This window comes from Primorskyibacter flagellatus (assembly GCF_014638275.1).
Classification (GTDB): domain Bacteria; phylum Pseudomonadota; class Alphaproteobacteria; order Rhodobacterales; family Rhodobacteraceae; genus Pseudooceanicola; species Pseudooceanicola flagellatus_A.
Genome location: NZ_BMFJ01000002.1, coordinates 780,516 through 891,383 on the forward strand (window position 1 = coordinate 780,516; position 110,868 = coordinate 891,383).

At 65.3% G+C, this 110,868-nt stretch carries 115 protein-coding genes (2 of these 115 running past the window's edge); 49 read left to right on the forward strand and 66 right to left on the reverse strand.

Annotated features, from left to right (window positions below; genetic code table 11):
* From IEV87_RS18125 to IEV87_RS18135, 3 genes are all read right to left on the reverse strand, one after another.
* Positions 1-168, reverse strand: the start of a protein-coding gene (locus IEV87_RS18125) for a mandelate racemase/muconate lactonizing enzyme family protein (protein WP_188479218.1). The gene continues 969 nt to the left of window position 1, outside the view; only the first 168 of its 1,137 coding nucleotides appear in the window; its start codon is at positions 166-168; its stop codon lies beyond the left edge, outside the window.
* Complete coding sequence (kdgD, locus tag IEV87_RS18130) at positions 165-1,070, reverse strand: 5-dehydro-4-deoxyglucarate dehydratase (protein ID WP_188479219.1); 906 nt, start codon at positions 1,068-1,070, stop codon at positions 165-167. The genes IEV87_RS18125 and kdgD overlap by 4 nt, the downstream gene beginning before the upstream one ends.
* 72 nt (positions 1,071-1,142) lie before the next feature.
* Positions 1,143-1,880, reverse strand: coding sequence for a FadR/GntR family transcriptional regulator (locus IEV87_RS18135; RefSeq protein WP_188479220.1), 738 nt, complete (start codon positions 1,878-1,880; stop codon positions 1,143-1,145).
* 156 nt (positions 1,881-2,036) lie between these two features.
* Here IEV87_RS18135 and IEV87_RS18140 point away from each other — a divergent pair, with 156 nt between their 5' ends.
* The 5 genes from IEV87_RS18140 (at position 2,037) to IEV87_RS18160 (ending at position 7,258) form a co-directional block, all read left to right on the forward strand.
* Positions 2,037-3,011, forward strand: coding sequence for a TRAP transporter substrate-binding protein (locus IEV87_RS18140; protein WP_188479221.1), 975 nt, complete (start codon positions 2,037-2,039; stop codon positions 3,009-3,011).
* Between the two features lie 64 nt (positions 3,012-3,075).
* Positions 3,076-3,633, forward strand: coding sequence for a TRAP transporter small permease (locus IEV87_RS18145; protein WP_188479222.1), 558 nt, complete (start codon positions 3,076-3,078; stop codon positions 3,631-3,633).
* Entirely contained in the window at positions 3,633-4,910 is a 1,278-nt protein-coding gene (locus IEV87_RS18150; RefSeq protein ID WP_188479223.1) for a TRAP transporter large permease, read from the forward strand. Before IEV87_RS18145 ends, IEV87_RS18150 begins: the two co-directional genes overlap by 1 nt.
* A gap of 11 nt (positions 4,911-4,921) precedes the next feature.
* Positions 4,922-5,716, forward strand: a complete 795-nt coding sequence (locus IEV87_RS18155; protein ID WP_188479224.1) for an NAD-dependent epimerase/dehydratase family protein — start codon at positions 4,922-4,924, stop codon at positions 5,714-5,716.
* Positions 5,717-5,734: 18 nt separating this feature from the next.
* Positions 5,735-7,258: an aldehyde dehydrogenase (NADP(+)) gene (locus tag IEV87_RS18160; RefSeq protein WP_188479225.1), complete on the forward strand. Its 1,524-nt coding sequence runs from the start codon at positions 5,735-5,737 to the stop codon at positions 7,256-7,258.
* Here IEV87_RS18160 and IEV87_RS18165 read toward each other — a convergent pair.
* Positions 7,255-7,677: a PaaI family thioesterase gene (locus tag IEV87_RS18165; protein WP_188479226.1), complete on the reverse strand. Its 423-nt coding sequence runs from the start codon at positions 7,675-7,677 to the stop codon at positions 7,255-7,257. The genes IEV87_RS18160 and IEV87_RS18165 overlap by 4 nt on opposite strands.
* A 194-nt stretch (positions 7,678-7,871) precedes the next feature.
* On the opposite strand from IEV87_RS18165, the gene rimP reads away from it, so the two are divergent.
* From rimP to infB, 4 genes are read left to right on the forward strand one after another with little or no spacing between them, the layout of a single operon-like run.
* Positions 7,872-8,456, forward strand: a complete 585-nt coding sequence (gene rimP, locus IEV87_RS18170; protein WP_188479227.1) for a ribosome maturation factor RimP — start codon at positions 7,872-7,874, stop codon at positions 8,454-8,456.
* A 3-nt stretch (positions 8,457-8,459) separates the two neighbouring features.
* A complete protein-coding gene (nusA, locus tag IEV87_RS18175; protein ID WP_188479228.1) occupies positions 8,460-10,070 on the forward strand; it encodes a transcription termination factor NusA in 1,611 nt (536 codons plus the stop codon).
* Positions 10,071-10,087: 17 nt separating this feature from the next.
* On the forward strand, positions 10,088-10,678 hold the full coding sequence (locus IEV87_RS18180; protein ID WP_188479229.1) for an RNA-binding protein: 591 nt from the start codon (positions 10,088-10,090) through the stop codon (positions 10,676-10,678).
* A gap of 41 nt (positions 10,679-10,719) precedes the next feature.
* On the forward strand, positions 10,720-13,224 hold the full coding sequence (gene infB, locus IEV87_RS18185) for a translation initiation factor IF-2 (protein ID WP_188479230.1): 2,505 nt from the start codon (positions 10,720-10,722) through the stop codon (positions 13,222-13,224).
* Between the two features lie 504 nt (positions 13,225-13,728).
* Here the strand turns inward: infB and IEV87_RS18190 are convergent.
* From IEV87_RS18190 to IEV87_RS18200, 3 genes are read right to left on the reverse strand one after another with little or no spacing between them, the layout of a single operon-like run.
* Positions 13,729-14,130: a (deoxy)nucleoside triphosphate pyrophosphohydrolase gene (locus tag IEV87_RS18190; RefSeq protein ID WP_188479231.1), complete on the reverse strand. Its 402-nt coding sequence runs from the start codon at positions 14,128-14,130 to the stop codon at positions 13,729-13,731.
* Positions 14,127-15,356: a bifunctional glutamate N-acetyltransferase/amino-acid acetyltransferase ArgJ gene (argJ, locus tag IEV87_RS18195; protein ID WP_188479232.1), complete on the reverse strand. Its 1,230-nt coding sequence runs from the start codon at positions 15,354-15,356 to the stop codon at positions 14,127-14,129. The genes IEV87_RS18190 and argJ overlap by 4 nt, the downstream gene beginning before the upstream one ends.
* 1 nt (position 15,357) lies before the next feature.
* Positions 15,358-16,278, reverse strand: a complete 921-nt coding sequence (locus IEV87_RS18200) for a peptidylprolyl isomerase (protein ID WP_188479233.1) — start codon at positions 16,276-16,278, stop codon at positions 15,358-15,360.
* A gap of 175 nt (positions 16,279-16,453) precedes the next feature.
* On the opposite strand from IEV87_RS18200, the gene secA reads away from it, so the two are divergent.
* The 3 genes from secA to IEV87_RS18215 all read left to right on the forward strand — a co-directional run bounded on the left by secA (position 16,454) and on the right by IEV87_RS18215 (position 21,944).
* The gene (secA, locus tag IEV87_RS18205) at positions 16,454-19,192 is read left to right on the forward strand and encodes a preprotein translocase subunit SecA (RefSeq protein ID WP_188479234.1); all 2,739 of its coding nucleotides are present in this window, start codon (positions 16,454-16,456) and stop codon (positions 19,190-19,192) included.
* A 115-nt stretch (positions 19,193-19,307) separates the two neighbouring features.
* Positions 19,308-20,366 carry a hypothetical protein gene (locus IEV87_RS18210; RefSeq protein WP_188479235.1) on the forward strand — a complete coding sequence of 353 codons (1,059 nt, stop codon included), beginning with the start codon at positions 19,308-19,310 and terminating at the stop codon, positions 20,364-20,366.
* Between the two features lie 21 nt (positions 20,367-20,387).
* Entirely contained in the window at positions 20,388-21,944 is a 1,557-nt protein-coding gene (locus IEV87_RS18215; RefSeq protein ID WP_188479236.1) for a phosphate ABC transporter substrate-binding/OmpA family protein, read from the forward strand.
* Here IEV87_RS18215 and IEV87_RS18220 read toward each other — a convergent pair.
* Positions 21,941-22,696, reverse strand: a complete 756-nt coding sequence (locus IEV87_RS18220) for an IclR family transcriptional regulator (protein WP_188479237.1) — start codon at positions 22,694-22,696, stop codon at positions 21,941-21,943. The genes IEV87_RS18215 and IEV87_RS18220 overlap by 4 nt on opposite strands.
* A 102-nt stretch (positions 22,697-22,798) precedes the next feature.
* Between IEV87_RS18220 and IEV87_RS18225 the strand changes: the two genes are divergently transcribed.
* Genes IEV87_RS18225 through IEV87_RS18240 form a run of 4 tightly spaced genes read left to right on the forward strand, consistent with a single transcriptional unit; the run spans position 22,799 to position 26,422 of the window.
* On the forward strand, positions 22,799-24,952 hold the full coding sequence (locus IEV87_RS18225) for a malate synthase G (RefSeq protein ID WP_188479238.1): 2,154 nt from the start codon (positions 22,799-22,801) through the stop codon (positions 24,950-24,952).
* Positions 24,949-25,371, forward strand: coding sequence for a GlcG/HbpS family heme-binding protein (locus IEV87_RS18230; RefSeq protein ID WP_188479239.1), 423 nt, complete (start codon positions 24,949-24,951; stop codon positions 25,369-25,371). The genes IEV87_RS18225 and IEV87_RS18230 overlap by 4 nt, the downstream gene beginning before the upstream one ends.
* Complete coding sequence (locus IEV87_RS18235; RefSeq protein WP_188479240.1) at positions 25,372-25,986, forward strand: VOC family protein; 615 nt, start codon at positions 25,372-25,374, stop codon at positions 25,984-25,986.
* A 49-nt stretch (positions 25,987-26,035) separates the two neighbouring features.
* On the forward strand, positions 26,036-26,422 hold the full coding sequence (locus IEV87_RS18240; protein WP_229737697.1) for a PaaI family thioesterase: 387 nt from the start codon (positions 26,036-26,038) through the stop codon (positions 26,420-26,422).
* A 90-nt stretch (positions 26,423-26,512) separates the two neighbouring features.
* Here the strand turns inward: IEV87_RS18240 and IEV87_RS18245 are convergent, their stop codons facing one another.
* The 6 genes from IEV87_RS18245 to IEV87_RS18270 all read right to left on the reverse strand — a co-directional run bounded on the left by IEV87_RS18245 (position 26,513) and on the right by IEV87_RS18270 (position 32,296).
* Positions 26,513-26,983, reverse strand: a complete 471-nt coding sequence (locus IEV87_RS18245; RefSeq protein WP_188479242.1) for an Hsp20 family protein — start codon at positions 26,981-26,983, stop codon at positions 26,513-26,515.
* A gap of 132 nt (positions 26,984-27,115) precedes the next feature.
* Entirely contained in the window at positions 27,116-27,955 is an 840-nt protein-coding gene (locus IEV87_RS18250; protein ID WP_188479243.1) for a trypsin-like serine peptidase, read from the reverse strand.
* 68 nt (positions 27,956-28,023) lie between these two features.
* Positions 28,024-29,313, reverse strand: coding sequence for a glycolate oxidase subunit GlcF (glcF, locus tag IEV87_RS18255; RefSeq protein ID WP_188479244.1), 1,290 nt, complete (start codon positions 29,311-29,313; stop codon positions 28,024-28,026).
* On the reverse strand, positions 29,313-29,669 hold the full coding sequence (locus IEV87_RS18260) for a hypothetical protein (RefSeq protein WP_188479245.1): 357 nt from the start codon (positions 29,667-29,669) through the stop codon (positions 29,313-29,315). Before IEV87_RS18260 ends, glcF begins: the two co-directional genes overlap by 1 nt.
* The gene (locus IEV87_RS18265) at positions 29,666-30,862 is read right to left on the reverse strand and encodes an FAD-binding protein (RefSeq protein WP_188479246.1); all 1,197 of its coding nucleotides are present in this window, start codon (positions 30,860-30,862) and stop codon (positions 29,666-29,668) included. The genes IEV87_RS18260 and IEV87_RS18265 overlap by 4 nt, the downstream gene beginning before the upstream one ends.
* A gap of 3 nt (positions 30,863-30,865) precedes the next feature.
* Positions 30,866-32,296, reverse strand: coding sequence for an FAD-linked oxidase C-terminal domain-containing protein (locus tag IEV87_RS18270; RefSeq protein WP_188479247.1), 1,431 nt, complete (start codon positions 32,294-32,296; stop codon positions 30,866-30,868).
* A gap of 89 nt (positions 32,297-32,385) precedes the next feature.
* Here IEV87_RS18270 and IEV87_RS18275 point away from each other — a divergent pair, with 89 nt between their 5' ends.
* Together IEV87_RS18275 and IEV87_RS18280 are read left to right on the forward strand one after the other, a co-directional pair.
* On the forward strand, positions 32,386-33,096 hold the full coding sequence (locus IEV87_RS18275; protein ID WP_188479248.1) for a DUF599 domain-containing protein: 711 nt from the start codon (positions 32,386-32,388) through the stop codon (positions 33,094-33,096).
* Between the two features lie 46 nt (positions 33,097-33,142).
* On the forward strand, positions 33,143-33,493 hold the full coding sequence (locus IEV87_RS18280; protein ID WP_188479249.1) for a hypothetical protein: 351 nt from the start codon (positions 33,143-33,145) through the stop codon (positions 33,491-33,493).
* A 51-nt stretch (positions 33,494-33,544) separates the two neighbouring features.
* On the opposite strand, the gene IEV87_RS18285 is transcribed toward IEV87_RS18280, so the two are convergent.
* Positions 33,545-34,087 carry a CAP domain-containing protein gene (locus IEV87_RS18285; protein WP_188479250.1) on the reverse strand — a complete coding sequence of 181 codons (543 nt, stop codon included), beginning with the start codon at positions 34,085-34,087 and terminating at the stop codon, positions 33,545-33,547.
* Positions 34,088-34,274: 187 nt separating this feature from the next.
* On the opposite strand from IEV87_RS18285, the gene IEV87_RS18290 reads away from it, so the two are divergent.
* Both IEV87_RS18290 and IEV87_RS18295 read left to right on the forward strand, forming a co-directional pair.
* Positions 34,275-34,883, forward strand: coding sequence for a L,D-transpeptidase (locus IEV87_RS18290; protein WP_188479251.1), 609 nt, complete (start codon positions 34,275-34,277; stop codon positions 34,881-34,883).
* Between the two features lie 140 nt (positions 34,884-35,023).
* Positions 35,024-35,203, forward strand: coding sequence for a hypothetical protein (locus IEV87_RS18295; protein ID WP_188479252.1), 180 nt, complete (start codon positions 35,024-35,026; stop codon positions 35,201-35,203).
* A 121-nt stretch (positions 35,204-35,324) separates the two neighbouring features.
* Here the strand turns inward: IEV87_RS18295 and hemH are convergent, their stop codons facing one another.
* Together hemH and IEV87_RS18305 are read right to left on the reverse strand one after the other, a co-directional pair.
* Entirely contained in the window at positions 35,325-36,365 is a 1,041-nt protein-coding gene (hemH, locus tag IEV87_RS18300) for a ferrochelatase (RefSeq protein WP_188479253.1), read from the reverse strand.
* Between the two features lie 52 nt (positions 36,366-36,417).
* Positions 36,418-37,239 (reverse strand): methyltransferase domain-containing protein, encoded by an 822-nt coding sequence (locus IEV87_RS18305; RefSeq protein WP_188479254.1) that lies wholly within the window; start codon positions 37,237-37,239, stop codon positions 36,418-36,420.
* 12 nt (positions 37,240-37,251) lie between these two features.
* On the opposite strand from IEV87_RS18305, the gene IEV87_RS18310 reads away from it, so the two are divergent.
* Genes IEV87_RS18310 through IEV87_RS18325 form a run of 4 tightly spaced genes read left to right on the forward strand, consistent with a single transcriptional unit; the run spans position 37,252 to position 39,548 of the window.
* Positions 37,252-37,986, forward strand: a complete 735-nt coding sequence (locus tag IEV87_RS18310) for a ComF family protein (protein WP_188479255.1) — start codon at positions 37,252-37,254, stop codon at positions 37,984-37,986.
* 30 nt (positions 37,987-38,016) lie between these two features.
* Positions 38,017-38,271 carry a glutaredoxin 3 gene (grxC, locus tag IEV87_RS18315; RefSeq protein WP_188479256.1) on the forward strand — a complete coding sequence of 85 codons (255 nt, stop codon included), beginning with the start codon at positions 38,017-38,019 and terminating at the stop codon, positions 38,269-38,271.
* Between the two features lie 12 nt (positions 38,272-38,283).
* Complete coding sequence (locus IEV87_RS18320) at positions 38,284-39,117, forward strand: carbon-nitrogen hydrolase family protein (protein WP_188479257.1); 834 nt, start codon at positions 38,284-38,286, stop codon at positions 39,115-39,117.
* Entirely contained in the window at positions 39,114-39,548 is a 435-nt protein-coding gene (locus IEV87_RS18325; protein ID WP_188479258.1) for a MarR family winged helix-turn-helix transcriptional regulator, read from the forward strand. Before IEV87_RS18320 ends, IEV87_RS18325 begins: the two co-directional genes overlap by 4 nt.
* 11 nt (positions 39,549-39,559) lie before the next feature.
* Here the strand turns inward: IEV87_RS18325 and ubiG are convergent, their stop codons facing one another.
* Complete coding sequence (ubiG, locus tag IEV87_RS18330; protein WP_188479259.1) at positions 39,560-40,312, reverse strand: bifunctional 2-polyprenyl-6-hydroxyphenol methylase/3-demethylubiquinol 3-O-methyltransferase UbiG; 753 nt, start codon at positions 40,310-40,312, stop codon at positions 39,560-39,562.
* Between the two features lie 49 nt (positions 40,313-40,361).
* On the opposite strand from ubiG, the gene pip reads away from it, so the two are divergent.
* Complete coding sequence (gene pip / locus IEV87_RS18335) at positions 40,362-41,345, forward strand: prolyl aminopeptidase (RefSeq protein ID WP_188479260.1); 984 nt, start codon at positions 40,362-40,364, stop codon at positions 41,343-41,345.
* Positions 41,345-42,241 carry a glycine reductase gene (locus tag IEV87_RS18340; RefSeq protein WP_188479261.1) on the forward strand — a complete coding sequence of 299 codons (897 nt, stop codon included), beginning with the start codon at positions 41,345-41,347 and terminating at the stop codon, positions 42,239-42,241. The genes pip and IEV87_RS18340 overlap by 1 nt, the downstream gene beginning before the upstream one ends.
* Here the strand turns inward: IEV87_RS18340 and IEV87_RS18345 are convergent.
* The 16 genes from IEV87_RS18345 to gcvA form a co-directional block, all read right to left on the reverse strand.
* Entirely contained in the window at positions 42,231-42,944 is a 714-nt protein-coding gene (locus IEV87_RS18345) for a sulfotransferase-like domain-containing protein (RefSeq protein WP_188479262.1), read from the reverse strand. The genes IEV87_RS18340 and IEV87_RS18345 overlap by 11 nt on opposite strands.
* Positions 42,941-43,837 (reverse strand): D-amino acid aminotransferase, encoded by an 897-nt coding sequence (locus tag IEV87_RS18350; RefSeq protein WP_188479263.1) that lies wholly within the window; start codon positions 43,835-43,837, stop codon positions 42,941-42,943. Before IEV87_RS18350 ends, IEV87_RS18345 begins: the two co-directional genes overlap by 4 nt.
* Positions 43,838-44,005: 168 nt before the next feature.
* The gene (locus tag IEV87_RS18355) at positions 44,006-44,419 is read right to left on the reverse strand and encodes a DUF7282 domain-containing protein (protein WP_188479264.1); all 414 of its coding nucleotides are present in this window, start codon (positions 44,417-44,419) and stop codon (positions 44,006-44,008) included.
* A 75-nt stretch (positions 44,420-44,494) separates the two neighbouring features.
* Positions 44,495-45,373 carry a ribokinase gene (locus tag IEV87_RS18360; RefSeq protein ID WP_188479265.1) on the reverse strand — a complete coding sequence of 293 codons (879 nt, stop codon included), beginning with the start codon at positions 45,371-45,373 and terminating at the stop codon, positions 44,495-44,497.
* An 80-nt stretch (positions 45,374-45,453) separates the two neighbouring features.
* Positions 45,454-46,662, reverse strand: a complete 1,209-nt coding sequence (locus IEV87_RS18365; RefSeq protein WP_188479266.1) for a CaiB/BaiF CoA transferase family protein — start codon at positions 46,660-46,662, stop codon at positions 45,454-45,456.
* The gene (locus tag IEV87_RS18370) at positions 46,659-47,879 is read right to left on the reverse strand and encodes a CaiB/BaiF CoA transferase family protein (RefSeq protein ID WP_188479267.1); all 1,221 of its coding nucleotides are present in this window, start codon (positions 47,877-47,879) and stop codon (positions 46,659-46,661) included. The genes IEV87_RS18365 and IEV87_RS18370 overlap by 4 nt, the downstream gene beginning before the upstream one ends.
* A complete protein-coding gene (locus IEV87_RS18375; protein WP_188479268.1) occupies positions 47,876-48,997 on the reverse strand; it encodes a PrpF domain-containing protein in 1,122 nt (373 codons plus the stop codon). The genes IEV87_RS18370 and IEV87_RS18375 overlap by 4 nt, the downstream gene beginning before the upstream one ends.
* 3 nt (positions 48,998-49,000) lie before the next feature.
* A complete protein-coding gene (locus IEV87_RS18380; RefSeq protein ID WP_188479269.1) occupies positions 49,001-50,188 on the reverse strand; it encodes an acyl-CoA dehydrogenase family protein in 1,188 nt (395 codons plus the stop codon).
* A 3-nt stretch (positions 50,189-50,191) separates the two neighbouring features.
* On the reverse strand, positions 50,192-50,602 hold the full coding sequence (locus IEV87_RS18385) for a Zn-ribbon domain-containing OB-fold protein (protein ID WP_188479270.1): 411 nt from the start codon (positions 50,600-50,602) through the stop codon (positions 50,192-50,194).
* Positions 50,603-50,614: 12 nt separating this feature from the next.
* Positions 50,615-51,760, reverse strand: a complete 1,146-nt coding sequence (locus tag IEV87_RS18390; RefSeq protein WP_188479271.1) for a thiolase family protein — start codon at positions 51,758-51,760, stop codon at positions 50,615-50,617.
* A gap of 26 nt (positions 51,761-51,786) precedes the next feature.
* Entirely contained in the window at positions 51,787-52,563 is a 777-nt protein-coding gene (locus IEV87_RS18395; protein ID WP_188479272.1) for an enoyl-CoA hydratase/isomerase family protein, read from the reverse strand.
* A gap of 16 nt (positions 52,564-52,579) precedes the next feature.
* Positions 52,580-54,097 (reverse strand): tripartite tricarboxylate transporter permease, encoded by a 1,518-nt coding sequence (locus IEV87_RS18400; RefSeq protein WP_188479273.1) that lies wholly within the window; start codon positions 54,095-54,097, stop codon positions 52,580-52,582.
* A 7-nt stretch (positions 54,098-54,104) separates the two neighbouring features.
* Positions 54,105-54,584, reverse strand: a complete 480-nt coding sequence (locus IEV87_RS18405) for a tripartite tricarboxylate transporter TctB family protein (RefSeq protein WP_188479274.1) — start codon at positions 54,582-54,584, stop codon at positions 54,105-54,107.
* Positions 54,585-54,589: 5 nt separating this feature from the next.
* A complete protein-coding gene (locus IEV87_RS18410; RefSeq protein ID WP_188479275.1) occupies positions 54,590-55,558 on the reverse strand; it encodes a Bug family tripartite tricarboxylate transporter substrate binding protein in 969 nt (322 codons plus the stop codon).
* Between the two features lie 32 nt (positions 55,559-55,590).
* Positions 55,591-56,217 carry a flavin reductase family protein gene (locus IEV87_RS18415; RefSeq protein ID WP_188479276.1) on the reverse strand — a complete coding sequence of 209 codons (627 nt, stop codon included), beginning with the start codon at positions 56,215-56,217 and terminating at the stop codon, positions 55,591-55,593.
* Between the two features lie 124 nt (positions 56,218-56,341).
* Positions 56,342-57,238: a transcriptional regulator GcvA gene (gene gcvA, locus IEV87_RS18420; RefSeq protein WP_188479277.1), complete on the reverse strand. Its 897-nt coding sequence runs from the start codon at positions 57,236-57,238 to the stop codon at positions 56,342-56,344.
* A gap of 110 nt (positions 57,239-57,348) precedes the next feature.
* On the opposite strand from gcvA, the gene IEV87_RS18425 reads away from it, so the two are divergent.
* From IEV87_RS18425 to IEV87_RS18440, 4 genes are read left to right on the forward strand one after another with little or no spacing between them, the layout of a single operon-like run.
* Positions 57,349-58,425, forward strand: a complete 1,077-nt coding sequence (locus IEV87_RS18425; RefSeq protein ID WP_188479278.1) for an Ldh family oxidoreductase — start codon at positions 57,349-57,351, stop codon at positions 58,423-58,425.
* On the forward strand, positions 58,422-59,792 hold the full coding sequence (locus IEV87_RS18430; RefSeq protein ID WP_188479279.1) for an MmgE/PrpD family protein: 1,371 nt from the start codon (positions 58,422-58,424) through the stop codon (positions 59,790-59,792). Before IEV87_RS18425 ends, IEV87_RS18430 begins: the two co-directional genes overlap by 4 nt.
* Positions 59,785-60,837: an AbrB family transcriptional regulator gene (locus IEV87_RS18435; protein ID WP_188479280.1), complete on the forward strand. Its 1,053-nt coding sequence runs from the start codon at positions 59,785-59,787 to the stop codon at positions 60,835-60,837. Before IEV87_RS18430 ends, IEV87_RS18435 begins: the two co-directional genes overlap by 8 nt.
* Positions 60,834-61,706, forward strand: a complete 873-nt coding sequence (locus tag IEV87_RS18440) for an alpha/beta fold hydrolase (RefSeq protein WP_188479281.1) — start codon at positions 60,834-60,836, stop codon at positions 61,704-61,706. The genes IEV87_RS18435 and IEV87_RS18440 overlap by 4 nt, the downstream gene beginning before the upstream one ends.
* 12 nt (positions 61,707-61,718) lie before the next feature.
* Here IEV87_RS18440 and IEV87_RS18445 read toward each other — a convergent pair whose 3' ends face one another.
* The gene (locus tag IEV87_RS18445; protein ID WP_188479282.1) at positions 61,719-63,980 is read right to left on the reverse strand and encodes an NADP-dependent malic enzyme; all 2,262 of its coding nucleotides are present in this window, start codon (positions 63,978-63,980) and stop codon (positions 61,719-61,721) included.
* A gap of 141 nt (positions 63,981-64,121) precedes the next feature.
* On the opposite strand from IEV87_RS18445, the gene mutS reads away from it, so the two are divergent.
* Positions 64,122-66,749, forward strand: a complete 2,628-nt coding sequence (mutS, locus tag IEV87_RS18450) for a DNA mismatch repair protein MutS (RefSeq protein ID WP_188479519.1) — start codon at positions 64,122-64,124, stop codon at positions 66,747-66,749.
* A gap of 62 nt (positions 66,750-66,811) precedes the next feature.
* Here the strand turns inward: mutS and IEV87_RS18455 are convergent, their stop codons facing one another.
* A complete protein-coding gene (locus IEV87_RS18455) occupies positions 66,812-67,372 on the reverse strand; it encodes a nucleotide exchange factor GrpE (protein ID WP_188479283.1) in 561 nt (186 codons plus the stop codon).
* Positions 67,373-67,381: 9 nt separating this feature from the next.
* On the reverse strand, positions 67,382-68,446 hold the full coding sequence (gene hrcA / locus IEV87_RS18460; protein WP_188479284.1) for a heat-inducible transcriptional repressor HrcA: 1,065 nt from the start codon (positions 68,444-68,446) through the stop codon (positions 67,382-67,384).
* Between the two features lie 91 nt (positions 68,447-68,537).
* On the opposite strand from hrcA, the gene rph reads away from it, so the two are divergent.
* From rph to IEV87_RS18480, 4 genes are read left to right on the forward strand one after another with little or no spacing between them, the layout of a single operon-like run.
* On the forward strand, positions 68,538-69,251 hold the full coding sequence (gene rph / locus IEV87_RS18465; protein ID WP_188479285.1) for a ribonuclease PH: 714 nt from the start codon (positions 68,538-68,540) through the stop codon (positions 69,249-69,251).
* 3 nt (positions 69,252-69,254) lie between these two features.
* On the forward strand, positions 69,255-69,863 hold the full coding sequence (rdgB, locus tag IEV87_RS18470) for an RdgB/HAM1 family non-canonical purine NTP pyrophosphatase (protein WP_188479286.1): 609 nt from the start codon (positions 69,255-69,257) through the stop codon (positions 69,861-69,863).
* On the forward strand, positions 69,856-71,010 hold the full coding sequence (hemW, locus tag IEV87_RS18475) for a radical SAM family heme chaperone HemW (protein WP_188479287.1): 1,155 nt from the start codon (positions 69,856-69,858) through the stop codon (positions 71,008-71,010). The genes rdgB and hemW overlap by 8 nt, the downstream gene beginning before the upstream one ends.
* Before the next feature lie 3 nt (positions 71,011-71,013).
* The gene (locus tag IEV87_RS18480) at positions 71,014-71,373 is read left to right on the forward strand and encodes a YbaN family protein (RefSeq protein WP_188479288.1); all 360 of its coding nucleotides are present in this window, start codon (positions 71,014-71,016) and stop codon (positions 71,371-71,373) included.
* Here IEV87_RS18480 and IEV87_RS18485 read toward each other — a convergent pair.
* The 7 genes from IEV87_RS18485 to hemJ form a co-directional block, all read right to left on the reverse strand.
* The gene (locus IEV87_RS18485; protein ID WP_188479289.1) at positions 71,357-72,250 is read right to left on the reverse strand and encodes a ParB/RepB/Spo0J family partition protein; all 894 of its coding nucleotides are present in this window, start codon (positions 72,248-72,250) and stop codon (positions 71,357-71,359) included. The genes IEV87_RS18480 and IEV87_RS18485 overlap by 17 nt on opposite strands.
* Before the next feature lie 9 nt (positions 72,251-72,259).
* Positions 72,260-73,069 carry a ParA family protein gene (locus IEV87_RS18490; RefSeq protein WP_188479290.1) on the reverse strand — a complete coding sequence of 270 codons (810 nt, stop codon included), beginning with the start codon at positions 73,067-73,069 and terminating at the stop codon, positions 72,260-72,262.
* Complete coding sequence (gene rsmG, locus IEV87_RS18495; protein ID WP_188479291.1) at positions 73,062-73,661, reverse strand: 16S rRNA (guanine(527)-N(7))-methyltransferase RsmG; 600 nt, start codon at positions 73,659-73,661, stop codon at positions 73,062-73,064. Before rsmG ends, IEV87_RS18490 begins: the two co-directional genes overlap by 8 nt.
* Positions 73,658-75,526 (reverse strand): tRNA uridine-5-carboxymethylaminomethyl(34) synthesis enzyme MnmG, encoded by a 1,869-nt coding sequence (gene mnmG, locus IEV87_RS18500; RefSeq protein WP_188479292.1) that lies wholly within the window; start codon positions 75,524-75,526, stop codon positions 73,658-73,660. Before mnmG ends, rsmG begins: the two co-directional genes overlap by 4 nt.
* A gap of 12 nt (positions 75,527-75,538) precedes the next feature.
* Entirely contained in the window at positions 75,539-76,822 is a 1,284-nt protein-coding gene (mnmE, locus tag IEV87_RS18505) for a tRNA uridine-5-carboxymethylaminomethyl(34) synthesis GTPase MnmE (RefSeq protein WP_188479293.1), read from the reverse strand.
* A 24-nt stretch (positions 76,823-76,846) separates the two neighbouring features.
* On the reverse strand, positions 76,847-78,118 hold the full coding sequence (gene rho, locus IEV87_RS18510; RefSeq protein ID WP_188479294.1) for a transcription termination factor Rho: 1,272 nt from the start codon (positions 78,116-78,118) through the stop codon (positions 76,847-76,849).
* Positions 78,119-78,249: 131 nt separating this feature from the next.
* A complete protein-coding gene (hemJ, locus tag IEV87_RS18515) occupies positions 78,250-78,696 on the reverse strand; it encodes a protoporphyrinogen oxidase HemJ (RefSeq protein WP_188479295.1) in 447 nt (148 codons plus the stop codon).
* A gap of 407 nt (positions 78,697-79,103) precedes the next feature.
* Here hemJ and IEV87_RS18520 point away from each other — a divergent pair, with 407 nt between their 5' ends.
* The 4 genes from IEV87_RS18520 to dnaQ are packed head-to-tail and all read left to right on the forward strand — an operon-like array spanning position 79,104 to position 81,811.
* Positions 79,104-79,700, forward strand: coding sequence for a Maf family protein (locus tag IEV87_RS18520; protein WP_188479296.1), 597 nt, complete (start codon positions 79,104-79,106; stop codon positions 79,698-79,700).
* A complete protein-coding gene (locus tag IEV87_RS18525; protein ID WP_188479297.1) occupies positions 79,697-80,542 on the forward strand; it encodes a shikimate dehydrogenase in 846 nt (281 codons plus the stop codon). Before IEV87_RS18520 ends, IEV87_RS18525 begins: the two co-directional genes overlap by 4 nt.
* A complete protein-coding gene (gene coaE, locus IEV87_RS18530; protein ID WP_188479298.1) occupies positions 80,539-81,132 on the forward strand; it encodes a dephospho-CoA kinase in 594 nt (197 codons plus the stop codon). Before IEV87_RS18525 ends, coaE begins: the two co-directional genes overlap by 4 nt.
* Positions 81,125-81,811 carry a DNA polymerase III subunit epsilon gene (gene dnaQ / locus IEV87_RS18535; protein ID WP_188479299.1) on the forward strand — a complete coding sequence of 229 codons (687 nt, stop codon included), beginning with the start codon at positions 81,125-81,127 and terminating at the stop codon, positions 81,809-81,811. The genes coaE and dnaQ overlap by 8 nt, the downstream gene beginning before the upstream one ends.
* A gap of 3 nt (positions 81,812-81,814) precedes the next feature.
* Here dnaQ and secB read toward each other — a convergent pair whose 3' ends face one another.
* Both secB and IEV87_RS18545 read right to left on the reverse strand, forming a co-directional pair.
* Positions 81,815-82,303, reverse strand: coding sequence for a protein-export chaperone SecB (gene secB / locus IEV87_RS18540; RefSeq protein ID WP_188479300.1), 489 nt, complete (start codon positions 82,301-82,303; stop codon positions 81,815-81,817).
* A gap of 67 nt (positions 82,304-82,370) precedes the next feature.
* Positions 82,371-82,850, reverse strand: a complete 480-nt coding sequence (locus IEV87_RS18545; protein ID WP_188479301.1) for an FxsA family protein — start codon at positions 82,848-82,850, stop codon at positions 82,371-82,373.
* A gap of 112 nt (positions 82,851-82,962) precedes the next feature.
* Here IEV87_RS18545 and IEV87_RS18550 point away from each other — a divergent pair, with 112 nt between their 5' ends.
* Genes IEV87_RS18550 through IEV87_RS18560 form a run of 3 tightly spaced genes read left to right on the forward strand, consistent with a single transcriptional unit; the run spans position 82,963 to position 85,231 of the window.
* Complete coding sequence (locus IEV87_RS18550; protein ID WP_188479302.1) at positions 82,963-83,622, forward strand: Tim44/TimA family putative adaptor protein; 660 nt, start codon at positions 82,963-82,965, stop codon at positions 83,620-83,622.
* Complete coding sequence (mltA, locus tag IEV87_RS18555) at positions 83,619-84,653, forward strand: murein transglycosylase A (protein WP_188479303.1); 1,035 nt, start codon at positions 83,619-83,621, stop codon at positions 84,651-84,653. The genes IEV87_RS18550 and mltA overlap by 4 nt, the downstream gene beginning before the upstream one ends.
* The gene (locus IEV87_RS18560; protein ID WP_188479304.1) at positions 84,650-85,231 is read left to right on the forward strand and encodes a Smr/MutS family protein; all 582 of its coding nucleotides are present in this window, start codon (positions 84,650-84,652) and stop codon (positions 85,229-85,231) included. The genes mltA and IEV87_RS18560 overlap by 4 nt, the downstream gene beginning before the upstream one ends.
* Here the strand turns inward: IEV87_RS18560 and IEV87_RS18565 are convergent.
* Both IEV87_RS18565 and hslU read right to left on the reverse strand, forming a co-directional pair.
* Complete coding sequence (locus IEV87_RS18565) at positions 85,228-86,328, reverse strand: alpha/beta hydrolase (protein ID WP_188479305.1); 1,101 nt, start codon at positions 86,326-86,328, stop codon at positions 85,228-85,230. The genes IEV87_RS18560 and IEV87_RS18565 overlap by 4 nt on opposite strands.
* Before the next feature lie 69 nt (positions 86,329-86,397).
* Positions 86,398-87,705 carry an ATP-dependent protease ATPase subunit HslU gene (gene hslU, locus IEV87_RS18570; protein ID WP_188479306.1) on the reverse strand — a complete coding sequence of 436 codons (1,308 nt, stop codon included), beginning with the start codon at positions 87,703-87,705 and terminating at the stop codon, positions 86,398-86,400.
* A gap of 63 nt (positions 87,706-87,768) precedes the next feature.
* Between hslU and IEV87_RS18575 the strand changes: the two genes are divergently transcribed.
* A complete protein-coding gene (locus tag IEV87_RS18575; protein WP_188479307.1) occupies positions 87,769-87,921 on the forward strand; it encodes a BrnA antitoxin family protein in 153 nt (50 codons plus the stop codon).
* Here IEV87_RS18575 and hslV read toward each other — a convergent pair.
* Positions 87,918-88,484, reverse strand: a complete 567-nt coding sequence (gene hslV, locus IEV87_RS18580; RefSeq protein ID WP_188479308.1) for an ATP-dependent protease subunit HslV — start codon at positions 88,482-88,484, stop codon at positions 87,918-87,920. The two genes, IEV87_RS18575 and hslV, sit on opposite strands and share 4 nt — an antisense overlap.
* 123 nt (positions 88,485-88,607) lie before the next feature.
* Between hslV and IEV87_RS18585 the strand changes: the two genes are divergently transcribed.
* Both IEV87_RS18585 and IEV87_RS18590 read left to right on the forward strand, forming a co-directional pair.
* On the forward strand, positions 88,608-89,498 hold the full coding sequence (locus IEV87_RS18585; RefSeq protein ID WP_188479309.1) for a hypothetical protein: 891 nt from the start codon (positions 88,608-88,610) through the stop codon (positions 89,496-89,498).
* 15 nt (positions 89,499-89,513) lie between these two features.
* Positions 89,514-89,882: a cupin domain-containing protein gene (locus tag IEV87_RS18590; protein ID WP_188479310.1), complete on the forward strand. Its 369-nt coding sequence runs from the start codon at positions 89,514-89,516 to the stop codon at positions 89,880-89,882.
* A 66-nt stretch (positions 89,883-89,948) separates the two neighbouring features.
* On the opposite strand, the gene trxA is transcribed toward IEV87_RS18590, so the two are convergent.
* From trxA to regB, 8 genes are all read right to left on the reverse strand, one after another.
* Entirely contained in the window at positions 89,949-90,269 is a 321-nt protein-coding gene (gene trxA / locus IEV87_RS18595; RefSeq protein ID WP_188479311.1) for a thioredoxin, read from the reverse strand.
* 63 nt (positions 90,270-90,332) lie between these two features.
* The gene (addA, locus tag IEV87_RS18600) at positions 90,333-93,704 is read right to left on the reverse strand and encodes a double-strand break repair helicase AddA (protein WP_188479312.1); all 3,372 of its coding nucleotides are present in this window, start codon (positions 93,702-93,704) and stop codon (positions 90,333-90,335) included.
* Positions 93,701-96,628: a double-strand break repair protein AddB gene (gene addB, locus IEV87_RS18605; RefSeq protein WP_188479313.1), complete on the reverse strand. Its 2,928-nt coding sequence runs from the start codon at positions 96,626-96,628 to the stop codon at positions 93,701-93,703. The genes addA and addB overlap by 4 nt, the downstream gene beginning before the upstream one ends.
* Complete coding sequence (locus IEV87_RS18610) at positions 96,621-97,295, reverse strand: nucleotidyltransferase family protein (protein ID WP_188479314.1); 675 nt, start codon at positions 97,293-97,295, stop codon at positions 96,621-96,623. The genes addB and IEV87_RS18610 overlap by 8 nt, the downstream gene beginning before the upstream one ends.
* A complete protein-coding gene (locus tag IEV87_RS18615; RefSeq protein WP_188479315.1) occupies positions 97,292-98,290 on the reverse strand; it encodes an aminoglycoside phosphotransferase family protein in 999 nt (332 codons plus the stop codon). Before IEV87_RS18615 ends, IEV87_RS18610 begins: the two co-directional genes overlap by 4 nt.
* Positions 98,283-98,765, reverse strand: a complete 483-nt coding sequence (gene tsaE, locus IEV87_RS18620) for a tRNA (adenosine(37)-N6)-threonylcarbamoyltransferase complex ATPase subunit type 1 TsaE (protein WP_188479316.1) — start codon at positions 98,763-98,765, stop codon at positions 98,283-98,285. Before tsaE ends, IEV87_RS18615 begins: the two co-directional genes overlap by 8 nt.
* A gap of 69 nt (positions 98,766-98,834) precedes the next feature.
* The gene (locus IEV87_RS18625; RefSeq protein WP_188479317.1) at positions 98,835-100,352 is read right to left on the reverse strand and encodes a PAS-domain containing protein; all 1,518 of its coding nucleotides are present in this window, start codon (positions 100,350-100,352) and stop codon (positions 98,835-98,837) included.
* 100 nt (positions 100,353-100,452) lie between these two features.
* The gene (gene regB, locus IEV87_RS18630) at positions 100,453-101,847 is read right to left on the reverse strand and encodes a sensor histidine kinase RegB (protein ID WP_188479318.1); all 1,395 of its coding nucleotides are present in this window, start codon (positions 101,845-101,847) and stop codon (positions 100,453-100,455) included.
* A 90-nt stretch (positions 101,848-101,937) separates the two neighbouring features.
* Here regB and IEV87_RS18635 point away from each other — a divergent pair, with 90 nt between their 5' ends.
* Complete coding sequence (locus IEV87_RS18635; RefSeq protein ID WP_188479319.1) at positions 101,938-102,561, forward strand: SCO family protein; 624 nt, start codon at positions 101,938-101,940, stop codon at positions 102,559-102,561.
* Positions 102,562-102,643: 82 nt separating this feature from the next.
* Positions 102,644-103,192 carry an ActR/PrrA/RegA family redox response regulator transcription factor gene (locus IEV87_RS18640; RefSeq protein ID WP_188479320.1) on the forward strand — a complete coding sequence of 183 codons (549 nt, stop codon included), beginning with the start codon at positions 102,644-102,646 and terminating at the stop codon, positions 103,190-103,192.
* Here the strand turns inward: IEV87_RS18640 and IEV87_RS18645 are convergent.
* The 4 genes from IEV87_RS18645 to IEV87_RS18660 all read right to left on the reverse strand — a co-directional run bounded on the left by IEV87_RS18645 (position 103,189) and on the right by IEV87_RS18660 (position 106,217).
* Complete coding sequence (locus tag IEV87_RS18645; protein ID WP_188479321.1) at positions 103,189-104,070, reverse strand: LysR substrate-binding domain-containing protein; 882 nt, start codon at positions 104,068-104,070, stop codon at positions 103,189-103,191. The genes IEV87_RS18640 and IEV87_RS18645 overlap by 4 nt on opposite strands.
* Before the next feature lie 287 nt (positions 104,071-104,357).
* A complete protein-coding gene (locus IEV87_RS18650; RefSeq protein ID WP_188479322.1) occupies positions 104,358-104,837 on the reverse strand; it encodes a GNAT family N-acetyltransferase in 480 nt (159 codons plus the stop codon).
* Positions 104,834-105,430: a hypothetical protein gene (locus IEV87_RS18655; RefSeq protein WP_188479323.1), complete on the reverse strand. Its 597-nt coding sequence runs from the start codon at positions 105,428-105,430 to the stop codon at positions 104,834-104,836. Before IEV87_RS18655 ends, IEV87_RS18650 begins: the two co-directional genes overlap by 4 nt.
* A 58-nt stretch (positions 105,431-105,488) precedes the next feature.
* Positions 105,489-106,217 (reverse strand): FkbM family methyltransferase, encoded by a 729-nt coding sequence (locus tag IEV87_RS18660; protein WP_188479324.1) that lies wholly within the window; start codon positions 106,215-106,217, stop codon positions 105,489-105,491.
* A gap of 153 nt (positions 106,218-106,370) precedes the next feature.
* On the opposite strand from IEV87_RS18660, the gene ahcY reads away from it, so the two are divergent.
* Complete coding sequence (gene ahcY / locus IEV87_RS18665; RefSeq protein ID WP_188479325.1) at positions 106,371-107,759, forward strand: adenosylhomocysteinase; 1,389 nt, start codon at positions 106,371-106,373, stop codon at positions 107,757-107,759.
* A gap of 141 nt (positions 107,760-107,900) precedes the next feature.
* A complete protein-coding gene (locus tag IEV87_RS18670) occupies positions 107,901-108,242 on the forward strand; it encodes a DUF2853 family protein (RefSeq protein ID WP_188479326.1) in 342 nt (113 codons plus the stop codon).
* Positions 108,243-108,391: 149 nt separating this feature from the next.
* Here the strand turns inward: IEV87_RS18670 and IEV87_RS18675 are convergent, their stop codons facing one another.
* The 5 genes from IEV87_RS18675 to tsaD form a co-directional block, all read right to left on the reverse strand.
* Positions 108,392-108,787: a DUF1761 domain-containing protein gene (locus tag IEV87_RS18675; protein WP_188479327.1), complete on the reverse strand. Its 396-nt coding sequence runs from the start codon at positions 108,785-108,787 to the stop codon at positions 108,392-108,394.
* Between the two features lie 64 nt (positions 108,788-108,851).
* Positions 108,852-109,265, reverse strand: a complete 414-nt coding sequence (locus IEV87_RS18680; RefSeq protein ID WP_188479328.1) for an EVE domain-containing protein — start codon at positions 109,263-109,265, stop codon at positions 108,852-108,854.
* Entirely contained in the window at positions 109,262-109,537 is a 276-nt protein-coding gene (locus tag IEV87_RS18685; protein WP_188479329.1) for a YciI family protein, read from the reverse strand. The genes IEV87_RS18680 and IEV87_RS18685 overlap by 4 nt, the downstream gene beginning before the upstream one ends.
* Position 109,538: 1 nt before the next feature.
* The gene (locus tag IEV87_RS18690; RefSeq protein ID WP_188479330.1) at positions 109,539-110,510 is read right to left on the reverse strand and encodes an NAD(P)H-dependent glycerol-3-phosphate dehydrogenase; all 972 of its coding nucleotides are present in this window, start codon (positions 110,508-110,510) and stop codon (positions 109,539-109,541) included.
* On the reverse strand, positions 110,507-110,868 hold the 3' end of the coding sequence (gene tsaD / locus IEV87_RS18695; protein ID WP_188479331.1) for a tRNA (adenosine(37)-N6)-threonylcarbamoyltransferase complex transferase subunit TsaD. The gene runs 727 nt beyond the window's last position; 362 of the gene's 1,089 nt are visible here — the last part of the coding sequence; the start codon falls outside the window, past its right edge; it ends in the stop codon at positions 110,507-110,509. Before tsaD ends, IEV87_RS18690 begins: the two co-directional genes overlap by 4 nt.

The following is a 110,868-nucleotide window of genomic DNA, read 5'->3' on the forward strand; positions in this document are numbered from 1 at the left end:
GCGGTTGGCTCCTGCGGGGCCAAGACATTCGCCCCAGCCCACGGTGCCATCGTCGCAGATCACCTCCACCAGCAGGTGCTGGCGACGGTCGAACCGCATCGACGCGCTTTCGAAGGCGGTGTCGAGCCGGTGTTCAAGAAGATGGGTGCGGACGGCTTCGATCTTCATTTCTTGTAGGGCGCGATGAGCTCAGCCATCATGCCCGTCTCCTCCTCTGTCAGATCGGTCAGTGGGGACCGCACCGGCCCGACATCGAACCCTTGCAGCCGCACTCCGGCCTTGATCGCCGACACCGCGTACCCCTTGGAGCGGTTGCGGATCGCCATGAACGGATAGAAGAAGTCATTCAGGATCGCTTCGCAACGGGCACGATTGCCTCCGCGCAACGCGTCGTAGAATTCGACCGCCAGTCCGGGCACGAAGTTGAACACGGCCGAGGAATAGGTCGTGAAGCCCGCGCCAAGATAGGCCTCCGCGAACAGCTCTGCCGTCGGCATACCGCCGAGGTACATCAGCCGGTCGCCCATCTTCGCCGTCACCTGCCGCACCAGCCCGATATCGCCCGACCCGTCCTTGAAGCCGATCAGGTTCGGGCACACGTCGCAAAGCCGCGCCAGCGTGTCAGGCTGCAGGATCGAATTGTCCCGGTTGTAGACCATCACCCCGATTCCGACAGACTCGCAGACCCGCTTCACATGCGCGTAAAGCCCCTCCTGCGGTGCGTCGATCAGGTAGTGCGGTATCAGCAGGATGCCGTCCGCCCCCGCCTTTTCCGCCGCCTGCGCGATCTCGACCGCGATCTCCGTCCCGTAGCCGCAGCCCGACACGATCGGAACCTCGCCGGACGCCGCCTTGGCCGCGGACACGATTTCGGGAATCTCCGACGGCTTCAGCGAAAAGAACTCGCCGGTGCCGCCCGCGGCAAACAGGGTCGCGGCCGGGTAGCCGGACAGCCAGCCGACATGGTCCTCGTAGACGCCGCGGCTGAAGGCACCGTCCGCATCGAAAGGCGTGACGGGAAAGGACAAAAGGCCCGAGCCGAGGGCGGTCTTGAGATCTTGGGGGTCCATGGCGAGCTCCGGTTCACAAAGTTGGCCCAGAGCTATCCGACCTGACTGACAGGTGTCAATAACTTGTATGATCTATTTGGACGAGTCGCGCAGAAGGCTGCGATAGCGCTGCTGGCTGCCTTTCAGATGTTTGCGCATCGCATCGCGCGCCGCCCCCGCATCCCCGGCGGCTATCGCGTCGGCAATCGCGCGGTGTTCACCAGAAATCAGCGCGATGTAGGATTCGGGGCTGCGCTGGCTGGCCGAGACCTGGAGATTCGACCGCGGAATCACCGTCGGGCCCATCACGTCCAGGAACTCTGCGAACCGCGGATTGTTTGCGGCCAATGCCACGGCGCGATGAAAACGGAAATCGGCTTCGGTGGTCGCCTGACCTTCCCGCGCCAGGGCGCGCACCTCTGCCTCGGCGTCGTAAATCTCTTCCTCCTGCGCTGGCGACCGGCGGGCCGCGGCGAGCGCCGCCGCCTCCATCTCAACCGCCGTACGCAGCTCAAGCATCTCGATTATAGACGAAATCTTGTCCAGATCGACGATCTGAAAGGGCCGCTGCGCCGCCTCGACGGGTTCCAGTACGAACACCCCGGCCCCCTGCCGCGGCTCCACCAGACCGTCGGCGCGCAGGGTCGCGATCGCCTCGCGGATCACCGTGCGCGAAACCGAGAAGCTTTCGGTCAACTGCGCTTCGGACGGCAGACGGTCCCCGACCGCAAAAGCCCCCCCGCCGATCTGGTCGCGCAGTTCCTGCACCACTTCGGCCACTAGGTTCCTGCGGGCGCGGGGGGCGGGCTTCTGCATCCGGGTCTGTTTCATGTCACCTGTCCTCTGGAAGAACAGATAAGCGGACTCGGGGGGGAATTGTCAAATGGCATCGCAAATGCATCAGACGTATTGACAAGTTATATGATGATTTCGCATACCCTGCGCATCAGCGGTTCAAAGCCGCCGGAGTATCAGGGAGGACTCACCATGACTTTCACTCGCTTTGCGCTGTCCTGTGCCCTTGCGGCGCTGGTCACCGCACCCGCAATGGCCGACCAGTGGCGCGGCTGGAACATTCACCCCGAAGACTATCCGAATTCCATCGCGCTGGAAGGATTCGCCAAGGAGGTCGCCGAAAAGACCGCCGGCCGGATCGAACCGCAGGTCTACCACAACGCGGTGCTGGGCGATCAGCCGGACGCGATCGAACAGACCCGCAACGGCGGCCTGGACTTCGCGAACTTCAACATGGGTCCCATGGGCCAGATCGTGCCCGCGACCAACGTCCTTTCGCTGCCGTTCATCTTCAAGAACGTCGACCAGATGCACACCGTCATGGACGGCGAGATCGGTCAGCGCTTCTCCGACGCCCTGGCCGAGGAAGGCCTCGTCGCGCTCAGCTGGTTCGACAGCGGGTCGCGCAGCTTCTACAACACCAAGAAACCGATCGAGACGCCTGCCGACGTGGCCGGCATGAAGTTCCGCGTCATGAACAACGACCTCTATGTCCAGATGGTCGACAAGCTTGGCGGCAACGCCACGCCCATGGCCTATGGTGAAGTCTACCAGTCGCTCAAGACCGGTGTGATCGACGGGGCGGAGAACAACTATCCTTCCTACGACAGTTCGAACCACTTCGAAGTCGCGCCCTATTACTCGATCACCAACCACCTCATCATTCCGGAATGCCTCTGCGTATCGACCGCGTCATGGGAGAAGCTCTCGGACGAGGACAAGGCGATCGTGAAGGAAGCCGCCGTCAATGCGGCCGAGGAACAGCGCTCCCTCTGGGCGGAGCGCGAGATGAAGAGCCGCGAGAAGGTTGAGGCGGCGGGTTCCAAGATCAACGAGGTCAAGGATCCGCAGGCCTTCCAGGACGCCATGGGGCCGGTCTACGAGACCTTCATCAAGGCGAACCCCGATCTCGAAAGCCTGATCAAGGATATTCAGGCCACCATGTGATCGGCTACTCTCCGACTGCCCCGGCCCGACCCGGCCGGGGCATTTCCATGTCCCGGAGGCGCGGATGACCCTTCCCGATACCGACAGGCCCCTGCAAAACGGGCTACACGACGGGCCCTTTGCGGAAAAGCCGCGTGACCCGGTCTACCGGCTGCTCGACCTCATGGCGCGGATCTGCATGACCGTGGCGGGTGTTCAGATGGTCTCTCTCATCGCCATCTTCGGCTGGCTGGTCTTCGGCCGCTACGTGCTGAACGACACGCCGACATGGGTGGAACAGGCCGCGCTGGTTCTGGTGGTCTGGATCACCTTCCTCGGCGGCGCGGCGGGCGTCTGGAACAAGGCGCATCTCTCCATCGATTTCGTCCGCGAGATGATGCCGCCCCGTGTCCGCATCCCCCTGCGATGGATCGCCGTGATCGGCGTGCTGATCTTCGGCGCCTACCTCGCATGGTATGGCTGGGACCTTGCCGAAAAGACCTGGCGGCGACGCATTCCGATGCTGGCCATCGCCGAAGGCTGGCGTGCCGTGCCGATGGCAATCTGTGGTGCGCTGACCGTGCTCTTCTCTCTTTATCACATGGCCGCTCTGATCCGCGGCGAAGACCCGACGGAGCGATAATGGGCCTTTCAATCCTATTCGGCCTCTTCGCGCTTGGCCTGATTTCGGGCATGCCGGTGGCCTTTGCGCTTGGCCTCGCCACGGTTGGCGGGTTCCTCTACGAAGGCCTGCCGATGTTCATCGGCTTCCAGCGGATCCTCTCGGGCATCTCCGTCTTCTCCCTGCTCGCCATCCCCTTCTTCATCTTCGCCGGAGAGCTGATGATGCAGGGCGGTATCGCTGGCCGTCTCGTCCGCCTCGCCGCCTCCGCCGTCGGCAAGTCGCGCGGAGGGCTGGGGGTCGTCAACGTCGCCTCCTCCATGCTTTTCGGCGGCATCTCCGGTTCCGCTGTCGCAGATACCTCCGCGCTTGGCGCGATCCTGATGCCGGTGATGAAGGAAAAGGGTTACGATGCCGACTACGCGGTGAACGTGACCGTCACCTCCTCGGTCGCCGGTGTGGTGATCCCGCCCTCGCACAACATGATTCTCTACGCGGTCGCAGCCGGAGGCGTCTCCGTCTCCCAGCTGTTCATGGCGGGCGTGGTGCCGGGCGTTCTGATGTGCCTTTGCCTCGGCGTGGTGGCGTGGTGGATCGCCGTCCGCCGCGGCTACCCGTCCGAGGAGTTTCCGGGCTGGCGCGCGCTCTTCATCTCTTTCGCCGCCGCGATCCCCGGCCTGCTGACCGCCGTCATCATCGTGGGCGGGGTGCTCTCCGGCGTCATGACCGTCACGGAGTCGGGGGCATTCGGGGCGATCTGGGCGCTGCTCGTCACCGTCTTCGTCTATCGCGAACTGACCTGGCCGGGGTTCAAGCTGGCGGTGGTCGCCGCCGTCCGTACCACCGCGCTGGTAATGATCCTCGTCGCGACCGCATCCTCCTTCGCCTATCTGCTGGCGCTCTACCGCGTGCCGGACAATCTGGCGACCTTCGTGACCTCCATCTCCTCCAACCCGATCGTGATCCTTCTGCTGCTGAACCTGACGCTGCTGGTGCTTGGCATGATCATGGACATGGCCGCGCTCATTCTGATTTGTACCCCGATCTTCCTGCCCGTCGTCGTCGGGCTGGGCATGGACCCGGTGCAGTTCGGCGTCATCATGATGATGAATCTCGGGCTCGGCCTCTGCACCCCGCCGGTCGGCGCCTGCCTCTTCGTCGGCTGCGTCGTCGGCGGAATCCGGATCGACCAGGCGGTGCGCACGATCTGGCCGTTTTACCTCGCGATCCTCGTTGCGCTGATGCTGGTGACCTATGTTCCGGCCATCTCGCTCACCCTGCCCAATCTGCTGAAGTAAGGAGCCGCGCCTTGAAACGACTGCTCATCACCGGTGCTGCCGGCAACCTCGGGAAACTGGCCCGCGCCCGGCTCGGCCACCTCGCCGACACCCTGCGCCTGTCCGACATCGCCGACATGGACCCGGCCGGCCCCGGAGAGGAGGTCGTCACCTGCGACCTTGGCGACGAGGCGGCCGTCTTCGAACTGGTGAAGGACTGCGACGGCATCCTGCATCTTGGCGGGGTGTCCGTCGAACGCCCCTGGGACATGATTCAGCGCGGCAATATCACCGGCCTTTACAACCTGTACGAGGCCGCCCGCGCCCATGGTCAGCCACGCATCTTCTTCGCCTCCTCCAACCACACCATCGGCTACTACCGGCAGGACGAGGTGATCGACACCACCATGCCGATGAAGCCCGACGGGCTCTACGGCGTGTCCAAGTGTTTCGGCGAATCCCTCGCCGCGCTCTACCACGCCAAGTTCGGGCAGGAGACCGCGCTGATCCGCATCGGATCCTGTTTCGAGAAACCGCGCGACCGGCGGATGCTGGCCACCTGGATGTCGCCGGACGACTTCGTGTCTCTGGTGGAATGCGTCTTCCGTGTGCCGATGCTGGGCTGCCCGGTGATCTGGGGCGTCTCCGACAACGACGAAGGCTGGTGGAACACCGAAACCGCCCGCCTGATCGGCTGGCGCCCGAAGGACAACTCCGAAACCTACCGGGCCGAGGTCGAGGCCGCCGCCCCCCGCCCCGCGCCGGACGCACCGGAAAGCCTGTACCAGGGCGGCAAGTTCATCGCCGAACCGATCCACAAGAGCTGACAGAGAGAGGCCGTTCCGATGTACATACCGCATGGCAGACACCTGATCGCAGGAGACTGGGTCGCGGGAAGCGACCACTTCCGTTCCGCCCCGCTGAAGGGTGAGGGGATCGAGGTCGCACGCGGCACCCCCGCAGAGGTGGACCGGGCCGTGACCGCGGCGGAAGACGCGTTCGAAAGCTTCGGCTGGTCCACCCGCGCCGACCGTGCCGCCTTCCTCAACGCCATCGCGGACGAGATCGAACAGCGTGCCGATGCGATTACCGCCTACGGCACCGTGGAAACCGGCCTGCCCGAGGCACGGCTTCAGGGCGAACGCGGTCGCACCACGGGGCAACTGCGCCTGTTCGCGGACCACATCCTGAAGGGCGATTACCTCGACATCCGCCACGACGCCGCCCTGCCCGACCGCCAGCCCCTGCCGCGTCCGGACCTGAAGATGGTGCAACGCCCAATCGGTCCCGTGGCGGTCTTCGGCGCGTCGAACTTCCCGCTCGCCTTCTCCACCGCCGGGGGCGACACGGCCGCCGCCCTCGCCGCCGGCTGCCCGGTTGTGGTTAAGGGCCACCCCGCCCATCCCGCAACCGGAGAGATCGTCGCAGACGCCATCGCAGCAGCCATCGCGAAGACCGGCGTGCATCCCGGCACCTTCAGCCTGATCCAGGGCGATCAGGTCGCCTATGCCCAGGCACTCGTTCAGCATCCCCTGATCCGCGCGGTCGGCTTCACCGGATCGCTTGGCGCAGGTCGCGCTCTGTTCGACCTCTGCGCGCAACGCCCCGAACCGATCCCGTTCTTCGGAGAGCTCGGCTCAGTGAACCCCATGTTCATCCTGCCCGTCGCCGCGCGCGAAAGGTGGGCCGCCCTCGCATCCGGCTGGGCCGCGTCGCTCACCATGGGTGCGGGGCAGTTCTGCACCAACCCCGGCCTCGTCATCATCGACAGGGGCCCGGACGGCGACGCCTTTGTCGCCGCCGCGGCAGAGGCACTGTCCAATGTCGCCCCCCAACCCATGCTCACCGACGGCATCGCCAACGCCTACCGCTCCGGGCGGGACCGGATGCAGGCCCGCAACGCCATCCGCCCCGTTCTCGTGACCGATGCCGACGGTCGCCACGCCACGCCCAACCTGTTCGAAACCGACGCGGACGCCTACCTCGGCGATCACGCCATGGGAGAGGAGGTCTTCGGGCCCCTCGGGCTCATCGTCCGCACCTCAGGGACGGAGGAGATGACGCGCCTGGCCCGCGGGCTTGAGGGCCAGCTGACCGCCACCCTGCACATGGACGACGCCGATACGGAGACCGCCGCACGGCTTTTGCCGGTGCTGGAACGCAAGGCGGGCCGTATCCTGGTCAACGGTTTCCCGACAGGGGTGGAGGTTGCGGACGCCATGGTGCACGGCGGGCCTTACCCGGCCTCCACCAACTTCGGCGCCACCTCGGTCGGCACACTGTCGATCCGCCGTTTCCTGCGCCCGGTCTGCTACCAGAATCTGCCCGACGCGCTGATCCCTGCCGACTTGCCGCCGGCTAGACCTTAGACAGGCTTGCGCTTGAGCTTCTTCCAGACGCCATGCGCCCGGCCGATCATGTCGCCATCGGCGAATATCTCGCCCTGCATGAACACCAGCCCGCCGGTCTCTTTCGTGACCGTCGGGCGCAGGTCGATGAACCGCCCGATCCGCGCCGCGCCGAGGAAGTCGTAGGAAAAGCTCACCGTCGCCACAGGGTTCCCGCCGTGCCGCATCCGCGCCACCCGACCCATTCCACGGTCCGCGAGCGTCATCAGCATCCCGCCCTGCACGACGCCGTTCAGGTTCTTGTGATGATCCGCCGCCCGGAACCCGATCCACGGCGGTCCGTCGCCGGTCTCGCGCACATAGATCGGCCCGACGTGATGGATAAACCCCTGATCCTCGACCGGACTCCAGCTGTCATCGGGGGGTGTTGGGGTCGTCATGTCCATCCTGTCGCCTTCCGCTGTCGTTCCATGGCGCATAGCACGACCCCGCCGGGGGTGCGAGATAGCCCTTGCGATTCGCCGAACCCCGGCCTATATGCCCCTTCAACAGCGGCGTGTTGAGGCCCCGGCCGAAACGCTCCACCGGAGAGTTCAACGGGCCGCGTGCCCGTTTTTTTGTTCCCGGAGTCCGCATGGACCTCATCGCCAAAACCGCCATCGACCGCCGCCTGGCCGAGATCGTGAGCCCCGTCGTCGAAGACATGGGTTTCGAACTTGTCCGGCTTCGGCTCATGGGCGGACAGACCAAGACGCTGCAGATCATGGCCGAACGCCCCGAGGGCGGGATCGAGGTCGACGACTGCGCCGCGATCTCCAACGCCATCAGCGCCATTCTCGACGTGGAAGACCCGGTCAGCGACGCCTACACGCTGGAGGTCTCCTCTCCCGGCATCGACCGGCCGCTGACCCGGCTGAAGGATTTCGACACCTACGAGGGTTACGAGGCGCGGGTCGAGACGGCGGAGCTGATCGAAGGACGCAAGCGCTTCAAGGGCGTGCTTGCGGGGATCGAGGGCGACGAGGTCCTCATCAATATCGAGGAAGGCACCGTCGGACTGAAATTCGACTGGCTGGCGGATGCCAAGCTGATCCTGACTGACGATCTCATCAAGGAAATGCTACGCGCCCGCAAGGCCGCCGGAAACGCGCCGGACGGCGATCTGGACGAAACCCAATTCGACGACATCGAGACCGACACAGGGACGGAAGAGGACTGAGACATGGCAATTACCTCTGCAAACCAGCTGGAACTGCTGCAGACCGCCGAGGCGGTGGCCCGCGAGAAGATGATCGACCCGGCCCTCGTGGTCGAGGCGATGGAAGAGTCGCTCGCCCGTGCCGCCAAGAGCCGCTACGGCGCGGAGATGGACATCCGCGTTAAGATCGACCGCAAGACCGGTCGCGCGACCTTCACCCGCGTCCGCACCGTGGTCGAGGATGATCTGCTTGAAAATTACCAGGCAGAGATGACGGTCGAGCAGGCCAAGCAGTACATGGCCGATCCTGCCGTCGGTGACACCTTTGTCGAGGAAGTGCCGCCGGTAGACATGGGCCGGATCGCCGCCCAGTCCGCCAAGCAGGTCATCCTTCAGAAGGTGCGCGAAGCCGAGCGTGACCGCCAGTTCGAGGAATTCCAGGACCGCGCCGGCACGATCATCAACGGCGTCGTCAAGCGCGAGGAATACGGCAACATCATCGTCGACGTGGGCCGGGGCGAAGCCATCCTGCGCCGGAACGAGAAGATCGGCCGCGAAAGCTATCGCCCGAACGACCGCATCCGCTGCTACGTCAAGGACGTGCGTCGCGAACAGCGTGGGCCGCAGATCTTCCTGTCCCGTACCGATCCGCAGTTCATGGCCGAGCTGTTCAAGATGGAAGTGCCCGAGATCTACGACGGCATCATCGAGATCAAGGCTGTTGCCCGCGACCCCGGCTCGCGCGCGAAAATCGCCGTGATCTCCTACGACAACTCCATCGACCCGGTCGGGGCTTGCGTCGGTATGCGCGGGTCGCGCGTGCAGGCGGTCGTGAACGAGCTTCAGGGCGAAAAGATTGACATCATTCCGTGGAACGAAGATCAGCCGACCTTCCTGGTGAACGCGCTTCAGCCCGCCGAAGTGTCCAAGGTGGTTCTGGACGAGGAAGCCGGCAAGATCGAGGTCGTCGTGCCGGAAGAGCAGCTGTCGCTTGCCATCGGGCGTCGCGGTCAGAACGTTCGCCTTGCGTCGCAGCTGACGGGTCTGGACATCGACATCATGACGGAAGAGCAGGAATCCGCCCGCCGTCAGAAGGAATTCGAAGAGCGCACCAAGCTGTTCATGGACAACCTGGACCTGGACGAATTCTTCGCGCAGCTTCTGGTGTCCGAAGGGTTCACCAACCTCGAGGAAGTCGCCTATGTCGAGGTCGACGAACTGCTGGTGATCGACGGCGTGGACGAAGACACCGCCAACGAACTGCAGGCACGTGCCCGCGACGTTCTGGAAGCGCAGGCCAAGGCCGCACTGGAACGCGCGCGTGAACTGGGTGCGGAGGACAGCCTCATTGAATTCGAAGGCCTCACCCCCCAGATGGTACAGGCACTGGCCGAAGACGGCATCAAGACGCTGGAAGACTTCGCCACCTGCGCCGACTGGGAACTGGCCGGCGGCTGGACCACGGTCGAGGGCGAGCGCGTGAAGGACGACGGCCTGCTGGAGCCCTTCGAGATCTCGCTCGAGGAAGCACAGCACATGGTGATGACCGCGCGTGTCCTGCTTGGCTGGGTCGATCCGGCAGAGCTTGAGGCCGAGGAAGCCTCCGAAGAGGTCGAGACTCAGGCCGACGCCTGAGTCCCGGAGCTGCCGCGATGAGCCGAGGCGGACAGGATACCGATCGCCCGGACGGGCCGGAGCGCAAGTGCATCGCGACCGGAGAGGTTCAGCCCAAACACGGGCTGATCCGCTTCGTCGTCGGTCCGGACGGGACGATCGTGCCGGACATCATGGAAAAGCTGCCCGGCCGGGGTATATGGGTCAGTGCGGACCGCGCCGCTCTTGATCTGGCCATGAAGAAAAAGTTGTTCGCCCGCGCGGCGAAGCAGCCGGTTCAGGTGCCCGAGGACCTTGTGGCGCAGGTCGAAACGCAGCTGGCGTCGCGTGTGGTCAGCCTGCTGGCAATGGCCCGCAAGTCCGGCGATGCGGTCGGCGGGTTCGAGAAGGTGAAGGACTGGCTGGGCAAGGACGAGGCCGAGGTGCTGATCCAGGCCAGCGACGGGTCCGGCCGGGGAAAGAGCAAATTGTCCACGCCCTACGGCGGCTCCTTCATCGGCTGGCTTACCGCTGACGAGCTGGGGTTGGCCTTCGGGCGCGAAACTGTCATACACGCCGCCTTAGGAACTGGCGGTCTGAGCAAAAGAGTTGTAGAGGAGGCCGCAAGACTGAAGGGTCTGCGCCCCTGAAGGCGGCGGGAGGGTCCCGCCCGGAAGGAAATATGAACCATATGAGCGACAACGACGGAAAGAAAACTCTGGGTGTACGTGGCGGCGGTCCCTCTTCCGGGAACGTGAAGCAGAGCTTCAGCCATGGCCGCACCAAGAACGTCGTGGTGGAAACGAAGCGCAAGCGGGTCGTGGTGCCCAAGCCCGGCGCCGGCAAGCCCGGCGGCACCGGCTCTCTTGGCGGTGATCCGTCCAAGCGCCCCGCCGGCATCACCGATGCGGAGATGGAACGCCGTCTCAAGGCCGTGCAGGCCGCGAACGCCCGTGCAGCAGAGGAAGAGGCGCAGCGCGAGGCCGACGAAAAGGCCCGCGAGGAGGAGCGTGAGCGCCGCCGCGAGGAAGCCGAACAGAAGGCCCGCGAGGAGAAAGAGCGCGAAGAGGCCCTTAAAGCCAAGGCCGAAGAAGAGGAACGCGTCCGCCGCGAGGCAGAGACCGCCGCGAAGCGCGCGGCCGCCGCCCCGGTTGCCGATCCCGCCGATGACGGCGGAGCCTCGCGCGCCGCCAAGTCCGGCGCCGCCCGCCCCGCCCCCTCGGATCGTCCCGCGCGCGCGAACACCAAGACGGACCGCGACGACGGTGCCGGGCGTGGCAAGGGCCGCGATGACGGCCGTCGTGCCGGCAAGCTGACCCTGAACCAGGCCCTGACCGGCGGCGAAGGCGGCCGGCAGAAATCCATGGCGGCGATGAAGCGCAAGCAGGAGCGTGCGCGCCAGAAGGCCATGGGCGGCCCCGTCACCCGCGAGAAGGTCGTGCGCGACGTTCAGGTGCCCGAAGCGATCATGGTCGGCGAACTCGCCAACCGGATGGCCGAACGTGTCGGCGACGTCGTGAAGGCGCTGATGCAGAACGGCATGATGGTCACCCAGAACCAGACCATCGACGCCGATACCGCCGAACTCATCATCGAGGAATTCGGCCACAACATCGTGCGTGTCTCTGACTCCGACGTCGAGGACGTGATCAAGGTCGAGGACGACAAGCCCGAAGACCTGAAGCCGCGTGCCCCGGTGGTGACCATCATGGGCCACGTCGACCACGGCAAGACCTCTCTTCTCGACGCGATCCGCAACGCCAAGGTGGTTGCGGGCGAAGCCGGGGGGATCACCCAGCATATCGGTGCCTATCAGGTCGTGACGGACAGCGGTCAGACGCTGACCTTCCTCGATACGCCGGGCCACGCGGCCTTCACCTCCATGCGTGCCCGTGGTGCGCAGGTGACGGACATCGTGGTTCTGGTTGTGGCGGCCGACGACGCCGTGATGCCGCAGACGGTCGAGGCGATCAATCACGCCAAGGCCGCCGGGGTCCCGATGATCGTGGCGATCAACAAGATCGACAAGCCCGAGGCGAACCCCCAGAAGGTCCGCACCGACCTGCTCCAGCACGAAGTCATCGTTGAAAAGATGTCCGGCGACGTGCAGGACGTGGAGGTTTCGGCCCACACCGGCGACGGTCTCGACGACCTGCTCGAAGCCATCGCGCTGCAGGCCGAGGTGCTCGAGCTCAAGGCCAACCCCGACCGCGCCGCCCTCGGCGCCGTGATCGAGGCGCAGCTTGACGTGGGCCGCGGCCCGGTTGCCACCGTTCTGGTGCAGAACGGCACGCTGCGGCAGGGCGACATCTTTGTCGTCGGCGAACAGTACGGCAAGGTCCGCGCGCTGGTGAACGACAAGGGCGAACGTGTCAAAGAGGCCGGTCCGTCGGTTCCGGTGGAAGTTCTCGGCCTGAACGGCACACCCGAAGCGGGCGACGTCCTGAACGTGACCTCGACCGAGGCGCAGGCGCGCGAGATCGCGGAATACCGCGAGAAGGCTGCCAAGGACAAACGCGCCGCCGCAGGTGCTGCCACGACGCTGGAACAGCTGATGCAGCGCGCCAAGGACGACGAGAATGTGACGGAGATGCCGATCCTCGTGAAGGCAGACGTCCAGGGTTCGGCCGAAGCGATTGTCCAGGCGATGGAAAAGATCGGCAACGACGAGGTCCGCGTGCGCGTTCTGCATTCGGGCGTCGGCGCGATCACCGAATCCGACATCGGCCTGGCCGAAGCGTCGGGTGCTCCGGTCTTCGGCTTCAACGTCCGTGCCAACGCGTCCGCCCGGAACGTGGCGAACCAGAAGGGCGTGGAGATCCGGTACTACTCGGTGATCTACGATCTCGTGGACGACGTGAAGGCGGCGGCCTCCGGCCTGCTGTCCAACGAAATCCGCGAGAACTTCATCGGCTACGCACAGATCAAGGAGGTCTTCAAGGTCTCCAACGTTGGCAAGGTCGCGGGCTGCCTCGTCACCGAAGGCGTTGCGCGCCGCTCTGCCGGTGTGCGCCTGCTGCGCGACGATGTGGTCATCCACGAAGGCACGCTCAAGACGCTCAAGCGCTTCAAGGACGAAGTGGCCGAAGTCATCTCGGGCCAGGAATGCGGGATGGCGTTTGAAAACTACGACGACATCCGCGCAGGCGACGTCATCGAAATCTTCGAACGCGAGGAAGTCGAGCGCACGCTCTGACTTTTCCCTGCCGGAAAGAAAAACGCGCCGCCCTGTGACCGGGGCGGCGCGTTTCGTATTCCGTGAGCGATCAATGCGTTCCGGGTGAAGAGCTCAGCCCCGGAGAGTCAAAAAGGGGCGAGCATCCCCTCAAACGCTCGCCCCATCCTGCGGTATCGTTGTTCAGGCAGCTGCTGCGCCCGAAACCGGAAAACCGCGGAAAATCTGGTTGCCGACCCGCACCTCGACGCGACCGTCGCTGGTGGTTCCGACATACGTCCCCTGCACCGAAACACAGGACCCAACTGTGATAGTTCTGAGCATAGTCATCTTCTCCCCACAAAGATTGTTTCCATAGATACCGGAATTCCGGGCGTACGCCTACTACTTCTTGTGCATAGTTTAGCCCATTTATGAAGATTTTCTGAATTTATTTTAGGCAAACACCTTTTTATCGATTTTTTTATTGCAACGCAGCAATAATTGTTGCAGCGCAGCGAAGCTTTTTTGACGCGATTCAGTCCCTTACAGCCAGTCTCGGAGAATCGGTATCAAGGGGATATCCGCCGGAGGCATCGGAAAATCGCGCAATTGCTGCGCCCGCGCCCATGCCAGACGCTGTCCTTCGCGCGGCTGAGGCGTGCCCTGCCACTTGCGGCAAGCAAACAGCGGCATGAGCAGATGGAAATCGTCATAGGCATGGGATGCAAAGGTCAGCGGGGCGAGGCAGGAATTCCAGGTTTCGATCCCCAGCTCCTCGTGCAGTTCGCGGATCAGCGCGTCTTCGGGGCTTTCACCCGCTTCGACCTTGCCGCCCGGAAACTCCCACAGCCCTGCCATGGATTTGCCTTCTGGACGTTGCGCCAGCAGCACCCGTCCGTCCGGATCGATCAGTGCGACGGCGGAAACAAGGACGACCTTCGTCACGACCTGTAATCGGCATTGATCGAGATATAGCCATGCGTCAGGTCGCAGGTCCAGACCGTCGCCGTTCCGCCGCCAAGGCCGAGGTCGACGCGAATGTCGATCTCCTCACCCTTCATATGCGCGGCGCAGGCCTCCTCTGAATAGGACGGCGCACGCCAGCCCTTGTCGGCCACCTGTTCGTCGCCGAACCAGATCGACAGCAGATCCCGATCCGCCGCCGCGCCCGACTTGCCGACCGCCATGACGATCCGGCCCCAGTTGGCGTCTTCCCCCGCGATGGCCGTCTTGACCAGCGGAGAATTGGCGATGGACATGGCATGCACCCGTGCATCGGCATCCGAGGCCGCCCCCGTCACGGCGATCTGCACGAATTTCGTCGCGCCCTCGCCGTCCTTCACCACCTGATGCGCCAGATCCAGCATGACGCCCCGCAGCGCGTCGATGAAGGCGGTGTCCTTTTCGGTCACCCTGACACCCGACGCTCCGGTCGCGGCGCAAAGCAGCGTGTCGGAGGTGGAGGTGTCGGAATCCACGGTGATGCAGTTGAAGGTCAGGTCGGCATTGGCCGACACCATGGACTGCAGCACGGGACGGTCGATGGCGGCATCCGTAAAGATGTAGACCAGCATCGTCGCCATGTCCGGCGCGATCATGCCCGACCCCTTGGCGATCCCGGCGATCTTCACCACTTGCCCGCCGACCGATACCTCAGCCGCCGCGCCCTTAGGATAGGTGTCGGTCGTCATGATCGCCCTGGCGGCGGCCGCGATCCCGCCTGCATCCAGCGCGCCGGACAGTTCCGCCATCTTCGCGGTGATCCGGTCATGCGGCAGCGGTTCCCCGATCACACCGGTGGAAGAGGAGAAGACGCGCGACTCCTCGATCCCGAGCGCCTTTGCCGCTGCCGTTGTCACCGCGCGGGTCGATTCGACCCCGTTGCGGCCCGTGAAGGCGTTGGAGTTGCCCGAATTCACGATGATCGCCGCCGCACCTGTGCCGTCGCCGCCGATCTTGGCCTGACAGTCCAGCACCGGCGCCGACCGGGTCGCCGACCGGGTGAACACCCCCGCTACCGAAGTCCCCGGCGCCAGACGCGCCAGCATGACATCGGTACGCCCCTTGTATTTCACCCCCGCCTGCGCGGTTGCGAATTCCACCCCGCCGATCACCGGCAGGTCGGGAAAGGCCGCGGGGGCCAGGGGCGAAAGCGGGGGCGTACCACCCATGTCACTTCTCCAGCAGGTCGAGATTGCTCAGGTTCGCGGGGTCGATGCCTTCGGCACCGCTCTTGTCGACATTCGCTTTTTCGACCAGCGCGTCAATATGCGCCTTCACGGCCTCCTGTTCGACCTGTGCCTTCAGCTCGCCCCGGACCTCGTCCAGAGCGGGGGCTTCCTTGACCCGCGTTTCCTCCAGCTTGATGACGTGCCAGCCGAACTGGGTCTTCACCGGATCGGACACGGCGCCCGGCTCCATCGCCATGACGGCGGTTTCGAATTCCGGCACCATCATGCCCTTGCCGAACCAGCCAAGCGCACCGCCGTTCGGACCCGACGGCCCGGTCGATTTCGCCTTGGCGACCTCGGCAAAGTCGGCACCGCCCTTGACTTCCTCGGCCACGGCCTTGGCTTCTTCCTCGGTCTCCACGAGGATATGCGCAGCCTTGAACTCCGTCTCACCCTCCGCATTGGCATAGGTCGCGTCATAGGCCTTCTGAATCGCCTCGTCGGTCACCGCGGTCTCAAGCAGCTCCCCGACCTCTTCCGCGGCGAGCAGCGCGCGCTCCTCGTTCTCCATCGCGAGCCGCACCCGGACCGGTATGTCGCCGGAGTAGTTGCCCTGAAGCGCGCTCTGCTGGATCAGCTGGTCGAGGATCCCCTGAAACAGCACGTTGTCGGGAAGCTGGGCGTATTGCTGCGGCAGCGACTGCCGGATCAGGATCATGTGGCCAAGGGTGATATCCTTGCCGTTCACGGTGGCGACCACGGTCTCGGCGGTCACGTCCTTGGCCGGGGTCGAAGAGGCGGTCTCCTCCGTCGTGGCGGCGGGGGCTTCGGTTGCCGGCGCGGTGGTGTCCTGTGCCCATGCCGGGGCAGAGAGGGCGAGGGCAAACGCCATTGCGGCGGAGCGCTGGAATCGTTGCGTCATGTACTGAACCTTCGATGTGCTGCGACAGGGCGCGGCGTTGACAGTGCAGGGGGGTCCCCTTACATCGCACTATGGCTTTGCGGGCCCCCCGTCTCGGGCCTGTCTTATTGGCTGCGGCGCAGGGGTACAAGCGACGCGCCAACACATCGGTGTCAACAAGCGGAACGGATCTGACATGCTGGGAATGGGTACTCTTGCCAAGAAGGTGTTCGGCACCCCGAACGACCGCAAAGTCAAGGCGACCCGGCCGATCGTGCAGAAGATCAACGACCTCGAGCCCGAGTTCGAGAAGCTGACCGACGAACAGCTGAAGGAAAAGACCGAAGAACTGGCGACCCGCGCGATGAAGGGCGAAAGCCTTGACGCGCTGCTGCCCGAAGCCTTTGCCAACTGCCGGGAGGCCGCCAAGCGCGCGCTTGGCCTGCGGGCCTTCGACGTGCAGTTGATGGGCGGCATCTTCCTGCATCAGGGCAATATCTCGGAGATGAAAACCGGTGAGGGCAAGACGCTTGTCGCCACCTTCCCCGCCTACCTGAACGCGCTGACCGGCAAGGGCGTCCATGTCGTCACGGTGAACGACTACCTCGCCAAGCGGGACGCGGAGTGGATGGCGAATGTCTTCGGCGCGCTTGGCCTGACCACAGGCGTCGTCTACCCGCAGCAGCCCGCGGCGGAAAAGAAAGAGGCTTACGCCTGCGACGTCACCTACGCCACGAACAACGAACTGGGCTTCGACTACCTGCGCGACAACATGAAGTCGGAACTGTCCGAGATGTTCCAGCGCAAGCACAACTTCGCGATCGTCGACGAGGTGGACTCCATCCTGATCGACGAGGCGCGCACGCCTCTCATCATCTCCGGCCCGTCGCAGGACCGGTCCGACCTTTACACCGCGATTGACCGGATCATCCCGGACATGACCGACGACATGTTCACCAAGGACGAAAAGCAGCGGCAGGTGACCTTCACCGACGCGGGCAACGAATTCCTTGAATCCCAGCTTCACGCCCGCGGTCTTCTGCCCGAGGACCAGACGCTTTACGAACCCGAAAGCACGACGGTGGTTCACCACGTGAACCAGGCGCTGCGGGCACACAAGCTGTTCCAGAAGGACAAGGACTATATCGTCCGCAACGGTGAGGTCGTGCTGATCGACGAATTCACCGGACGGATGATGGCGGGTCGGCGACTCTCCGAAGGGCTGCACCAGGCGATCGAAGCCAAGGAAGGCGTTCAGATCCAGCCTGAGAACGTGACGCTCGCCCAGGTCACGTTCCAGAATTACTTCCGCCTCTACGACAAGCTGTCCGGCATGACCGGCACCGCTGCGACCGAGGCGGAGGAGTTTCAGGAAATCTATGGCCTCGGCGTGGTCGAGGTCCCGACCAACCGCCCGATAGCCCGTGTTGATGACGACGACGCCGTCTACCGCACCACGGCCGAAAAATACGCCGCCATCGTCGAGACGATCAAGGAAGCCCATGCCAAGGGTCAGCCGATCCTTGTCGGCACCACCTCCATCGAAAAGTCCGAGTCGCTGTCGGATCTCCTTAAGCAGGCCGGTCTGCCGCACAACGTCCTGAACGCCCGCCAGCATGAACAGGAAGCCCAGATCGTCGCCGACGCGGGCAAGCTTGGCGCGATCACCATCGCCACGAACATGGCGGGCCGCGGCACCGACATCAAACTGGGCGGCAACGTCGAGTTCAAGATCATGGAGGCCATCGCCGCCGATCCCGATGCCGACCCGGAAGCGATTCGCGAAAAGATCGAGGCCGCGCATGAGGCGGATGAGAAGAAGGTGAAGGAGGCAGGCGGTCTCTTTGTCCTTGCCACCGAACGCCACGAGTCCCGTCGTATCGACAACCAGCTGCGCGGCCGCTCGGGCCGCCAGGGTGACCCGGGGCGGTCGTCGTTCTTCCTGTCTCTGGAAGACGACCTGATGCGGATCTTCGGGTCCGAGCGGCTCGACAAGGTGCTGTCCTCCCTCGGCATGAAGGAAGGCGAGGCGATCATTCACCCCTGGGTGAACAAGTCGCTGGAGCGCGCCCAGGCCAAGGTCGAAGGCCGCAACTTCGACATGCGCAAGCAAGTTCTGAAGTTCGACGACGTGATGAACGACCAGCGGAAACTGGTGTTCAGCCAGCGGATGGAAATCATGGAGGCGAAGGATCTGTCGGAGATTACCGCCGACATGCGCTCTCAGGTCATCGACGATATCGTGACGCAGTACATCCCGCCCAAGACCTACGCCGACCAGTGGGACGGTGAGGGGCTTTACGCCGCCGTTCTGGAAAACCTGAACATCGACGTTCCGGTGATCGAATGGGTGGCCGAGGAAGGCGTTGACGACGAAGTCATCGCCGAGCGTCTGGAAGAGAAAGCCGACGAATTCATGGCCGCCAAGGCCGAGGCCTTTGGCCCGGAAACCATGCGGTCGATTGAGAAGCAGGTCCTCCTGCAGACTATCGACGCCAAGTGGCGCGAACACCTGCTGACGCTGGAACACCTGCGATCGGTCGTCGGCTTCCGCGGCTATGCGCAGCGCGATCCGCTGAACGAATACAAGACCGAGGCGTTCCAGCTGTTCCAGTCCATGCTCGACAGCCTGCGCGTCGGCGTGACCCAGACGCTGTCGCGGATCCGGCCGCTGACCGAACAGGAACAGAGCGAACAGTTCGCCGAAATCCGCCGCCAGATGGCCGAACAGGCCGGTGCCGCCGCGCCGGCTGACGACGCGGCCCCCGCCCCGGCTGCTGCGCCCGCGCCGGCACCGGTCGCACCGTCGCCCGACGCGCTGCCCGCAGGGGCCAACCCGGACGATCCGTCGACCTGGGGCGACGTGGGCCGCAATAGCCCCTGCCCCTGCGGATCCGGCAAGAAGTTCAAGCACTGCCACGGCGCCCTGGTCTGACCATCGGACCCAGCCGACAAGCATGACGGGAGTGCGACGTTAATCTTTCGCGCCCCTGCCACAACATTGCCCTTTTTTCCGGTCATCTTCGTGGCACGAACGATCGGAGAAGACGATGTTTGACGTCAAAACTGTCGCAATCGCCGGGGGAACCCTGGTGCTTGCCGCCGGTGCCGGGCTCTACATGCAGGCCGCGCCCGCCGCGCCTGTGCACGCGACCGCACCTGCCCCAGTCGATGACATGCCCATGCCTGCCGAGGCCATGGCCGAACACACCCTGGCCGCCCTTCCGGACGAGGCAGAGGCGCCCGCCGATCTGGACGAAACCCCGGTTGAACTGGCCGCGATCACCCTGACCTCCTCCGACGTCACGGACCTGCCGGTCACGATGACCGCCGATGCCTTCCCTGCCACGCCGACGCTCGCCGCGGCGTCTTCGGACGACCTGATGCAGCCGGACCCGGAACCGCAGCCCGAACCGGCCGCGGAACCCGACTGCACCGTCGACCTGACCGGAGAATCCCGCGCCGCCGCCATGGTGGCGCTGACCCTCTCTGCCGCCTGCCAGCCGAACGCGCGCGTTCTGTTCAAGCATGCCGGCATGAACTTCACCGCCGCCACGGATGAGACCGGCTCCGTCACGGTCGAGGTCCCGGCCCTGGCGGAGGACGCCACCTTCATCGCCATGCTCGACGACGGCAACGGCGCGGCCGTGGAAATGACCGTCGACAGCCTGTTCTTCTACGACCGCGCCATCGTGCAATGGCGTGGCGATGCCGGGATCGGCATTCACGCCCTGGAATTCGGCGCCACCTATGACGACGCCGGCCATGTCTGGTCCGGCGCCCCCCGCGACGCGACCGTCGCCGCGCGTGGCGAAGGCGGCTTCGTTGTCCGCCTGGGTGATACCGAGATCGACGGCGCCAGCATGGTCGACGTCTACACCTTCCCGACCGCCACCACCAAGCTGTCCGGCGACGTCGACCTGAGCGTAGAGGTCGAGGTCACCGACCTGAACTGCGGCCGCGACGTGTCGGCCGAGGTACTCAAGGTCTCGCAGGGCATGGCCTCTCCGGTGACGAAGCTTGCCATGACGATGCCGGACTGCGATGCGGTCGGCGACTATCTCCTGTTGAATAATCTCGTCGATGACCTGAAGATCGCCTCCAGGTAACTGGCGGTTTTCGGGGTCTCCATGACAGGACTGCGTGCGGCGCTCTGCGCCGCATTTTTCATGTGTCACGCGGGGATTGCCCCGGCTCAGGATGTCACCCTGTCCTCGCGCGACGGTTCGGTCACGATCCGCGGGATGCTGCTTGGGTTCGACGGGGCCTACTACCGGGTGGAAACCGAATTCGGTGAGCTGACGCTCGACAGTTCCGGCGTGACCTGCGACGGGCCGGGCTGTCCCGGCCTTGGCCCGTTTGTCGCCGAATTCGCCATCTCGGGTGCTGCCGTCGGGGCCGAGGTGCTGATTCCCGCCCTGCTGCGCGCCTTCGCCGATCAGGCGGGCTACGGGTTCGCCACCGCGATGGACGGCGAGGGGCGGACGGTGATCTCTCTCTCCGACCCGGTCACCGCAACGGACCTTGGCCGCTTCACCATCCGCGCCTCCAACAGCGACGAAGGCTTTGCCGACCTTCTGGCGAACGAAGCCGACCTTGTCGTCGCCCTGCGCGAAATCCACCCCGGAGAGCTGCACCGCGCGATAGAGGCGGGCATGGGCAACCTGCGCGCCACCGGCCGCTTCCGCGTCGTCGCGCTGGATGCCCTTGTTCCCGTTGTCGCGCCCGGCAATCCCGTGCAATCCATCACTCTGCCTGACCTGGCCCGCGTCTTTTCCGGAGAAATCGACAACTGGGCCGCGCTTGGCGGTCCCGACGCCCCGATCGTGCCGCATCTGCGCGACGCCCGGTCCGGACTGGGACAATTGGTTGAGGAACGCCTGCTGGCCCCCGTCGGTGCCGTGCTCTCCCCCGCCGCGCTCCGTCACGACAGCGATCAGGACCTGACCGAAACCGTGTTATCGGACCCCTTCGCCATCGGCATGACCGCCGTATCCGCCGCCGACGGGACCGTGCAGCTTGGCCTCTCCGGGGCCTGCGGCTTTACGATTGCCGCGACCCGGCGCAACGCCAAGACCGAGGACTACCCGCTCACCGCGCCCGTATTCCTTTACCTGCCCGCCCGCCGGATGCCGCAGCTTGCCCGCGATTTCCTCGCCTTCACCCGCCAGCCCGCCGCGCAACTCGCCATCCGGGATGCCGGATTCATCGACCAGCTGCCCGAACAGATCACGCCCGAGGATCAGGGCGCCCGTTTCGCCAACGCCATCCTGCAGGCCGGGCCGGAGGTGACGCTGGACGACCTGCAGCGCATGACCCGCACGTTGACGCCCATGAATCGCCTGTCCCTGACCTTCCGCTTCGATGCCGGGTCGGCGCTGCTGGATGCGCAGTCCCGGTCCAACGTGGAACAGCTTGCCGCGGGGATCGAGGCCGGAGCCTATGACGGTCACAGGCTGGTCTTCGTCGGCTTTTCCGACGGGCAGGGCGACGCCGGAGGCAACCGCCGCATCGCGATGGAGCGCGCCGAATCCGTCCGCCGGGCCGTCATGACGCAGGCGCGTTCTGCTGATCTGACCCGCATCGACATGGCGACAGAGGCCTTCGGAGAAGCGATGCCCATGGCCTGCGACGATTCTGCCTGGGGCCGCCACGCCAACCGCCGGGTCGAGGTCTGGCTGCGCTAGAAGTCGCCCCGCCCCGACAGGTCCGCCGCGATGCCCGTGACCAGCCCGACGCAGCGCGCCACCTTCTCCGGCGTCATACGCGCGGCGAGACCGGAGACGGAGACTGCAGCCACCGCGTCCCCCTCCGGTCCGCGAACAACGGCGGCGACACAGCGCAGGCCGATCACGAATTCCTCGTCATCCAGCGCATAGCCCTGCGCCCGGATCTGCGCGATTTCGGCATGAACAGTGTCTAATCTCGTCAGGCTCTTCGCCGTGGCCGGGGTCAGCCCGTAAAGATCCACCAGCCTGTCGATCTGCTCGTCTTCCCAGGTCGCCACGATCGCCTTGCCCATGCCGGAACAGAAGATCGGCGCGTGCCCTCCGGGCGGAGAGATCGCGCGCATGATCTCCCGGCTTTCGGCCTGCGCGACGGTGATGACGTGCCCGTCTTCGATCACGCCAAGGTTCGCCGTTTCGCGCGTGGCATCCCTGAGCCGTCGGAGGTACGGCATCGCCGGGGCCAGCAGGTTCCGCGCCGTGCCCCAGGCTGCACCGACCGAATGCGCGCGGCTGCCGATATGCCATCGCCCCGTCGCCGCGTCCGTCTGCACGAAGCCGCGCTGTTCCAGTGTGGTCAGAAGCCGGTGCGTGGTCGACACGGCCAGCGCGGCGGCGCGGGCAAGGTCCGACAGCCGGTGCCCCTCGGGCTCGGCGGCGATCAGTTCCAGCAGGGTCAGGGCCCGGTCAAGCGACTGCACGGCGGTTGTCATGGCCGCACCCTAGCCGCTTTCCACGATGTGGAAAAGTCGTCCGACCCCCGCGCCATGCCGCGGCACGCGATATATGCTGCACGGGAATCAAGGAGACATGACATGACCGACTATGTCGAACGCGCCGGATTGCAGGTCGCAACCGTCCTCGCCGATCTGGTGGAGCACCGCATCCTGCCCGGCCTGGATCTGACCGCCGATGCCTTCTGGGGCGGCTACGCGACCATGCTGGGCGACCTCGTGCCCGAAAACCTGCGCCTGCTGGAAAAGCGGGACAAGCTGCAGGCGGAGATCGACGACTGGGTTGCCGCCCGCCGCGGCCAGCCTCTCGACAGGAAGGCCTACCGCGCCTTTCTGGAAAAGATCGGCTACCTCGTCCCCGAAGGCCCGGACTTCACCATCGGTACGGAGAATGTCGACCCCGAGATCGCCAGCGTCGCCGGGCCCCAGCTTGTGGTGCCGGTGATGAACGCGCGCTTTGCCCTGAACGCCGCCAACGCGAGATGGGGGTCGCTCTATGACGCGCTCTACGGCACCGATGCCCTGCCCGGCGCACCCGAAGGCAAGGGATATGACCCGAAGCGCGGGGCGCAGGCCGTCGCCTGGGCGGCGGAGTTCCTCGACGGTGCCGTTCCGCTGTCCGGAGCCTCCCATGCCGATGTCACGGCCTATCGCCGCGACGGCGCCGAACTGGTGGCCGAAGCCGGCGGATCGACCGTGCCCTTCGCCGACCCCGCTGCCTTCGTGGGCTATGCGGAAGACGGCGACACCGCTTCCTACATGCTGCGCCACAACGGGCTGCACATCGAACTGGTGATCGACCCGAACCACCCTGTCGGGGCCGCATCCGCCTCCGGCCTGCGCGACGTGGTGCTGGAATCCGCCCTGACCGCGATCCAGGACTGCGAGGATTCCGTCGCCGCCGTGGATGCCGCCGACAAGGCGGAGGTCTACGCCAACTGGCTTGGCCTGATGACCGGCGACCTGACGGAGACCTTCGAGAAGGGCGGCAAGCAGGTGACCCGCGCGCTCAACCCCGACAAGGTCCTGACCGCGCCCGACGGTTCCAACCTGACCCTGCCCGGCCGCGCCCTTCTGCTGGTCCGCAACGTCGGCCACCTGATGACGACCGACGCCGTGCTGTTCGAAGGCGAGGAGACGCCGGAGGGCATGCTCGACGCGCTCATCACCGTCGCCGCCGCCATGCACGACCTGAAGAAGACCTCAGGGCCGCGCAACTCCCGCGCCGGGTCCGTCTACGTGGTGAAACCCAAGATGCACGGGCCGGAGGAGGTCGCCTTTGCCGACACGATGTACGCGCGGGTTGAGGCGATCCTTGGCCTGCCGCTGAACACCGTGAAGCTGGGCGTGATGGACGAGGAGCGCCGGACCTCCGCCAACCTGCGCGAATGCATGCGCGCGGTGAAGAACCGGCTGGTCTTCATCAACACCGGCTTCCTCGACCGCACAGGCGATGAAATCCACACCTCCATGCTGCTCGGGCCCTTTGTCCCGAAAGGAGAGATGGCGGGGTCCGTCTGGCTTGGCGCGTATGAAAACGGCAACGTCGATGCGGGTCTTGCCCTTGGCCTGCGCGGCAAGGGGCAGATCGGCAAGGGCATGTGGGCCAAGCCCGACATGATGGCCGAGATGCTGAAAACAAAGACCAATCACCCGATGGCCGGGGCGAACACGGCCTGGGTACCCTCTCCGACCGCCGCGACCCTGCACGCGACGCATTACCATCAGGTCGACGTCGCGGCGCGCCAGGACGAACTGGCGGACCGCGCCCGCGCTTCGCTGGATGACCTGCTGACCCCCCCGGTGCTCGCCGGCCGCAACCTGACCGAAGAGGAGGTGCAGCGCGATCTCGACAACAACTGCCAGGGGATCCTCGGCTATGTGGTGAGATGGGTTGATCAGGGCGTCGGCTGTTCCAAGGTGCCCGACATCCACGACGTCGGGTTGATGGAGGACCGCGCGACGCTGCGCATTTCCTCCCAGTACCTCGCCAACTGGCTGGAACACGGGCTGGTGACGGAGGCCGAGGTCGAAGCGGCGCTGAAACGCATGGCCGCAAAGGTCGACGCGCAGAACGCCGGAGACCCGCTTTACAAGTCGCTGGTCGACAACCCCGACGCCCCCGCCTTCCAGGCGGCGCGCGATCTCATCTTCACCGGAAAACAGCAGCCTTCGGGTTATACAGAGCCTGTCCTGCACGCAGCCCGCCGACAGGCAAAGGAGTACTGGGCATGATCACCGTTCAACGACTGGACCTCACCGACGCCCGCGTGATGATCGACGCAGCCAAGGCGAAGGCGGCCGAAATCGGCGTTCCCATGTGCATTGCCATAACCGATGACGCGGGTAACCTTGTCGCCTTCGAACGCATGGACGGCGGCAAGGTGACCTCCACCACCATCGCGATCGACAAAAGCTATACCGCCTCGGGCGCGAAGAAGGCGACGCATGAATACGGTGACGCCAGTCAGCCCGGCAAACCCGCCTACGGCATCGCCTCCGCAATCGGCGGGCGGCTGATGGTGGTGGGTGGCGGACTGCCGGTCATGGTCGGCGGGGCCTGCGTCGGCGGCATCGGCGTCTCCTCCGGCACTCCCGCGCAGGACATGGAGGTCGCGCAGGCGGGGCTCGACGCCATTCTGGCGACGCTCTGAATGCTGGAACTCGACCATATCGTCGTCGCTGCGCCCTCTCTGTCCGAGGGCGTGGCGCATGTGCGGGACCGCACCGGGCTGGACATGCCCAAGGGCGGGGAACACCCGCTCATGGGCACGCACAACCACCTGCTCAGGCTCGGAGAGGCGGAGTTTCTCGAGGTCATCTCGGTGAACCCCGACGCCCCCGCGCCCGACCGCCCGCGCTGGTTCGGTCTGGACCGCCCGGTCCGGACCCCGCGCCTGTCGCACTGGGTTGTCCGCTGCGCCGACATGAATGTCGCCCGCCCGCGTCTGCCCGATTTCCTCGGTCCCGCGATCCCCGTGACGCGCGGCGCGCTCAGCTGGCTGCTGACCGTGCCCGACGACGGCAGCCTGCCGCTGGACGGCACCTTTCCCAGCCTGATCGAATGGAAGGCCGATCCGCTGCCCCCGACGAAGATGCAGGGCGCGGGGGCTGACCTGATCGAACTGACCGTAAGCCATCCGGAAGGCGTCAGAACAGGCTCTGTTCTGCGCGATCTGCTGCCCGATCCCCGTATCCGTTACATCAACGGTCCAGTCGGCCTTTCGGCGGTCATCTCCGTGAACGGCACCGCGCGACGGCTGTCCTAGACAGCGACGCCAAAGCGCTTCATCCTCCGCCCCGAGGATGGAGGACAGGATGCAGGACAGCAAGGAATACGGCGGCCACCTGAAATTTTCGACCGAGGTGCTCTCGCCGGAAGAAGCGCGCGGCACCATGCCGGTGCAGCCCGGCGTGCTGAACCCCTTCGGCACGGTCCACGCTGGCGCGCTGGTGTGGTTCGCCGATGTCACCGCGACGCGGCTGGCGCTTCAGGGCGCGGATGTGTCCGGGGGCATGTCGGGCTTTCCGCTGGCGATCAACCTTCAGGCGCAGCTGATGTCGAACGTCACCGAAGGCACGCTGACCGCCCGGTCGCGCTTCGTGAAGAAGGGGCGGACGCTCAAGATCGTGCGGACCGAGGTGAGGAGCGCCGAGGGCGTGCTGCTGATCGAACTGACGAGCAGCCATATTTCCTCGCGTTAGAGACACAAAAGGGGCGCGGCCATCGCCGCGCCCCAGTGTGAAATCGAGGGTAAGTCCCGGAGTTGTTCCGGCGGTACTCCGCCCTTTGCGTCAGACGGTTTCCTGTGCCGAGAGCGCCTTCGCCTCGACCGTCTCACCCTTTTGCGAGGTGATCTCGATCCGGCGGGGTTTCAGCGCCTCGGGTACTTCGCGCACCAGGTCGATGTGCAGCATGCCATCGGCATGGGTCGCACCCGTCACCTTGACATGATCGGCAAGGTGGAAGCGGCGTTCGAAGGCACGGTTGGCGATGCCACGGTGCAGGTAGGTGCGCTTGTCCTCATCCGCCTTCTTGGCGGTGACGATCAGGGCATGTTCCTTGACCTCGATCCCAAGCTCGTCGGCGGCGAAACCCGCGACGGCGATCGTGATCCGGTAGCTGTCCTGATCCAGCTTTTCGATGTTGTAGGGCGGGTAGGTCGGCTGTGCGACCTCGGTGCTCAGCACCCGGTCCATCATGTCGGCGATCTGGTCGAATCCGACGGTGGCGCGGTAAAGCGGGGCAAGATCAAAGTTACGCATGGTCATCCTCATCAAAGCGATAACGGTTGGGCCTTCCCGTCAGGGACAGGCCGTGTTGGCACGGGACCCGTTGTGGCGTCCCGACACCGGGGATCTGGGGTCCCCGCGTCATCGTTTCAAGAGGGTCGGCGATCAGTTGCCGGGTCGCACGAACTTCGCCCCGATGCCGGACCGCGCCGCCGCGCCGCCCACGGTGATCCGGTTGGTCCGCGGCGCCGGGGCAAGGTTGGACCCGCCGCCCGCGTCGAGATCCGCCATAAGATGCGAAATCTGCCCGAGGTCTGTGCCAAGCGACACGTTCTCGCCCTCCACTTCCGCCTTGGCGGACACGACCGACACGATACGCGGTTCGCCGCCCGACAGGGAAAACACCGGCGCGCCCGAGGAACCGAAATCGACGTCGCAGGACATGATCAGGACGCCTTCCTGCCGGGTGATGACGGAACAGATTTCCTGCAGGCTCGGCGCCTCTGCCCGGTCATGGGCATAGGAGACGACGGCGATCTGGTCGTTCCGCCGGGGCTGGACGGACAGGTTGAACGGCACGACAGAGGTATTGCGGATCGGCTGATACAGCTCCAGCAGGGCCACGTCGTCGCGCACCCGGTCGGGCGTCACGTCGGCGTCATAGCGATAGGTCTCGGGCACCACCGCGCGGCGCACCTGCCGATAGGCAGAGGCACGGCCGTTCCGCCACCCGGCAAGGAATTCGATCCGCTCGGGGTCGAACCGCTGGCCGGTGTGCTTGTCGAACAGGCAATGCGCGGCGGTCAGCACCAGATCCTCGCGGATCAGCGCCCCGGTGCAGAACCCCCGCCCGTCGATGTCGAGCCGCCCGACCGCTTCCCATCCCCGGCTGTCGTCCCCGGTGTTGAGGGTCACGAGCGCACTGCCCTCTGCCACGACGGCACGGGCCAGAGAAAGCACAAGCGTAAGGGTCAGGGCCAGGCCCGGTATGAGGCGATACATCATCTTCTACCCGCAGATGGTTTCCCTGACCCTAGGGGAGCCGTGGGGCGAAAATGCGGCGCGGGCGCGCTTCAGCGGGGTTTCAATGCGGCGGGTTTCGGACCGCCCGTCGCCCAGTCCAGCAGTTCGACCGTATGCAGCACCGGCACCCCGGTTCCGGACCCGATCTGCATCATGCAGCCGATGTTTCCGGCGGCTATGACGTCGGGCTTCACCGCCTCCAGCGTGCTGACCTTTCGCGCCTTGAGCTGCGCAGAGATCTCGGGTTGCAGCAGGTTGTACGTCCCCGCCGACCCGCAGCACAGGTGGCTGTCCGCCGGCACCGCCACGGTGAACCCCGCGCCGGTCAGCAGCGCTCTGGGCGTATCCTTGATCTTTTGCCCGTGCTGCAGCGAACAGGCGGCGTGATAGCCGATGCGAAGCGGCTCCGGCGCAGTCGCCGGAAGGTCCAGATCGGCCAGCACCTCCGTGATGTCCTTCGCGATGGCCGACACCCGCGCCGCATCCGTCGCCAGCGCATCGTTGCGGAACATGTGCCCGTAGTCCTTCACCGTCGTGCCGCAACCGCTCGTATTGATGACGATGGCGTCCAGCCCCTCGCCATCCATCTCTGCCACCCAGGCCCGGATATTGCGCGCGGCCGAGGCATGGGACAGGTCCTCCTTCCCCATGTGGTGGGTGAGCGCGCCGCAGCAGCCTTCGCCCTTGGGGATCACGACCTCGACCCCGTGGCGGGTCAGCAGGCGGATGGTGGCGTCGTTGATGTCGGTGTTCAGCGCCTTTTGCGCACAGCCGGTCATCAGCGCCACCCGCCGGACCTTTGCCCCCTGGGCCGAATGCGTCTGCGGATCGTCGTTGCGCGACGGAGAGGGCAGGCGGCGCGGCGCCATCCCGACCATCGCCCTCAGCCGCGCATCCGGTATCAGCCGCCGGAACGGCCGCGCCAGCCCGGCTGCAAACAGTGCCAGCCGGAACCGCGTCGGATGCGGGATCACCCGCGAGAGGATCCAGCGCAGCGCCCGGTCATCCCATCTGCGCTTGTATGTCCTGTCGATATAGGCGCGCGCATGATCGACGAGATGCATGTAGTGTACGCCGCTCGGGCAGGTCGTCATGCAGGCAAGGCAGGACAGGCAGCGGTCGATATGCTTGACCGTTTTCGCATCCGGCACACGCTCGTTCTCAAGCATGTCCTTGATGAGGTAGATGCGCCCGCGTGGGCTGTCGAGTTCGTCGCCAAGCACCTGGTAAGTCGGGCATGTCGCCGTGCAGAAGCCGCAGTGCACGCAGGCCCTCAGGATCTGGTTGGCCCGCGCGGTGCCGGGATCGGACAGCTGTTCCGGTGTGAATTCCGTCCGCATCAGGCCAGCGCCTTCGCCACGAGGAAACCGAATACCGGCGCGAGCGTGGCGAACGTGCCCGCCACGACCGGCCAGGGATAGCTGCCCGACGCCCGGCGCAGGATCCACTGAACCGCAAGCGCCACGATGCCGATCCACCCGACCCAGAGCAGGGTAAGCGCCACGTAGACCCGCGTCCCGTGTTCGGCGGCATCGATCGGCAGCAGCCGGATCATGGCAACGCCCGTACCGCCAAGCAGGATCACCCCGGCGATCAGCATCGGAAAGAACCGCCGGTTCGGACCGCGCCGGATCAGCGCAGTGAACAGGCCAACCCCGAGGATGGCCACAAGGATCAGGAACAGGGTCTGCATCACGCCGCGCCCTCCTTCAGACCGGACCCGGTCGGGCCGGGCCCCATCAGACCGGGCCCCATCAGACCGGGGTTGAAAATGCCTTTCGGATCGAACCGGACACGCAGTCCGGCGGCAATCCTCTCAAGCGGCGCGGGCTGCGGCTGAAACACCGGAACAGCGGCCCGCAGCGCCGTATTTCCCCGGATCAGGGTCGCATGTCCGCCAAGCGCCGCGCATTGCCCCCGGATCAGGTCCGCCCCCGCATCGCCCGTTTCCTCCGTCAGCAGCCAGAGCAGCCCGCCGCTCCAGTCCGCCACGACCGCGTGGGTCAGCCCCTGGGCCCGAAGCGCGTCGCAGAACCCGGCAGCCGCGGTCGGTCGCGTCGACACCCGCCAGACCGCGCCGGCCTTCCCGGCAAAGGGCGTCACATCGCGCACCCGTCGCCAGAGTGTCGCGCTCTCTTCGCCCTCGACGACCGTGTCCGCGCCAAGCAGGTCCCGCAGCCGCCCCGCGCGATAGCTGACGGACCCCGCCATGCCCTCGATCCGGATCAGCCGTTCGCCTGTGCCGCCTGTCGCATCCGGCGACAGCCAGGCCGCGCCCGACACGTCGAAGGGCGTGCCCATGGCGCGGGTCAGGTCGGCGACCGCCTCCGCCATGTCCTGCCCGCGCAGCACCAGCGTCGCCTCGGCCTGCGGCACCGCCTGCACCTTGAGGCTGACCTCGCTCAGCACGCCGAGCGTTCCGTGACTGCCCGCCATCAGCTTGACGAGGTCATAGCCCGTCACGTTCTTCATCACCCGCCCGCCGTTCTTCACCAGATCGCCCGCGCCGGTCACAAAGCGCACGCCCAGCATGTGATCCCGCGCCGCGCCCGCCTGCACCCGCCGCGGACCCGAGACATTGGCCGCCGCCACGCCCCCGATGGTCGGCACGCCGGTCGTCCCCAGAAGCGGCCGGTGATCCATCGGCTCGAACGCAAGTCTCTGCCCCTTTTCCCCAAGGATAGTGTCTATTTCCGACAGCGGAGTCCCCGCCCCGGCAACCAGCGTCAGCGCCCCCGGTTCATACAGCCGGATGCCATGCAGGCCCGTGGTGTCCAGCGCCTGTCCCGCACCGGCCATGCCGCGCGTGTTGCCGCCCTGCACCGACAGCGGCGCATTGGCCGCGCGGATCAGATCGGCCAGTTCGGCCTCGCTCTCGGGTCGCGCCATGGCTCAGCCCCGCCGCGTAACGGAGGTATCGAGCGGGAAGACCTTCGCCGGGTTCAGCAGCCACTTCGGGTCGAATACATCCTTCACCGCCATCTGCGCCTCAAGATCGGCGGGCGCGTACTGGTGCCCCATGAGATCGCGCTTCTCCACGCCGACTCCGTGCTCTCCGGTCAGGCAGCCGCCGACCTCGACACAAAGCCTCAGGATCTCCGCCCCCATCTCCTCGCAGGTTTCAAGGTCACCATCCTTGTTGGCGTCGAACAGGATCAGCGGGTGCAGGTTGCCGTCGCCGGCATGAAACACGTTCGCGACCTTCAGCCCGTACTGATCCGACAGCGCGCTCATGCGTTTCAGCACCACCGGCAGTTCACTGACCGGGATCGTGCCGTCGAGACACATGTAGTCGTTGATCTGCCCCATGGCCCCGAAGGCGGACTTGCGCCCCAGCCAGATCCGCGCGCTTTCGTCCGCCGAACGGCTTTCGCGCAGCTCGACCGGGTTGTGGCGTCGGGCGATGGCGGTGATGACCTCAAGCTGTTCGGCGATCTCGGCGTCGGACCCTTCGACCTCCACGATGAGCAGTGCCTCGCAGTCTGGATACCCGGCTCCGGCAAAGGCTTCCGTCGCCTCGATGCAGGGGCGGTCCATGAACTCAATCGCCACGGGCAGGACACCGGCCTCGATAATGTCGCGGACACAGGCCCCGGCCACCTCGTTGTTATCGAACCCCATGAGGACGGGCCGCGCGCCTTCGGGCTTGGGCAGGATGCGCAGCACGGCCTCCGTCACGACCCCAAGCTGCCCTTCTGACCCGCAGATGACCCCAAGCAGGTCCAGTCCCCCGGCGTCCAGATACGGCCCGCCGATCGAGAGAACCTCGCCCTCCATCGTCACCATGGTCACACCAAGCAGGTTGTTCGTCGTCACCCCGTATTTCAGACAATGCGCCCCGCCCGAATTCATCGCGATGTTTCCGGCAATGGCACAGGCCAGCTGCGACGACGGGTCGGGGGCGTAGAAGAAGCCGTCGGCCTCCACCTCTCCGGTCACCGACAGGTTGGTGCGTCCGGTCTGGACGCGGATGAAGCGGTCCTCGTAGCTCCGCTCCAGCACCGCTGTCATGCGCGCCACGCCGAGGATCACGCAATCCGCCGTTGGCAAAGCCCCCCCGGCGAGTGAGGTGCCAGATCCGCGCGGCACGACCGGCACGCCGAAGCGGTGGCAGACCCTGAGCACCGCCGCGACCTCCTCCGTCGTCGACGGCAATACGGCCAGCATCGGCGGGCAGCGATAGGCCGTCAGTGCGTCGCATTCGTAGGCCCGCGTCTCTGCCGGGTCCGAAATCACGGCATCGCCGGGCAGAACCGCCGCCAGCGCGGAAACCAGCGCGTCCTTCTGCGACAGGATCCGGGGGTCGGGAACGGGCATCTGCATGGCGGGCCTCGCAAATTGCGGGAGTGGTCGGGTTCTAGCCCCTCACGGCACGCATTGGCAAGGCGCACGGGACCGGGCTAACTGGGCACATGACCTGGATGGACCGCCTTTCGCTCTTCACCCCGCTGGACTTCGCCGCGCTGGCCCTGATCCTGCTCGCCTGGCAGATCACCGGTTGGCGGATCGAACATCCCCCGGCCTCGCGCCCCTCCGTCTCGCTGCTCATGGCGGAATACCGGCGCGAATGGATGCGGCAGATGGTGACCCGTTCCCCCCGCATCTTCGACGCGCAGACCCTGTCCACCCTGCGGCAGAGCACCTCCTTCTTCGCCTCGGCCAGCCTCATCGCCCTGGGAGGAGTCCTCGCCGCGGTGGCCAATACCGAACAGCTCATGGGCCTCGCCAACCAGATCACGCTGGAATCCCACCCGGCCATCGTGTGGGAGATCAAGCTGATCGCCTCACTCGTCTTCCTGCTGAACGCCTTCCTGAAATTCGTATGGTCCAACCGGCTTTTCGGCTATTGCGCAGTGCTCATGGGCGCGGTGCCGAACGATCCGGACGATCCGAACGCCCTGCCCCGCGCAGCCAAGGCGGCGGCCATCAATGTCGCGGCGGCGCGCAGTTTCAACCGGGGGCTGCGGTCGGTCTACTTCGCGCTTGGCTCTGCCGCGTGGTTGCTTGGACCCGAGGCGCTGATCCTTGGCACAGCCGTGGTATGCGCCGTCCTGCTGCGGCGCGAATTCTATTCCCAGTCGCGCAACGCCCTTGCCGATGCCACCGACCGCACGCCAGTGTGACCGCTCCGCGCTTTCCAATCCGGCCGGCGCGCGTGTAAGCAGGGGCATGACCCGCCTCCTCCTCCTCCTGGGGCTCGCCCCGACCCTCGCCCTGGCGGACCCGCCGACGATTCTCGATGCCAAGGCGCATCCCTCTGGCATGGGATGGAAGATCAGCGTGACGCTGGTGCACGGCGACGAAGGCTGGGACCATTTCGCCGATGGCTGGGAGGTGCTCGACATGGCCGGCAATTCGCTTGGCTTCCGGGAGCTCATGCATCCCCATGGCCATAACCAGCCTTTCACGCGGTCGCTGTCATCGGTGATGATCCCGGACGGCACCCGGAAGGTGCGGATCCGTGCCCGCTGCTCTGACGGAAGCTGGAGCGAAAAGGACTATATCCTCAAACTCGACTAAGTTTTGTCTCTGGTATGGGCCTTGGGGGGCATCGTCCCCCGACAGATCGCGTCAGGTGCCCGGAGTGAAACCGCCACCGCCGCCCATGATCATGGTCCACCAGATCTTGCCGCTGTTCTCCTGGAACCAGGCAAAGCCCATGTCCTGCGCCCGCCGGTCAAGGATCACGCGGCGCGTGTCGTCCTGATCCATCCAGGCCGCCAGCGTCTCAAGTTCGCTCTCGTAGGTTTCCGAGATATTCTCGCCGAGCATCGCGCCGCCGTAGCCGACCCGGCGCACCCGGTCGATCGGAGAGGACCCGTCCGACCCGAAATGCCAGGGCCGGTTCTGCCGCGCCATGTCCTGCGCATGCGTCGCCGCGGCGGCCGTCAGGCGCGCGTCGATCTGCACCGCCGGCGCGCCGGAGGCCGCGCGCAGGGCGTTGACCGCATCCAGCACCTCATAGGGGATCTTGGATTTCCCGTTGGCCGGGATGCGATAGAGCTTCGGCAGCGGTTTCCCGTCGGAACCAAGCTGCGGAGCCGTGGTCGTGGGCACCGGGGTGCAGGCCGAAAGGGCGACCAGCGCCGCAACGATGAAAAGGGAGAACCGCATCCGTGTCTGTCCTGCTAAAGCCGTGTTGGATCACACTTACCGAAAGCAACCGCCCACTTCAAACCCAGTTCCCTCAACATCGCGCGGAGGGCTGGCAACTCTGCACCACCTACGATCCTTTGATTTGTCTCTGCGCGATTCATTCCATATCATGAGAGGTAACCCGAACCGATCCAGCAGGTCCGTCATGAAACGCCATGAAAACTCCCGCCGCGCCTTCCTGGCAGGCACCGCCGCCGTCCTGGCCACCCCCGCACTGTCCCAGACCAGCAACTATTCGACCCCCTTCGAAAATTCGACCGAGGTCGAACGCGACCCGAACGAGGTGGTGCGTCACAATATCTCGAGCTTCCGCTCGCTCGACTGGCAGCCCTACTTCTCCAACACCCGCAACGGCGCGATTCTCGTCGATGTCGACAGCCGCGCCCTGCACTACTGGTCCGAGGATCAGTCGATCTACAAGCTCTATCCCACCTCCGTCCCGCTGACCGAGGAACTGACGCGCAAGGGCCGCACCACCGTCATCCAGAAGGTTGTCGCCCCGACCTGGCGTCCGACTCCGAACATGCGCGAGCGCAACCCGGAGTGGCCCGCAGTCGTCGAAGGCGGAGCGCCGGACAATCCGCTTGGACCGCTCGCATTGTATCTCGGCTGGACCTACTACCGCATCCACGGCACCCACGACACACGCAAGATCGGACGCCGGTCCTCCAACGGCTGCATCGGCCTTTACAATGAACATATTACAGAGCTTTTCGAGCTCGCGCGCGTAGGGACGCAGGTGTTGCTAATTTGACGACATTGCGGCACCGCAGCATCACGCTGGCCTAACAAGGATTTGCAATCGCCGGAATTTGCTGCTTAGAACGAGTTACGAGGTAAGTCTTGGGTGCCGGATTGGTGTGTGTGCCGTCCGGCGAATATCTGGAGGATACTATGAAGAAACTCGTTCTCGCCGCCGCTCTGGCAGCTGCAGCTTCGACCGCAACCGCAGGCTCCCTGGCCGAGCCGGTTATCGAAGCTCCCGTTGTTGTCGAAGAAACCACTTCCTCTTCGTCCGGCATCCTGATCCCGCTCCTGCTGCTCGCAATCGTCGCAGCTGCCGTTGCGAACTGAGATCAGCTGAAGCAATTCAGGGAAACGGCGGTGCCTCGGCGCCGCCGTTTTCGTTTGTGCATCCGGTCGCCGCTTGGTCGTGTTCCTGCCAGATGCGCCCGCGCAGCGGACCGGGCAGCGCTCAGTCCACCCAGCCCCGCAGTTCCGCCCCGATACGGCCCGCAAGCGCCGCGATATGGGGCGGATCGTCGTTCAGGCAGGGAATGTAGGTAAAGCTCTCGCCCCCCGCATGTTCGAAACTCTCGCGGATTTCCTCGTTGATCTCTTCCAGCGTCTCGATGCAGTCCGCTGAAAACGCCGGCGCGATGACCGCGATCCGCGTCTTGCCGGCTTCCGCCAGACGCGCGACCTCCTCCACCGTGTAGGGCTTCAGCCACTCCTCCGGGCCGAACTTGGACTGGAAGGTCGTGATCACGCGCTCCTTCTCCCATCCCAGACGTTCCCGCAGCAGCCGCGTCGTCTTCTGACACTGGCAGTGATAGGGATCACCTTCCGTCAGGTACCGGAACGGCAAGCCATGGTAGGAACACACCAGCACATCCGGCAACGTATCCCCGACCGCCCGCTCCACCGACTGGGCGAGCGCATCGACATAGGCCGGATCCTCGAAATAGGGCGGGAGGGTGCGCGACGCGGGCTGCCACTTCTCTGCCATCAGCGCGCGGAAGAACTGATCGTTCGCCGTCGCCGTCGTCGCCCCGGCGTATTGCGGATAAAGCGGGCAGAACAGAATCTTCGTACATCCCGCCGCCACCATCGCCCGCACCTTTGACGGGGTCGACGGGTTGCCGTAGCGCATGCAGAAATCGACCATGACCCGGTCGCCATACCTCTCTGCCAGCACCGTCTTCAGCGCAGAAACCTGCTGCTTCGTGATCGTCATCAGGGGCGATTCGTCGGCTTCCGTGTTCCAGATCGACCGGTAGGCCGCGCCGGATTTCGACGGGCGCACCGACAGCACGATGCCCTGCAGGATCGGCTGCCACTTCCACGCCGGATAGTCGATGACCCGCTTGTCGGACAGGAACTCCGACAGGTAGCGCCGCATCGACCAGTAGTCCGTGCCGTCCGGGGTCCCGAGATTGGCGATCAGGACACCGACCTTCTCTTTCGGCAGGACGGGGTGGTCGGCGGGGGCATGGCTGGGGCGCGCGTCGGTCATGGTCATTCCCTGGCAATCGTTTCCGGGGGAGGTAAAGACTTCGCGCCCCCGGTCAATCCTTGAGAGGCGTTTCCCGCACATTCAGCGCATCGGCGAGACGCTGAGTCGCAGATCCCGGGCGCAGCGGTTTCGGCTGGCTGTCGTCCGGAGCCCATCCCGTCAGGGTGATGAGTTCGAACGTCGCCCGTACCCGTTCGCCCGCACCATACGCTTCGGCATAGACCTCTGCCGCCCGCGCCATCACCGCCCGGCGCGTCGGATGTCGAAGCCGGCCTTGCAGCGCATTCCCTTCGCCCATGGTGCGCAGCTCCCGCATCAGCGCGAAGGCAGAGGCATAGCTGACCTCCAGAACCTGCCCGTCCGCCACCGGCAGCGCCAGTCCTGCCCGCTGCAACAGGGCGCCTAGGTCCCGGATCTCTGCCATCGGGGCGACGCGGGGGGACAGGCCACCGGTCACCTCGGACTCCGCCTGCGCCAGTGCAGCGCGCAATTCGGTCAGGGTCTGACCGCCGGGAAAGATCCCGAGGAACAGCCCGTCGGGCCGCAACGCCCGCGCGCATTGGATCAGCTGGCCGACAGGATCGTCGGCCCAGTGCAGCGCCATGGCGTGAACGACAAGGTCATGCGCCCCCGGCTCGAGGTCCAGAACCTCCGTATCCGGAACGATGCGCGCCTCCGGTCCCAGCAGTTTCTGCCACTTTTCCGGAAATCCCGTCACGATCGCGGGCGCCGTAAAGGCCCTGTTAACCATGGTCAGGCGATCCTGAAGATCCTCGATGGCGATGTCGTGCAGGAACAGCGCCTCCTCCCGCACCCTGCGGCGGTTGCGGGTCAGGGCGGCACGGTCGGTCAGGCGGGGCGGCGAAGCGGTCATGGAGCGATAGATATGCGGGCGGCGGCGGTACTGCAAACGGGGTTGCGGCTGATCTACCCGACGACCTGCCTGACATGCGACGCGCTCGTCGACGCCGACCATGGCCTCTGCGGCCCCTGCTGGCGGGATACACCCTTCGTCTCCGCCCCGCTCTGCGAAGGCTGCGGCGCCCCTCTCAAAGGGGATCACACCGCCGCCGGAGAGCTCTGCGACGACTGCCTGCGTACCGAACGGCCCTGGACCGCCGGGCGCACCGCGATGCTCTATGCAGGAAACGCGCGGAAACTGGTGCTCGCACTGAAACATGGCGACCGCGTGGACATCGCCCGACCCGCTGCAACCTGGATGGCCGCCGCGGCGCACGACATCGTACAGCCTCATACCCTAGTCACCGCCGTCCCGCTGCACTGGCAGCGCCGTATCCGCAGGCGCTACAACCAGTCGGTGTTACTGGCGCGCGGGGTCGCGAAGGCGCTCGACCTCGGCCTCTGCCCCGACCTTCTGATCCGCCCTGCCGCCACACCGGTTCTGGACGGGATGAGTCCCGATGACCGCTTCTCAGCCATGTCCCGCGCGCTGACGATCAACGACCGGAAGGCCGAACTGGCGCGCCACCGCCCGGTCCTTGTGGTCGATGACGTGATGACCTCCGGCGCGACCCTTGCCGCCGCAACCGGGGCGCTGCTGAGGGCCGGTGCGGCAGAGGTTTCCGTGCTGACACTGGCGCGCGCGGTCAAAGACGCCTAGATTCCGGGGGAACAACCCCCGGAGACACCCATGAAACCCGTTGTGATCTACACGACCCCGATCTGCGGCTACTGCGCCGCCGCGAAGCGCCTGCTCGACAGCAAGGACGTTGAATATACCGAAATAGACGTCATGACCGACGCCACGAAGAAGCAGGAGATGATGCAGCGCGCCGGTCGTCACACCGTCCCGCAGATCTTCATCGGCGACAACCACGTGGGCGGCTGCGACGATCTCTACGCGCTGGAACGTTCCGGCAAGCTCGACCCGATGCTGGCCGCCTGAACGGGGACGACCATGAAGGCCGCGCTGCTCCAGATCACCTCCTCGGACATGCCCGAGGAAAACCTTGCCACCCTGCGCGCCATGGTGCGCGACGCGGCCGCACAGGGCGCGGGGTTCGTCCTGACGCCCGAGGTGTCGAACTGCGTGTCCACCAGCCGCAGCCACCAGAACGAGGTTCTGGAGCCGGAGGAGGGCAACAGCTTCCTCGCCGGGATGCGGGAGGAGGCGAAGGCGCAGGGCGTCTGGCTCCTCCTCGGCTCCATCGGGGTGAAGACGACGGATGCGGACGGACGTTTCGCCAACCGTTCCTTCCTGATCTCGCCCGAGGGGGAGGTCGTCGCGTGGTACGACAAGATCCACATGTTCGACGTGGACGTATCGGAAACCGAAACCTACCGCGAAAGCGCCGGTTACCGCCCCGGTACCCGTGCCGTGCTGGCCGATGCCGGTTTCGCGAAGATCGGCATGACCGTCTGCTATGACCTGCGTTTTGCCAAGCTCTACCGCACGCTTGCCCATGCCGGGGCGCAGATCCTGACCGTTCCCGCCGCCTTCTCGCCGGTCACCGGCGCCGCGCACTGGGAACCGATCCTCCGGACCCGCGCCATCGAAACCGGTTGCTTCGTGCTGGCCCCGGCGCAATGCGGCACCCATGCCGCGACCGCTGGCAAGCAGCGCAGCACCCATGGTCATTCCCTTGCCATCGCGCCCTGGGGTGAGGTATTGCTGGACGCGGGGACCGATCCCGGCATCTACATGGTCGACCTCGACCTGTCCCGCGTGGACGACGCGCGCCGCCGCGTCCCCTCCCTCACCCACGACCGGGAGTTCACGCTGGACGCATGACGGACCCGACCAATGCCCTCGCCATCGCCCTGTTCAGCGAAATCCTGACCGCCGACCAGCTGGTCCGCAACCGCCTGTCGAAGGTCCTGCCCAAGGGAATGGAGATCTCCCATTTCTCCGTCCTCAACCATCTCGCCCATGTGGAGGAGGAGCGCACCCCCGCGCAGCTGGCCCAGACCTTCCACGTCACGCGCGGGGCGATGACCAACACGCTGAGCAAGCTGGAATGGGCCGGTTATGTCCATATACGCCCGGACTGGGACGACGCCCGGCGCAAGCTTGTCGGCATTTCCCGCGCCGGGCGGCTGGCGCGCGACACCGCGCTCGAAGCCATCGCGCCCATGGTGGAAGAGGTGATCGGCGACCTCGGCACCGAAAAGGTCCGCGCGGTTCTGCCGATCCTTCGCGAATTGCGCAGCAGGCTTGACTGATCTGGACCGACCTAACGGCGGACCGCGGCGGTCACGTAGTTCACCGACATATCGCGGTCCGAAATCCGCCACTGCCAGGACACCGGGTTGAACACGAAACCCTTGCGGTCCACCGGGTCCAGCCCGGCACGGCGCATCAGGTCGAAAAGTTCGTCCGGGGTGATGAATTTCTTCCAGTCGTGCGTACCGCGCGGCAGCCAGCGCATGATGACCTCGGCCCCGACAATCGCCATGGCAAAGCTCTTGGGATTGCGGTTGATCGTGGAACAGATGTGCAGCCCGCCGGGTTTCAGCAGATCGTGACACGCTGTCAGATAGGCCAGCGGATCCGCAACATGCTCCACAACTTCCATGTTGAGAACGACGTCAAACGACTCGCCCGCAGCGGCCAGCGCTTCTGCCGTCGTATGGCGATAATCGATCACCAGATCGGACTGCACCGCATGGACCTGTGCCACGGGGATGTTCCGCTCTGCCGCGTCGGCACCCACAACCGTCGCCCCAAGCCGCGCCATCGGTTCACACAGCAGCCCGCCACCGCAGCCGATGTCGAGAAGCCGCAGCCCCTCGAAGGGACGTTCACCGCCCAGCTCCCGCCCGAACTCGGCGGCGATCTGGCGCGTGATATAGTCCAGCCGGACCGGGTTCATCATGTGCAGCGGCTTGAACTTCCCGTCCGGATTCCACCAGTCCGCCGCCATCGCTTCGAACTTGGCGACCTCGGCCGGGTCGATGGTGGCGGAGGGCTGGGCGGTTGATTGCATTTCCCGATCCTTGGGGTCATTCTGGTTGCCAACCTATATAGGGCAGAACATGGACAAGTCCTCGGGCCAAAAGAGCGCAGCGTCTTATCTCTTCCCGCCGATCGACCCCTTCGATCAGCGCATGCTGGACGTCGGCGATGGTCACACGGTCTACATGGAACAGTCCGGCAACCCCGAAGGTGCGCCCGTGGTTGTCCTGCACGGCGGTCCGGGTGGCGGATGCAGCCCGGCGATGCGCCGCTACTTCGACCCCGCCCACTACCGCGTGATCCTGTTCGACCAGCGGGGGTGCGGACGCTCCCGTCCGCACGCCTCCGTTACCGACAACACCACCTGGCACCTAGTGGCGGATATCGAGAAGATCCGCGAAACGCTTGGCATCGACACCTGGGTCGTCTTCGGCGGGAGCTGGGGCGCGACACTCGCCCTGATCTACGCCCAGGCCCATCCCGATCGCGTCACCCACCTCGTCCTGCGCGGCGTCTTCCTGATGACGCGGGCGGAGCTTGACTGGTTCTACCAGGGCGGCGCGGGCAGCTTCTGGCCCGAAGCCTGGGCGCGCTTCTGCGACCCTATTCCGCCCGAAGAACGCCATGACATGATCGCCGCCTACCACCGTCGCCTGTTCAGCGGCGACCTGAAGGAGGAGACGGCGTTCGGTCGCGTCTGGTCCGCCTGGGAAAACTCCCTCGCCTCCATGCGCACCGCCGGTCACGGAGGCGAGGCACCCGGCGACTACGCCCGCGCCTTCGCCCGGCTGGAGAACCATTATTTCACGAACTTCGGCTGGCTCGAGACGGATGGCCAGATCCTTTCCAACATGGACCGGATTGCCCATATCCCCGGCGTGATCGTGCAGGGCCGCTACGACATGATCTGCCCGCCCGCGACCGCCTACCGGCTGGCGGCGGACTGGCCGCACGGAGAACTTCAGATCGTCGGCGACGCCGGCCATGCCCTGTCCGAACCCGGCATTTCCGCCGAACTGGTGCGCGCAACCAACCGTATCGCCTCCGGCTCTCTCGGCAGCTGATGAGCGCGCCTGTCCCCTACATGCAACGCACCCGCGACTGGTATCTCGCGCTTGGCTTCGACAATCCCTACGTCTGGGCCCACAACACCCAAGTTCCGTTCACGCCCCTGAAAAAGCCGGTGTCAGAGACGAAACTGGCGCTCATCACCACCGCCTCCCCCTTTCAGCCTGACAAGGGCGATCAGGGTCCCGGCGCGCCCTACAACGCCAGCGCAAAGTTTTACGAGGTCTATTCCGGCAACGTTCGTCAGGACCACGACCTGCGGATTTCCCATGTTGCCATCGACCGCGATCACACCAGCATGGAGGATTCCGGCACCTGGTTCCCTCTGCCCGCCCTGCGTGCGGTCGAGGGGCGGTTGTTCCGATCGCTGACCCCCCGGTTCCACGGCCTGCCCACCAACCGGTCGCAGCGTCATACGCTGGACGTCGACGCACCCGAGATCCTGAAACGCTGCCGCGAGGACGGGGCGGAGGCCGCGCTCTTCGTCCCCAACTGCCCCGTCTGCCATCAGTCTGTCACGCTGGTCGCGCGTCACCTGGAGGCCGCCGGGATCCCGACCGTCATCATGGGATGTGCGCGCGATGTCGTGGAACATGCCGGGGCGCCGCGGTTCCTTTTCTCCGATTTCCCGCTCGGCAATTCCGCAGGGAAACCGCACGATCCGCAATCGCAGGCAAAGACGCTGGCACTGGCTCTCGCAACGCTCGACACCGTTACCGGCCCCGGCGAAACAGTCTCTAATCCGCAGATTTGGGCCGAGAACGACGATTGGAAACACGACTATTCCAACCCGGCCACACGGTCGGCCGGGGAGATGGCCGCGCACCGCGCCAAGGCCCATGCGGACCGGGAAATCGCCCGGCAGGTGCGTGAACCCGCGGTCAGGTCCTGAGCTTTACCGCCGCCAGTTTCTCGTAATACGGCATCGCCTTGTCGGCCATCGCAGCCATGTCGCCCGACAGGTCTGGCAGCGCGCCTTCGGCCCCCGCGAACCCGGTCGACCGATGCACCGCGTCGTACCAGACCGGCGCCCATACCCCGTCGCAGGGCTTCGGCCCGGCCTCCCACGACAGCATCGCCGGATCCCAGTCGATCCCGATCCGGGAACACAACGCCCGCAGCACGCCTTCCGGGTCTGCCCGCACGTCCGATCCTTCGACCACCACCGGCGCAATTCCCTGCGCCACCAGATCGTCGTAAATCCCGGCCAGCTGAACCGCCCCGATATCCTCCAGCCCCGCCTCCGCGAACCCCTTGGTGAAAGATGCCACCACCCGTGCCGGGTGCCGGATCAGCAGCACATGGGCCATCCCGCCCCACCAGTCCCGCCGGATACCGGGCAGCATGTGCTGCGCCATGTGCTTGTGATAGACATGGGGGGTCGAATCCGCCTGCAACAGGGTCGAAATCACCGCCTCCGGGTCCTGCGACTGGGAGGTGAGAACCTCCTCCCGCATCGGGTGCATCTTGCCGGTTGCGGCCAGGTAAGCGGCATAAAAGGGTTCGTCGACCGCGCCACAGTCTGCGCGGTTGGCAAAGGCATACATCAGCGCGGTGGAAATGTTGCGCGGTCCGGACCAGCAGGCGATTTTCATTGCGCGACCAGTTCCTTGTAAAGCGTCCGGATGCGCCGCGTCACCGGCCCCGCCTCTCCGGACCCGATCACCCGCCCGTCGATCATGCCGACCGGGGTCTGCGCGCCGAAGGTGCCGGTCAGGAAGGCTTCTTCGGCCGAATAGCATTCGACGAGTGAGAAATTCTTCTCGAACACGGGGATATTCGCGCTCCGGCAGACCTCGATCACCTTCGCACGCGTGATCCCGTTCATGCAGTAGTCGCCGGTCGAGGTCCACACCTCCCCCCGCCGCACGATGAAGAAGTTGCAGGCATTGGTCGTGTTCACGAAGCCATGCACGTCCAGCATCAGCGCCTCGTCCGCGCCGGCCTTTTCGGCGGCGATGCAGGCCAGCACACAGTTCAGCTTGGAATGCGAATTCAGCTTCGGATCCTGGCTCATCGGAAGGCCCCGGATGTGCGGCACGGTGGCCAGACGCAGGGCCCGCCCGATCTTCGGCACCGAATGCTCCATGATGATGGCCACCGTCGGACCCGACCGCGACAGCGAGGGGTGCTGGAAGGGACGCACCTTTCGCCCGCGCGTCACCATCAGCCGGGCATGGGCGTCGGTCTCCATCCCGTTGGCGGTGCGCAGCGACTCCAGCGCGGTGACGACCCCTGCGCGATCCAGCCCGATGTCGAGGTCGATCGCCTTCGCCGCTTCGAACAGCCGGTCGAGGTGATCGTCAAGGAAGGCCCACCTGCCGTCGTACAGCCGCAGCCCCTCCCATACCCCGTCGCCAAGCAGGAAGCCGCTGTCATAGACACTGACCACGGCCTCCTCGGCCCCGACGATCCGGCCGTTGAGATAGAATTTCAGCGTCGCGTTGCGCGGATCCTCCGCTGCGTCGTGGGTCGTCTGGTCCTGCATCCCGGTCTCCTGTCGGTCCGCCCGGCAGGCTAGAGCCGCGCGCGGCAGATGCAAGACAGCGAAAGACCGCGGAACTGGCCGCGGTCTTTCAGGGTGGTCCGGTGAACAACAATCAGAGGACAGGAGCCGCACCACCCGCTTCCGGGCATGAGGGTGCCCGGAATGGCGTCACTCCGCGGTGATGGTGGTCATCACGAGGTTGCCGTCCGGCTTGATCGGACCGTCTTCCTTCGCGCCGAGCGTGTATTCGAACACGCCCGTCTTCATGCCGCCCGCTTCGGAATGCACCATCAGCATGAGCATGTCACCGGACTTCACCTCTTCGGTGAGGATCGCCGCGACGTCCATGTTCTCGCCCATCTTCAGCGGCGCATAACCGACAACCGGGCCCGGCTTCATCTCTGCATCGGTGCGATGCACGACCAGCCAGCCGTTTTCGCCGGCCACGACCTTGGACGCGGTCACGGTGCCGCCGGACACATCCTGGTCCATGCCTTCGACCATGGGCGCCATGCCGTGGCTCGCGGCGAAGGCGGTTCCTGCGGACAGGATCAGGGTGGCGGCTGCAATGCGGAATTTCATAAGGTGTCTCCCTTTCTCTAAACTTCGCCCGTTGCGGGGCTTGGTCAGAGTCACGAAACACCGCGTGTCAGAGTTTCACGGACTGAGGAAAAATTTTTCGACCTCGTCGCGCGTCGGGATCACATCTGCCGTGCCGAGCCGCGTGACCATCACCGCCCCGGCCTTCAGCGCCAGCGCCAGCGCATCCCCCATCCCCGCCCCCTGGTCGAGCGCGCCGACAAGATAGCCGGTAAAGGTGTCCCCCGCGCCGGTGGTATCCGTGACCGTCACGCGAGGCGCGGGAAAATCACGCGAAACCCCTGAAACAGTGTCGAACCAGCGGCATCCGCGCGCGCCAAGGGTCACCACTACATGCGCAACCGGCAACGCCTCGGGCGAAAGTCCGGTGGCGGTCTCAAGCTGCGCTGCCTCCACCTCGTTCAGGACCAGCAGGTCGGCATGGGGCAGCATCGCCTGCGCGGCCTCCACATCGAAGGGCGCGGCGGCATAGGCCACCCGCAGACCGCGCGCTTTCGCCTTGTGCGCGAAATCGGCCTGCAGATTTGTCTCGTTCTGGCAGAGCACCCAGTCGCCCGGTGCGGCTGTCCCAAGCGCAGCCGCCAGATCGCCTGTCTCGATAAGATGATTGGCGGCGGGCCAGATGACGATCCGGTTCTCGCCCTCCGTATCCAGCAGGATGATCGCGTGACCCGAGGTTTCCCCCCGCTCCACCAGGTGCGCCACCCCGACGCCGTAACCGGCCAGCCGGTCGCGCATCCACGTCCCGTCCGCGCCAACCGCGCCGATGTGATGAACGACAGAACCCGCCCGCGCCAGCGCCACGGACATGTTCGCGCCCTTGCCGCCCAGTCCGCGCTGGAACGCATCTGCGGTCATCGTCTCCCCTGGCTCCAGAGGTCGCGGCAGTCGATAGACCTGGTCCGCATTGACCGAGCCAAGGTTCCACACCGCCATCTCTCAACCCCCTGCAAGCGACCTCGCGGTCGGTTGTAGGAGCAGAGTCCCGCGCGCGCAATCGACCCCGCGTCCGGAGTCTAATAGAGCAGACGGCCCTCTGACTGATCCCTTACCACATCCTCGTCCAGTTCCAGCAGATCGGTAGCGATCTCTGCCGTATGCTCCCCCAGCTTCGGCGCGGGGCCGCGCAGGGTCGAGGGGCTGCGGGAAAACCGGTAGGGCGGCGCGTTGTACAGCATCTCACCCACGCCTTCGGTGACCATGCGCTGCCAGTGATTGCGGTGGCGCAGCTGTTCGTCGCGGTCGGTGACGTCTGCGGCGGTCTGCACGACGCCGCAGGCCACGCCACGTCCCTGAAGCGCCGCCATCAGATCGTACCCGTCCCTGTCCCGCGTGTGCGCCGCAATGGCGTCATCCAGCGCATCGCGATGTGTCATCCGCTGATCGGCCGTGCGGAACCTGCCTTCCTCCGGCACGCCCAGCACCTCGCAGAGCGCGGCCCATTCCCGGTCGTCCCGCACCACGATCGCCAGCCAGCGGTCCTCGCCCGCCACCGGATAGACTCCGTGCGGCGCGACATCCCTCTGCCGGTTCCCCTGCGGAGGCCGGTTGCCGCGCAGGTTGGCCGCTGTCACTTCCGGACCGAGCATGGCGATCATCGGTTCGGTCTGGGCGACGTCGATCTTCTGGCCCTGCCCTGTGCGCCGGACATGGCGGAGAGCCGCCAGCGCGGCAAAGGCGGCATGGCAGGGGTTCGGGATATGGTCGGGATAGTTCGTCCCCGTCCCCGCCGGTTCCTTGCCCGGCAGTCCCGACACCCAGTGCAGCCCGGTCAGCGCGCCGATGGTCAGCCCGTAGCCGAGGTAGGACTTCTCCGGCCCCTCCTGCCCCTGCATCGACATGCCCATCCAGATGATTTTCGGATTGACCGCCTTCAGCTCCTCATACCCCAGCCCGAAGCGTTCCATCACGCCGGGGGTGAAGTTGTTGGTGACCAGATCGCTCTTCCGGATGAGCCTCAGGATCGCCTCCCGCGCGTCCGGGTGCTTCATGTTGATCGTCAGGCTCTTCTTGCTGGAGTTCCGGTCGGCGAAATAGCCCGAGCGGTCCACCCCCTTGATCCCATCCTTGAACGGAGGCGCAACCCGCAGGCTGTCCAGCTGTGCGTTGGATTCGATCTTGATGACCTCCGCACCCATGTCCGAGAGGATCTTGGTCGTGTAGGACCCGGCGCCGATCCAGCAGAAATCGGCGACACGGATGCCTTCGAGTGGTCGTCCCGTCATGCCTTGGCCCTTCTTGTCGGTTGGTCTGCGGCCCCGGCCAGCGTGGCCAGCACCTCCTCCGTATGCTCGCCAAGGGCGGGCGCGGGGTCTCCGGCGACCCATGGTGTTGCCTCAAGCCGATAGGGTGCGCCGGGCATCAGCAGGTCGGTTCCGGGCAGCGCATTGGCGACCGACACGAAGAACTCCCGGAACTGAAGCTGTTTGTTGTCCTTGAGGTCCGCCGGCCCGTTCACGGGGGCTAGCGGGACCCGCCGGCGCTGCGCTTCGGCATACAGTTCCGCACGGGTCTGACTGCGGGCGTAGCTCTCGAACGTCCTGCGGAACTGGTCCTTCGCGCCCCGCGTCCGAAGGAATGGAATGCCGAACCATTCGTCGCCGAACAGCACCTCCGCCCCGTCGGCCCCGACATCCGCCATCCACTGACGCGTGTTGATCCAGAACTTGGTGGCCGCGACGCCCCCGGCAAGCAGATAGACCTGCCCGTCGGCACAGTCGAAGGTCCCCGCCCCGGCCTGCCGCTGATCCCCGGCATAGCGCTGACGCACCGTTCCTTCGAGGTCATAGAACTGCACCGCGTTCTCAAGCGCCATCACCACGGATTCCTGGATGGAGGTGTCGATGTCCTGCCCCTCCCCCGTCATCTCTGCCCCGGTGAGCGCGACCATGCAGGCCACGGCCGCAAAGAGGTTCCCGCAAAGAACTGCCTGACCACCGCCCGCCGCGACGGGCGCCTCGCCCGGATAGCCGCCAAGGAACAGCAGACCTCCCATGGCCAGCAGCGTCAGATCCTCGGCCTTGTACTGCGCGAACGGTCCGGTCTGTCCGAAGGCCGACAGCCGCGACAGCACCAGCGCCGGGTTGCGCTGGCGCAGCACGTCGCCGGTCAGTCCAAGCCGCTCCAACTCTCCGGGACCGAAGCTTTCCAGAACCAGGTCGCTGGCCGCGGCGAGGTCAAGGAATGCGTCCCGCCCCTCCGCCGTCTCCAGGTCGAGAACGATACCGCGTTTGCCGAGGTTTTCATAAGCGAAGCGAATGCTCCGGTCAGGACCGGGTCTGTCGTCCAGAAACGGCCCGATGCCGCGTGACGGTGCGCCCTGCGGCGGCTCCACCAGGATCACATCCGCACCGAGCCCTGCAAACATCTTGCCTGCATAGTTCCCGAAAGGACCTGCGAGGTCGAGGACGCGCAGGCCCTCCAGAGCTTTTGGAGCCGTCATGCCAGGGCTTCCTTCCTGCTGGATCTGAGATAGGCGCGGCCCTCCGCCAGCCGCCGCGCGGTGCGCTTGATCTCGGCCCGCTGCACGGTCCCGTCCGCCGCGACGGCGGCATGCACGTCGATCACACCGCCGGGATGCCGGATGCGCAGGGCAGCTCCTTCGGCCACAGGCTGCGGTATGGTCAGCGCGGTGATGGTCCCCGGAATGCGCGCAGCGACGCCGGTACAGGCGGTGACTGTCCCGGCGAAGGCCCGCGAAGTCGCACCGTTCGCATAAAGCCGGGCGGCAAGATCCGCCTCCTCCTCCGGCCTGGCCTGATCCAGCATCACGCAGATCGGACTGGCGGGGGCGGGGCGTTCGTCAAAGTAATCCCCGATGCCAAGCCGATGCGCGACGGCGCGCCGGATCGCCTTGATCCGGGGCTGGGCGACAGGATGCACGTCCAGTTCCTGCGGGGTTTCACGCGCTGTGAGGCCGACATCCCTGGCCCGAACGAACACGACGAGGTTGGCGCAGTCCACCACCGACACCTGCACCACCTCTCCGTCCAGATCCGGCACGAAGAGGTCGGTCAGCGCCTCACCGAACGGCAGAAGCTTGCCCGTGATCGCCCCCGCCGCCCCGGCAAAATCAAGCGGGATCGGCGCGCCGGTGCCCGGCACCCCGGCGATGGCATAATCGCCCTCTTCCACCACCGCGCCATTCGCGCAGGGCACATGCGCCACGATGATCTTACCGGTATTCTCGTTCAGGATCCGCACCGCGACGGTCCCGGTCGTCGCGGGCACCAGCCCGTTGTAGACCGCCCATGTCCCGGCGGACGCGCTGAGGTTCCCACAGTTCAGCAGGTAATCCACCCGCGGATTGTCGATCCCGACCTGGCCGAACAGATAGGTCACGTCATGATCCGGCCCGCGCGGAGGCCCCATGACCGCCGCCTTGCTGGTCAGCTTGTCCGCCCCGCCAAGCCCGTCGATCTGGCGCATGTCGGGGCTGCCGAACAGTTCGGATAGCAGCGCCGACAGGTCCTCCCGGTCCTCCGGCACATCGTCGCGATGCAGAAACACGCCTTTCGACGTGCCGCCGCGCATCAGGGTGAAGGGAATGGTGCGGGTCATGCGCTACGCCTCCGGCCGGCCGTTGCGGAGAAGGTCGCGCGCGATGGTCCAGCGGTGGATCTCGCTCGCCCCCTCCACGATGCGGAAGACGCGGAGGATCCGGCTCATGTATTCCAGCGGCAGTTCCTTCGACAGGCCCATGCCGCCGTGCAGCTGGATCGCCCGGTCGACAACGCGCGTCGCCATTTCCGTCGCCTGGATCTTGACCATGGCGGCCTCCCGCCGGACATCCTTTTCGCCCTGATCGATCCGCCAGGCGAGCCGGTAGGTCGCCAGCCGCGCCATCTCGAGCTCCTGCCAGCTGTCGGAAATCCAGAACTGCGTGTTCTGCCGGTCCGCCAGCGGCGCGCCGAAGGTCTTCCGCCGGTTGGCATGTTCGATCATCATGTCGATCGCCCGGCTGGCAAGGCCAAGGGACCTCGCCGCAATCTCCATCCGCCGGATGCCAAGCCGGTTGGACAGGGGCACGAAGGCCTGCCCGACCTCGCCAAGCACCTGTTCGTCGCCCAGCTCCACGTCCTGAAAATGAACGGCATAGGGATGATATTCACCGATCATCGGAAAGGAGGTCGGAATCGTCACGCCCGGCGTGTCCCGGTCCACGAGGAAGGCCGTCATCCCGCCGCGCTTGCGCTTCTCGGGGTCTGTCACGGCGATGACGATCATGAAGTCCGACCGCCGCGCGTTGGAAATCCAGATCTTCTCTCCGTTCAGTACCCACTTGTCCCCGCGCCGGTCGGCCCGCGTCTTGATCGCGGCAGCATCGGACCCGGCTTCCGGTTCGGACAGGGCGAGGCAGGATTTCTTCTCTCCGTTCACATACGGATCGAGATACCGCATCGCCTGATCCGGCGTGCACTGCTGCTTGAGGTAATAGAGGTTCGGGCTGTCCGGCGGCAGCACCAGCGGCACGATGGAATGCTTCATCTGTTCGATGACCACGCATTTCATCAGTGCGCCGAGATCCTGCCCGCCGAATTCCTCGGGCGCGTCGATGCCCCAGAGGCCAAGCGCCTGCGTCTGGCGCTGAAGATCGTCCTCCACCTCCTTCGGCAGGATCGGATCGTCGGTCATGCCGCGTTCCACCTCCCGCCGGATCACCAGCGGTTCCAGCGGGATCAGCTTGTCGCGGACAAAGCGTTTCACCACGTCCTGCGTCATCAGCACGTCTTCGGGCAGGTTGAAATCCATCGCTCAGCCCTCCGCCGGGGTGAAGCGCGGGATGGAGATCTCGTCCGTCACCCTGTCGAAGGTCACCTGCACCCGGTCTCCGACCTTCACCGCGTCATTGGCCACGCCGGTCACGTTGGAGATCATGCGCGGCCCCTCGTCCAGCTGGATCAGCGCGACGTTGTAGGGCAGGTCGCCTTCGAAGGCGGCGTTATATTTCTGGTGGAAGACGATGTAGGAATAGACCTCGCCCTTGCCCGAAACCTCTGTCCATTCAGAGTCGTAGGACAGGCAGTTCGGACAGACATGCGAGACCGGATAGCGGACATGGTCGCAGTCGCTGCACTTCTGAAGACACAGCCGTCCCTGATGCGCGGCCTCCCAGAACGGGCGGTTGACGTCGTCGAGTTCGGGAAGCGGTTTGTTGTAGCTCATCTCTCTTACCCCTCAGGCCGCACGCAGGATCATGGCGTTGGAACAGTTCAGCGTCATGCCGCGCCCGGTGACGAGGCAGACCTCCGCCCCCTTCACCTGCCGCGCGTCGCATTCGCCGCGCATCTGGCGCACGCCTTCGACGATGTGCAGCCAGCCCTCCATGTAGCTTTCCGACAGGTTACCCCCGGCGGTGTTCACCGGAAGTTCTCCACCAAGCTGGATGCGCCCGCCCTCGACAAAGCTGCCCGCCTCTCCGACGCCGCAGAACCCGGCGTGTTCCAGCCAGAGCAGGACGCTCATGGTGAAGTTGTCGTAAAGCTGGGCCACGTCGATGTCCTTCGGGGCCATGCCCGCCATCTTGAAGGCACGACCAAGCGCTTCCTTCTGATGCGGCACGTACCACCAGTCCTCCCGCTCCATGTTGCGGGTCGTGTAGGCCTGTCCCATGCCGGAAATCGTCACGACCGGCTTGGCCATGTCCTTCGCGCGTTCCTTGGAGGTCACGATGATGCAGACCCCGCCGTCGGAAATCAGGCAGCAGTCGAGCAGGTGGAAGGGTTCCACGATCCAGCGCGAATTCTGGTGATCCTCGATGGTGATCGGGTCGCGCATCACCGCATCGGGATTCATGGAGGCATGGCGTCGGCAGGCCACCGCGACCTCGCCCAATTGCCGGGAGGTTGTGCCGTAAAGCGCCATGTGCCGGCTGGCCGCAATCGCGGAGTTCGCCGCCGCGCCGTACATCCCCCAGATGCCCCAGCTGTCGCCCCAGCCGGAGGCGCGGTTGAACCGCGAACCGCCCGTCTTGGCCGCATCGCCGAAGACGCAGGCGACGGTTGTCGCATGCCCCGCCTCGATCGCCATGACCGCCATCTGCACGAGCGCGCCCGCCGTGCCGCCGCCCATGGTCATGGAGCCGGTGAACTTGGGGTCGATGCCAAGCGCCTCACCCACCCGCAGGTAATTCAGTGATGCTTCCGGAGAGCTCGTGCCCGGCATCGTCAGCAGCCCGTCGATATCGCCCTTCTTCAGACCCGCATCGTCAATGGCCCGCTTGAACGCCTCAACGCTCAGCATCAGCGAACTGACGCCCGGCATCTTGCCCTGCTTGGTCTTTCCGACGCCCACGATGGCGCACTTGTCTCGTAGATCGGACATGTCTTGTCTCTCTTTCCGTTGTAATCTCAGCGTCCGCGGTAAACCGGCGGGCGTTTTTCCTGGAATGCCTTCCGGCCCTCCAGCCGGTCCTCGCTGTCGCGGAGCGCCCCCCAGGCCAGACGTTCGTAATTGACGGCGGCGATCAGCGGCATTTCCGACCCGTCCCGCACCAGCCGCTTGATTGCCTTGACCGAAAGCGGCGCGTTGGCCGCGATCCGTCCCGCGATCCGGTGTGCTTCCTCCAGCAGCTTGTCAGGCGCGACGACGCGGCTCACCAGACCCATGCGCAGGGCCTCCGCGGCATCGACCGGGTCGCCGGTCAGCATCATCAGCATCGCATCCGATTGCCCTATGGCCCGTGGCAGCCGCTGCGACCCGCCTGCACCGGGCAGGGACCCGACCCGCACCTCGGACAGGCCGAAGCGGGCGTTTTCCGACGCGATGCGGATGTCGCAGGCCAGCGCCAGTTCCAGACCGCCGCCCATGGCATAGCCGTTCACAGCCGCAATGATCGGCGTGTCGAACTCCATCCCGGCCAGCAGGTGATCCCGGCTGGCCATGCCGAAGAACAGCTGCGCAAAGCTTTCCTCGGGCGGGGGCGTCTTCTTCAGGTCGGACCCGGTGCAGAACGCCTTCTCTCCGGTCCCGGTCAGGATCGCGACGCGGATCTCGTCATCCGTCGCCAGCCTCTGCCAGATCTCCCGCAACTCGTCCTTGGAGGCGGGGTCGAGCGAATTCATCGCCTCCGGCCGGTTCAGGGTGACGGTCGCGATGCCGTCTGTGATGTCGAATTGTACTGACACGTCGTGATCCTTTCCCTTAATCCGCTTCCAGCGTGCCGCGCCGGGCCGACATCCGTTGCCAGACCTTCGCCAGCGGCACGGTCAGCATCAGCACGAGGACCACGATCCACAGGATCACGGAGATCGCGCTTTCCACGAAGATCGTCAGGTCCCCGTTGCTGAGGTACAGCGCCTCGCGGAAGTGTTTCTCGATGATCGGGCCCAGCATCAGCGCCACCACCAGCGGAGCGAGGTGAAAGCCCATCTTCCGCAGGAAATATCCGACCAGCCCCATCCCGCAGAGCACCCAGACATCGAAGATCGCGTTGTGCACGCTGAACGCCCCGATCGATGCGATCACGATGATGAGCGAGATCAGGATATGCGTCGGAATGGTGAGCATCTTCACCCAGATGCCGACCATCGGGATGTTCAGCACCAGCAGCATGATGTTCCCGATATAGCAGGACACGATCACCCCCCAGAAGATGTCGGGGTGCTGGATCAGCAGCAGCGGACCCGGCTGGATGCCCTGCACCATCATCGCGGCGATCATCAGCGCCCCGACGGTGGAGAACGGCAGGCCAAGCGCCAGCAGCGGAACCAGCGAGGACGTCGCCGCCGCGTTGTTGGCGGCCTCCGGTCCGCAGATGCCCTCGACAGCGCCGGTGCCCAGCTTGTCGCGGTTCTTCGACACGGCCTTCTCAAGCCGGTAGGCGGCAAAGCTCGACATCGTGGCCGACGGTCCCGGCAGCAGCCCGAACAGGAAGCCGATGATCGTGCCACGCCCCCAGGGCAGCCAGGACCGGTTGACCTCTTCGCGGGTCGGAACAAGGTCGCGCCACCCGACCGCAGGCGGCCGGATGCGGTTGGCATAGCGGTCCACCATCATCAGGATTTCGGCCACGCCGAAGGCTCCGACGACAACCGGAACAAGGCTGAACCCATGCAGCAGGTCCTGCGTGCCGAAGGTGAACCGGTCGTAACCCGACACGGCCTCCACCCCCACGGTGGACATGGCCAGCCCCAGCACCATCGGCAGGAAACCCGAGGCAAAGGAGCCCCCGGTAATCCGCGACAGCACCAGCAGCCCGCCGGCGGTCAGCGCAAAGAATTCGGACGGACCGAAGACGATGGCGATCTCCGACAGCACCGGAGAGAACAGAAGCACCCCGATCACGGCGATGGTCCCGCCGACGAAGCTCGCCACCGCCGTCAGCGTCAGCGCGGCCCCGCCCCGGCCCTTCAGCGTCATCTGGTGCCCGTCGATGGCCGTAACGATGGACGGCGCCTCGCCGGGGATGTTGATCAGGATGCCGGTGGTGGACCCGCCGTAGAGCGAACCGTAGTAGATCCCTGCCATCATGATCAGACCCACGGTCGGATCGAAGGTGAAGGTCAGGGGAAGGATAAGCGCGACCCCGGCCACCGGACCAAGCCCCGGCAGAACGCCGATGGCGGTGCCAAGCAGCGCACCCATGAGCGCGGCCAGCAGGTTGGCGGGCACGGTGGCGACACCGAGGCCGTAGATCAGACCTTGAAGAGCTTCGGACATGGTGTGCTCAGACTCCGAGGATTCCGCGCGGCAGCGGCACGCCGAGCAGCTTGACGAAGGCAAGCCACGCAAACAGCGTCAGCCCCGCCGACCAGAGAAACTGCTTCCACCACGGCATGCCCGACAGGCTGGCGAGCACGATGAAGATGGTCACGAAAGGGGAAATGATCCGGCCCAGGAAGGGCAGGGTGACGGCGAGGAACAGCAGTGCGCCGAACACGGCGATGCACTGGCGCAGCGGCTTGCCCGCCGGCAGATAGAACGTCTCGTCCTGGCTCAGCATGGCATATCCGTCCGCCAGGGTGATGACCGCGGCAATGAAGATCAGCGCCGCGATAAAGAGCGGGAACAGCGCCGGACCCGGCGCGCCCATCTCTCCCACTGGCAGGTCAAGCGCCTGCCAGAGGTAGATACCGCCCACGACAAAGGCGATCACACCGGTCACGATGCGGGCCTTCGCCGTGGAGAAATCGCGCGAGTCCGACATCTGGATCAGCCGCCGATGAACGCGAGGATCTGGGCGAAGATCTCGCTGTACTCACGCAGCTCCTGCTCAGCTTCTTCCGGCGTCTTCGGGTCGAGCTGGTAGGAGTTGGTTTCCGCGAACTTCACGAAATCCCCGGCCTGTACGGCCTGCGCGGATGCCTCGATCAGCTTCCGCTTCACGTCGTCCGGCATCCCGTTCGGCGCGATCACGTAGTAGGAGGCGGGCAGGTATTGCTTGTAGCCCAGCTCGCTGACCGGCGTCGCTTCGGGGAAGGCCTCGTAGACCTTGTCGTTGAACACGCCAAGCGCCCGGATCTTGCCCGCATCCACATAGCTGCGGATCGACGGCCCGTACCCGACGGAGGCTTCGACCCGGCCCGACAGCACCGCCGTCAGCGCCTCACCGCCGCCGCCCGAGAAGGGCACGGTCCGGATGTCGATGTCCTCGTTGTTGGCGTTGATGTATTGCACCACCAGATCCGGCGCCGTCCGCAGGCCCGACACGGAAACCCGCACTTCGCCCGGTTTCGCCTTCACCTCGTTCATGAACTCTTCCAGCGTCTGCCACGGCGCATCGGCCGACACGTAGAGAACCGCGGGAAGATCGACGAGCTTCACCAGGATCTCGTAGTCATCCGGAGAGGCATAGGCGAGGTTGTCCTTGTCCAGCGGCTGATACGCCAGAGAGGAGTTGGAACCGAGCCCGATCATGTAGCCATCCGGGTCCGACTTCACGACGTCGCCGGTGCCGATTGTGGCCGACCCGCCGGGGCGGTTTTCCACGACGACGTTGCGGTCGAGGATCTTCGACAGCTCTGCCGAGAACGCCCGTCCGATCGGATCGGTGGACCCGCCCGGGTTGTAGGGTACAACGAATGTCAGGTCGCGGTCCGGGTAGGACTGCGCGACAGCGCCCGTCGCGAGTGTGGTAAGAGAGACCGCGCCCGCGGCCAGTATCGTATTCAAGATTTTCATAGTTTCCTCCCTATTATCTTGATGTTTGTCAGTTAAATTCGCACCCGCTCGGGCGGCAGCTGCTCTACCACCTCGCCCAGCCCGGCCCAGTCACGGTAGCCAAGCCGGCAGACCGGCTGCATCAGGCGCAGGTCGATGCGCCCGTCGGTGAGCACGTCGTCCCGGATGTGGATCCCGATGACTTCGCCCACGACGATCATGTTGCTCCGCCCCGCCTTGCGCGCGGGCAGCGGCACGTTGGTGTAGTGACGGCACTCCAGGCTGACCGGCGCCTCCGCCACCCTGTCGGGCCCGACCAGCCGCGACGCGGCAGAGGCGACCGAGACCTGTTCGAACTCGTCTTCCTCCGGCGCGAACTGGGCAGAGGACAGGTTCACCGCCTCGCGTTGCGCCCAGCTTGCGAGGTTCACGACGAATTCACCGGTGTCCTCGATGTTGCAGAAGGTGTCCTTGGCCCGCCCTTCGGCGTTCCGCCCCGGCATCCCGAGCGCCACCATAGGAGGCGCCCAGGAAAACGCGTTGAAGAAGCTGAACGGCGCGAGGTTGCGCACGCCTGCCGGGCTCCTGGTCGAAACCCAGGCGATCGGACGCGGCACGATGCACGCCTTGAAGGGATCGTGCGGTAGCCCGTGCGGATCGATTTCCGGCCTGTAGAACATTGCTCCTCCCGAGAACATGCAGGCATTCTCACGGGAACGGACCGGACGGTACAACCGATTACTTTGGCGACGGCTGTTGAGAAAAATTCAAATGTGTGCGCTGCGGCGCAGCGATGCCAAAGCCTTATCCTTCCAGGATCTCGGCCTCCGCGACAATCCAGTCGCGGAACTCCGACAGCTCTTTCGGGTTGTCGTGATCTTCCGGATAAATGAGGAAAAACCCGCCGTTGGCCCGCATGGAGAAGTCGATCGGTGCCGCCAGACGACCCGCACTCAGATCGTCCCGGACCAGCGCCCGCTGACCAAGAGCAAAGCCAAGTTTCTGCTCTGCAGCGCTGTAGGCGAGAATGGAACTCTCGAACCGCATCCCGGAATAAGGATCGACCGACGTGACATTCGCGGCCTCCAGATACCGCCGCCAGTCCTCGATTCGGACCAGCGAATGAAGCAGCGTCGACTGCGCCAGATCGGCCGGGCTCCGAAAGTTTCCCGAAGCCGCAAGCGCCGGGCTGCACACCGGAACGAGGTCGGTCTTGACCAGTGGGATCGCGATGCACCCGGGCCATTCCGTGCCGGTCCCGTAGCGGATCGCGATGTCGATGTCGCCCGACCGGAAATCCACGGGCTTCAGTGAGGTGGTGAGGATCACATCCGGTCCGGACCGCTCTGCATGATACGATGACAGTCGCGGCACCAGCCAGCGCATCGAAAAGGTCATGGAGGACCATATCCGCAGCGGCCGGCGCTCCCCCCGGCTTAGTAACCGTTCCGTCGCGCCATGCAGTTGACTGAACAGAAGGGTCGATATTTCAAGGTACTGTCGACCGCTGGTTGTCAGCTTCGCTTCGCGCGCCGTGCGTTCAAACAGGTCGAGCCCCAGGAAGGTTTCCAGGTTCTTGATCTGACGGCTGATCGCACCGGGCGTCACGCAGAGTTCGTCCGCCGCCGCGGTAAAGCTCTTCAGCCGCGCGGCAGCTTCAAAGCTGCGAAGGGCATTCAGGGGGGGCAGTTTCCAGACCATGACCGTCCTTGGCACAGGGTTGAGATTTTCTCAAATATGGGTACACAAAACTCGTTTGACCGCCAACCCGCATTTCCGCTTCACTCGCCCCGCAAGAGGAGGAGAAGCCGATGGTGTCCGTGTCCCGGACGGCGCTGGCGTCGTTCATGACAGAGATACTCCGCTCCGGCGGCATGGACCCGGAGTCCGCCGCCGTGGCCGCCGACTGTTTCGCTGAGGCCGACGCTTCGGGTGTCAGCACGCATGGTGCGGCACGGCTCGCGGCCTATCACGATGCGCTCATGCGCGGGCAGATCAACGCACGCCCGGACATTCGGACCGAACGCGACGCGGTTTTCCTGCGCATCGACGGCGACAACGGGCTTGGCCCCGCCGTCGCCGCCCGGATGGCCCGCGCCGCCTGCGACGTGGCGAAGGAAACCGGCATGTGCCTTGCCACCGTGCGCCACTCCAATCATTTCGGCATCGCCTCCTACTACGCGGACATGGCGACCCGGCAGGGCATGATCGCCATGGTCTTTTCCAACGCCTCCCCAACCGTCGCCCCCTTTGGCGGCCGCGAGGCGCGGCTTGGCACCAACCCGGTTGCACTGGCCGCACCCGGTGGCACCAGGGAAGACGGTTTCACGCTGGACATGGCGACTTCTGTCGTGTCGCGCGGCCGCATCCGCCAGATGGGCGGCGACGACGCCACCGTGCCCGACGACTGGGCCGTAACCGCAACCGGCGATCCCGCCCGCACCGTGGCCGAGGTCATGAGCGGTGCCCTCCGGCCCTTCGGCGGTGCGCGCGGATCCGGCATCGCGCTGTTCGTCGACCTGATGGCCGGGGTCCTGTCGAACGGCAGTTTCGGCACCGATCTCGGCACCATGTACAGCGATGGAAACCGCCCCTCCGGAACCGGTCACGCGATGATCGTGATCGACGCGGAACGCGCGCTTGGTTCCGGGGATTGGGGGGAGCGGTTCGACGCCTTCGCCCGCGGCATCCGCACCAGCCGGCCGGACCTTGACCACGACGCCGTATCCCTGCCCGGGGACCGCCGCGCCCGCACACGCAACGAAACCGCCCGCACCGGCATCCCGCTACGCGGGGCTGTCTGGGATTCCCTGCGCGATCTGTCGGATCGAACCGGCATCCCGTTGCCCGAACACAGGCCGGATCAGATGCAAGGAATGACCGCATGAAGGATACGGAGACCGCCGCCGCCACCCGGAAAATCGCCCGGTTCATCGCGGAAAACCCCGATTTCGGGTCTGATGACACCTGCCGCCTGCTGGCCCGGCGCGCCCTTCTCGACACGATGGCCTGCGCCATCGGCGGGTCCGGCGAACCGGCCTCGCGCGCCGCGCTTACTCTCGCGACAGAGGGTCCGCAGGGCCGGGCGCGGGTCTGGGCCACCGGCCATCGTGCCACGACCGAACTCGCGGCTTTCGCCAATGGCGTATCGGGGCATGTTCTGGATTTCGACGACGTCACCGCCCCGATGCGCGGCCATCCCAGCATCGCGCTGCTTCCCGCCCTGATCGCCGTGGCGGAAGAGCGTGTGCTGACCATGGATCGCGTTGACCGCGCCTATGCCGTCGGTTTTGAACTGATCTGCCGCTTCAGCCACGCCGCCGCCGACGGGCACTATGCGCGGGGCTGGCACACGACACCGACCATCGGCGGACTTGGCGCGGTGGCGGCACTGGCCCATCTGCTTGGCCTGTCTGAAACGCAGACCCGCCACGCCTTCGGTCTCGCCCTGACGCAGCTGGCGGGCACGCGCGGCAACTTCGGTTCCATGGCCAAGAGCGTTCAGGCCGGGCAGGCCTCCCGCGCTGCACTGTTTGCGGTGCGCCTTGCCGAACTCGGCTTCGACGCGGCGGACGACTCCCTGGACGGCGACCAGGGGTTCCTGACCCTCTACACGAACGAATCCGGGTTTGGTGACCATCTGGAGGGGTTGGGCACAGGGGAACCGGAGCTGCTCCGCTCGGGTATCGAGGTGAAGAAATATCCGCTGTGCTACGCGACACACCGCGCGGTCGACGGGCTGCTGGACCTGATGAAGGAGACCCCCGGTCTCACCCTCGCCTCTGTCGTCAGCGCTCGGATCCACGGCTCCCCCCGCGCCTTCGTGCCGCTGATCCATTCCCGCCCCCGCACCGGGCTGGAGGGCAAGTTCAGCATGGAATACGCGGTTGCCGCCGCCCTGTCTGATGGGGAGATCACGCTCGCCTCCTTCACCGATGACCGGGTACAAAGGCCGGAGGTCCAGGCGGCGTTCGACCGCATCACGGTCTCCGCCGATACCGAAGGGTCGCTCCTCCCTCGCTGGACCGACATCTCCCTCACGCTCGCGGATGGCCGCATCCTCACGAAACGGGTGGAGGTTCTGCGCGGCAGCGCCGATCACCCCCTGACGGAAGCAGAGCTGATGGCGAAGGTCGCGGACTGCTGCCGCCATGCGGGCGGCCGGATCGATCCGGAGAAGCTGGGACGCACCATCCTCGACAGCACGGACCTGCGGGTGTCGGATCTTCTGGACAGCGTTCTGCCGCGTGGGTGACCTGCTTCGAATAGCCCTGACGCTTGCCATCGGCACCGTTGGCGGCGCCATCTTCTTCTGGCTCAACCTGCCGCTGCCGTGGCTTCTCGGCGCGATGCTGTCGGTCACAATAGTCTCTATTGGCGGTTTCGAGATGAAATCCCGGATCGAACTGCGCAACATGGGCCTCGCCGTTCTGGGCGTTTTCATCGGCTCCGGCTACGGACCGCACGCCTTCGACGGGATCGCGACCTGGGTCCCGACCATCCTCGGCACCATGCTTGTCACGACCATCGCGGGCAGTGCCGGGATCTGGTACCTGAAGTCGCGCGCGCATCAGGATTCCGCCACCGCCTATTTCTCTGCCATGCCCGGGGGTATGAACGAGATGGTCGTGGTCGGCGAACGCTTTGGCGCCGACATCCGCTATGTCGCACTGTCCCATGCCGTGCGCGTTCTGGTCACGATCTCTTTCGTCGCCTTTGCTTTCCGGATCATGGACGGTTACGTCCCCGATCCCAGTGTTCGCGGTCAGGATCATCCCTTCATCCTGTCACAACAACTGATGCTGCTTGCCGTGGCCGTGACCGGTGCGCTGGTCGGGCGCCTGCTGCGCCTGCCCGCGCCGTTCTTCTTCGGGCCGATCCTGTTCAGCATCGCCGCCCATGGCTTCGGGCTCGAAGGACAGCCGCCCGCGCTGTTGCAGGCCGCCGCGCAGGTTGTGGTCGGCTCCACCCTCGGCAGCCGGTTTGTCGGGGTGACGGCGCGCGACATTTCCTCGACGATGTGGCGGAGTTGCATCGTCACCGGCATCCAGCTGTCCGCCGCGCTTGGTGTGGCGGCGGTTCTGGGTCAGCTACTGCCCTGGGGCACCAAGACCATCTTCCTCGCCTTCGCGCCCGCGGGGATTGCCGAGATGACGATCACCGCCATCGCGCTCGGCTATGACGCACCGTTCGTGGCGGCGCATCAGCTGGCGCGGGTCATCCTCGTCTTTGCCCTGTCGCCGCTCGTCTTCGGCTATCTTAGGCGACGCGCGCTATTCAAAGGAAAACAGACACCATGACCGAAAGCCTGACCCTCACCGCACCGACCGAAGCCACCCGGAAACTGGATGCACAGGCAGAGCGGCGCGAGACCCCGCTGCCCGGTGGCGGCCGAATGGTCTGGCGCACCTGGGGCACCGGCCCGTCCCTTGTCCTGCTGCACGGCGGTCACGGCAGCTGGATGCACTGGGCTGCCGTCATTCCGTACCTGTCGCAACGCTGGACGCTGGTTGTGCCCGACCTGCCCGGTTTCGGTCAAAGCGACGACATCTCCGGCGATCCCCCGATCGAAACCATCGGTCAGGCGGTCGCCGAAGGGGCCATGCAGATCATCCCCGACGGACCGATCCGGATCGCAGGCTTCTCTTTCGGCGGCGTTCTTGGCGGCCATGTCGGCAAGGGCTGCGGTGACCGGCTGGCGCATCTGGTAATCATCGGATCAAGCGGGATGAAGCTGACACGCCCGGACATGGAGAAGCTGCACAACTGGAAGGCTGTACCTGAAGACGAACGGGACGCGATCCACCGCCGCAATCTTGGCATCCTGATGATTTCACCCTCAAGCGAGATCACGGACGAGATGGTCGCGATCCAGCGCGCCAACACCATGATGGCGCGGGGGCGAAGCCGGTCCTTCTCCGTCACGACGACGCTTCTGGACGTGCTGCGCGACTACCGCCCGCCGCTGGACGGTATCTGGGGTGCGGAGGATGCGACCGCCAAAGGCCACCTGCACGAACGGCGCGACGCGCTCAGGGTGCTCGACCCGACCAGCGACTTCGTGGAAATCCCCGATGCCGGTCACTGGGTTGCCATGGACCGGCCCGAGGCGCTGACCCGCGCGCTCGAGAAACTGCTTCTTAAACGCATGGGCCGGGCGGGGACCTGACCCCCGGAAGGCTCAGTTCACCTTGCTCGCCGCCAGCAGCGCCATGTTCATGATGTCGTTGACGGTCGCGTTGGTCGAACAGATCTGGATCGGCTTGTCGACGCCCGACAGGATCGGCCCGATCACCGTCGCCCCCGCCATCTCCTGCATCAGTTTTACACTGATACTGGCGGAATGGCGCGCCGGCACAACGAGGATGTTCGCGTTGTCCGTCAGCCGGGCGAAGGGAAACTGCGACCGGGCGCGGGCGTTCAGGGCCACATCGACGGTCATCTCGCCCTCATATTCGAAATCGACGCCCCGCTCTTCCAGCACACGCGGGGCGATATGCATCTTCTCCGCCCGCTCCGACACCGGATAGCCGAAGGTGGAGAAGCTGACGAAGGCAACCCGCGGCTCCAGCCCCAGATCACGCGCTACCTCGGCACAGCGTTCGGCGATATCCGCAAGGTCTTCCTCATCCGGCCATTCATGCACGAGCGTGTCCGAGATCAGCACGATCCGCCCCTTGTGGATCACCGCCGTCACACCCGCCACACCATGCGCCGCATCCGCATCGAACACGTGGTTGATCAGTTCCAGCACATGCGCCGACTTGCGCGTCGCCCCGGTGACAAGCCCGTCACCATGCCCGTGCGCCAGCATCAGGGCCGAGAAGACGTGCCGGTCGCGCGCCGCCAGCCTGTGCACGTCGTGCTGGTCCATACCCTTGCGGTTCAGCCGGTTGTAAAGAAACGCCTTGTACGTCTCCAGATGTTCGGTCTTCGCCGCATTGGTGATTGTCAGTTCCTCGAACGCATCGCCAAGCCCGGCCGCTTCCAGCTTCTTCTGCACATCGGCGTCGCGCCCGACGACAATTGCCTCGCCCAGACCGGCCCGCTGATACTGCACCGCCGCCCGCAGCACACGCGGATCGTCGCCCTCCGCAAAGATCATCCGCGCCTGCGCGTTCCGCGCCCGCGTGTTGATCGACCGCAGGATCGAGGCCGTGGGATCCATCCGGCTTTTCAGGTTCAGCTCATAGGCTTCCATATCGATGATCGGCCGCCGCGCCGCGCCCGTGTCCATCCCGGCCCGCGCAACGGCGGGGGGGATGCGATGGATCAGCCGGGGATCGAAGGGGGTCGGAATGATGTAGTCGCGCCCGAAGGTCAGCGCCCGTCCATAGGCCATCGCCACCTCGTCCGGCACGTCCTCGCGCGCCAGTTCGGCCAGCGCCTCCGCACAGGCAATCTTCATCTCGTCGTTGATCGCGCGGGCATGGATGTCGAGCGCACCGCGGAACAGATAGGGAAACCCGAGCACGTTGTTCACCTGGTTTGGATAGTCGCTGCGCCCGGTGGCGACGATCACATCCTCGCGCACCTCGTGCACCTCTTCCGGGGTCACCTCCGGATCCGGGTTCGCCATGGCGAAGATCACGGCATCCTTGGCCATGCTCATCACCATCTCCTGCGTCACCGCGCCCTTGACCGACACGCCAAGGAAGACGTCGGCCCCCTTCATCGCCTCTTCCAGCGTGCGCAGTTCCGTCTTCACGGCATGGGCCGACTTCCACTGGTTCATCCCGTCGGTCCGGCCCTGCCAGATCACGCCCTTGGTGTCGCAGACAATGCAGTTGTCGTGCCGCGCGCCCATCCGCTTGAGCAGTTCGATGCAGGCGATCCCCGCAGCGCCGGCCCCGTTGAGCACGATCTTCACATCCTCGATCGCCTTGCCCGAGATCTTCAGCGCATTGATAAGCCCCGCCGCACAGATCACCGCCGTCCCGTGCTGGTCGTCGTGGAAGACGGGGATGTCCATCTCCTCCTTCAACCGTTGCTCGATGATGAAGCACTCCGGCGCCTTGATGTCCTCAAGGTTGATGCCGCCAAAGCTGGGCCCCATCAGCTTGACCGCGTTGATGAAGGCCTCCGTATCCTCGGTATCCAGCTCCAGGTCGATGGAGTTCACATCGGCGAACCGCTTGAACAGAACCGACTTCCCTTCCATCACCGGCTTGGAGGCCAGGGCCCCGAGGTTCCCCAGCCCCAGCACCGCCGTCCCGTTGGAAATGACCGCCACAAGGTTCCCCTTGTTCGTATAGTCATAAACGGTTTCCGGGTTCTCGAAGATCGCCTCGCAGGGAACGGCGACGCCGGGCGAATAGGCCAGCGACAGGTCGCGCTGCGTCGTCATCGGCACCGTCGCCTGCACCTCCCACTTGCCGGGGGTCGGCTCCAGATGGAATGCAAGCGCATCCTCGCGCGTGATGCGGGACTTCGGTTTCGACATGGGGCCTCTCCTCCTGCGGCTCAGGCGTCTTACACGGGGCGCACGCCCCGCTCAACCATTTCGCCTTTCACGCCCGACTCCCGCTGGTTAAGGTCGGGTCCGACAGACCGGAGGGCCGCCTTGAACACGCAAGTCACGCCGATGATGGCGCAGTATCTGGAGATCAAGTCCGGCACCCCCGACGCGCTGCTTTTCTACCGCATGGGCGACTTCTACGAGATGTTCTTCGATGACGCCGTCGCCGCGTCCGAGGCGCTCGACATCGCGCTTACCAAACGCGGCAAGCACCTGGACGAGGACATCCCCATGTGTGGAGTCCCCGTGCATTCCGCCGAGAACTACCTGCTGACCCTGATCCGCAAGGGCTTTCGCGTCGCCGTGTGCGAACAGATGGAAGACCCGGCAGAGGCCAAGAAACGCGGTTCCAAATCCGTCGTCCGGCGAGAGGTCGTCCGCCTCGTCACCCCCGGCACACTGACGGAGGAGTCGCTGCTTGACGCCCGCCGCCACAACTTCCTCGCCGCTTTCACGGTTGTCCGGGACGAGGCCGCCCTGTCCTGGGTCGATATCTCCACCGGCGCGTTTCACGTGATGCCCCTGCCGCCGGTCCGGCTTGGCCCCGAACTGGCCCGGCTCGCCCCGTCCGAACTGCTGATCCCGGACGAGATTGAGGCTGATTACCGTGAAACAGTCTCTGATTTCGGGATTTCCCTGACGCCCCTGTCCCGCGGCTCTTTCGACTCCACCGGCGCCACCGACCGGCTGATCCGGCTGTTCAAGGTGTCCTCCCTCGACGCCTTCGGCACCTTCAGCCGAGCCGAGGTTTCAGCCATGGGCGCGATCACCGACTACCTCGACATCACCCAGAAGGGGCAGCTTCCCCTCCTGCGCAAACCGCAGCGCGAAACGACCGAACGGGTGATGCAGATCGACGCCGCGACGCGCCGGAACCTGGAACTCACCCGCGCGCTTTCCGGCGGACGGGCCGGCTCCCTGCTGCACGCCATCGACCGGACGGTCACGCCGGGGGGTGCGCGACTGCTGGAACGCCGCCTCTCCAGCCCCTCACGCGACCTTGCCACGATCCACGCCCGCCTCGCTGCCGTCGATTTCATGGTGGAACAGAGACGCATGGCCACAGATCTGCGCGACGCCCTCCGCCGTGTGCCCGACCTGGACCGCGCGCTCTCCCGCCTTGCCATCGACCGGGCCGGGCCGCGCGACCTCGCCGCCGTGCGCAACGCGCTGACGCAGGCCGAACAGATTGCCGGCACCCTCGCCAGAACCGACCTGCCCCCGCTCCTTGCCGAGGCGTCGGCAAACCTCACCGGCCACAACGGCCTTCTTGCCCTGCTTAACTCCGCCCTCGTCGCCGAACCGCCGCTGCTGACCCGCGATGGCGGTTTCATCGCCCCCGGCTTCGACACCGATCTCGATGATGCCCGCCAGCTGCGCGACGAGGGGCGCGGCGTCATAGCACGGATGCAGACCGAATACGCCGATCAGACCGGGATTGCCGCGCTCAAGATCAAGCACAACAACGTTCTCGGCTACTTCATCGAGGTCACCTCGACCCACGCCGACAAGATGCTCGCCGAGCCACTGGACGAGGTCTTCAAACACCGACAAACCACCGCCAACCAGCTCCGCTTCACCACGCCCGACCTGTCCGAGATGGAGACCAGGATCCTGAACGCCGGTGGCCGCGCGCTTGATATCGAAAAGCGGCTCTATGAGACCCTGAAACAGGCAATCATCGACAAATCCTCTGACCTTGCGGACACCGCCCGCGCCCTGTCGGACCTCGACCTCGCTACCGCCCTGGCCGATCTTTCGACCGCAGAGAACTGGGCCCGCCCCCGCGTCACCGCCGACCGTACGTTGAAGATCATCGGCGGCCGCCACCCGGTTGTCGAACAGTCCCTCCGCCGCGACGGTGCGCCGTTCATCGCCAACGAGACCGACCTCTCCGGCGATCCCTCTTCCATCTGGCTGCTCACCGGCCCGAACATGGCCGGTAAATCCACCTTCCTGCGCCAGACCGCCCTGATCGTGCTGCTCGCACAGATCGGCAGCCATGTCCCCGCGACCGAAGCCGAGATCGGCCTCGTCTCTCAACTCTTCTCCCGCGTCGGCGCCTCCGACGACCTCGCGCGTGGACGCTCCACTTTCATGGTCGAGATGGTCGAAACCGCCGCGATCCTGAACCAGGCCGACGACCGCGCACTTGTCATCCTGGACGAGATCGGCCGGGGCACCGCCACCTACGACGGCCTCTCCATCGCCTGGGCCACGCTCGAACACCTGCACGAGGTCAACCAGAGCCGCGCCCTCTTCGCGACCCATTACCACGAGATGACCGCCCTCGCCGGCAAGCTGTCGGGCGTCGAAAACGCCACCGTCGCCGTTCGCGAACATGACGGAGACGTGATCTTCCTGCACGAGGTCGTTCGCGGTGCCGCCGATCGCAGCTACGGCGTTCAGGTCGCCCGCCTCGCCGGTCTGCCCGACTCCGTCGTCGCCCGCGCGCGTGAGGTTCTGAACGCGCTGGAGAAAGGCGAACGTGAGGGCGGAGCAAAGCCCAAGGCGATCATCGACGACCTGCCGCTTTTCGCCGCCGCCGCTCCACGTGAAACCCCGAAATCAGAGCCGATTCCGCCTCAATACGCCGAAGTCGCCAAACTGCTCGACTCGACGCATCCCGACGAACTCTCCCCAAAAGAAGCGCTCGACCTGCTCTACAAACTGAAAGAGGCGTCGCGCCAGTAGCGCCACGCCCCCCTTCATCTTGCCGAAAATACTCTCGCCGAAGGCAGTCCGACGAAGTCGGATCAGCTCGCCGGCATCGACGACACGCCGACCTGCGCCGGGCGCAGCAGGCGGTCCGAGAGCCAGAACCCCTCGGCGGACACCTGGATGATCTCTCCGGCCTTGGTCCCCGGCACCGGCGCTTCGAACATCGCCTCGTGAATATTCGGATCGAACCGGTCACCCACTTCGGGCGCGATAGGCTCTATTCCGTGCTTCTTAAAGGTGTTCACCAGCTCCCGCATGGTCAGCTCGACGCCTTCGACCAAAGCGGCATTCGCCTCTGTCTTTTCGCCCGCCGCATCCAGCGCGCGCATCAGGTTGTCGTAGATCGGCAGCAGGTCGCGGGCCAGTTTTGCCCCGCCATAAGCCTCTGCCTCCCGGCGCTGCTTGTCCGCCCGCTTGCGCGAATTCTCCGCATCCGCCAGCGCCCGCATCCACTTGTCCTTGAGCGAATCCCGCTCCGCCCGCAGCGCGTCGATCTCCATCGCCTCGTCGGAAAACTCTTCCAGTTCATCCGCGTAGGTCTCGGCCTCGGCCGATTCGATGTCGTCGAGGAAATCGTCGTTCTCAGGGTCTGCCATGTCTCACCTCTAACTCCGGTCCGCGATCATCCGGCCGACAAGCTGCGCCGTGTAATCGACGATCGGAACAATCCGTCCATAGTTCAGTCGCGTGGGTCCGATGACCCCGACCGCACCGATAATCTTCCGGTCCGCGTTCATATATGGAGAGACCACCAGAGAGGAACCCGAAAGTGAAAAAAGTTTGTTCTCCGACCCGATGAAGATGCGCACGCCCTCGCCTTCCTCGGTCAGTTCCAGAAATTCGGCAATGTCCCGCTTGCGTTCGAGGTCGTCGAAGAGCACGCGGATCCGCTCAAGGTCCTCTTCCGCCGCGTCGTCGCCCAGAAGGTTCGCCCTGCCCCGCACGATCAGCCGCTCGTAGCGCGACCCCTGGTCGTTCCACTCTGCCCAGCCCGAATCGATCAGGTCCCGCGCCAGCGCATCGATCTCCTGCCGCCGCGCCACGATCTCCTGCTTGATAACGCGGGAGAGTTCGCTGATCGTCCGTCCCTCTGCCAGAGCGTTGAGGAAATTCGCAGCTTCGCGCATCGAACTTGGCGTCTGGCCGGGCGGCGGGGTAAACAGACGGTTCTCCACATGCCCGTCGGCGAAAACCAGCACGACAAGCGCACGGTCATGCCCCAGCCCGACGAATTCGATGTGCTTGATCGGCGCCTCGTGTTTCGGTGCCAGCACCAGCGAGGCACCATGCGTCGCGCCCGACAGGGCAGACCCGATCCGGTCCAGCATCCCGCCGACGTCCCCCGCGCCGTTGCCGACCGTGGCGTCGATCATCTCCCGGTCCGCCTCGCCCAGGTCCCCGACCTCCAGGAGCCCGTCCACGAACATCCGCAGACCCTGTTGCGTGGGAATCCGCCCCGCCGAGACATGCGGAGAGCCGAGCAGCCCGAGATATTCAAGGTCCTGCATCACGTTGCGGATCGTCGCCGCACTGACCTTTTCGCTCATCACGCGGGTCAGGGTACGCGACCCGACGGGTTCGCCATTGCTGAGATACCCTTCGACCACGCGACGAAAGACTTCGCGCGAGCGGTCGTTCAGGTCTCCGAGGATCTTTGTCGTATCGTTCATGCCACGCCAAACTCTGCCATCATGAGCCTAGTCCGGGGTTGCCTTCCCGGTCACGCCGGGACTATGCCACACCCAGCCAGGAGAGGACCCCATGCGACCATCAGGACGAGAATTAAGCGAAATGCGCGCGGTTTCAATCGAAACCGGGTTCACGAAACACGCCGAAGGCTCCTGCCTGATCAAGGTTGGTGACACCCACGTGATCTGCACCGCCACGGTAGAGGATCGCGTGCCCCCCTTCATCAAGGGATCGGGCCTTGGCTGGGTCACCGCTGAATACGGCATGCTGCCCCGGTCCACCACGTCCCGCATGCGGCGGGAGGCATCGTTGGGCAAGCAGGGCGGCCGCACCGTGGAAATCCAGCGCCTGATCGGCCGCGCCCTCCGGGCCGGGGTCGACCGGGTTGCCCTTGGCGAACGCCAGATCTCTATCGACTGCGATGTGATCCAGGCCGACGGCGGCACCCGCTGCGCGTCGATCACCGGGGGCTGGGTCGCCCTGCGCCTTGCCGTGAACAAGCTGATGAAGGCGGGCGACATCATCACCGATCCGCTGGTCGATCCCGTCGCCGCCGTGTCCTGCGGGATCTACGCGGGCCAGCCCGTGCTCGACCTCGATTACCCCGAGGATTCCGAAGCCGGCGTGGATGGCAACTTCATCATGACGGGCTCCAAGCGCCTGATCGAGGTGCAGATGTCCGCCGAGGGCGCGACCTATTCCCGCGACCAGATGAACCAGCTGCTCGACCTCGCCGAAAAAGGCGTGTCGGAACTGGTCGCGATCCAGCAGGCCGCGACGAGCTGACGGATGCGCAGGTTCGACGGGGATCAGCTGGTCATCGCAAGCCACAACAAGGGCAAGCTGCGCGAAATCGCGGAGCTTCTGACGCCATTTGGCATCACCGTCACCTCCGCCGCCGATCACGGGCTCGAGGAACCCGAGGAGACGGAAAGCACCTTTGTCGGCAACGCCCGGATCAAGGCGCATTATGCGGCAAAGGCCACCGGCCTGCCCGCCCTGTCCGATGACAGCGGAATCACTGTCGATGCGCTGGACGGTGCACCCGGAGTGTACACCGCCGATTGGGCAGAAACGCCCGCAGGCCGCGATTTCCCCATGGCCATGACCAAGGTCTGGTCATTGCTTGAAGAAAGGAACGCCCCCTTTCCCCGCACCGCCGCTTTCCGCGCCACGCTGGTTCTCGCCTGGCCCGATGGTCATGACGAGGTGTTCGAAGGCATCGCGAAGGGTCAGGTCGTCTGGCCCATGCGCGGCCACCTTGGGTTTGGTTTCGACCCGGTCTTCCTCCCGGACGGAGAGACGGAAACCTTCGGAGAGATGGACCCCGCAAAGAAGCGCGACATGACGCACCGCGCCGACGCTTTCCGCAAGCTTGTGGCGGGCTGCTTTGCCTGACGACTGGGAGTCCGGCGGCTTTGGCATCTACATTCACTGGCCCTTCTGCCAGGCCAAGTGTCCCTACTGCGACTTCAACTCACATGTCGCACGCGAAATCGACCAATCCCGCTGGTTCAGAGCCTATATCGCCGAAATCGACCGTCACGCGGAGGAGGTCCCCAGTCGCACGGTTTCGTCCGTTTTCTTCGGGGGCGGCACACCCAGCCTGATGGATCCCGATCTCGTCGACGGCATCCTCTCCCGCATCCGCCACCACTGGCCCCACGCCAATGATCCCGAAATCACGCTGGAGGCAAACCCCGGTTCGGTCGAGGCCGGGCGCTTCCGTGCCTACCGAGATGCCGGCATCACACGCGTCTCCATGGGCCTGCAGGCGCTGAACGACCGAGACCTGCAACGCTTGGGCCGCGTTCACACGGTGAGCGAGGCGCTGGAGGCTTTCGACATTGCCCGCGATTGCTTTGACCGGGTCAGCTTTGACATGATCTACGCCCGTCAGGACCAGACCCCGGACGCCTGGAGAATTGAGCTGAAACAGGCTCTAAACAAGGCGATTGATCACGTTTCCCTGTATCAGTTGACGATCGAGGACGGCACTGCCTTTGGCGACCGTTATCGCATCGGCAAGCTGAGAGGTCTTCCCGACGAAGACTCCGCGGCCGAGATGTATGACATCACGCAGGAGGAAACGGACGCCGCCGGCTTCCATTGTTACGAAGTCAGCAACCACGCCCGGCCAGGGGCTGAATCCCGTCACAACAGTCTCTATTGGCGCTACGGCGATTACCTCGGCATCGGCCCCGGCGCCCATGGCCGCGTAACGCTCGCAGGTCAACGCACGGCAACCGAAGCGATCCGCATGCCCGACGCCTGGCTCCGGGCTGCGGCGACCGGAGGCGCCGACCGGAACAGAACCCCGCTCACCCAAGCAGATCAGGCGACGGAGTTCCTTCTGATGGGGTTACGCCTGACCACTGGTGTCGACCTTGACCGCTACGAACGCCTCTCAGGCTCGCCCCTCTCGCAAACCGTTCTGAAAGACCTATCTGATATGGGCATGATCGAAACGGAGCGACGCTGGCTGCGCGTGACATCTTCCGGTCGCATCGTGCTGAACGCGGTGATTGCAAAACTGCTGGAGTAGGCGATGCGCATCCTCTGGGCGACCCTCGGCTTCCTGAGCCTCGCCTGCGGGCTGATCGGGGTGGTGCTGCCGCTTGTCCCGACAGTTCCCTTCATGCTGCTCGCCGCATTCTTCTTTGCTCGATCTTCCGAACGCATGTCACACTGGCTGACGTCGCACCCGACCTTCGGCCCCGCGATCACCGACTGGCAGACAAGCGGCGCTGTTTCCCTTCACGGAAAACGAATGGCAACCATCGCCTGCGCCGTTGTGCTTGTGACCTCTGTGATCCTGGGGCTGCGCCCCGGTCTGATCGCAATTCAGACCGTGACCCTGTCCTGCGTTATGATCTTTCTCTGGACCCGGCCTACCGCCCGCCGCTGAGAATACGGCAAAGCTCATCAAGCTCTTCCAGATTCTCGTACCGGATACTGACGGACCCACTCTCCCCTCCCGCCTGGTGAGTGATTGCGACCTTCATGCCAAGCGCGGCGGACAGGTCCCCTTCAAGCGCCCGCGTGTCCGAATCCTTCGACGTCGTTTCGCGTGGTTTTGCCGGTTTAGTCTCTGTTTTGACCTGCGAAGCCAGCCGCTCTGTCTCTCGCACCGATAGCCCGCCCGCAACAACGCGCGCAGCCAGCGCCGAAGGCGACTCCGCCGTGATCAGCGCGCGCGCGTGCCCGGCCGAAAGCTTTCCGTCCTTGAGCATGGCCAGCACATCTTCCGGCAGGTTCAGCAGGCGCAGCAGGTTGGCGATGTAGCTCCGGCTCTTCCCAAGGGCTTCCGCCAGCTTTTCTTGCGTATGACCGAACCGGTCCATCAATTGGCGATAGCCCGCGGCTTCCTCCACCGGGTTCAGATCCGCCCGTTGGATGTTTTCTATGATCGCGACTTCAAGAACTTCGGTATCGTCATAGTCGCGCAACAGCACAGGAACCTCGTGCAGCTTCGCCATCTGCGCCGCCCGCCAGCGCCGCTCACCCGCGACGATCTCGTATCCGTCGTCCTTCTGACGGACGATCAGGGGCTGAATGATCCCTTTTTCTTCGATCGACTTGGCCAGCTCTTCAAGCTGCTCCGCGGTAAAGGTCCGCCGCGGCTGGTTGGGGTTTGGCACCACCTGTTCGATCGGGACCAGCAAATCCGGGCGACGCGGACCGGACTCAGCAACCTCCGACTGCGCGGTTTGATCTGCCGAGACATCCGCCATGAGGGCGGAAAGTCCGCGACCAAGACCCCTGTTCTTCTGACGATTGCTCATATGTCCCCCTCAGGCCTCGGCCGGTTCATTGTTCTTCAGAAATTCCTGCGCAAGCTCACGATAGGCCTGCGCGCCCTTCGACGCACTGTCAAACTCCAGCACCGGCATGGCATAGGACGGCGCCTCGCTGACGCGGACGTTGCGCGGGATCTTGGTCTGAAACACCATCTCGCCCAGGTTATCGCGCGCGTCTGCCTCGACCTGCTGCGACAGGTTGTTACGTGAATCAAACATGGTCAGAACGACACCCTCCATCCGCAGCCCGGGATTGGCCGACTGACGGACCTCACGGATCGTCAGCATAAGCTGGGACAGGCCTTCCAGCGCGAAAAATTCGCTTTGCAACGGTACCAGCACCGAATGCGCGGCTACCATCGCATTGACCGTGAGCAGGTTCAACGAAGGCGGGCAGTCGATCAGGATGAAGTCGAACTCATGCGCCTCCATCGCCGGCTGTCGCAGGGCGTCATGCAGGAGAAAGCTGCGCTTTTCATTTGCGATCAACTCCATATCGGCCGAGCTCAGGTCGACGGTGGACGGAACAATCGACACGCCTTCAACCGCAGTCTTCAGAATGACCTCATCGAGATCCGCGTCGTCCAGCAAAAGTTCATAGGTCGTGTTGGCCCGATCCTCCAGCTCGATCCCCAACCCGGTCGATGCGTTGCCCTGCGGGTCGAGGTCGATAATCAGGACGTTACTGCCAAACTCCGCCAGAGCGGCCGCCAGGTTGATCGTCGTCGTGGTCTTTCCCACCCCGCCCTTCTGGTTTGCGATGGCGACAATCTTGGGTCCGTTCACGACCAGAAGATCAGACATGCTCGATTTCCTTGATTCTCAGAATAACGGCCTCAGGATCGGTTTTACTCGGCAGAACTTCGTGTTGGAAGCGCCAACGCACCTGTGCATCCGCTATCTCATTCCTCCACTGCCGGCCTTTCGGGAACAGGGCTGTACCATCCGGTGACATATGAATTTGTGCCATGTCCAGTAGTTGATCGAGAGGCGCGAGCGCTCTAGCAGACAGAATATCAGCACCCAGTGGTTCGGCCTGCTCTATCCTCTGGCTGATGACAGTGGCCTTCAAACCGATCTCCCGCAACACGGTATTCAGGAAAACACATTTGCGCTGATCGGATTCAATCAGATGAAACCGGGCACTTGGATGTTTTTCGGCTCCAATGATCACGGCGACGAGCCCGGGAAAGCCTCCGCCGCTGCCGATGTCGAGCCAGTCCCGTTTACCACTTGGAGCCGCGTTATAGACTTGTACGGAATCCACGATATGCCGATCCCAGAGATCGGGAATGGTTCCACGCGACACCAAGTTAATGGACGGATTCCATTTGCGTAGAAGATCCGCGAAGATGGTCAGTCTCTCGAGTGTTTCACGTGAAACACCGTCGATCACGCCGACTTCTCCCGAACCTCCCGCCGCAAACGGGCGAGGATAACGGTCAGCGCCGCCGGGGTCATTCCCTCAACCAACGCTGCCTGGGCGAGGTTCTCAGGCCGACGCAATTTCAACTTCGCCTTAAGCTCGGTAGACAGGCCTTCAAGCCGATCGTAATCAAAGTCTTTCGCGATTTCCCGCGATTCATCGCGGCGCACAGCCTCGGCGTCCTGAGCCTGCCTCGCGATGTAGTTCACGTAAAGCGCATCGCGGCACAGCTGCTCCTTGGTGTCCTGGGGTATGTCGCTAACGTCAGGACAAAGCTTTTCGATTTGATCGAAGCCAACATCCGGAAACGCTAACAGCTGATACGCCGAGCGCCTTTGCCCATCTTCGCTGATTTTGATACCAGCAGAAGCAATCTCGCGCGGTGTATAGGATGCACCTTCCAAGATAGCCCGCCCGGATTCAAGCTGTTCCATTTTGTCCAGGAATTGCGCCCTGCGTGTATCAGATACACAACCGATATCCAATCCTCGACCAGTCAGCCGCTGATCCGCGTTGTCGGCCCGTAGGGACAGCCGGAATTCCGCTCGCGATGTAAACATCCGGTATGGTTCTGTCACACCTCTGGACGTAAGATCATCGATCATCACACCGATATAGCTCTCTGCCCTGCTGAAATGCACCGGGTCCCGACCCAAGGCTGAACTGGCCGCATTCAGACCTGCCACCAGACCCTGGGCAGCTGCTTCCTCATATCCCGTTGTGCCGTTGATCTGTCCGGCAAGGAACAGCCCCGGGACACTTTTGACCTGCAGGCTCAGATCTAGCGCACGGGGATCAACGTAGTCATACTCGATCGCATAGCCAGGCTGCAGGATAACAGCATTTTCAAGACCCTGGATGGATCGGACATAATCTTCCTGCACATCCTCGGGAAGAGAAGTCGAAATTCCGTTCGGATAGACAGTAGGGTCGTCAACGCCCTCAGGCTCAAGGAAAATCTGATGGGACGTCTTCTCGGCGAACCGAACCACCTTGTCCTCGATCGACGGGCAATACCGGGGGCCGACACCTTCTATGTGACCTCCATACATTGCCGAGCGATTGAGATTGCCCCGAATGATGTCGTGTGTGCGCGCATTGGTATGCGTGATACCGCAAGAGACTTGGCGAGCAGAAACACCCTTCGACAGGAAAGAGAACAGGACGGGTTCATCATCGCCCGGCTGGGATTCCAGCACGGACCAGTCGATAGTTCGCCCATCCAGACGGGGCGGCGTACCAGTCTTCAAGCGCCCCAGAGGGAGATCAAAGCCGTCCAGACGCTCCGCAAGAGCGACCGAAGGACGATCTCCCATCCTGCCACCCGAGCGACGCACATCTCCAATATGGATAACGCCCCGCAGGAACGTTCCCGTCGTCAATACAACGGCGGCGGACGAAATTTCGGACCCATCCCCAAGCACGACGCCGGACACCGTGGAACCGCTCATTATTAAATCGACAACTTCTCCTTCGACAATGGTTAGGTTCTCGGTTTGCTCCATCTCAGCCAGCATTTCCGTCCGATAGATCTTCCGATCGGCCTGCGCACGCGGCCCCTGTACGGCGGGACCCTTGCGCCGGTTCAATAGTCGGAACTGGATCCCGGCCAGGTCTGCGACACGACCCATCACCCCGTCCAGCGCGTCGATCTCACGAACCAGGTGTCCTTTACCCAATCCTCCAATGGCCGGGTTACAGGACATCACCCCAATGCCGTCCCTCCGCAGGGTGATCAAAGCCGTAACTGAACCCAGGCGGGCTGCGGCCGCTGCCGCTTCGCAGCCGGCATGACCTCCACCGATAACGATAACGTCGAAGTCAGAATGTTTCACGTGAAACACCTCCTACTTTCCGATGCAGAAGCTGGAAAAAATATCGTCAAGAAGCATCTCGACATCCACGCGACCTATCAGAGAATCGAGTGCACGGACAGCACTTCTCAACTCCTCCGCAGCGAGTTCAGGCATGATGCCTTCAATTTTCATTCCATCTGAAGCCGTTTCAATGTGCCCGGACGCGCGGACCATCGCAACACGATGCCGTTCCCGGATCGCCAACCCCGACCGAGCCGCGAGGACGCTCAAGCGGTTCTTTACCGAGTCCACGAGTTCAGCCAAACCGTGACCCGTAACGCCGGAAACGGACCCGGCAACCTCACCCGTCACATCAGCCTTGCCGACGACAACGATGTCCTCCGGAATAGGTGGAAACGCCGGTTCGTCCCCCGGCATCACCAGAAAGATCCGCAGGTCAGCGGCCTCGGCACGGTCGCGCGCACGCTCGACCCCGATCGCCTCGACCCTGTCTGAGGTCTCCCTGAGCCCCGCGGTATCGAGGATCGTCACCGGCAACCCGCCGAGGTCCATTCGAACTTCAATCACGTCGCGCGTCGTCCCCGCCACCTCAGATGTGATTGCGGCGTCACGCCCCGCCAGCGCGTTCAACAAAGTCGACTTCCCGACGTTCGGAGCACCCACGATCGCCACTTCGAACCCGCTCCGCACCCGCTCCGCAAAACTCGCGCCGTCGATTTCCTTCCTCAACCCTGACTGAACCCGGCTCAGCAACTCGAGAACCTCCGGAGACACATCCACCGGAACCTCTTCATCCGCGAAATCAATCGTCGCTTCGATCAAGGCGGCCGCACGGATCAGATCGCGACGCCAATCCCCCGCGTGCCGACCCAGTTCACCGGACAGAACACGCTGAGCCTGCCGCCGTTGCGCCTCCGTCTCAGCGTCGATCAGATCCGCCAGGCCCTCTACTTGGGAAAGATCGAGACACCCGTTCTCCAGCGCACGCCTGGTGAATTCGCCCGGGTCTGCCTGCCGCAGGCCCGCCTGATTACCAAGTTCTGACAGGACCGATGCGATCACGGCCGTGGATCCGTGCAGATGCAACTCCGCGACGGCTTCCCCGGTAAAGCTTGCCCCTGCCTCAAACAAAAGGACCAGCGCTTCATCCAGATGCCCGACCAAGCCCGTCAACCTGCGCAACCCGGCGACGCGCGGCGCGGGAAGCGTCCCGGCAAGCCGCCGGACCGCCTCCCACGCCTCGGGGCCGGAGAGACGGACAATGGCGACGCCGGACTTGCCGGGCGCCGTTGCCAAGGCAAAGATCGTGTCCATGACAGCCCCTCCCGAGGCCCGGTCTTAGCCGTTCATTGACTCGAAAAATTCGCTGTTGGTCTTGGTCTGCTTCAGCTTGGATATCAGGAACTCGATCGCGTCCGTCGTCCCCATGGGGTTGAGGATGCGACGCAGGACGAAGGTCTTCTGCAGATCGATCTTGTCGGTCAGAAGGTCTTCCTTCCGCGTGCCGGACTTCAGGATATCCATTGCCGGGAACACGCGCTTGTCCGCAACCTTGCGATCCAGCACGATTTCCGAGTTGCCGGTGCCCTTGAATTCTTCAAAGATCACCTCGTCCATCCGCGAACCCGTATCGATCAGTGCCGTCGCGATGATCGTCAGCGATCCGCCCTCCTCGATATTCCGCGCGGCACCAAAGAACCGCTTCGGCCGCTGCAGCGCGTTCGCATCGACACCACCGGTCAGGACCTTGCCCGAAGACGGCACCACGGTGTTGAACGCTCTACCAAGTCTTGTGATAGAGTCGAGTAGGATAACAACATCTCGTTTATGTTCGACCAGACGCTTCGCCTTTTCGATCACCATCTCCGAAACCGCCACGTGCCGCGTCGCCGGTTCGTCGAAGGTGGAGGAGATGACTTCTCCCTTCACCGACCGCTGCATATCCGTGACCTCTTCCGGGCGCTCGTCGATCAGCAGGACGATCAGGTAGCACTCCGGATGGTTCGTCTCGATGGAATGCGCGATGTTCTGCAGCAGGACCGTCTTGCCGGTCCGTGGAGGCGCAACGATCAGCGACCGCTGCCCCTTCCCGATCGGCGCCACCAGGTCGATGATCCTGGCGGAGCGGTCCTTGATCGTCGGATCCTCGATCTCCATCTTCAGGCGCTGATCCGGATACAGCGGCGTGAGGTTGTCGAAGGACACCTTGTGGCGCGCCTTCTCCGGATCCTCGAAGTTGATCTTCTGGACGGAGGTCAGGGCAAAGTAACGTTCATTCTCGTCCGGTTCCTTCATCAGCCCTTCCACCGTGTCACCGGTTCGGAGGGAATACTGGCGGATCATGTCGGGCGAGACGTAGATGTCATCCGGACCGGGCAGGTAGTTCGCCTCGGGAGACCGCAGGAACCCGAAACCGTCCTGCAGCACCTCGAGCACGCCGTCGCCGCCGATTTCCCAGTCATCGTCCGCATGCTCGCGGAGGATCTGGAACATCATCTCGCCCTTGCGCATGGTCGAGGCGTTCTCGATCTCAAGCTCCTCTGCCATGGACAGAAGGTCCTTGGGGCTCTTCGCCTTCAGGTCGGCAAGGTTCAGTCGTTGGACGGTCATGCAATACTCCGGACGCGGCCGATGCCGGCGCGCAGGTCTTTCAGAATGGGGAATCGTTTCGCCCGGACGGGCAACTTGGTCTGGGGAGATAGGGATCCCGGGCTCTCAAGTCAATCTTTCAGGACCGCCCGTCAGAACTTCACTACGACCGAGAGCACGATCACGATCATCAGCACCGTCGGCAATTCGTTCATCATCCGGTACTGACGCCCGCTCACCTTATTGGTTCCCTTCTCCAGGTCCTTCCTGCGCAGCGCCAGCCAGTGATGAAACCACGTCATCGCCAGCACCGCCGCAGCCTTGGTCCAGGGCCACACCATGGACCAGTCGACGATCCCCGGGGTGAACACGAGGCAGAGCCCGAACACCCAGGTCGCGATGCTTGCCGGGTTCATGATGAGCCTGAGAAGTTTTTTCTCCATCATGCGGAACGTTTCTTCAATCCGCGCGTTATCGGACTGTTCCACGTGATGCACGAAGAGCCGGGGAAGGTAGAACAACCCCGCCATCCAGGCGATCACGGACATGATGTGAAACGCCTTGATCCATGGGTAGAGGGTCGAGAGCACGTCAGTCATTCCGTCCCAGTATTCCTAAAATAAAAAGAAGAAAAGATTGATGTAATATGTAGGGAAGGCGGATCCCGTGGATTACTGACTTTGCCACAGTCTTGCCAACATTTCGCCGCATCCTGTGGATGACCTTGTGCGAAAAATGCGGAACAGAAGTATACCTGTCAGAAAATTGTTTTATTATCAGTAACTTGTAAAATTTACGCTACGTCGCTTAGCTCGGGATAGAATCCGTGGCAACTTCGGGACGCATACAATCTTCCACGCCTCCAGGGTTATCCCGGCCAACAACGGGAGAGCTGTGTGAACCCGGCGGGACAACGGGGATGGATGCGCCCGCCTTGCCTTACCCCTGTTAATTCTTCAGAAACCATCCTTACCCGCACACAGAGATTTTCCCGGATCTTATCCACATGCCCGACCTCATCCTCGCCTCCGGTTCTGCCATCCGGGCCGCGTTGCTGGGCCGCGCTCAGGTCCCGTTCCGCGTCCGCACGGCGCCAGTCGACGAGGACGCCATCAAGGCCTCACTCCTGGCGGAAGGCACCCGCCCCCGTGACATCGCGGACGCCCTGGCCGAGGCCAAGGCGCAGCGGGTCGGTGTCAAGGAACCCGCTGCGCTGACGCTTGGGTGCGACCAGATCCTCGATCTCGATGGCACTGTATTTTCCAAGCCGGAGAGTCGGGAACAGGCCGCGGACCAGCTGTCCCGCCTGTCCGGCAAGACGCACAGGCTGCATTCCGCCGCGGTGATCTTTTACGACGCGCAGCCGGTCTGGCGGTTTGTCGGAGAGGCGCGGATGACCATGCGACCGCTGTCGCCCGCCTATATCTCTGATTACCTTGATCGTGGCTGGCCCGAGCTCGGCACATCCGTCGGCGTCTACCGGATCGAGGAGGAGGGCAGCCGCCTGTTCTCCCGCATCGACGGTGACTATTTCTCGATCCTCGGGCTCCCGCTTCTGCCCCTGCTCACCTTCCTCCAGGACCGCGAGGTCATCCGCACATGACAGACCCGGCCCCCCTGCCCCGCGTGCCGCTCGCCGGAGTCATCGGACATCCGGTCGCGCATTCCAAGTCGCCTGCGCTTTTCCGCCACTGGCTCGACACCTACCAGTTGCCCGGCCACTACGTGCCACTGCACGTCCGCCCGGATGATCTGGAAACCGCGTTGGCCACCCTGCCCAAGCTCGGCTTCGTCGGCGCGAATGTGACGATCCCGCACAAGCAGCGCGCGCTGGAACTGGCCAACGTCGTTTCAGACCGTGCGGCGCTGATCGGTGCCGCCAACACGTTGATTTTCCGGCAGGATGGCGCTGTTCATGCCGACAATACGGACGGATACGGATTCGTCGAAAACCTGCGCCGCAATGCCCCGGACTGGGATCCCGAAGTAGGCCCGGCGCTTGTGCTCGGCGCTGGCGGCGCTGCCCGCGCGATCCTTGCCAGCCTGATCGACGCCGGTGTGCCCCGCATCGTCCTGTCGAACCGCACCCGCAGCCGCGCAGACGGGCTGGCCGAAGAGTTCGGCCGCCACATTGATGTGGTCGAATGGGTACAGGCCGCCGGAGAGATCGGGGACGCCGCGCTGATCGTCAACACCACGTCTCTCGGCATGACGGGCAAGGAACCGCTGCGCATGAAGCTCGACGCGCTGCACCCCGGCCAGCTGGTCACCGACATCGTATATGCCCCCCTGCGCACCCGGTTGCTGGAGGAAGCCGCCGCCGCCGGATGCCGGACCGTCGACGGGCTTGGCATGCTGCTCTACCAGGCGGTTCCCGGGTTCGAACGCTGGTTCGGCGTCAAGCCGGAGGTCACAGACGCCACCCGCGCAGCGGTGCTCGCATGACTTTCCTGATCGGCCTCACAGGATCCATCGGCATGGGCAAATCCACAACCGCAAAGCTGTTTGCCGACGAAGGCTGTGCCGTCTGGGATGCCGACGCGGCGGTCCACCGGCTGTACGCCCCCGGCGGCGCGGCGGTGGAACCGATGCGCGCCGCCTTTCCGCAGGCCGTGATCGACGGTGCGGTGTCGCGGGACGCGCTGAAGGCCGCGATCTCCGCCGACCGGACTGCTCTGCGTCGGATCGAAACGATCGTGCATCCGCTGGTGGCAGATGACCGTCAGGCCTTCATCGCCGCCGCCACGGCCGACATTATTGTGCTCGACATTCCCCTTCTGTTCGAGGGCGGCGGGCAGCGGATGGTGGACCTGACCGTCTGTGTCTCGGTCCCCGCCGAGATCCAGCGCGACAGGGTGCTGGCGCGCGGCACCATGACAGAAGACCAGTTCGAGATGATCCGAGCCAAGCAGATGCCCGATGCGGAAAAGCGTGCTCTGGCGGATCGGGTTGTCATCACCGATACTCTGGACCACGCCCGCCAGCAGGTCCGGGCCATTGTCGCAGAAGCCAGGGAAAAGCTGAAAGATGCGTGAGATTGTCCTCGATACCGAAACAACCGGCTTCGATCCCGAGCAGGGCGACCGGATTGTGGAGATCGGCGGCGTCGAGCTCTGGAACCACGTCCCGACCGGAGAGACCTATCACGTTTACATCAACCCCGAACGCGGCATGCCGCAGGAGGCGTTCGAGGTTCACGGCCTTGGCGACGACTTCCTGCGCGACAAGCCGAAGTTCCGCGATGTCGCGCAGGGTTTTCTCGACTTCGTGAAGGACGCCAAGCTGGTGATCCACAATGCCAGCTTCGACATGAAATTCCTCAACGCCGAGCTGGGCTGGCTGAACCTGCCGAAGCTGCCGTGGGATCAGGCGATCGACACGCTGGCCATCGCGCGGCAGAAATTCCCCGGCTCCCCGGCCTCGCTCGACGCGTTGTGCCGCCGGTTCGGGATCGACAACTCCTCGCGCACGCTGCACGGCGCGCTGCTCGACTCCGAAATCCTGGCCGAGGTATACTTGGAATTGATTGGCGGAAGGCAACCGGACTTCGCGCTCGCCACCTCTGCCGGGTCGTCGGAAACCGGAACCGCAGATGACTGGCGGCCGCGGCCCCGCCCGACGCCGCTGCCGTCGCGGATCACGGAAAACGAAGCCGCCGCCCATGCTGCGTTTGTCGAAAAGCTGGGCGACGGCGCTGTCTGGAAACGCTACTAGGCCTCAGGCCTGCGCGGTCTGCTCTGCCGCGCGGCGCTGGAGTTCGCTGCGATAGAGGTTCACGAAGTCGATATTGTCGAGGTTCAGCGGCGGGAAGCCCCCGTCGCGGGTCACGTCGCTGACGATCCGGCGCACGAAGGGGAACAGCATCCGCGGGCATTCGATCAGCAGGAAGGGATGCATCTGGTCATCCGGCACGCCCTCGATGTTGAAGACCCCGGCGTATTCCAGTTCCAGCAGGAACAGCGCGTCGTCGGTGCCCTGGGCGACGGATTTGACCGTCAGCTTCATCATCACTTCGTACTGGTTCGCCGTGTCGCGCTTTTTCGCGTCCAGCGCCACCTGCACCTTCACATCCGGCTGCACCTGGCCGGAGCCGGCCTTGCGGGCGAGGATGTTTTCAAAGGACATGTCGCGCACGAACTGCGTCAGCACGTTCAGCTTGATCTGAGGTGCCGCCTGCGCTGCTGCGCCATTTCCGGTTTCGGCCATCTGTTCTCTCCGAATGTTGGGTCGATACGGCGTCTAACAGGAAGCGGCCCTTGCCTCAATGGCAGGTTCAGTGCCGGGTCCAGCCGGAAGGGTGATGTGTCGGACGCTTGGGCGGTTCGACTTCGTGATAGGTTCCGTCGATCACGTCGTCGCGGAAGGGCGGGCGTGGCCGCTGCCCCGGTCCCGAGGAAAAACTGGTCACCTTCACGTTGCGCCGCAGCCAGCGGAACGCGGCGTGCCGCGCCGGCGGTGTCAGCAGTGCAAGACCAAGCGCATCGGTGAAGAAGCCCGGTGTCAGTAGCAGCACGCCCGCCACAAGGATCATTGCCGCATCCGCCAGCGGTTCTGACGGATCGCGCATCTCCGAAAAGCTGCGCTTCAGATTGTTCAGCGCCATCGCCCCCTGCGCCCGCATCAGGTAGGTTCCGAGGATCGCGGTCCCCAGAACGATGAGAAGCGTCCAGCCAAGCCCGATCAGCCCGCCGACCTGAATGAACAGCGCGATCTCGATCATGGGAACGGCGATGAAGGCCAGCAACAGCCACATGGGTATCTCCTGTCGTCGGTGGTGCGGTAGACTTACTGCAACCCGTCACCTACATAGGAAGGGAACCGGGCCGTTTCCATGGCCTGCGCGGAAGTGAGCCCAAGGGATAACGATGAACTCTCCCATTCTTCAACTGCTGGTGCTGGCGGGTATCGCCATCTTCCTGATCCTGCGCCTGCGCTCCGTCCTCGGCACGCGGGAAGGATACGAAAAGCCCCCGGTCACCCAGCCCGGCCCCACGACGGAGCGTCGCGGCAGCTTTGAGGTGATCGACGGCGGCCCGGACCCCGACATCGTCGACCACGTCCCGGCCGACAGCCCCGCGGCCGGCGCGCTGGCCCGGATGAAGGCGCTGGAACCTTCATTCTCCGTCGGTGAATTCCTCGGCGGTGCACGCGGCGCTTACGAAATGATCCTGATGGGGTTCGAACGCGGCGAACTGGCCGAGATCAAGCCGTTCCTGTCCGATGACGTCTATGAATCCTTTGCCTTCGTGGTCGAGGATCGCGAAGTCAAGGGCCTGACGGTCGAGGCCGATTTCCTGGGAGTCAAGGAACTCCAGCTGGTCGACGCCGAGCTCGACGACGCCACGCAGGAGGCGGAACTGACCGTGCGCTTCGTCGGGCAGCTGACCTTTGCCGTGCGTGACCGCGCCGGCGAGGTGGTGGAAGGCGATCCCAAGACCGCCAAGACGCAGCGCGACATCTGGACCTTTGCCCGCCGGATGGGGACCGACGATCCCAACTGGCAGCTGGTCGCCACCGGCGAATGACTCTGGCGCGGCTGGCTGCCCTGCTGGCCGCTCTGACCCTGCCCGGCACAGGGCAGGCCGAACCGCCGTCCCTCACCGTTCTGGACTATTCGTCGCTGCGGGGCTGGGACGCAGACGACCACGCCGCCGCGCTGCGTGTGTTCCTCAACACCTGCCCCGACCTTTCTGCGCCCGACTGGCAGGCGCTGTGCACGGTCGCGGAGCAACAAACCAACGCCCGCACCTTCTTTGAACTGTTCTTCACCCCGGTTCTGGTCGAAGACGGCAATCCCGCGCTCTTCACCGGCTATTTCGAACCGGAGCTCAACGGCTCTCTCACCCCGACCCCGCGCTACCGCCATCCGCTCTACCGCATGCCGCCCGAGGCTCGCCAGCAGCCCTGGCTGTCGCGCCGCGACATCGAAACTTCCGGAGTCCTGCAGGGAAGGGGGCTCGAGATCGCGTGGGTCGACGATCCCGTCGAACTGTTCTTCCTGCAGATTCAGGGCTCCGGCCGCATCCGCCTGCCGGACGGAAAGGTGCTGCGCGTCGGCTATGGCGGCAAGAACGGTCAGGAATACAGCTCCATCGGGCAGGAACTGGTGCGGCGCGGCACCTATTCGGCGCATCAGGTTTCCGCGCAGGTCATCAAGAACTGGGTTCGCCGCAACCCGGAGGAGGGGGCGGAGCTGCTCCGCCACAACGCCTCCTACGTCTTTTTCCGGGTGGTCGACACGGTCGCGCCCGAGGACGGCCCCGTCGGTGCGATGAACCGTTCCGTCACCGCCGGTCGCTCGGTCGCCGTCGATCCGTCCTACACGCCGCTCGGCGCGCCGGTCTGGGTGGAAAAGGACGGCACCCTGCCGATGAACCGGCTGATGGTCGCGCAGGACACCGGATCGGCCATCAAGGGGGCGCAGCGCGCGGATATCTTTGTCGGCACCGGCGACAAGGCGGGGCGTTTGGCCGGGCGGCTGAAGGATCCGGGGCGGATGGTCGTCCTCCTCCCCATCCAGCGCGCCTATGCCATGCTGCCGGGTGACAGCCTGTGAGTCGCCGCCTGAAACCCGAGGAGCTTGAACTCTGGAACCGGGTCGCCGGCACCGCCGACCGGATCAACCGCCCCCTGTCGCGGACAGAGGAACAGCGGCCGAAGCCCAAGAAGCCCCGCGCCGCCGATCCCGACCCCTTGCCGACCTTCCGCATCGGCCAGACGGCGCAGGGCAGGGGGCCCGGCCATGACCTCATGGGATCGGTCAGCGACCGCCTGACCGACGCGCCGCTTCGGATGGACCGCAAGATGCATACGAAGATGAAGCGCGGGAAACTCTCTCCGGATGCGCGCATCGATCTGCACGGCATGACGCTGGACCGTGCGCACCCTGCGCTTACCGGCTTCATCATGCGCGCCGCGAGCGATGGCAAACGGCTGGTTCTGGTCATCACCGGAAAGGGCAAGGATCGTGACTCCGACGGTCCGATCCCTGTCCGCCGCGGCATCCTGCGCCACCATGTCCCGCACTGGCTGAGCGTTCCGCCCTTGTCGCAGCTGATCCTGCAGGTCACGCCCGCCCACATCAGCCATGGCGGCGGCGGGGCCTACTACGTGTACCTGCGCAGGCTGCGCTAGTTTCTCAGAAGCCCCGGCGACAGGATCAGCTGCGTCGCCTTGCTGACCGTGACCGCCACCCCCGGCAGTCCGCCGCGTGAATCCTGCCCCGCACGTGCGAAGCTCGTGCTCAGTTCCCGGCTGCGCGACAGCAGCGCGATCAGCGCCGGAGAGCTCACAGCCGTCATGTGCGACTGCGCCGCGGGGCCTGAAAACGCCGTAACGTCGACGATGGTGACGTCAAGGTCCGACAGGCTGTTCGCACTGTCCAGCGTCCCCAGCCTGTTCGAACGCCCGTTGATCCTGGACGACAGCATCAGCGCCCGGTCCTTCTGCGACACGAAGATGGCAAAGGGCTGCGGAAGGAAACGGATCCGCCCGGCCTGCGCATGGAACAGATCCGTGTCGATGTCGGGCGCGATCAGCACCACCCCGTCGAGAATGCGGTCCGGCAGGCCGGGGTTGGCGATCGCCATCTGCCGCAGGCTCTCCATCACCAGCATCGCCCCCAGGGAATGGCCGACGATCACCACGTTGCGCGCGCCCGCGCGGGAGACGTCGCGCAACATCTCCTCCAGCCCGTCGCGCGCCAGAAGAACGCTGTCCCTGTCGTGGCTGTAGCCCAGGGGATGCGCCGCACTCGGCCAGGAAAACCCGACGGCGACACCCTTGAGCCCGAAATCGTGCGCCAGCTGCGCCGTACGGAAAACGCCGTCGCTGAATGAGGTGTTGTAGCCATGCACGAAGATCGTGATGTCCCGCTCCGCCGGCGCCAGCTCTGCCAGCGACCTGCGCAGGGTGCTCAGGAACGCTGCCTTGCTGCCGATCTCGTCGCTTCTGGTCAGCACGAAGTGACGACCAGGCACCGGATTGGAATAGGACACCGGGACCGTTCCCGGCCGCCGGTCCCGCGGGATAGACACGCCGACGTCGAGATAGGTGAAAGCAGCGGCGCGCCCGCCACCGTAATTCCCCGCGGCGTCCCTTGCGCGGTTGGTGACAACCACGACCTTCTGATGATCGCCGACTGTCCCGGCCTCCGGAACAAGCAGCATGCGCGTTGGATCCGCACATCCGCAAAGCACGGCGACGACGATCAGATACAGGAACAGACGCATCAGGCAACCCGGGGTTCAGCCCCTCCGGGATACCCGCCCAGGCCCGGGAGCGCCAGAATTTCGGCGCGATCAGAGCACGTAGCGGCTCAGATCGGCAGACGCCGCCAGCTTGCCGATATTAGCCTCGACAAAGGCCGCATCGACCGAAATTTCTTCGCCGGTACGGTCGGGGGCGTGGAAGGACAGTTCCTCGAACACCCGTTCCATGATGGTATAGAGCCTGCGGGCGCCGATATTCTCGACCGACTGGTTCACGTCCGCCGCCATCCGGGCAAGCGCCGCGATCCCGTCTTCGGTAAAGGTCACCTTCACGCCTTCGGTTTCCATCAGCGCCGTGTACTGGCGGGTCAGGGCGTTGTCCGTCTCCGTCAGGATCGCCACAAAGTCGGCCTCTGTCAGCGATTTCAGCTCAACCCGGATCGGCAGCCGCCCCTGCAGTTCGGGCAGCAGGTCCGACGGTTTCGCCACGTGAAACGCGCCCGACGCGATGAACAGGATATGGTCGGTCTTGACCGGCCCGTACTTGGTGGACACCGTCGTGCCTTCGATCAGCGGCAGCAGGTCGCGCTGCACGCCTTCGCGGCTGACGTCGGCCCCGCGCGCATCCGATCGGGCGCACACCTTGTCGATCTCGTCGAGGAAGACGATGCCGTTCTCCTCGACCGCCGTCAGCGCGGTGCGGTTCACCGTCTCGTCGTCCAGCAGCTTGTCGGCTTCCTCTCCGATCAGGACCTCATAGCTTTCGGCCACCGACAGCTTGCGTCGCACGGTCCGCCCGCCGAACGCCTTCCCGAAGATGTCGCCCAGGTTCATCATCCCCATCTGTCCGCCCGGTTGCCCCGGTATATCCAGCATCGGCATGGGGTTGGAGGTATCCGCCAGGTCCAGTTCGATCTCTGTATCGTCCAGCTCACCGTTGCGAAGCTTCTTGCGGAACATCTCCCGCGTGCCTTCGCGCGCATCCGTTCCGGCCAGCGCCTCGATCACCCGGTCCTCTGCCAGCTTGTGGGCCGAGGCGCGCACGTCCTCGCGCATCTGTTCCCGCACCATGGCGATGGCAGAGTCCATCAAATCGCGCACGATTTGTTCCACATCCCGCCCGACATAGCCGACCTCGGTAAACTTCGTCGCCTCCACCTTGATGAAGGGCGCGCGGGCCAGCTTGGCCAGGCGTCGCGAGATCTCCGTCTTGCCGACACCGGTCGGTCCGATCATCAGGATGTTCTTCGGAAACACCTCGTCCCGCAGGTCGTCCGCCAGCTTCGCCCGCCGCCAGCGCGACCGCAGGGCCACGGCAACGGCGCGTTTGGCGTCCTTCTGGCCGATGATGAACCGGTCAAGCTCCGATACGATTTCGCGCGGTGTCAGGTCGGTCATGTCAGTCCTTTCCGATATCCGGGGCAGATGTACGCATTTCGCGGGCTGGATTGAAGGGGCGGCTTGGTCTACCTCGTGGTCCCCCAACCCAGGCAGCGGGTCTCCCTTCGCGTCGACCAGGGCGTGCTCGATTTCTTCAAAACCGAAGGCAAGGGCTACCAGACCCGGATGAACGCCGTCCTTCGCGCCTATATGCAGGCGAAGAAGGCCGGTTAGCCGATCGTCTCCACCGTCAGGTTGCCGTTGGTATAGACACAGATGTCCGCAGCGATGCCCATGGCTTTCCGGGCGATCTCCTCCGCCCCCAGATCGGTGTCGATCAAGGCCCGCGCCGCCGCCAGGGCATAGTTGCCGCCCGATCCGATGGCCGCAACGTCATGCTCCGGTTCCAGCACGTCGCCCGCGCCGGTGATGACCAGCAACTCCGACCCGTCGGTCACGATCAGCATCGCCTCGAGCTTCTGCAGGTACTTGTCCGTCCGCCAGTCCTTCGCAAGTTCCACGCTGGCCCGCTGCAGCTGGCCCGGCATCGCCTCGAGCTTTGCCTCCAGCCGTTCCAGAAGCGTGAAGGCATCCGCGGTCGACCCGGCAAATCCGCAGACCACGTCATGCCCGCCGGGCGACAGCCGGCGTACCTTGCGCGCCGTGCCCTTCATGACCGTCTGGCCCATGCTCACCTGCCCGTCCCCGGCGACAACCACTTGGCCGCTCTTGCGGACTCCGATGATGGTGGTGCCGTGCCAGCCGGGAAAGTCGCCTGATCCGTGATGATCCGCCATGCCGGTCCTCCTTTGCGTGACTGCCTATATGCGGTCGACGGAACAGGACCACAACCCCACCGTCTGGCCCGCCATCTGGCCCGCCACCTTGCCGGTGGCCGATGGCGGCAGTAGCGTCGCGGCATGCCGCGCGCCGTCACCATTTACCTTGAAGAGCCTCTACTGCAGAGCGCCCGCGACGGCCGTCACAACTTCATCGGCCTTGTCACCGACGTGCTGCGGGACGCCGGGTACGGTGTCGCCTTCGCGCCCCTCGGCACGCCCTTTCGCGCCGATGCGCCCGCACTGACCCACATGGCCCCGCCGCCACCCGGCGGGCTGACGTTCCGCCGTGCCTACCACTACCCGTTCTGGGCCATCGAGACGACGGCAGAGCGGTGGAACTGGCATGTCGCGAGCCAACCCTTCCAGCCGCAAAGCGTGGCCGATCAGCCCGCCCGCCGGACCTATGACCGCTGGCGCGAGCGCTTGTTTCCCGGCCTGACTGAAGCGCCGCAACGCGAGGGTCTGATATATGTGCCCCTTCAGGGCAGGCTGCTTGATCACCGGTCGTTTCAAAGCTGCACGCCGGTCGAGATGCTCTCCCTCACCCTCGCCGCCGATCCCGCCCGCGATGTCGTCGCCACCCTGCACCCGAAGGAAACCTACGGTGCCGACGAGCTGGACGCGCTGCACAGCCTCGCCGCCCGGAACCCGCGCCTGACGATCCTGACCGGCGCGATGAAGGACATGCTGGCCCGCTGCGACTACGTGGTCACGATGAACTCCGCAGCCGCCTTCAACGCGTTCTTTTTCGGCAAGCCGTCGATCCTTTTTGCGAAGATCGACTTTCACCACATCTGCCTGACCGCCTCGCCTCAGGACTTGGGCGCATTCGATGGCATCGCGACGCATGCACCCGACTATGCCCATTACCTTTGGTGGTTCTGGCAGGAAAACTGCATCAACGCCGGCCGTCCGGACGTCAAGGAGAGGATCCGCGAGGCCCTGATCCGTGGCGGTTGGAGCATCTGACGACAGGAGCAGAGCATGAAATCCCCCCTCCGCATCCCGCAGTCCGAATGGTCCCGCACCCCGCCTGCATGGCTTGGCCATGTCGACGGCGAAAGGTTCGGCACCGGCGCGACCGTGCTGATGTACACCAGCGAAGAGATCGGCAAGGGCCCGAAACTGCACGTCCACGACTATGACGAAATCTTCGTGGTGCTCGAGGGCCGCGCCCTGTTCACCGTCGGCGGAACGGAGATCGAGGCGCAGGCCGGCGATATCGTCTTCGGTCCGGCGGGGCAGCCGCACAAGTTCCACAACCTCGGCCCCGGTATCCTGCGCACGGTGGATATCCACGTCGCCCCGAAATGGGTGCAGGAGAACCTGCCGGACCCGGACGCCCGGTCGTGATGTCCGGACATGAAAAAGGGCGCTCCGACGAGCGCCCTCGAAAATCTTTCAAAACGGTATCCGGCCTCAGATCGACTCTTCGATCCAGGACTTCAGCGACGCCTTCGGTGCAGCGCCCGCGCGGTTGGACACCACTTCGCCGTTCTTGAAGATGAACAGCGCCGGGATCCCGCGCACGCCAAGCTGCATCGGGGAGTTCGGATTCGAATCGACGTCGACCTTGGCAATTTTCACTTTGTCGCCAAACTCTTCCGCCAGTTCTTCAAGGGCCGGGCCGATCTGCTTGCAGGGGCCGCACCATTCCGCCCAGAAGTCCACGACAACGGGAACGTCTGAGTTTTTCACTTCGGTTTCAAAGGTATCGTCGGTTACGGCCACGGTGGACATCGGTTTCTCCTGAGGATCTGGGCTGCGCTTGGGGATCAAAGGTAAGGAGCACATCGCGGAAGTTCAAGAAGCGGTTGTGGCCCGCAACGCCGCCATCACAAGATCCTGCGGCAGCACCATGAGCGTCCCGGTGCGCGTCCACAGCAACGCGACATCCACCCGCCGCCCCGGATAGACCTGCGACAGCGCGGCGGCATAGGCCCCCATCTGGCGCAGCAGGCCGTCGGGCACTTCGGCGGGCATGTCAGGCACCACGGCATTGGTCTTGAAGTCCACCGCCAGAACGCGGTCGTCCTCCACCACCAGCCGGTCGATCGTGCCATGCACCCGCGCGCCGCCAAGCGCGTCGAGTGGGGCTGAAATCGCCACCTCCTCCAGCGCCTCCGGCCCGAACAGGGGTGCCAGATGCGGGGCGGTGAGGACGCGCCGCGCCTCGCCGCTCAGCAGGTCCAGTTCAGCCCCCTCCGCACCGTCCGGCCCCTCGCCCAGGATCCGCGCCGCGCGATCCCCGAATTCGCTCTCCGCCACGCCCGGCAGATGCTCCAGCAGCAGGTGCACCTGCCGCCCGCGCCGCTTGGCCGCCGCCTCGTCCAGCCCCGCCTCGCCCGGCAGCGCCTTGGCCCCGCCGAGTTCGGACGGGCTGAGCGTGGTCACCGGCCCCTCCGCCACGGGCGCGCGCCGCCGCGCCCAGTCGGGCAGGACGGGCAGGGGCTCCGGCGCAGTGCGATCCTCCGTCAGCGCAAGTCCGGCCCAGTCGCCGGTCTCCAGCCGCAGCCCCGTGCCGCCTTCGAGAACCCGCTCCTCCGCCCCGAGATCGCGCATCGCCCCGCCGATCCGGTCGTACCAGGTGTCGCCGGTCTTCCCCAGATCGCCCGCCGCCGCGACGATGAGCCATTTCTCCGCCCGCGTCATGGCCACATACAGAAGCCGGTCCGCTTCCTCCCGCTGCTTGTCCAGCTTCGCCTCTCGCAGGTCGCGCAGGCGGGCAGGGGCTTCTGCCGCCGATACCTTCCACCAGGCAAACCCGTCGTCGGAGACGATCTCTCCACGCAGGTCTTCCCGCCGGGCCTGGGTTTCGGGCAGGAAGACCACCGGCGCCTCCAGCCCCTTGGATCCATGCACCGTCATCACCCGGATCCGCGACCCCGCGCTCTCCATCTGTCGCTTGACCTCCGGGTCGTCGCCCTGAAGCCAGACGAGGAACCCGGTCAGGCTGGGCACCTCGTTGCGTTCGTACTGAAGCGCCTGATCCAGCAGCGCGTCGATGCCGTCCTGCGCTTCCACCCCGAGCCGTGCCATCAGCTTGCGCCGCCCGTCGTGTCGCGTCAGGACCCGCTCCAGCAACTCGTAGGGCCGCAGAAAATCCGCCCGGTCGCGGAGGTCGCGCAGCACCCGCCGGGTGTCCTCGTGATCCGTCCGCCGGTCCAGCGTGCGCCACAGTGATCCGGTCCGGCCGTGGGCCAGATCGAACAGCATCCCCTCAGTCCAGCCGAACAGGGGGGATTTCAGCGCGGCGGCAAGGCTCAGCTCGTCGTCGGGCGTGGCGAGGAAGGCGAGCAGGGCGGTCAGGTCCTTGACGGCCAGTTCGCCGCCGATCCGCAACCGGTCGGCCCCGGCGATTTCGAGCCCCTGCACCTTGCAGGCGCGGATGATCTCGTGAAACAGCCTGCGCCGCCGCCGGACGAGGATCAGGATATCGCCCTCATGGATCGCCCGCGCCCGGCCACCACCAAGCGGCAGGGGTGTCCTGGCGTCGATCATATCGCGGATGGACCGGGCGATGCGGTCGGCCAGCACCACGTCGTGATCCCGCTCTCCGGGCAGGTCCACCGGGTCGTCCCATGCACCGCTGTCCGGGGCCTCCACCTTCTCAACCAGCGGCCAGAGATCGACGCGGCCGGGCAGGGCGTCATGGAAGGCGATGTGGGTCTCCTCCGGCGAAAACCCGGCCTCCGCCCGACCTTCGAAAACGCGGTCCACCAGCGACAGAATCGCCGGAGAGGACCGGAAGGAATGTGCCAGCGCCAGCCGCTGCAGCGGCCGGCCAAGCGCGTCGAGCCGTTCGGCGAAATCATCCCGCATCCGGTCGAACCCCGACGGATCCGCGCCCTGGAAGGAATAGATCGACTGCTTCTTGTCCCCGACGACGAAGATCGTGCGCACCCGGTCCTCTCGTGCGCCCGAGCCGCTGGTGAATTCCCGCGCCAGCGCCTGGATCACCTGCCACTGTTGAGGGGAGGTATCCTGCGCCTCGTCCACGAGGATATGGTCGATCCCGCCGTCCAGCCGGAACAGCACCCAGGCCGACACCTCGGGGTTGGTCAGCAGGTCGCGGGCGCGCAGGATCAGGTCGTCGAAATCCATCGCCCCGCGCAGCAGCTTCGCCCGTGCATAGGCGGGCAGGAACAGCCCGGCAAAGTCGTAAAGCGTGTCTGTCTTGTCCAGCAACGCCAGCGCCAGCCGATGGTCCCGCGCCTGTTCCACCCGGCCCATGAGCGCGTCGATCCGGTCCATCAGATCGGGCGCCTTGCCCCGCGTCCCCTTGGTCGGAACAGAGCCGATCTTGGCCGAAAACGGCACTTTCGCTGTCGCGCCGGTCAGGAAGCAGTCCTCCAGCACCAACAGCGCGTCCATGTCCGGGGCGGCGATCCCCGCCAGTTTCCCCGCCAGCTTCTGATCGGTGACCGAGCCGTCCCGCGCCAGCGTGGCGAGCGCGGCCAGATCCTCCGTTTCCGACCCGAGGAAGACCTCCGCCAGAACCCGATCCGCGTCATAACCCTCCGGCAGGTCAAGCTCTGCCGCCAGTGCCGCCCGACCCGGCTGGCGTGACAGCACCTCCGCATGGCCGACAATCGCGCCGGTCAATGCCTCGAGCGTCTGGCCGGAATACTGCAGCGCGACGCGTGCCAGAACGTCGCGCGCCTTTCCCCTGTCCGGCCCTTCGGCAAGGTCCTCGATCACCCGGGCGCGCAGAAGGGCGGCGTCTCGGTCCTCCATCTCCGTGAACTGCGGGCTCACCCCGGCCTCCAGCGGGAACCGCCGCAGCAGGGAGGCGCAGAACGAATGGATCGTCTGTATCTTCAGCCCGCCCGGCGTCTCGATCGCCCGCGCGAACAGGGTCCGCGCATGCCGCAGCCGCCCGGCATCGACGGCGTCGTCCACGCCAAGCCCGGCAAGCTCCGCCCGGAGCGCATCGTCCGGCAGCATCGCCCAGGCCCCGAGCCGGCGAAACAGCCGGTTCTGCATCTCGGTCGCGGCGGCCTTGGTGTAGGTGAGACAGAGGATATGCTGCGGCGAGACCCCGTCCAGCAACAGCCGCGCCACCCGGTCGGTCAGCACCCGCGTCTTGCCCGACCCGGCATTGGCCGCAAGCCAGGTCGACCTGTCGGGCCGTGCCGCATCCACCTGCCGCTGCGTGGCGTCGTCTCGCATCATCCGACATCCTCCGGCGTGGGGTCGGTGGCCACGTCCCATTCCCCGAACCGCGCGAGGTGATCGTAATCCCCCTCCGTCGCCACGCTGAACATCGCCCGGCGCGAGGTGAAGGGCTGTGCCGGGTCCAGATACTGCCGGATCAGGGTCGAAAACCGCGCCCAGACCTCATCGGAAGAGAGCTGGTCGAGCGGGGCCTCGATCTCCCGCGTGTCCGATCCCAGCCCGATGAACGCCGCCCGGATCACATGTCGCGGATCCAGCCCGTGAAACCCTGCCCGTTCCGCCATCGCCGCTTCGAGCAGCAGCTGCAGATCAAAGCTCATCTGCATCGCGGCAGAGGACATCTGCCCGGTCTTGTAGTCGTAGATCAGCGCGTTGCCGTTGCCGTCCAGGTCGATCCGGTCGGCCTTTGCGGTCAGTGCGAAATCCAGTCCCTCCAGCACCACGCGCCCCGGCAGTTCATATCCCGCGGGCCGCCCCATCTCCTGCCGCACGGCCTCTCCGCCGACCACATCCACCGCCGCCCGCGCCATCCGCGCCAGCCAGAGCAGCCGCGCCTCCGCCCAGGGCACCTCCCGCTCCAGTACCTCGCGGGTCAGCGCCACGAGATGACCGGCGTGCAGCGCGGCCGGGTCCGCCGTCACCTCTTTCACGAACCGCTCCAGAACCTCGTGGCTGACGATCCCCCGCATCAGCGCGTCCGGCGCTTTCATCAGCGGGTCGAGAGGGCGCAGCCGCAGCACCTCCCGCGCATAGATCGCATAGGGGTCGCGGATCAGCGTCTTGACCTGAGTGACCGACAGCTTGCGCGGACGGGCGGCGGCGGGCGGGCGCGGGGCAGGGCGGGGGGCCGGAGGGACCGGGTCCACAGCATCCAGCGCCGCCACCAGACCCAGCCAGTGCCGGCCACGGACCCGCGCACCCTCAAGTGCATCCTGCCCCACGGGACCAAGACCGGAGAGCAGGTTGGTGATCCGGTTCAGCCAGCGCGAGGCGACCGTCTCCGCCTCGGACCCGCGCAGGGCACGGGTGATCCAGACCTCGGGCGCGGCAATGGCCTGCTGGAAGTCGTGGGCGGACAGGCCGATCTTCCGTTCCGGCAGCAGCAGCCCGACCTCCGCCCGCATCGCGCGGTTCAGCCAGGGATCGGGCGCGGCGGCCTCCGGCCAGCTGCCTTCGTTCAACCCGCCGAGTATGACCAGATCGGCCCCCTGAACCCGCGCTTCCAGCGTGCCCCAGATCAGGATATGCGGATGGGGAATTGTGCTGTCGCGCTGCTCCGCCCCGGATAGGATCGCGGTGACGAGGTTGGTGAAATCCTCCGCCCCGATATCCCCCGCGACCTCCGCCGCCGCGGCCAGTTCCGCCAGCTTCGCGTGCACATCCGCGCCGTCGTTCCCCTCCCACAGCCGCCCGGACCCCTCCGCACCGCATCCGGCCGCCAGCCGTTCCGCCCGCGCGATCAGGTCGCCGACCCGCTGCGTCAGGGCGCGCGGCTCCGCGTCCTCTCCGGCGATGGCGCAGGTACCGGCCCATTCGGCCCAGTCGCGCGCCATTGCATCCGGCTGTTCCGCCGCGAAACCGCGCAGGCTGCCCGCATCGGGAAACGGCGGCCCCTCGCGCCGCAGCTCCGACTCGAGCGCCCGCGTCAGCAGAAGGTGCGTCCCCCTCTCCGCCCCGGTATGGCAGAGCGGGTGTTTCAGAAGTGCCAGCAGCCCCGCCGCGCCGCCCCTGTCGTGCGATAGCGCCGCGACCTGCCGCAGGAACCGGCCCGGCGGCGTCAGGTGCAGCGGCTCCCCCGCGCTGTCGTCGGGCAGGATGTCCCACCGGGTCAGCGCCGCCGTCACCTGACGCGCCAGCAGCCGGTCGGGGGTGATGAGCGCCGCGCGCACCCCCTCCTCCGCCGCCTGACGCAACCGCAGCGCAATCGCCTGCGCCTCTTCCCGGGCCGAAGGCGCCTCGACCAGGGTCACACCCGCCATGGCCGCCGCCGGGTCCTGCCGCGGCCCTTCCGCCAGCCATTGGTCGGTGACGGGTGCGGGTCGTAGCGCAAGCGACACCAGGCTGTTGCGGGCGTCGTTCTGAACCGATCCGATCCAGGGTTCTACATCCTTCGGTTCAAGGCCAAGCGCGGCGGTCAGCGCGCGGAACCGGTACTGCGGATGATCCTCTGCCAGAAGCGGGTCGGACAGCTGTTCCATCCAGACCGCGTCCGGCAGGTCGAAATCGTAGCCCGGCAACACCACCGCCCCCTGAGGCAGCCGCGCGACAGCCTGCATCAGAAGGTTCGTCGCCCCCCGCGATCCTGTGGACCCGGCCACGATCACCGGCCCCGGTGGCGGTGAATCCGGCCAGGTCGCAGAGAGATGCTCGGCAACCATACGCAACCGTGCGGTCGGATCGGGGGCCGTGCCGCCGCCCTCGATCTGTTCCACGATGGTCAGGAACCGCAGCGCCCGCGCCCAGTGGTCCGAATGCCCCGACACATCGATGCGCCGGATCGCGTCAAAGGAAACTCCCTCTCCGCGCATCTCCTCGAACACCCGGGCGAGGCTGTCGGCCAGGTCGTAGAGAGCGGCGCGCGGAGCGAGGTCCGGCTCCCGTTCGATCAGCGCCTGCACCAGCTGTACCAGCATCAGCCGCCGTCGCAGCAACGGCACCGGTGCAGGAATGGTGCCAAGCGCGAATGTCTCCCCCAGATCCGTCACCAGCCGGATGCGCGGCAACAGGCGGGGCGGCCCGGCGTCGAACAGCGACCGGATCCGCCGTGCCATCCGCCGCGTGTTCACGATCAGCGTGGTCCGGCCCAGCACCTCGGGCGGCAGCCCCTCTGTCTTTTCAATCAGCCCGTCGACAAGATGACGGGGAAAATCCGCGCCGGGCGGCAGTCCGAAGACGCGGGGTCTGTCGGAAGGCTTAAACATGACGGGCCAGCATCGCTTCGGCCAGCGCGATCCCCTCGGGCCGCCCGACATCGCACCATTCGCCGTCGTATGGTATGACGTGCAGCGTGCCCCGCGCGAGCATCCGGTCCCAGAGCAGGTTCAGTGAAAACGCGGCTTCCTGCACATCGGTCAGCCCCTCCGTCCGGATGATCTGCGCGCCGGAATAGATCAGTCCCGGTCCGCGCGCGGCCGGCGGACCGGGAAGGAAGTCACCCGCGCCCGTATGCCCCACGGCGCGGTCTGGCGGGATGCCAAGCAGCAGCGCCTCCATCCCCTCCTCCCACTGGTCACGCAGCAGGGCCAGCGGGTTCGGCCCGGCCCAGACCGCGTCGGAGTTCATCGTCCAGACCGGCCCGGACCCGAGCAGAGGCAGCGCATTCCGCAACCCGCCACCGGTCTCGAGGATCTCCGGCTTCTCCCGCAGGGTTACGACGCGGGTCCCGGCCAGATGCGACTCGAGCTGCGCCGCCCGGTAATGCAGGTTCGCGACGACCGGGCCGGGAACGACCGGGTCGATCAGGTCGAGCGCATGGTCGATCAGCGGCCGCCCCGCGACCCTGACCAGCGGCTTCGGCCGGTCGGCGGTCAGCGCGCCCATGCGGGTCCCGAAACCGGCGGCGAACAGCATCAGCGCCTGCGGGGTCATCGCCGCAGCCTGTCGAGGATCGCCGCCTCCGGCACCGGCAGGTCGGCCTTCACCAGCCCCGCGATCCCGGACAGCGCCGGGTGCGACAGGTTGCGCATCAGATGCCCCCAGACCCGCGGGATCAGGTCGACATAGTGCCGCTTGCCGTCCCGCCGCGACAGCCGGGCAAAGACCCCGAGGATCCGCAGGTTCCGCTGCGCGCCGACGACGTGATAGCGCCGCTCGAACCCGGCGCGGCCCTGGCCGGTCGCCGCGCAGAACCGGGCAATCATCGCGTCTTCGACCTCTGCGCCGACGTCCCGCCGGGCATCCATCAGCATCGACACGAGGTCATAGGCCGCATCCCCGATCATCGCGTCCTGGAAATCCAGCAGGCCGACCCGCGCCGCCCCGTCTCGGCCCGGCAGCCACAGCAGGTTTTCGGCGTGATAGTCGCGCAGGGTGGTGACGGTACAGCTGGTCTCGGCCTGAAGCAGCGGCGCGAAGGCCTCGCAGAAAGCGGCTTTGGCGGCGTCGTTCCGGCCAAGGCTTTCCGCGAGATACCAGTCATAGGCCAGCGCGGCGAGCGGGGTCATCGTTGCGGCATCGTACCGCGCCAGTCCCGGCATGGGCGGCGCGTCGTGCAGCGTGGCCAGCACGTCCGTCGCAGCGGCATAGAGCGTCATCTCCGCCCCCGGATCGCGCGCCGTCACGCGGGCGAAAAGGTCATCGCCCAGGTCCTCGATCAGCAGGAACCCGGCATCCGGATCCTGCGCCAGCACCCGTGGCGCCGACAGGCCGAGACCCGACAGATAGGCGGCCACCGACAGGAAAGGGCGCACGTCCTCTCCCTTCTCCGGCGGAGCATCCATGAGCACCGCGCTCTCCCCGCCCCGCCGCAGCCGGTCGTACCGGCGGTTGGAGGCGTCGCCCGCCAGAACGGTCCGATCCGCCCCGGCCCAGTCGGTTGTGCCGATGAAATCCGCCAGCAGGGCGGCGCGGGCGGTGTCAGGCATGGAAGGCTCCGGTCATGTCTTCGGGGAGAAGGGGATCCCAGGCAGCCGGCCCCGTCGCGTCGATCCGGCGCGTGTCGGTCCCGGTCACGGTGAACGTCAGCGTCAGCGCATCCTCAGGCACAAGATCGCCAAGCCGGTCGGGCCATTCGACCAGGCAGATTGCGGTGTCGAAGGCCTCTTCCAGCCCCAGTTCGACCACCTCGTCCGGCGCGGTCAGGCGGTAGAGGTCCGCGTGCCAGATCTCCGCCCGCCGCCCCTCATAAGTCTGCACCAGCGTGAAGGTGGGGGAGGGCACGTCCTCGGCAACGGCCAGCAGCGACTGGATCAGCACGCGGGCGAAATGGGTTTTTCCGGCACCGACCGGTCCCACGAGCAGCAGCACGTGCCCCGGTTCCAGCCCGGCCCCGATGCGGCGCGCAAGATCGCCGGTTTCGTCGGCGGAACGGGACAGGTAACGGCGGTGGCAATGATCCATGCGCCGACTTTACCGACGCCGGAGTCGCCTGCAAGGCCCCGCATCGGGCGGGCGCCACGCGACCCGCCGTCACCGCCGCCCCTGGATCCCGACAAGCCGGCTGACCTGTGCCACGCGGAAAGTGGCGAGCGTCGCGCCGCCCTGCAACGGCTTGAACCGGCAGTCGAGCATCCGCCCGTCGCGCATCCGGACAGAGGCGTCCCATTCCGTGCGCTCGTCGAACCCCACGACGAAATCGCGGAAATCCCCCCAGATCGGACTGGGTTCGCAGCGGTCCTGCCACATGCCCGTCGCGCTGCGGACCGACTGGTCGAGAGAGGAGTTCTCCTCCGGCAGCTGCCAGAGATCGCGGTAGGATTCGTTGGTGTAGCTCAGCACGCCCTGCGGCGAGAACACCGCCAGCGCATCGTCCAGCGACTCCATCACCGCCTGCGACAGGTCCAGCTGTTCGCGGTAACGCCGGGTCAGGGTGATCTCTGCGCTGATGTCTTCGAACAGGAAGGCCACGGCGCCGTTCGGATGCGGCCGCCCGGTGACGCGATAGGTGCAGCCGTTGGCCAGCGTCCATGTCTCCTGGTACCGCCCATCCTCCGCCGCCGCGATAAGGTCGAGGATCTGGTCCCGCCATGTTGAATAGCTGCGCGGTTCCGGCATGATCTTTTCGTCCCGCAGCTTGTCGAAGAAGGACAGGTATCCGGGTCGCCCGGACAGGTATTCCGGCGTCAGGGCGGTCATGTCGATCAACGCCGGATTGAACAGGGCCAGCTGACGGTTGCGGTCGAATATCGCCAGCCCGGTCGACAGCTGCGCGAAGGTCTTGGTGAGCGTCTGGACGAAGGTCCGCTGCGCGACCTCGGCCCGGACCACGGCGGTCACGTCGATGGCGTGGAACAGATGCGTGCCCTCGAACGCCCGCTCCGTCAGGTCGAACCAGCGTTCCTGCACCGCCGGGGTCGGCCGGAAGCGGATCCGGCGCTGTTCGCGGTCGGGCAGCCCGCGCACCTCTCCCTCCGGCGGCAGGGCGGGGCGGCCGTCGGGACGCGCGCCGCCGCTCTCCGCCTCGATCTGGGCGTAGGCGGTGTTGGACCACAACAGGCAGCCGTCCACATCCGTCAGCCACACCGGATAGGGCGCTGTCATCGCGGACCAGCGGGTCAGCGCGCGGATGCGGTCCCGGTAGAGCCTGAGATGCGCGGACATGGGATCGGCCACCGAACTGTCGACCAGGTCCACACTCACGCTCTGGCCGCGCCGCGCGATGCGGAGAAGAGACGGATCCTCGGGGTCGCGGGCCGGATAGGTGACGGTGCCGTCCGTATCGCCGACGAATTCGGCCGGAACGTCGCTGTACCGGAACGAGAAATACTTGCGAAGGGACGGAAGCGTATTATCCCAGTCATCCCGCTGCAGCTGCCGGGTCAGGTCCGCGTCGCAATCGACGATCCGCCCCCGGATCATCCGCATCCCGCCGCTTGTCTTCCGTGCAATGCCGCGCCTGCGGCGGTAGCCCGGCAGCAACTGGATGATCAGCACCGCGGCCGTTGCCGTCGCAAGACTGACGATCAGCACCAGGGTGATATGTGACAAACCGATCTGCAACCCGATCCCCGTTCCTTCCCCGTCGGGATAGAAACAGCAAAATGGTAAACAGGTGGTTAAGATCTATCATTTTTGACGCCAATTGACGTCATGGCAGAAAAGGGCGGTTCCGCCCGACCGGCGCCGGAGTATCCCCATCACGCGCGTCGATCTTGCGCCGGGGCCAGACCACTTCGACGATTGCGCCGCTCCGTTCCTGCCCGCTGCCGGAGGCGGAGTCGCGGTCGGGACCGTTGGCAAAGCTCAGTTCGGCTCCGGTGCGTTCCAGCAGCGTCTTGGCGATGAACAGCCCCAGCCCCATGCCTTCGTACCCCGGCCGAGCGTGCCCGGATCCCGACGCCCGACGCCGCCGCACGAAGGGGTCGCCGATCCGGCCGATCACCTGCGGTGCATACCCCCGCCCGTCGTCCATGATCCGGACAGAGATCTCCGTCCCGCTCCACCGCGCCTCGACCCAGACATTGGCCGTGGCAAAGTCGACCGCGTTCTGGATCAGGTTGCGCAGCCCGTGGATCAGTTCGGGCCGTCGCAGGATCTGCGGTACCGCGCCCGTGTCCTCCGGGTTGTCGAATTCATAGTGGATCGCCCGCCCGCGTCCCTGATGCGGTTCCGCCGCCTCCTCGATCACCGCGGTCAGCGGGGCCTGCCGCAGGTGCAGATCGTCCTTTCCCGCCCGGCCCATGGAGCGCAGGATGTCCCGGCAGCGGTCCGCCTGTTCGCGGATCAGCCGCGCGTCGTCGGCCAGGTCGGGTCGGTCCGACAGCTCTTCCGCCAGTTCGGCAGAGGCCAGCTTGATCGTCGCCAGGGGCGTCCCCAGCTCATGCGCCGCCGCCGCAACCACACCGCCAAGGTCGGTCAGCTTCTGTTCCCGCGCCAGCGCCAGCTGCGTCGCCTGAAGCGCGTCGGACATCGAATGCAGTTCGGTCGCGATCCAGCGGGAATAGATGCCAAGGAAGATCACCGCGATCACGATCGCCAGCCACTGCCCGAAGACAAAGACATCGGCGATCTGCAGGATGAACCCCTGCGCCGTCCTGAGCGGGAGGTGAAGTTCCGTGAGCAGCGTCACCCCGACGATCGCCACCGTCCCGATGAACAGCGTGGATCGCCCCGACAGCGCCATGGCCGAAACCGTCACCGGCCCCACGATCAGGATCGAGAACGGATTGTGCAGCCCCCCGGTCAGATACAGCAGCAGGCACAGCTGCAGCAGGTCGAACAGCACCATCAGCAGGTTCTCGACCTCGGACAGGCGCTTGCTTTCGGGAAAGATGAAGGTCGCGACGAGGTTGCCGATCACCGACATGCCCACGACCAGCAGGCACCAGCCGTATTCCAGGTTCAGCCCGTAGATTTCCCGCGCGACGGTCAGCGCGGCGAACTGCCCCGCCACGGCACCCCACCGCAGCAGGATGATGGTGCGCAGACGGATCCAGTTGCCCCGCTCACGCCCCTTGAGAACCTCGAAATCCCTGTCGGTCATGGCGGCTGCGCTGACGTGTCCCGATTGAAACTCTGGACTCCGTTGATAAGACTGCACCGACCCGCACGCAATCGCCGGAAGGATCCCGCCATGACCCGCATCTACGCCATCGCTGCCGGAGCGGTGATCCTCCTGCTCTCTGCCGTGATGTGGCTGGTCACCATGGGCGGCGGCGACGACCGCTACGCCCAGTGCCGCGCCAGCGCCATCGCCGGCGGCAGCGACCAGATCGGCGGCCCCTTCACCCTGGTCGACGAAACCGGCGCCACCGTGACCGAGAAAGAGGTCATCGACGAACCTGCGCTGATCTACTTCGGCTACACCTACTGCCCCGACATCTGCCCCCTGGACGCCGCCCGCAACGCGGAGGTCGCGACGCTGCTGGAAGACCGCGGCTACAGCGTGAAGCCTGTCTTCATCACTATCGACCCCGAACGCGACACCCCCGAACAGCTGGCCGATTTCACCGATTACCTGCACCCCCGTATGGTCGGCCTGACCGGCACCGCGGAACAGATCAAGGCCGCAAGCCAGGCCTACCGGACCTACTACAAGAAGCAGCCGTCAGAGGACGGGGACGACTATTATCTCGTCGATCATTCCACTTTCAGCTACCTGACCCTTCCCGAAGCGGGGTTCGTGGACTACTTCCGCCGGGATGAACCCGCCGAAGACATGGCGGAGCGCATCGCCTGCTTTCTCGACGCCGGATAGCGATTCGCGAATGTTTGACGGGGCAGGGGGAGCGGGCTAGAACCGTTCAACCGACGACCAACAGCCTCTGGGGGCGGATCCGATGACCGACGGCCTTGATCTGGGCGAAGACCGAAGCCTGCTGCTGCTGGACGACGACGAACCCTTTCTGAAACGTCTTGCCAAGGCGATGGAAAAGCGCGGCTTCGATGTGGAGCTTGCCGAAACCGTTGCCGCCGGCAAGGCCATCGCCACCGCCCGTCCGCCCGCCTATGCGGTCTGCGACCTGCGGCTGGAGGACGGCAACGGGCTCGACGTGGTCGAGGTGCTGCGGGAAAAGCGCCCGGATTGCCGCATCGTCGTGCTGACGGGCTACGGCGCCATCGCCACCGCCGTGGCGGCGGTCAAGATCGGCGCGACCGACTATCTCGCGAAACCCGCCGACGCCACCGATATCACCAACGCCCTGCTCGCCCGCGACGACACCCTGCCGCCGCCACCGGAAAATCCGATGAGCGCGGATCGGGTGAGATGGGAACACATCCAGCGGGTCTACGAACTCTGCGACCGCAACGTCAGCGAAACCGCGCGGCGGCTGAACATGCACCGCCGGACACTGCAGCGGATACTGGCCAAGCGCAGCCCGCGCTAATCGCGCGCCGGACCGCCGATTTCTGCCCGCAGCCAGTCGGCAAAGGCGGTAACGGCGGCGCGCTGCGGACCGGGCGGCGTCACCATCCAGTAGGTTGTCTCCGGCAGCGGCGGATAGGGCACCCGCTCCAGCCGCCCCGCCGCGAGCGATTCCGCCACCACCACGTCCGTCGCGAAGATCAGGCCCAGCCCCGCCTCCGCCGCCGTGACGGACAGGATCGGGTTCTCCATCGAATGAATGCGGATCGTCTCGGGGTCGAGCCCGCCAAGCCGCAGCCAGTCGTCCTCCGGCGTGTAGTGCACGTCGACGATCCAGGGCAGGGTCGACAGGTCATCGCTCTGACTGACGACCGACGGAGCACCGGCGACGATCATCTCGGTCCGGAACAGGAACTCCGCACTCACCCCGGGCCAGTTGCCGAGGCCGGTCCGGATTGCCAGGTCATATCCGTCGCGCAGCAGGTCCACCGGAGTCTGCGTCGGCGTCAGCGAAACCGGAATGCCGGGGTGATCCGCCCAGAAACGGGGCAGGCGCGGCATCAGCACGGTCTGCGAAAAGGCCACCGTCGCCGTGACCCGCAGCCCGCGGTTGCGGTCGCTGCGCCGCAGATCCTGAACCCCCTTGGCAATCGTCCCGAACCCGTCGCCAAGCGCCGTCGCCAGTTGCCGCCCCGCCTGTGTCAGCGCCAGCCCCCGACCTTCGCGCAGGACGAGCGCGACGCCCAGCTCCGCCTCCAGCCCCCTCACCTGTTGCGCCACGGCGGCTGGCGTCACATTCAGCGCCCGCGCAGCGGCACTGAACCCGTTAAGCCGCGCCGTCGCCTCGAACGCACGCAGGGAGGAAAGGGCGGGAAGATGCAGCCAGTCGATTTCGGGCACAATCGTAAACCTGATAGTTGAACTAAAAGGTATCACAGAATTCCTGACTGCACCATCGTGGCGAGAGCGCCTATATCAGCATGTGAAACACAGCCACAGGAAAGGCCGGGATATGGTCAGGCTACCAGATGAAATGCTGAGAACGGTCCAAAGGGATCCCATGCCAAGCCACCAGAGACCGCCGCGTCCGTCCGCGGCAGGCTGGTGGATGACCCTGTTCGGAATGGTCCCCCCGAAACCGGAAAAACCCCGCGCGCGCCCGCCAATTGCCCGCCGCGCGCGGATCGTCACAGATCAAACCGCTTGAGCACCTTGTCTACCACCTGCCCGTTGCCCATCCGGTAGCCCGCGATCCGGCCGTAGTCCTCGAACCCGCGGCTCTGGTAATAGGCCAGACCGCCGTAGTTGTCGGCCCGGATGTTGGCGCGGATCCAGTCGTACCCCTCTGCAACGCAGGCTGCGCGCGTTGCCTCGAACAAAGCCGACCCGATGCCCAGACCGGTCCGCCCGACCCGGGCGAAGGTCGCGATTTCGGCGACCAGACCGGGTTCGGTCGTCAGCGGTTCAACCCACTGGAACCCCAGCAGTTCGCCACCGTCGTCCTCCGCAAGGTGCCAGATCGCCCGCGGGGCGCCGATGCGCCCGGCAATGTCGTCCCGCGTGACCTCTTCGGTGATCGCGGTGGTGCCACCCTGAACGATCACCTCGTTCAGAAGCTCTGCCATGGCCCCGGCATCAAGCGGCCCGGCGCGCCGGACATGAATCATGACATCTCTCCCAGCAAGGCGGCGTGGCGGCGGGTGAAGTCGTTCCGCACCTCGACCGGGGGACGCAGGCTGATCGCCAGCCCCTCCATCAGCGCCGCATCGGGACGGCCGAAGAACCGGTCCGCCTCGGTTTCCGAGAATCCGGCGATCTGAACCGCCTCCATCCAGGCCGACACCTTGTCCGCCTTCTTGATCTTCTTCTTCAGCGCCGCAGGCGTCTGCGCGGGCAGGCCGAACCGGATATGCACCGCCGCTGTGAGCCGGTCGTCCAGCGCCCCGTACCCCGGACCGACCGCCGCCTTGACCGGAGAGATCATGTCCCCGATCACATACTCCGGCGCGTCATGCAGCAGCGCGGTCAGCCGCTGCGCCGGACCGGCCGAGGGCTCCATCCGGGCGAACAGGGCCTCCACCAGCAGCGAATGCTCGGCCACCGAATAGGCATAGTCGCCCCGCGTCTGCCCGTTCCACCGGGCGACAAAGGCAAGCCCGTGGGCGATATCCTCGATTTCGATGTCGACCGGGGTCGGATCCAGCAGGTCCAGCCTGCGCCCCGACAGCATCCGTTGCCAGGCCCGTGCCTGTTTTGCCATGACATGCTCCTCGCTTTTTCGCAGGAATAGACCCTGAACCGGGCGATGTCACCGCAGCTTAGCGGGCGACAAAGATGGCGTTGTTCTCGATCGTCCCCATGATCGCGTAATCCACCCCCGGTGCCGCTTCGGACAGCGTCTTGAGGATCGCGCGGGCCTTCCAGGGTTTCGGCACCTCGCAGAGGATCATCGGCCGGCACTCCGCGATCACCCGCGCCGCGCCTTCCAGCGCCGGCTGTTCGAACCCTTCGACATCCAGATGGATCAGCGACACCTTCCGTGCAGCCGGCACCAGCGAGTCGATGGTGACGATGTCGATCTCGATCACACGGTCGCCGTCGACTTCCATCTCGTCTACCACCCGTTCCCCCGCCGAAATCGCCGCCCCGCCGGGCCGCTTGACCAGAAGCGGCTGCTTCGAGGCGGTGGCCCCGACACCGACCTGGTGGATCTCCACTCCCTCAAGTCCGTTGATCCGGATCGTTTCCCGCGCAGCGGCGAAGGACACCGGCACGGGTTCGAAGGTGTGCAGTATCGTCTTCTTCCCCATGGCCCCGCGCAGCGCCGGTATGAAATCGCCGATGAACGCCCCGCCGGTCACCACGTCCCCGTCGCCGAGGTGCCGCCGCAGGAATCGCAGCGTCGCCGGTTCATAGACACCGCCGCCGGTCAGAAGGTCCGCGATCTCGCGCCCGCGATAGTGGTCCGGCACGCAGTAGAAGCCGTATTCGTTGGCCGCGTAGGAGAAACCGAAATCCGGCCCCGCCGGGCCTGCACCGTCCGTCATGCATCACACCTTGCCGTTACGATGCGCACCCTATCGCGCCCCGCGACGCAGCGAAACGGGGGATCGCGCGATGCCGGACCCCTCTGAACTTGCCGCCCCCGGTGGTCGATGCTACTGGCACAGGCGACTTCGATCCAAACGGGAGCCGACCCTATGGCCAACGACTACTTCGTCAAAGACATTTCCCTTGCCGCATTCGGCCGCAAGGAGCTCGACATCGCAGAGACGGAGATGCCCGGCCTCATGGCCTGCCGCGCGGAATACGGCGACAGCAAGCCGCTCAAGGGCGCGCGCATCGTCGGCTCCCTGCACATGACGATCCAGACCGGGGTCCTGATCGAAACCCTCGTGGCGCTTGGTGCGGACGTCCGCTGGGCGTCGTGCAACATCTTCTCCACCCAGGACCACGCTGCCGCCGCGATTGCCGAAGCCGGCGTGCCCGTCTTCGCCGTCAAGGGCCAGACGCTTGAGGAGCACTGGGACTATCTCGACAAGTCCTTCATGTTCCCCGAAGGCCCGAACATGATCCTCGACGACGGCGGCGACGCGACCCTCTACGTCCTGCTCGGCGCCCGTGCCGAGGCCGGTGAGGACATCATCCCGGTGCCCCAGTCCGAAGAGGAAGAGGTCATCAAGAAGCAGATCGCCAAGCGCATGGCGGCCTCCCCCGGCTGGTTCACCAAGACCCGCGATGCCATCAAGGGCGTTTCCGAGGAAACCACCACCGGCGTGCACCGCCTCTATGAACTGGTAAAAAAGGGCCAGCTGCCCTTCCCGGCGATCAACGTGAATGACTCCGTCACCAAGTCGAAGTTCGACAACAAATATGGCTGCAAGGAATCGCTGGTCGACGGCATCCGCCGCGCCACCGACACCATGATGGCCGGCAAGGTCGCCGTGGTCTGCGGCTATGGCGACGTTGGCAAGGGCTCTGCCGCATCCCTGCGCGGCGCAGGGGCCCGCGTGAAGGTGACCGAAATCGACCCGATCTGTGCGCTTCAGGCCGCCATGGACGGCTATGAGGTCGTCACGCTGGAAGACGCGGTGAAGACCGCCGACATCTTCGTCACCACCACCGGCAACAAGGACGTCATCCGCATCGAGCATATGCGCGAGATGAAGGACATGGCGATCGTCGGCAACATCGGCCACTTCGACAACGAAATCCAGGTCGCCGCGCTCAAGAACCACAAGTGGACCAACATCAAGGACCAGGTGGACATGATCGAGATGCCGAGCGGCGCGCGGATCATCCTGCTTTCCGAAGGCCGCCTGCTGAACCTCGGCAACGCGACCGGCCACCCGTCCTTCGTGATGTCCGCCTCCTTCACCAACCAGGTTCTGGCGCAGATCGAACTCTGGACCAAGGGCGACCAGTACGAGAACAAGGTCTACATCCTGCCCAAGCACCTCGACGAAAAGGTCGCGCGCCTGCACCTCGAACGGATCGGGGTCAAGCTTTCGACGCTCGCCAAGGAACAGGCCGATTACATCGGCGTGCCGCAGGAAGGCCCCTTCAAGCCGGAACATTACCGCTACTGATCCCGGCCGCAGGATCGCCACGTCACAACCCGATGCGTCCGCGCATCGGGTTTTTTTGCTTTACCCGATAAGAATCCGCGCATTAGGGTCTGGACCATACGGCCCCGAAAACCGGGGCGCCTGGACAATCGGGGGACTGACATGGGCAAACGTGACGATCTGATCGCGAAATATGCGGAAGACCTGAAGGACAAGTGTGGCATGACGCCGGACATGGACCTTCTGACCAAGGTGACCATCGGCTGCGGGCCGTCGATCTACAACGAAGACGCCTCGACCGTCGCCGGCAGCCAGGCGAGCGAGCTTGAGACCATCAAGGAAAACTTCCTGATGAAGAAGCTCGGCCTCAAGGACAGCCCGGATCTGATGGCCGGCATCAACTCGGCGATCGAGACCTACGGCAAGTCCAACCGCAACAAGTACCGCGCGGTCGTCTACTACCTGCTCGTGAAGCACTTCAAGAAAGAAGGCGTCTACGCCTGATCTTCCCGACATCGGAGGGGAGCGCCGGTCCGCGGACGGGCGCTCCCCTTCACCGTTTCATGCCTCGTTCCGGCAGGAGAGCAGCGGCGTAGGGTGGCGCTTCCAGCCCACCACGCAATGACTCGCAGGATTTATGCCCTGCCCCCTGCCTAGAACAGGCCCAGCACCAGCCCGATCACCCCGCAGCCCAGCACCGCGTACCCGCCATCAAGCAGAGTTAGCATCGCCGGCCGGTTCGCATAGGCATAGTTCATCGCCACCCACGGAACGATGAAGAACAGCCCCACGCCAAGCCCGGCGACCAGCCCGCCGCCCGCGCTTTCGATCCCGGACATCGCGAAGATGTGCCGCATCATGCCCGCCACAAGGATCATCGCCACGCCGGACACCACGAAGGGCATCGGCGATCCGTTTCCCTGCGGCTTCCCGGTTTCGTCCACCGGTATGCCTGCCGCCCTGATCCAGGGTTTCGACAGGCTCATGTACCAGACCGCCCCCATGGCAAATCCGGCAATCGCCGCCACCAGTACCGATATAACGCCCATGGTCCCCTCCGTTCCGCGTCCCGGAGCGGAGTTTACCCGAAACAGAGCCGGATCTCCTAGAGCTTCAAAGCCCGCCCATCCGGCAGACCAGCGCCCATTCCTCCGCCGTGACCGGCTGCACCGACAGGCGGGAATTCTTCACCAGCACCATGGCCGCCAGTTCCGGCGTGCCCTTGATCTGTTCCAGCGTCACGGGGGCGGGCAGGGCCTGAACGGCGCGGATGTCCACGCAGTCCCATCGTTCGTCGTCCGTGGTCGAATCCGGATGCGAGGGGGCCGAGACCTCGACGATGCCCACGATCTCCCGCGTGCTCTGGGAATGGTAGAAGAACCCGCGGTCCCCCACCTCCATCTCGCGCATGAAGTTGCGGGCCTGGTAGTTGCGCACGCCGGTCCATTCTTCTCCGGCGCCGCCCTTGGCGACCTGCTGGTCCCAGGACCAGGTTTCGGGCTCCGACTTGAACAGCCAGTACCTCATCCGCCGATGACCCGGTTCCAGGGCCGCAGCGTGTGCGACGCGAACAGCCCCGCCTTGGCATAGGGGTCGCCCGCCACCCAGGCCTCTGCCGCCGCGCGGTCTTCGAGGTCGAGGATTACCAGCGACCCGCACATCGCGCCCTCTCCGTCCAGCAGGGGTCCGGCCTGCGCCACGCAGCCGGTCTCCCTGATATAGGCGAGGTGCGCATCGCGGTTGGCCTTGCGGACCTCGAGCGCGCCGGGTTTGTCATGGGCCATCAGGGCAAACAACATCTCATTCCTCCTTCAGTGGACGGGACAGCAGCAGGGCCAGCGCCTCTGCCACCTTCAGCGTTCCGTCGATCAGGCCAACGACAGCATCGGTGATGGGCATGTCAAGGTTCATGGACCGTGCCAGCACCTGAACCGCCCGTGCCGTGGCCGCGCCTTCAACGGTGATATCAGGGTCGAACAAGGCGTTTTCGCCGATCGAGACACCATAGCGATAGTTCCGCGACAGGGTCGACGTGCAGGTCAGCGCAAGGTCGCCGAAGCCGGACAGCCCCGCCAGCGTTTCTGCCCGCGCGCCCCGTGCGAGCGCCAGCCGTACCATCTCTGCGTAGCCGCGGGTCATCAGCGCCGCCCGCGCGCTTTCGCCCAGCCCTGCGCCGATGGCGGCACCGCAGGCGATGGCCATGACGTTCTTGAGCGCGCCCCCGACCTCGGCCCCGATGACGTCGGTGCTGCGGTAAAGCCGGATGTTCGGCGTGCTCAGCCCCTGTTGCAGCGCCGCGCCGCGGGTATCGTCGGCACAGGCCAGCGTCAGCGCCGTCGGCAGGCCGCGCGCGATGTCGTGCGCAAAGGACGGCCCCGTCAGCAGCGCCACCGGTGCGGCGGGACGCCGGGCGGCGATCACCTCCGCCGGCCCAAGACCCGTTGTCAGCTCGATGCCCTTGCAGCAGGCCACCAGGGGCCGGTCGCCGAAGTCCGGCAGACCTTCAAGCGCGCCCCGCAGCTTCTGCATCGGCACGGCCAGCAGGACCGGACCCTCCGGCAGATTGGTCGGGTCGGAGGTCACGTGCAGCCCATCCGGAAAAACCATTCCGGGCAGGCGCGCGGCGTTCTCGCCCTCTGCCCGCATTCGAAACACCAGCCCTGCATCGCGCGCGTAAAGCGTGACAGGCACCCCGCCCCGCGCGACAGAGATCGCCAGGGCCGTGCCGAAGGCCCCCGCGCCGATCACGCCGACTCCGGCGAAATCCGTCATGCCTTTGGTCCCTTCTTTCCGCCGCCGAGCATTCCCGCATTGGTCTGGTCCAGCGGCCATCTGGGCCGCGCCGAAAGGTCCATTCCGTCCCGCGCGCCGCCCGCGAACCGTTCAAGCCCCGCATAGGCGATCATCGCCCCGTTGTCGGTGCACAGCGACAGCGGAGGCGCGACGAAGCGCACGCCGTTTTCCGCCGCAACCGTCTCTAACCCGGCGCGAATGGCCCTGTTGGCAGCCACGCCGCCCGCCACGGCGATCACCGGATCCGCCGGAGCGTCGGCAAGGTACACCGCCAGCGCGCGCCGCGTCTTCTCCGCCAGGACCTCGACCACCGCCCGCTGGAATCCGGCGCAGAGAT

Coding starts and splice junctions, on each gene's coding strand:
- IEV87_RS18150 (WP_188479223.1), top strand. CDS start 3,633: ATGGGCCTTTCAATCCTATTCGGCCTCTTCGCGCTTGGCCTGATTTCG.
- IEV87_RS18320 (WP_188479257.1), top strand. CDS start 38,284: ATGAAGGCCGCGCTGCTCCAGATCACCTCCTCGGACATGCCCGAGGAA.
- IEV87_RS18180 (WP_188479229.1), top strand. CDS start 10,088: ATGAGCCGAGGCGGACAGGATACCGATCGCCCGGACGGGCCGGAGCGC.
- IEV87_RS18340 (WP_188479261.1), top strand. CDS start 41,345: ATGAGCGCGCCTGTCCCCTACATGCAACGCACCCGCGACTGGTATCTC.
- addB (WP_188479313.1), bottom strand. CDS start 96,628: ATGTTTAAGCCTTCCGACAGACCCCGCGTCTTCGGACTGCCGCCCGGC.
- IEV87_RS18210 (WP_188479235.1), top strand. CDS start 19,308: ATGTTTGACGTCAAAACTGTCGCAATCGCCGGGGGAACCCTGGTGCTT.
- IEV87_RS18240 (WP_229737697.1), top strand. CDS start 26,036: ATGCAGGACAGCAAGGAATACGGCGGCCACCTGAAATTTTCGACCGAG.
- IEV87_RS18490 (WP_188479290.1), bottom strand. CDS start 73,069: ATGTCTGATCTTCTGGTCGTGAACGGACCCAAGATTGTCGCCATCGCA.
- IEV87_RS18325 (WP_188479258.1), top strand. CDS start 39,114: ATGACGGACCCGACCAATGCCCTCGCCATCGCCCTGTTCAGCGAAATC.
- IEV87_RS18350 (WP_188479263.1), bottom strand. CDS start 43,837: ATGCAGGACCAGACGACCCACGACGCAGCGGAGGATCCGCGCAACGCG.
- IEV87_RS18550 (WP_188479302.1), top strand. CDS start 82,963: ATGAACTCTCCCATTCTTCAACTGCTGGTGCTGGCGGGTATCGCCATC.
- IEV87_RS18660 (WP_188479324.1), bottom strand. CDS start 106,217: ATGACGGACGGTGCAGGCCCGGCGGGGCCGGATTTCGGTTTCTCCTAC.
- kdgD (WP_188479219.1), bottom strand. CDS start 1,070: ATGGACCCCCAAGATCTCAAGACCGCCCTCGGCTCGGGCCTTTTGTCC.
- IEV87_RS18565 (WP_188479305.1), bottom strand. CDS start 86,328: ATGCGTCTGTTCCTGTATCTGATCGTCGTCGCCGTGCTTTGCGGATGT.
- hemJ (WP_188479295.1), bottom strand. CDS start 78,696: ATGACTGACGTGCTCTCGACCCTCTACCCATGGATCAAGGCGTTTCAC.
- IEV87_RS18200 (WP_188479233.1), bottom strand. CDS start 16,278: ATGACGCAACGATTCCAGCGCTCCGCCGCAATGGCGTTTGCCCTCGCC.
- rimP (WP_188479227.1), top strand. CDS start 7,872: ATGGACCTCATCGCCAAAACCGCCATCGACCGCCGCCTGGCCGAGATC.
- IEV87_RS18675 (WP_188479327.1), bottom strand. CDS start 108,787: ATGGGCGTTATATCGGTACTGGTGGCGGCGATTGCCGGATTTGCCATG.
- IEV87_RS18545 (WP_188479301.1), bottom strand. CDS start 82,850: ATGTGGCTGTTGCTGGCCTTCATCGCCGTTCCCATGATCGAGATCGCG.
- hemH (WP_188479253.1), bottom strand. CDS start 36,365: ATGACCGACGCGCGCCCCAGCCATGCCCCCGCCGACCACCCCGTCCTG.
- mutS (WP_188479519.1), top strand. CDS start 64,122: ATGATGGCGCAGTATCTGGAGATCAAGTCCGGCACCCCCGACGCGCTG.
- rho (WP_188479294.1), bottom strand. CDS start 78,118: ATGACCGTCCAACGACTGAACCTTGCCGACCTGAAGGCGAAGAGCCCC.
- IEV87_RS18230 (WP_188479239.1), top strand. CDS start 24,949: ATGATCACCGTTCAACGACTGGACCTCACCGACGCCCGCGTGATGATC.
- rph (WP_188479285.1), top strand. CDS start 68,538: ATGCGACCATCAGGACGAGAATTAAGCGAAATGCGCGCGGTTTCAATC.
- IEV87_RS18365 (WP_188479266.1), bottom strand. CDS start 46,662: ATGACGGGACGACCACTCGAAGGCATCCGTGTCGCCGATTTCTGCTGG.
- ubiG (WP_188479259.1), bottom strand. CDS start 40,312: ATGCAATCAACCGCCCAGCCCTCCGCCACCATCGACCCGGCCGAGGTC.
- secB (WP_188479300.1), bottom strand. CDS start 82,303: ATGGCCGAAACCGGAAATGGCGCAGCAGCGCAGGCGGCACCTCAGATC.
- IEV87_RS18375 (WP_188479268.1), bottom strand. CDS start 48,997: ATGACCCGCACCATTCCCTTCACCCTGATGCGCGGCGGCACGTCGAAA.
- IEV87_RS18615 (WP_188479315.1), bottom strand. CDS start 98,290: ATGCCTGACACCGCCCGCGCCGCCCTGCTGGCGGATTTCATCGGCACA.
- hslV (WP_188479308.1), bottom strand. CDS start 88,484: ATGGCGGATCATCACGGATCAGGCGACTTTCCCGGCTGGCACGGCACC.
- IEV87_RS18485 (WP_188479289.1), bottom strand. CDS start 72,250: ATGAGCAATCGTCAGAAGAACAGGGGTCTTGGTCGCGGACTTTCCGCC.
- IEV87_RS18585 (WP_188479309.1), top strand. CDS start 88,608: ATGCCGCGCGCCGTCACCATTTACCTTGAAGAGCCTCTACTGCAGAGC.
- IEV87_RS18250 (WP_188479243.1), bottom strand. CDS start 27,955: ATGATGTATCGCCTCATACCGGGCCTGGCCCTGACCCTTACGCTTGTG.
- IEV87_RS18520 (WP_188479296.1), top strand. CDS start 79,104: ATGCCCGACCTCATCCTCGCCTCCGGTTCTGCCATCCGGGCCGCGTTG.
- IEV87_RS18635 (WP_188479319.1), top strand. CDS start 101,938: ATGACCCGCATCTACGCCATCGCTGCCGGAGCGGTGATCCTCCTGCTC.
- IEV87_RS18405 (WP_188479274.1), bottom strand. CDS start 54,584: ATGTCGGACTCGCGCGATTTCTCCACGGCGAAGGCCCGCATCGTGACC.
- IEV87_RS18225 (WP_188479238.1), top strand. CDS start 22,799: ATGACCGACTATGTCGAACGCGCCGGATTGCAGGTCGCAACCGTCCTC.
- secA (WP_188479234.1), top strand. CDS start 16,454: ATGCTGGGAATGGGTACTCTTGCCAAGAAGGTGTTCGGCACCCCGAAC.
- argJ (WP_188479232.1), bottom strand. CDS start 15,356: ATGGGTGGTACGCCCCCGCTTTCGCCCCTGGCCCCCGCGGCCTTTCCC.
- regB (WP_188479318.1), bottom strand. CDS start 101,847: ATGACCGACAGGGATTTCGAGGTTCTCAAGGGGCGTGAGCGGGGCAAC.
- IEV87_RS18480 (WP_188479288.1), top strand. CDS start 71,014: ATGCGCATCCTCTGGGCGACCCTCGGCTTCCTGAGCCTCGCCTGCGGG.
- IEV87_RS18410 (WP_188479275.1), bottom strand. CDS start 55,558: ATGAAAATCTTGAATACGATACTGGCCGCGGGCGCGGTCTCTCTTACC.
- rdgB (WP_188479286.1), top strand. CDS start 69,255: ATGCGCAGGTTCGACGGGGATCAGCTGGTCATCGCAAGCCACAACAAG.
- IEV87_RS18275 (WP_188479248.1), top strand. CDS start 32,386: ATGACCTGGATGGACCGCCTTTCGCTCTTCACCCCGCTGGACTTCGCC.
- IEV87_RS18140 (WP_188479221.1), top strand. CDS start 2,037: ATGACTTTCACTCGCTTTGCGCTGTCCTGTGCCCTTGCGGCGCTGGTC.
- IEV87_RS18445 (WP_188479282.1), bottom strand. CDS start 63,980: ATGTCGAAACCGAAGTCCCGCATCACGCGCGAGGATGCGCTTGCATTC.
- nusA (WP_188479228.1), top strand. CDS start 8,460: ATGGCAATTACCTCTGCAAACCAGCTGGAACTGCTGCAGACCGCCGAG.
- IEV87_RS18355 (WP_188479264.1), bottom strand. CDS start 44,419: ATGAAATTCCGCATTGCAGCCGCCACCCTGATCCTGTCCGCAGGAACC.
- IEV87_RS18685 (WP_188479329.1), bottom strand. CDS start 109,537: ATGTTGTTTGCCCTGATGGCCCATGACAAACCCGGCGCGCTCGAGGTC.
- mltA (WP_188479303.1), top strand. CDS start 83,619: ATGACTCTGGCGCGGCTGGCTGCCCTGCTGGCCGCTCTGACCCTGCCC.
- IEV87_RS18610 (WP_188479314.1), bottom strand. CDS start 97,295: ATGACCCCGCAGGCGCTGATGCTGTTCGCCGCCGGTTTCGGGACCCGC.
- IEV87_RS18400 (WP_188479273.1), bottom strand. CDS start 54,097: ATGTCCGAAGCTCTTCAAGGTCTGATCTACGGCCTCGGTGTCGCCACC.
- IEV87_RS18160 (WP_188479225.1), top strand. CDS start 5,735: ATGTACATACCGCATGGCAGACACCTGATCGCAGGAGACTGGGTCGCG.
- IEV87_RS18425 (WP_188479278.1), top strand. CDS start 57,349: ATGGTGTCCGTGTCCCGGACGGCGCTGGCGTCGTTCATGACAGAGATA.
- IEV87_RS18265 (WP_188479246.1), bottom strand. CDS start 30,862: ATGGCGCGACCCGAGAGCGAGGCCGAACTGGCCGATCTGATCCGCGCG.
- grxC (WP_188479256.1), top strand. CDS start 38,017: ATGAAACCCGTTGTGATCTACACGACCCCGATCTGCGGCTACTGCGCC.
- mnmE (WP_188479293.1), bottom strand. CDS start 76,822: ATGGACACGATCTTTGCCTTGGCAACGGCGCCCGGCAAGTCCGGCGTC.
- IEV87_RS18145 (WP_188479222.1), top strand. CDS start 3,076: ATGACCCTTCCCGATACCGACAGGCCCCTGCAAAACGGGCTACACGAC.
- hrcA (WP_188479284.1), bottom strand. CDS start 68,446: ATGAACGATACGACAAAGATCCTCGGAGACCTGAACGACCGCTCGCGC.
- IEV87_RS18385 (WP_188479270.1), bottom strand. CDS start 50,602: ATGAGCTACAACAAACCGCTTCCCGAACTCGACGACGTCAACCGCCCG.
- IEV87_RS18245 (WP_188479242.1), bottom strand. CDS start 26,983: ATGCGTAACTTTGATCTTGCCCCGCTTTACCGCGCCACCGTCGGATTC.
- IEV87_RS18440 (WP_188479281.1), top strand. CDS start 60,834: ATGACCGAAAGCCTGACCCTCACCGCACCGACCGAAGCCACCCGGAAA.
- IEV87_RS18310 (WP_188479255.1), top strand. CDS start 37,252: ATGCGGGCGGCGGCGGTACTGCAAACGGGGTTGCGGCTGATCTACCCG.
- IEV87_RS18220 (WP_188479237.1), bottom strand. CDS start 22,696: ATGACAACCGCCGTGCAGTCGCTTGACCGGGCCCTGACCCTGCTGGAA.
- IEV87_RS18650 (WP_188479322.1), bottom strand. CDS start 104,837: ATGATTCATGTCCGGCGCGCCGGGCCGCTTGATGCCGGGGCCATGGCA.
- IEV87_RS18235 (WP_188479240.1), top strand. CDS start 25,372: ATGCTGGAACTCGACCATATCGTCGTCGCTGCGCCCTCTCTGTCCGAG.
- IEV87_RS18135 (WP_188479220.1), bottom strand. CDS start 1,880: ATGAAACAGACCCGGATGCAGAAGCCCGCCCCCCGCGCCCGCAGGAAC.
- trxA (WP_188479311.1), bottom strand. CDS start 90,269: ATGTCCACCGTGGCCGTAACCGACGATACCTTTGAAACCGAAGTGAAA.
- IEV87_RS18295 (WP_188479252.1), top strand. CDS start 35,024: ATGAAGAAACTCGTTCTCGCCGCCGCTCTGGCAGCTGCAGCTTCGACC.
- IEV87_RS18670 (WP_188479326.1), top strand. CDS start 107,901: ATGGGCAAACGTGACGATCTGATCGCGAAATATGCGGAAGACCTGAAG.
- IEV87_RS18305 (WP_188479254.1), bottom strand. CDS start 37,239: ATGACCGCTTCGCCGCCCCGCCTGACCGACCGTGCCGCCCTGACCCGC.
- IEV87_RS18165 (WP_188479226.1), bottom strand. CDS start 7,677: ATGACGACCCCAACACCCCCCGATGACAGCTGGAGTCCGGTCGAGGAT.
- hslU (WP_188479306.1), bottom strand. CDS start 87,705: ATGACCGACCTGACACCGCGCGAAATCGTATCGGAGCTTGACCGGTTC.
- IEV87_RS18285 (WP_188479250.1), bottom strand. CDS start 34,087: ATGCGGTTCTCCCTTTTCATCGTTGCGGCGCTGGTCGCCCTTTCGGCC.
- dnaQ (WP_188479299.1), top strand. CDS start 81,125: ATGCGTGAGATTGTCCTCGATACCGAAACAACCGGCTTCGATCCCGAG.
- IEV87_RS18215 (WP_188479236.1), top strand. CDS start 20,388: ATGACAGGACTGCGTGCGGCGCTCTGCGCCGCATTTTTCATGTGTCAC.
- ahcY (WP_188479325.1), top strand. CDS start 106,371: ATGGCCAACGACTACTTCGTCAAAGACATTTCCCTTGCCGCATTCGGC.
- IEV87_RS18290 (WP_188479251.1), top strand. CDS start 34,275: ATGAAACGCCATGAAAACTCCCGCCGCGCCTTCCTGGCAGGCACCGCC.
- IEV87_RS18525 (WP_188479297.1), top strand. CDS start 79,697: ATGACAGACCCGGCCCCCCTGCCCCGCGTGCCGCTCGCCGGAGTCATC.
- gcvA (WP_188479277.1), bottom strand. CDS start 57,238: ATGGTCTGGAAACTGCCCCCCCTGAATGCCCTTCGCAGCTTTGAAGCT.
- IEV87_RS18390 (WP_188479271.1), bottom strand. CDS start 51,760: ATGTCCGATCTACGAGACAAGTGCGCCATCGTGGGCGTCGGAAAGACC.
- IEV87_RS18640 (WP_188479320.1), top strand. CDS start 102,644: ATGACCGACGGCCTTGATCTGGGCGAAGACCGAAGCCTGCTGCTGCTG.
- tsaE (WP_188479316.1), bottom strand. CDS start 98,765: ATGGATCATTGCCACCGCCGTTACCTGTCCCGTTCCGCCGACGAAACC.
- pip (WP_188479260.1), top strand. CDS start 40,362: ATGGACAAGTCCTCGGGCCAAAAGAGCGCAGCGTCTTATCTCTTCCCG.
- IEV87_RS18370 (WP_188479267.1), bottom strand. CDS start 47,879: ATGACGGCTCCAAAAGCTCTGGAGGGCCTGCGCGTCCTCGACCTCGCA.
- IEV87_RS18270 (WP_188479247.1), bottom strand. CDS start 32,296: ATGCAGATGCCCGTTCCCGACCCCCGGATCCTGTCGCAGAAGGACGCG.
- IEV87_RS18345 (WP_188479262.1), bottom strand. CDS start 42,944: ATGAAAATCGCCTGCTGGTCCGGACCGCGCAACATTTCCACCGCGCTG.
- coaE (WP_188479298.1), top strand. CDS start 80,539: ATGACTTTCCTGATCGGCCTCACAGGATCCATCGGCATGGGCAAATCC.
- IEV87_RS18430 (WP_188479279.1), top strand. CDS start 58,422: ATGAAGGATACGGAGACCGCCGCCGCCACCCGGAAAATCGCCCGGTTC.
- IEV87_RS18360 (WP_188479265.1), bottom strand. CDS start 45,373: ATGGCGGTGTGGAACCTTGGCTCGGTCAATGCGGACCAGGTCTATCGA.
- IEV87_RS18280 (WP_188479249.1), top strand. CDS start 33,143: ATGACCCGCCTCCTCCTCCTCCTGGGGCTCGCCCCGACCCTCGCCCTG.
- IEV87_RS18415 (WP_188479276.1), bottom strand. CDS start 56,217: ATGTTCTACAGGCCGGAAATCGATCCGCACGGGCTACCGCACGATCCC.
- infB (WP_188479230.1), top strand. CDS start 10,720: ATGAGCGACAACGACGGAAAGAAAACTCTGGGTGTACGTGGCGGCGGT.
- glcF (WP_188479244.1), bottom strand. CDS start 29,313: ATGCGGACGGAATTCACACCGGAACAGCTGTCCGATCCCGGCACCGCG.
- IEV87_RS18655 (WP_188479323.1), bottom strand. CDS start 105,430: ATGGCAAAACAGGCACGGGCCTGGCAACGGATGCTGTCGGGGCGCAGG.
- IEV87_RS18590 (WP_188479310.1), top strand. CDS start 89,514: ATGAAATCCCCCCTCCGCATCCCGCAGTCCGAATGGTCCCGCACCCCG.
- IEV87_RS18380 (WP_188479269.1), bottom strand. CDS start 50,188: ATGGATTTCAACCTGCCCGAAGACGTGCTGATGACGCAGGACGTGGTG.
- IEV87_RS18455 (WP_188479283.1), bottom strand. CDS start 67,372: ATGGCAGACCCTGAGAACGACGATTTCCTCGACGACATCGAATCGGCC.
- IEV87_RS18680 (WP_188479328.1), bottom strand. CDS start 109,265: ATGAGGTACTGGCTGTTCAAGTCGGAGCCCGAAACCTGGTCCTGGGAC.
- IEV87_RS18690 (WP_188479330.1), bottom strand. CDS start 110,510: ATGACGGATTTCGCCGGAGTCGGCGTGATCGGCGCGGGGGCCTTCGGC.
- addA (WP_188479312.1), bottom strand. CDS start 93,704: ATGATGCGAGACGACGCCACGCAGCGGCAGGTGGATGCGGCACGGCCC.